Genomic DNA, 112,204 nt, shown 5'->3' on the forward strand with positions numbered 1-112,204 from the left:
GGTTCTGGCAGTTCACGGTGACCGACAACGGCATCGGCATCCCCGCCGAATTCGCCGACAAGGTCTTCGTCATCTTCCAGCGCCTGCACGCCCGCGACACCTACGCGGGCACCGGAATAGGCTTGTCCCTGTGCAAGAAGATCGTCGAGCACAGCGGCGGGCGCATCTGGATCGACACCACGCGCGCCGAAGGCACCCGCCTGGTCTTCACGCTCCCCGACGCCGCGCCGCAGACGGCTTCGGAGCCGTCCGCCGAAGGGCCCCAGGAGGCCCACGCCATCACTGGAAGAGGCCCCGCATGACCACCCCGCAGCCCGAGCCGGTAGAAGTGCTCCTCGTCGAGGACGACGCGGGCGACGAGCTCATGACCCGCGAGGCGTTCGAGGACAACAAGATCGGCAACACCCTCCACGTCGTACGGGACGGGCTGGAGGCCCTCGACTTCCTCTACCGGCGCGGGCAGTACGCCGACGCGCCGCGGCCCGACCTCGTCCTCCTCGACCTGAACCTGCCGAAGTACGACGGCCGCCAGGTGCTGGAGCAGATCAAGTCCGACCCGGACCTCAGCCTCATCCCCGTCGTCGTCCTCACCACCTCCTCGGCCGAGGAGGACATCCTGCGCAGCTACAAGCTCCACGCCAACGCCTACGTGACGAAGCCCGTCGACCTCGACCAGTTCATCCTGGCCATCCGTCAGATCGACGACTTCTTCGTCACCGTGGTGAAGCTGCCCCGCCGCTGACGCCCGCCCCCGGGCTACGGCCCGGGTATGGCGCCGGCCGCCGCCTCCTGGCTGTCGCGGATGATGAAGGCGGTGTCCAGTCCCAGGACCCGCAGCAGACGCATGACCAGCGCCGAGGGCGCGGCGATGCGCAGGCGGTTCCCGAGCCGGGGACGCGCCCGCAGCAACGCGTTGATCATCGCGGTGTCGGCGAACTGCACGGCCGACAGATCCAGCACGACCGGCTCCTCCCCCTGGCGCCCGGCGCCGTCCAGCGCCAGGCGCAGGGGTTCGACGGAATCCAGGTCCACTTCGCCGCGCAGAGCGAGAATATGAGCGCGCTCGGATCGATGGCTGACAAGGAGCATGCGCTGATCGGTGCTACAAGTGTGCACAACTGGCCCCTCAGATGTGGCAGCGGAACCGGCTGGTGCCGACGCGGCTGCCCCGATGGTGCGGCAGAATCAGCCTAGGGCGAACAGTTGCCACTTAGCAACACTCCCTGCTTGTCAACAGTTCGCGTCCACTCCCAGTACCCCACTCCTGACAAAAGAGGCCAACCGACCGTGACGTCTTTCCTGGCCGTGGAGCGCGCCGTCCGCACCGCCGCGCCGCACGCCCTCCTCGATACGGCACGTGCCGCACTGGTCGAGCACTACGAAGCGGTCGCCGTCGACCTGCTGATGGCCGACTACAGCCTCACGGTCCTCCAGCCCGTCACCGCCCTGCCCCACACCGCGCGGGCCCTCCCCGTCCACTCCAGCCCCGAAGGCCGCGCCTTCGGCAGCCAGGAGCCGTACGGGCAGTACGCCGCCGGGGACGGCACGGTGGCCCTGCACCTCCCGGTGACCGTGCGCGGGGACCGCCTCGGCATCCTGACCGTGAGACTTTCCAGACAGAGATGCACGCCCGAGGCCATCGAAGAACTCACCGAGATCGCCGAACTCCTCGGCCACGAAATCATCGTCGCCGAGCGCGACACCGATCTGTACCTCCAGGCCCGCCGTGTCAGCCGCCTCACCCTGGCCGCCGAAATGCAGTGGCAGCTCCTGCCCGGCCGCGCCTGCGCCCGCCAGGAGTACGCCATCGGAGCCCAGCTGGAGCCGGCGTACGCCATCCACGGCGACAACTTCGACTGGGCCACCACCGCGGAGACCCTCACCCTCACCGTCACCAACGGAATGGGCGAGGGAATCGACGCGTCTCTCCTCACCAACCTCGCCGTCAACGCGCTGCGCAACGCCCGCCGCGCCGGCATCGGCATCGCCGACCAGGCCGCGCTCGCCGACCAGGCGATCTACGGCCAGCACCGCGGAGCGGCGTACGTCTCGACCCTCATCCTCTCCTTCGACCTGGCCACCGGCCAGGCACAGGTGGTCGACGCCGGGTCCCCCCAGCTGTGGCGCCAGCGCGACAGGACCGTCGAACGTGTGCCCTTCGAGGCGCAGCTCCCGCTCGGCATGTTCGACGAGACGGCGTACGTCGCCCAGGACTTCCACGCGCTCCCCGGCGACCGGCTGGTCTTCGTCAGCGACGGCGTGTACGACGCCGCGACCCGCGCCGGAGAGGCGTACGGCGAACGGGCCCTGGCACGGGCCATCCAGGCGGCGAGCCTCCTGCCCGCCGCGGCCGTCCCCCGCGCGGTCCTGCGCGAACTGGCGTCGACCCGCGACACCGACGCGGACACCGCCGACGACGCCCTCGTCGTGTGCCTGGACTGGTTCGGCCGGGACGAGGGCTGAAGTTAACACGCTGTAAAACCGGGCAGAAGCCCCAAGGTCACCGGATATTGATCTCCTGCCACCGAGGGTGAATGACATGAACCACCCGCATGCCGTCAGTGACCACAGTGACCACAGGGTCCGCCTCGCCCACCGGACGGTCCGCCCGACCACGGCGGGCGAGGCGCGCGACGCCACGCGCGCGTTCCTGTCCGGTCTGGCCCAGGCGCCCGGTCCGGAGACCACCGACAACGTGGTGCTGGTGGTCTCCGAGCTGGTCACGAACGCACTGCGGCACGCGGGCGGCATCACCAAACTGCGCCTGGCCGCGGGCCGGACCACGGTGCAGGTGACCGTGCAGGACCCGAGCCCGGCACGCCCCCGCCCCCGCTATCCCGACATCACGGGATACGAGGGCGGCTACGGCCTCACCCTCGTCAACTTCCTGGCCCGCTTCGTCACGGTCACCCCGACCTCCGAGGGCGGCAAGAAGATCTGCGCGGCGATCAGCCTCTAACGGGCCGAAGCCGCCACCGCCGCGACGAAGGCGGCGAACGCTGCGGGGGTGACGGTGAAGGCGGGGCCTTCGGGGTTCTTGGAGTCCCGGACGGCGACGTGAGCGGCGAGACCGGCGACCTCGACGCAGTCGCCGCCGGTGTTGCCGCTGTAGCTGGACTTGCGCCACTGTGCGGTACCGAGCGGGGCGCACTCGACGCATTCGCCGCCGCTGGTTCCGCTGCGGGACGACTTACGCCACCGTGCGCCTGCCAGGCTCTGACTGGTCCCCATAGCGATCCTCCATTACGCGGGCGATCAAGGCAGCCGAGCCCTCAGGAGAGAGAGCCGCAGCCTGCAAGCGAGCGTATCCGACCGAACGTTTTCTGATCACTTGGGAATTCGCTGTCATGTGTCCCGAGTCATAGCTCTCCGAGTAGAGGACGTCCGGATCGCCATCAAAGCGCAGCAGAGTGAATGAGCCCATCATCCCGGTGTGTTGGCCTGTCGAGAAAGGCAACACCTGGACTTGAACCCACTGTTGTTCCAGAAAGGTCAACAGGTGGGCGAGTTGGTTCCGCATGATGTTGCGGTCGCCGACCTCGCGGTGGAGCAGTGCCTCATCGAGTACGACCCACAGGGCCGGCGGGTTTTCGCGCCTCAGAATGCGCTGTCGGTCCATGCGCGCGGACACCAGCTCATCGACCCTGTCGGGATTGTCCACGCTCAGCAGCGTGCGCGCGTACTCCTCCGTCTGCAAGAGGCCGTAGACCGCCTGCGCCTGATAGGTCGAGATGTACGCCGCCCGCGCCTCCATCTCCGCGTACGGCCGGAACCACGACGGCAGTTGGCTCCGCAGCACCAGACCGACCAGCCGGCTCAGTGTCCCCTCCGTCCCCAGCGCCGCGTCCGCGCGTTCCGAGAACGCGCGCGTGGGCACCTTGCGGGCCGTCTCGATCCGGCCGACCAGGGACGCCGTGCAGAAGATGATCGAGCCGAGTTGCTTCTGGTTGAGCCCCGCCGCCTCCCGCAGACGGCGCAGTTCGGCGCCGTAGCAGTCGAGCGCGGAGGCGTGGGGATCGAGGTCACGGATGTTGGCCATGCGGGTTCTCCCTGGCTCAAGAACAAGCTCACACAACGTAATGTTTTCTTCTAGCCGTAGCCGAGCGTAGCCAGGAGGCCACATTCTGGTGATGTGAATCACGTAACTGATGAACAGAGCAGGGAAGTTGAGCCTTCATGCTACGGGGCGAACTTCACCGTGGGTGAGCACTCGGCGCGGCATCTGCGGCGCATCCTGCGGTCGTACCTCATGAACTGGGCACTCGACGAGGTCTCCGACGCGGCGGAGCTGGCGCTCACGGAGCTGGTGGCGAACGTCGTGCGCCATGTGCCCGGAAGACACTGCTCGGTGCTGATCCTCCGCGCGGAGGACGGCGTACGCGTGGAGGTGGCGGACACGTGCCCACGGCTTCCGAAGGCGAGGAGCGCCGGGCCGCTGGACGACGGCGGGCGGGGGCTGGCACTCGTGGAGGCCGTCAGCGACCGGTGGGGGGTGTCTCCGGTACTGGGCAGGGACGGCAAGACGGTGTGGTTCGAGTGCGTCGCTAAAACCTGATGCGGGCGGCGATCGGCAGGTGGTCGCTGCCCGTGGCGGGCAGTGACCACACCCGGGTGACGGTTGCCTTCCGGGTCATGATCTGGTCGATCCGCGCCACGGGGAACCGGGCGGGCCAGCTGAAGGCGAAGCCCCGGTCCGCCGTGTCCATCCGCCGGACGACCGGATCCAGCCCCCGGTCGTCCACCGTGCTGTTGAGGTCGCCCAGCAGGACCACCCGGTCCAGGGGCTCGGCGGCGACGGCGGCGCCCAGCAGAGCGGCGCTCTCGTCCCGCCACCCGGTGCCGAAGCCGGTCGGTCCGAGACGTACGGACGGCAGGTGGGCGACGTACACGGCGACCGGACCGCCCTCCGGCATCCGCACCTCGGTCCGCAGGCCGCGGTTCCAGTCCGCCCCGACGCCGTCCGGCCCGATGTCCACAGGCCGCGTTCCCGCCAGCGGGTACTTCGACCAGATCCCGACCGTCCCCACCACCCCGTGGTGGGGGTACTCCGGCGCCAGCGCCGCCGCGTAGGCGGGCAGCGCGCCGGGGGTCAGCTCTTCGAGGGCGATGAGGCCGGGGCGCTTCTTCAACAGGGCCCGCGCGGTGCCTGCCGGGTCGGCGTTCTCGTCGCTGACGTTGTGCTGGACCGCGACGACGTCGTACGCCGCCGGATCCTCCGCCGGCAGCAGCAGTCCGCCGAAACCGCCGAGCCAGGCGGCGACGGGCAGCAGCAGTGCCAGGAGGGCGAGGCGGGAACGGCGCAGCAACGACAGGACCAGCAGCACGGGGACCGTCAGGCCGAGCCAGGGCAGGAACGTCTCCAGGAGGCTGCCGAAACGGCCACCCCCGTTGGGCACGGCGGCATGGAGAACCAGGAGACCGGCGACCGCCACGGCGACTGCGGCCAGAACACGCCCCCGCCCGCTCCACCGGTTTTCGCCGCGCTCCTGGCTCATCGCCCCGACCGTAGGGCCGCGCCGCTCACCACGGCAACTGCTGGAGAGTGACGGGCGAAATGCCGGGAAGGCGGATCGAACGACGTATCCCAGTACCCAGGAGGCGGACGGAATGACCCGGAGCACTGCCGGCACGACCGATGTGGTGGAGCTGATCCTCAAGGACCACCGGCGGATGGAGGACCTCTTCCACGCGATGCGGAGTGTGGAGGCGGACCGGGCCGCCGCGCTCAGCGAGTTCGCGGACCTGCTGATCGCGCACGGCGAGGCCGAGGAGGCCGAGGTCTATCCGGCGTTGCGGCGCTACAAGAAGGTCGACGACGAGGAGGTCGAGCACGGCGAGGAGGAACACACCGAGGGCAACAAGGCCCTGGCGGCGCTGCTGGAGGTGTCGGAGGTGGGTTCGGACGAGTGGGACGAGAAGCTGGAGGAGCTCTCGCAGGCCATCTCCCACCACACGGACGAGGAAGAACGCACGCTCCTCAACCACGCCAGGGAACTCGTGAAGGACGAGCGACGGGCGGAGCTCGGCGCGGCGTTCGTCCGTGAGCGCGACCGGCTGATCAAGGAGAACTGCGGAAGCCTGGAGAACGTACGCAAGGTCATCGCGAACTCGGAGTGACCCTGAAGCGTCATCCGGTCAGCAGCCACCGCCGCCCTCCCCTCCGCCGTGGCGACGCACGAGGGCGGCGAGGCGGACGTGTGCGACAGGAAGCTCAAGGAAGCGGCACTGCCCACCCCGGAGCACCGGGGTGGGTTACCGAGCCGCCGGTGACCGCCACAGTGGGCAAGGCGCCGAGCCAGTACACCGCCTGAGCGTTCACCAGGTCTTTCCTTGCCCCGCGTCGCGTGCCACGGTGCCGGGAGGGGACGTGCCGGGGCGCTCCCCGCAGGGTGTCGAACACCACCACCCCGAAGCGGAACCCGGTGCCCGAACGTTCGGCACCCGAGGAGACGCCCCGGCACGGCACCGACCCCAAAGCCCCCGCACCGCACTCGCTACGCGTCGCGCACCGCACCCCGCCAAGCCGACTCCCGCAGCAGCCGCAGCCCATTCAGCCCCACCAGCACGGTCGACCCCTCGTGCCCCGCGACCCCCAACGGCAGCGGCAGGTGCCCCACCAGGTCCCAGATCACCAGCGCCCCGATGCACACCGAAGCGATGACGAGGTTCTGGACCACCAGCCGGCGCGCACGCCGCGACAGCGCGACGACAGCGGGAACCGTCGCCAGCTCGTCGCGCACCACCACCGCGTCGGCCGTCTCCAGCGCCAGATCCGACCCGGCCCGCCCCATCGCGACCCCGGTGTGCGCGGCGGCCAGGGCCGGCGCGTCATTGACCCCGTCACCGACGACCAGCACCTTCTCGCCCGCCGTCTCCCACTCCCGTACGGCGGCGGCCTTGTCCTGCGGCAACAGCCCGGCCCGTACCCGCGTGATGCCGACCTCGCCGGCGAGCTTCCCGGCGGCTCGTTCGTTGTCGCCGGTCAGCAGCACCGGCGCCGACCCGGTCAGCCGCCCGAGCGCGGCGACCGCCTCGCCCGCCCCGGCGCGCACCCGGTCCTCCACCGCGAGCACCCCGGCCGGAACCCCCTCGACCAGCACCACCACGGCCGTGTGCCCCGCCCCCTCCACTTCGGCCACGATCACCCCAGCTTCACCACGCACCGCATCCGCCCCCGTGCCCGCGCCCCCACCCCCGCTCGCACCCGCACCCGCACCCGCGCCCGCACCCACGCTCGCGTCCGCGCCCCCCAGCAGCGCCGCCGGGCTCCCCACCCGGACCTCCCGGCCACCGACGACCGCCCGCACCCCGCGCCCCGGCGCCGAGGAGAAGTCCTCGGCCGGATCGAGGCGCAGGCCGCGCTCCACCGCCAGGGAGACCACCGCCCGCGCGAGGGGATGCTCGCTGGGGTACTCGGCGGAGGCCGCCAGCGCCAGCACCTCGTCCTCCTCCCACACACCGGCAGCCACCGGCACCCGCACCCCGGCGACCCGCGGCGAACCCTCCGTCAGCGTGCCGGTCTTGTCCAGCGCCACCCGCGTGACCTCGCCCAACCGCTCCATCACCACAGCGGACTTGACCAGCACCCCGTGCCGCCCGGCGTTGGCGATGGCGGACAGCAGCGGCGGCATGGTCGCCAGCACCACCGCGCACGGCGAGGCGACGATCATGAACGTCATGGCCCTCAGCAGCGTCTCCTCGAAGTCCGCCCCGAACACCAGCGGCACCCCGAACAGCGCCAGCGTGGCGACGACGACGCCCACCGAGTAACGCTGCTCGACCTTCTCGATGAACAGCTGCGTCGGCGCCTTGGTCCCACTCGCCTCCTCGACCATCTCCACGATGCGGGCGATGACCGACGCGGAGGCGTCCTTGGCCACCCGTACCCGCAGCGCCCCGGTGCCGTTGAGGGTGCCCGCGAAGACCTCGTCGCCCGCCTGCTTGGTCACCGGCAGTGGCTCCCCGGTGATGGTCGCCTGGTCCACCTCACCGGCACCGGCGACGACCGTACCGTCGGCGGGCAGCCGCTCACCCGGCCGTACGAGCACCAGGTCGCCGACCCGCAACTCCCCGATCCCCACCACCTCTTCCCCCGCGTCCTCCCCCGCGTCAGCACCCTTCAGCCGTACGGCCGTGGCCGGGGCCAGGTCCAGCAACCCCCGCACCGAGTCGGCCGTGCGACGGGTGGCCAGCGCCTCCAGCGCCCCCGACACCGCGAAGATGACGATGAGCAGCCCCCCGTCGAGGAACTGCCCGATCGCCGCCGCCCCGATCGCGGCGACCACCATCAGCAGGTCGACGTCGAGGCTCCGCTCCTTGAGCGCCAGCAGCCCCGCCCACCCCGGCTCCCAGCCGCCGGACACGTAGCAGAGCGCGTAGAGCGGTCCCCAGGCCCACGCCGGGGCGCCGGCCAGGTCGAGCGGGAAGGCCAGCAGGAAGGCGACGGCGGACAGCGCCGCCCACCGCACCTCCGGCAGCGCCAGCAGCCTCGTACGGCGCGAGGGGACCGGCGGGGCGGCGAGCAGCCGGGCGACGGGACGGTCACCGGCGGCCCGGCCGTCGAGTACGGGGGAAGCCATCGAAGGGCCCCTCTCACAGAGGTCTCACAGAGGATCGGACCGGGCGCACAGGCACGGGCGGACCTCACCACCATAACGGAACACATGAAGAGCTCTTCACTCGTTGTTCCGTATGCCCCGATACGATGGGCGCATGGGACACGGAGTCGACGCACGCGCCACACCCACGGGCCACCTGGACGCGGACGCCGCCGCCACCATCGCCGCCACGCTCCAGGCCCTGGCCACCCCGTCCCGGCTGATGATCCTGACCCGGCTGCGCCAGAGCCCGTGCGGCGTGACGGAGCTCGCCGAAGCGGTCGGGATGGAGCAGTCCGCGGTCTCCCACCAGCTCCGGCTGCTGCGCGCGCTGAGCCTGGTCACCGGAGCCCGGCAGGGCCGCCGGATCGTCTACAGCCTGTACGACAGCCACGTCGCCCAGCTCCTCGACGAGGCCGTCTACCACATCGAGCACCTGCGCATCGGCGCCCGCGACACCCCCGCGCCGGCACGGCCGTGACCACGCCCCGTCCCGTCCCGTACGCGCGCGAAGAAGGCCGGCACGCACACCGAATGGCGTACGTGCCGGCCTTCACAGCCCTGCGGCCTCACCCAGGAGCACAAGGAGGGCGAGGAGTGCAGAAGCGCAGGCGTTCCCTCAGTCCCCGAGCGGCAGGCCGCCGAGCGCCCGGGTGGCCTCCATGGCGCCTTCGGCACCTTCCAGCACCAGCTTCTTGGAATCGCCTTCCTTGAGGTGCTGTACGGCCTCGGTCGCAGTCCGCGGGACGGATTCGACGACAGCATCGCCCAGCTGGCCCGCGGCCACGGCCGGCGACGCCACTCCAGCAGCGCCCAGCTGGCCCGCGGCCACGGCCGGCGACGCCACTCCAGCAGCGATCATCGAAATGGCAACAGCCGAAGCGGCCTTCATGTACTTCATTCCAGTAATCCTTTTTGTGCTGGCGTAAACCCGCGAACCACGAATCCCACGACACTCTGACGCTGCTGTTCCGTGCCACTTACACCTGGACTAACGAAGGCCCGGACGGAGAGAAACTGAAGCCCGGGGCGCTTCTTGTGATTCACCCGGATGCCGGGATGGAAGAGGTCCGGACACGGCGATGGAGCGGGCTCCGGAGAACCCGCTCCATCGGACACGCCGGTGACCCGCGGCTCAGACCCGCGCGGCCCCGCGACGGCGGACCATCAGCACTCCGCCACCGAGCAGCGCGGCACTGATCGCGGCGGCGGCTCCGATCTCACCGGCGCCCGTGTGGGCCAGCGCCGGGGCTCCGACGACCCGGGTCTCCTTCGCAGGGGCCTCGCCGGCCGGAGTCCCGGCCGCCGGGACCTCGTGCACGGCCGGCTGGGTCTTGGGAGGCCCGTCGACGGGCGGCTTCCCGACGGGCGGCTTGCTCCCGGGAGTCTCCCCGCCGGGCTCCGCGTCGACCGGCGGCTTCGCGGCCGGCGGCTTGCTCCCGGGGCCCTCCTCGCCGGGGCCCTCCTCGCCGGGGCCCTCCTCGCCGGGGCCCTCCTCGCCGGGGTCCCCGCCGACGGGCGGCTTTCCGACGGGCGGCTTCCCGCCCGGCGCCTCGTCGCAGGGCGGCTCCTCGCCCGACCACCCATGACCGGGGGCCCCGCCGCCGAGGTGGCCGCCCTCGAAGTGCCCGTCACCCCGGTCCGAGTGGTCCGGGAGGCCCGGGTGGTCCCTGTCCGGGTGCCCCTTGCCCGGGTGCCCCTTGCCGGACGAACCGCTGTCGTGGTCCCGGTAGGACGACGGCTCGTCCTTCGCGCCGTTGGCGCAGTCGTTGCCGACCGCCGGGTTGAGGGCGCCGACGGCGTCGACGGTGTTGCCGCAGATGTTCATCGGCGTGTGTGCGGGGCTCTGGGCCGTGTTGCCGGCTCCGACACCGGGCGCGTTGCCGGCCCCGCCGTGTGCCTGGACATCCGCGTGGGCGTAGCCGCCGGTCATGGCGAGGACCCCGGAGGCGGCCGCCGCAGCGAAAACGCTTCTGCTCAATACCTGTCGCACTTTGCCATTCCCTGTCTTTGATGCGTGCGAGTGAGCCGATTGCCCACGCGCGATGAGGGAAGTTCGATCGGCCGGACATGTCGTCCGGACTGAGAACCACTGGCTGACGCACTCGTTGTCGACTGGTCAAGTCGCGGCGCACAGCCGTCGATATCCGTAACGACCGGACCGCGTCGAGGAAACTCGGCAAAAGGGTCTATTTCTCTGGCATCGTCCGAAGGCTCCGGGCCTTTGCCAACAGCGGGGTTCCCGCAGGAGGCGTCCGCCTTTCAGGGTGGCCGTCGCCGCACCGCACCCGGACCGCCACCGCTCACCGCTTGCGCACCGGCGCAACCCGGTCCCGCCGCGATGTCCGTCCCTCGGCTTCGCCGAGAGCCGTAGCCACCAGCGGGCCCACCTGTGCCGTGGCCCGAGGACCCAGCAGGTGGAAGTGCTGCGCCGGTACGCCATGCGTCCGTACGGCGCCCTCCACGTACCGGTGCCACTCCCACGCGGTGTGCGCGGGATCGCGGCGGTGGCCCGGGATCGGCTCGTCCGCGGTGAACAGCAGCAGGTCGCCCCGGAAGACTCCCGGCTCGAACGTGCTCATGAGCTTCACGTTGTTGCGCATGACGTCCAGGAGAGGAAAGGTCGTCCGGCCCTGGAACAGGTGGGCGGGCAGCCCGGCCTCACGGATCACCGTGTCCACCAACCGCTCGACGTCCCCGGCGCCCATGGCGTTCACGGCGTCCTCGGCGTTCACGGGCCCCGCCGTGTCCGCCGGGCCGGTGGCCGGGACTCCGTCGTGCCGGCCGTCACCGCCGGGGCCGCCCCATCCGCCGCCCGGGCCCAGCTCGCCGCCGAGGTCGTCCAGGAGCAGCCGCAGCCACTGCCGCCTGTTCAGCTCCGGCAGGCCGGCGAAGGCCCGCTTGTTGTCGGGGTAGGCGTCGAGCACCGCCAGCACGCCGACGCGCTCCCCCTCGTCCTGGAGCCGAGTCGCCATGGCGTGAGCCACCAGTCCGCCGAAGGACCAGCCCAGCAGGTGGTACGGGCCGGCCGGCCGGACCGAGCGGATCTGCCGCACGTAGTCGGCGGCCATCTCCTCCACGCTGGACGGCGGTACGCCACCGAGGTCGCTCAGCCCCCGTGCCTGGAGGGCGTGGACGGGCCGGTCGGGTTCCACATGGCGCAGCAGGGCCGCGTAAGGGGTGCCGAGACCGCTGCCGGGATGGACGCAGAACAGAGGCGGCACACCGCCGTCCCCCGCGCGGAGCGGCAGCAGGGGGTCGAGCCGGTCCCGGCGTCCGGGTGCGCCGGACCGGCGCCGGGCGGCCGGCTCCTCCTTCCGTCCCGCCTCCCCCGGCCCCCGTGAGGCCGGCCGGCCCCGGTACTGCTCGGGCACCTCCGCCCCGTCCGGGCCCCGCAGCCGCTCGGCGAGCTGCGCCACCGTGGACGCCTCGAACACGGCACGGACGGGCAGTCGCGCTCCGAGCGTCTCGTGGACGCGGGCCACCAGCCGGGAGGCGAGCAGCGAGTGCCCGCCGAGCTGGAAGAAGTCGTCGTCGACGGACACGCCGCCGAGGTCGAGCACTTCGCCGAACAGCGCGCACAGCCGCTCCTCCCGTTCGTCGCGCGGCGCACGCGGCGCACGCGACGCGACCGCGGCGCGCTCCGGCACCGGAACCGGCACGGGCAGCGCCTTGCGGTTCAACTTGCCGCTCGGGCTCAGCGGCAGTGTGTCGAGCACCACCAGATCGGCGGGGACCATCTGCTCGGGCAGGGTGCGCGCCAGGTCCCGCCGCGCCCCGGCGAGGTCCACGCCGCCACGGTCGCCGCCCGCCGCCGTCTCGGTGACATAACCGATCAGCCGCTCACCGGCCACCGTCACCGCGGCCTGTGCCACACCGGGCAGGGCGCGCAGGGCGGCCTCGACCTCGCCCAGTTCGATCCGTACACCGCGCAGCTTGACCTGGTCGTCGGTGCGGCCGAGGAAGTCGACGGAGCCGTCCGGCAGCCAGCGGGCCAGGTCACCGGTGCGGTACATCCGGGCGCCCGGGGCACCGAAGAGCTCCCCGAACGGATCGGCGGGAAACCGTTCGGCGGTCAGCTCCGGTCGGCCCACATAGCCGCGGGCCAGCTGTGCGCCCGCCAGATACAGCTCACCGGGCACGCCCGGGGGGCACGGCTGGAGGGCGGCGTCCAGCACGTACAACCGCGTGTTCCACACCGGCCTGCCGATCGGTACCGGTCCGCGGGCGCCCGGCACGCACCGGTGGTGGGTGACGTCGACGGCGGCCTCCGTGGGCCCGTACAGATTGTGCAGTTCCGCCCGTGGGAGCAGTGTGTGGAACCGGTCGGCCGTCCCGCGCGGCAGCACCTCGCCGCTGCTGAAGACCTGCCGCAGCTCCGGACAGCGGGCGGCGTCCGGTTCGGCGAGGAAGGCGTCGAGTACGGAAGGGACGAAGTGCGCGGTGGTGATGTGCTGTTCGCGCACGACCCGCGCCAGATACGCCGGGTCGCGGTGGCCGCCCGGCCGTGCCAGGACGAGTGTGGCGCCGCTGATGAGCGGCCAGAAGAACTCCCACACGGACACGTCGAACCCGACCGGGGTCTTCTGCAGGACCCGGTCGTCGCCGGTGAGGCGGTAGGTGTCCTGCATCCACAGCAGGCGGTTGACGATGGCCCGGTGCGGCACGGACACGCCTTTGGGGCGGCCGGTGGACCCGGAGGTGTAGATCACGTACGCCGGGTCCTCCGGCCGCGCGGCGGGCAGCGGACGACCGTCCCCGGCCCGGGGGTGGCCATGGAGGACGTCCGCGACCGCCGGGTCGTCCAGCAGCAGCCGCGGCACCGCGTCCGCCGGGACGAGTGGCGCTGCCGCCGTACTGTCCGACCGGGTGACCAGGAGTTCCGGCCCGGCGTCGGTCACCATGCGGCCCAGCCGCTCGGCCGGCTGGTCGGGGTCCAGCGGCAGGTAGGCGGCGCCGGTCCTGAGCACGGCGAGCAGAGCGACGACCAGTTCCGTACAGCGCGGGAGGCCGACGGCGACGGTACGGCCGGGAGCGGCACCACGGGCGGCGAGCAGCTGGGCGAGCCGTTCGGCGGCGGCGTTCAGCCGGGCGTACGTCGTCGGCCGGTCACCGTGGTCCGCGTGGTCGGTACGGTCCGTGGGGGCCGCCGGGTCCGCGTCCGCCGGGAGGACCGCGAGCCGGTCGGGGGTGCGCGCGGCCTGCGCCATGAGGAGTTCCGGCAGGGTGGTGTCGGGCACCTCCCGGGCCGTGTCGTTCCACTCCACCAGTACCCACTGCCGCTCCTGCGCGGAGAGCAGGCCCGAACCGCCCACGGTGCGATCGGGGCGGGAGGCGTCGCAGAAGGCGTCCAGCAGCCGTACGAAGCGTGCGCGGTGCCCGGCCAGGTCGTCCTCGGAGTACAGCCCGGCGTTGGCGTTGAGGTCGATGCGGATGCCGGTGCCGTCCGACCTGTCGTACGCCATCACGGCGAGGTCGTCGACGACCCCGTTGGACAGGTTGTGGGCCGTGACCCGGTGTCCCGCGAACGTGAAGTCGTAGCCGAAGGACATGATGTTGACCTGCGTCCCCGCGAAACCGCGTCCGCTGTCCGGCAGCCGCAGGTCACGGGCGATGTCGACGCAGCGGTAGCGCTGGTGCGGCAGCGCCCGCCGGACCTCGCGCGACACCTGCCGCAGCAGATCACGGACGCGCAGGTCCGCCGACACCTCAAGACGCAGCGGCACGAGGTTGGCGGACATCCCCGGCATGGCGCGCAGCGCGGCGTCGGTGCGCGCCGTGACCGGCAGGCCGATGACGACATCCCGTTCACCGGTGACCCGGTGCGTGTACGCCGCCGTGGCGGCGATCACCATGACGGACCAGTGGGTGCCGGCGTCCCTGGCCGCACGGCGCAACCGGACGGCCTCCTCCTCGGACAGGCGCACGGTCTCGCGGAGGGTGACGGGGGAGGGGGAGCCACCGGTGCGGCCGGACAACCGGGGCGGGTCCTGGCAACGGAGAAACCGCTCGGTCCAGTACGCACGGTCGGTGGCGCACTCCGGCGACGACTGGTACGCGGCATCGCGTTCGAGCAACGACCGCAGTGAACCGAAGGAATGCTCGGCCGCCTCGACTCCGCCGACCAGCGCGGTGTACAGCTCGGCGACCCGTCGCACCACCAGGACGGCCCCCGCCGCGTCGGTGATGATGTGGTGGAAACTCTGGTACCAGGCGAACCGATCCGGCCCCAGTGCGAACAACGCGTACGAGAACAAAGGACCGCGCCCCAGATCCACCGGCCGCCGCAGTTCTTCCCGCATCCACTTCTCCGCGGCCGCCCGGGGATCCGGCTCGCCGCTGACGTCGACCACGGGGAACGGCCAGTCCCGCACCGTGTCGAGCACCTGCCACGGAGCCCCGCCGTCCTCCACGAACCGCACGTTGAACGGCTCGGCCTCCGCCACGGCTCTGCGCACCGCCTCCTCGAACAGCCGCGGCTGCACCGGGCCGTGGATCTCCAGGTACTCACCGATACGGAAGGCCGCGCCGTGTGCGTGCATTTGTTCGCCGAACCAGATCTCGCGCTGACTCGTCGACAGGGGCAGGCGAATTCCGCGGAGGTCGGGCTGGTCGAGGTGATCGGGCCGCACGTTTTCCCCAAGGGCTGATGGTTCGAAATTTCATTCGCATTGATTCGGTGGGGCGGTACCGCATCGCAATCACCGCCGCGTACCGAGCCTAAGGGAAGGGAAATTCGGAATTCTCCGGACTGGCCTCGGTGCGACCGGTTCCCTATTCGGACACCATTCCGAAGTGCGTTGTTTCTTCTGATCGCGTGCGGGGCACCGGGCCGGTCGGGGAGGCGGACGGCCCCTCACTGCGAAGGGCCCATGGGGACAAGAGCCCCCTGCGGGCCCATGAGGACCCATGAGGTCCCCCAGGCACCCACGACGGGGGGCCTGGGGGAAGTCCCTTCTGCGTAGCGTGCGCGCGGCCTGTGCACCGACCGGCAAGCCATATGGATATGCGCACCGGTGAACGCCGCAAATCTGCGCTGCCCGCATTCGGAGATCTGGATCATGGTGAGCCTTTTCGAATCTCACGTTGATACGCGGTGAAGGGCGAGGACGGCCCTCACGAAACCTGTGATGCGGTGGGTGCCCCGGCGGGGTTTCCGCGGGATCCGCCAGTCCTTGAGGGTGGCCATGGCCTGCTCGCCGAGGCACCGCCTCGTCCGGCGACCTTGTCTACGCGCCCGCCCGGAGGGCTCCTCGCCTCGTTCGCCCGATGTAATGACGGCCGGTGCGCGCTCGGCGCGTACGGCACGACCACCGACGGCGGCCTCACCGAGCGCCTGATCACCGGCGGCGTGGACATGTTCCTGAGCCACTACGGCCCGCGGAACCCGCAGAAAAGGTGAAAGGGAGCCGGGAACGTCTTCCCGGCTCCCCTCCTCTCAGGGCGTTACCGCGTTACCGCCTCACCCCTGCTTCTCTTCGCCGCTGCCGTACGGGCGCGTGATCGCCTCCAGGCCGTGGCCGGACGGATCCATGAAGTACATGCCGCGACCGCCGTCATTGCGGTTGATCTCGCCCGGCTGCTTGCCGTGCGGATCGGCGTAGTACGTGATTCCGGCGTCCTCGACGCGCTGGAAGACGCCGTCGAACTCTTCCTCCGTGACGAGGAAGGCGTAGTGCTGGACGGTGATCGACTCCGCGGGGACGGTCGCGAAGTCCAGAGTGACGCCGTTGCTCAGCTCCACGGCGATGAACGGGCCCCACTCGGCCGAGATCTCCAGGCCCAGGACGCGGGCGTAGAACTCGGCTGATTCCCGGTTGTCCCGGGAGTGGACGATGGTGTGATTCAGCTGTACCGACACGGTGGAATGCCTCCGTAAGGCAAACTCACGGGCTACCTCCATGCCTCACCCGACCGGTGACCGACACGCGATGCCGTGCGGATGATCCTAGGACGGACTCCCGTCCCCGTCACGTGGGTTGGCGGCCGCTCACGCGATGCGGGCGGCGGCCGGGGCCCGCATCGCGGCCGCCTCTTTCGGGTGCCGGCGTCCGGCTTCCGGTACGGCTGACCGGACCGGTCCGGTATCCATAGGGTGGGCGGAGAGCGGGAAGGGACCCCTGGAAGCGATGGACCAACGGGCAGACGCACATCCGGGCCTCCTGCCCGTTCAGGGGATGCGGGCGGGCGACCACGCGTTCCTCGGTTATGACGACGACGAAGCCAACTGGGGCGCGCTCGTCGCCTACACCCGCACCGGACTGGCGCGCGGTGAGAAGGTGATCGTCTTCGCGGCGCCACAGCTCGACCCCGACGCCGTACGCCTGCGTCTGGACGGGACCAGTCCGCTGCTCGCCGAGGCCCGCGGACGGGGACAGCTGACGCACAGCAGCATGCGCGCGCTCATCCGGCCCGATCGCCGCTTCACTCCCGAGCGGCAGTGGGAGCGCCTCCGCGAAGAGACCTCGCTCGCCGTCGCGCAGGGGTACCGGGGACTGCGGGCGTTCATCGACATGCACTGGGTGGCGGACCTCGACGCCGATGTCGCCACGATGACGTACCGCGAGTCCCACGCCGGACACCTCTTCGACGGCCGGCCCTACAACGAGGTCTGCTCCTACGACCGGCGCGCGTTCGACAGCGACGTACTCGACGCCATGTCCGACGCACACCCCCGCTCGCTCCTCTCCGCCCTCGGGGAGCTGCGCGTCCTGCACGCGGACGACTCGGTCAGGATCGCGGGCGAGGCCGACCACGCCACGCGTGAACCCTTCGCGACCGCCCTGCGCGCCGCCCTCGACCGGACCGCCGGGTCCCGGCTGCTGGTGGATCTGGGGTCTCTGCACTTTCTCGGCGCACGGTGCGCCCTCGATCTCATCGACCTCGTCGATCACGGCCACCGCGTCCCCGGGGCCTCCGGACACGGCGGCGTCGAGGTGCGCTGCGGCGCCGCACAGGCGGTGCTGCTCCGCAGACTCGGTTCGGGCGGGGTCCGGCACCTCACGCTGACGGAGGTGGCCCGGGAATGGTGACCGAAGGGGCACACCTCAACGGCGGCGGGCCGCAGGAACGGCTGCTGGAACTCGATTTCGTCCAGGACGACCTGCCCCGGCTGCGCGTACTGGTCGACCAGTACGCCGCCTGGGCGGGACTGGCGGAGCCCCGCAGGGGCGACTTCGTCCTGGCGGCGGACGCGGTGGCGACGAACGCCGTCGAGCACGGCGGCGGGAGCGGCAGGCTGCTGCTGCGCCGCGCCTCCGGCGCGCTCGAATGCACGGTCAGCGACTCGGGTCCCGGCTTCACCTCCTCCGTCATCCCGGAGCTGGCGCCGGGGCTCGGCGGCAGCCACTGCGGCCGGGGGCTGTGGCTCACGCGCCTGATCACGGACCGGCTGGTCGTCGCGGCCGGGGCGGACGGGGCGGACGGGAGCGTGGTGACGTTCGCCATGGTGCTGCCGGGCTGAGGCGACCGGTCACGCGGGGGCGGTGAGCTCGGCGGCGCCGAAGGAGACGTCGAAGCGGTCGCACCAGATGCTGACACTGGTGAGGCCCTTCAGGTCGAGGCCGGCGGGCAGCGCGTAGTTCTGGTCGCCCTTGTTGCCCTTCAGCCTGCCGAGGCTGACGTACGTGCCGTCGTCGAAGACGTGCCAGCCGGCCCTGCCCTCCTTCACCGGCGCGTCGGTGAGCCAGACGCGCAGGTCGGGGCCGTTGCTGGTGTCGAGGTTCTCCAGGCGCAGGGTGCGGGAGCCGTCGGGGAGCCGGACGACCTTCGCCGTACCGGTGGTGCGGTGCTCGTGACTGATCAGGGAACCGGAGGCGAGGATCCGGGGGGCGGAGGGGGTGGCGGGGGCGTCCGGGGTGGCCGCCCCGGGGCCCGGGAGGGCCGGCGGGGTCGCGGGGGCCGCTACGGGGAGTTCGTCCCGCACCGTGTCGTCCACCCACAGTTTCCACGGCTGGAACCAGTACAGACCCGCGCCGGCCGCCACCACGGCGACGAGCAGCACTCCGATGACCCCGGGCTTGCCGAGTATGCGACTCATGCGCCCATTCAACGCCCCGAAGCCCGCTCCGGCCCCTGCTTTCCGGTGACGAAAGCCTTACGGCGCTAGACCGGTGGGGGGGACTTCGGTGTCGTACCGCTAAGAACCGGCCCGGTCGTGGGACCAGACGCACATGCCTGCCAAGTGCCCCGGCCCGGTCCCGCGCGCGGTGCGACGCGGTGTGCTGACGGCGCTGCTGGTACTCACCGCGGTCTTCGCCGCGGTGCTGGGCGAGAGGGGCACAGTACAGGCCCGGTCGCCGGTGGTGCCCGTCGCCGAATCGGCGTTGGGGGCCGGGGCCGAGGGCCAGCCGTCGGACACCGCCGACAGTGAGGTGCGCGGGGGCGGCGTGGGGTCCCGCGAGGTCCGGCGGGGGCGCGCGCGGGGCCGCAGCACGGCGGGGGCGGGGGTGGTGGCGCCGTACCGGCGTGCGCGGGCCGGGGGCCGGCTCCCGCACCGGACGGCCCGGTCCGGGGACGTGGCGCTGCCGGTCGAGGGGCCGTTGGCGTGCGCGGTACGGCGGTGTGTGGTGCTGCGCTGCTGAGGAGGACCGCGCCTGCGCGCCGCCGCGCCGCGCGCCACTTCCCCGCTTCAGCGCTGAACCCCCTCGACCGTAAGGACGTTCGCCATGCCCATCGATCCGTATGCCGCCCTGAACGCCATGCTGCGCGCCGAAGTCGCCCGCTCGTCCGACCCGTCCGCCGTGGACCCGTCCCTGGAGCGGCACGAGCCGCAGCAGTCCGAGCGGGGCGGCGAAGGCGGCGGTGAAGAGGGCCCGGCGGCCGGTTGCCGCCCCTGACGGCCTCTCCCCGGCCGAAGGAGCCGGGGGCGGGCCCGCCCGCCGCGGTCCGGCACCACCGGCCCGGCCGAACGCCGGCGGTCGCCCGGCTCATCACCACCGGCGGAGTACGGGGGACCTCCGTACTCGGTCCTCCGCCCCACGGGTCCGGCCCGCAGCGGAGCGGAACACCGGATCACCCGGAACCCCCGGGACACCCGGAACACAAGGCGGTGGCGCTCTTGGCCCGGTCCGGGAGCGCCACTGCCCTGTGTTCCGGCCCCTGAGCTGCCCTTACGTCCGACAGGAGCCCCGGACGAGCCCGGAGTAGGGTAATGCGTAGGCAAAGCAGCCGGCCGCTTTGTGTGCTTTCGGCCGCCGCCCGGAAGTCCCTCCTCGCCGTGGCCGGGCAGCAGACCGGGAGGCAGAGCATGAGTACGCGCCGCACCACGCTGCCGGGCGTCGGCACGCAGTACGACTTCGTCACCGACGGCGGTCAGCACATCTCCGTCGTCGCGCACAAGGACGGGCGGCGCTTCCTCGGCTTCTACGACCGCGACGATCCCGACGCGTGCCTGCTCTCCGTACCCCTGACGCCCGACGAGGCCACGGCCCTCTCCCACCTCATCGACGCGGAGCCCGGCCACGCCGTGCGCACGGACGGGGTCGACCTCGTCACCGAGCACATCCCCGTGACCGGCAAGTCGCCGTACGTCGGACGGCCGCTCGGCGACACCCGGGCGCGCACCCGCACCGGCGCCTCGGTCGTCGCCGTACTCCGGCGGACCGCCGTGACGCCGTCGCCCGGGCCGGACTTCCGGCTGAGCGTCGGGGACACGCTGGTCGTCGTCGGCACGCGCGAGGGCGCCGACGCGCTCGCCGGGATCATCGCGGGGGGCTGAACCGTGCACAACACCGCCGCGCTGCTGATCGAACTCGGAACGCTCATCCTCGCGCTCGGCCTCATCGGCAGACTGGCGGAACGGGTCGGCCTCTCCCCCATCCCGCTCTACCTGCTGGCCGGGCTCGCCTTCGGGCACGGCGGGCTGCTGCCGCTCGACGCCAGCGAGGACTTCGTGGCCGTCGGCGCCGACATCGGCGTCATCCTGCTGCTGCTCCTGCTCGGGCTGGAGTACAGCGCGTCCGAGCTGGTCACCAGCCTCAGGACCCAATATCCGTCGGGGGCCGTGGACTTCGTCCTCAACGCGACACCGGGCGCCGCCGCCGCGCTCCTCCTCGGGTGGGGGCCGGTCGCCGCCGTCGCGCTCGCCGGCGTCACCTGGATCTCGTCGTCGGGGGTCATCGCCAAGGTACTCACCGACCTGAGCCGTCTCGGCAACCGCGAGACCCCGGCCGTGCTCGGCATCCTGGTGATCGAAGACCTGTCGATGGCGGTCTACCTGCCGCTGCTGACCGCGCTGCTCGCGGGCGTCGGCCTGGCGGGCGGCAGCGTGGCGCTGGTGATCGCGCTCGGCACGGTCGGGATCGTCCTGTACGTCGCGCTGCGCCACGGGCGCCTCATCAGCCGGGCCGTGTCGTCCGACAACCCCGAGATGCTGCTGCTCGTCGTACTCGGGCTGACGGTGCTGGTGGCCGGTGTCGCGCAGCAGCTCCAGGTCTCGGCGGCGGTCGGCGCGTTCCTGGTCGGCATCGCGCTGTCGGGGGACGTCGCGGAGGGCGCGCGCACGCTCCTCGCACCCCTGCGGGACCTCTTCGCCGCCGTCTTCTTCGTCTTCTTCGGCCTGTCGACCGATCCGGCGGGCATCCCGCCGGTGCTGCTGCCCGCGCTGCTGCTGGCCGTCGTGACGGCGTTCACGAAGATCCTCACCGGCTGGTACGCCGCCCGGCGGGCCGGCATCGGCACACGGGGCCGGCTGCGGGCGGGCGGGGCGCTGGTGGCGCGGGGCGAGTTCTCGATCGTGATCGCGGGCCTGGCGGTGGCGACGGAGCCCCGGATCGGGCCGATCGCGACGGCGTACGTCCTGATCCTGGTCCTCCTGGGCCCCCTGGCGGCGCGCTGGACCGAGCCACTGGTTTCGCGGATGCGGTGGAGGGGGCGGGGAAAGGGCGCCGGGCGGGCGGCCGGGGCACGGGAGCAGGGCCCGCCGTCCCTGCACCGTGAGGCGTTCGGCCTGACGGCGCACGTGGCGCCGGAGCAGCGGCGCGGCGCCTGAACGGGAGCGCGGGTGGTCCGCGGGGAGCCGCGGACCACCCTGGAATACGACAGGGAGGCGCACCGTTGTAGGGTTTGTTCAACATTCAACTAGAGGCTTCCCCGCCTCGGAGGTGAGCGCTGTGCAGTTCGGGATCTTCACCGTCGGTGACGTGACGACCGACCCCACCACCGGCAGGACGCCGACGGAGAACGAGCGCATCAAGGCGATGGTCGCCATCGCGCTCAAGGCCGAGGAGGTCGGGCTCGACGTCTTCGCGACGGGCGAGCACCACAACCCGCCGTTCGTCCCCTCCTCGCCCACGACCATGCTGGGCTGGATCGCGGCGCGCACCGAGAACATCATCCTGTCCACGTCCACCACGCTGATCACCACCAATGACCCGGTGAAGATCGCCGAGGACTACGCGATGCTCCAGCACCTGGCCGACGGCCGGGTGGACCTGATGATGGGACGCGGCAACACCGGGCCGGTCTACCCGTGGTTCGGCAAGGACATCCGCCAGGGCATCCCGCTCGCCGTCGAGAACTACGCGCTGCTGCACCGCCTGTGGCGCGAGGACGTCGTCGACTGGGAGGGCAAGTTCCGCACCCCCCTGCAGGGCTTCACCTCCACACCGCGCCCGCTGGACGGCGTACCGCCCTTCGTCTGGCACGGCTCCATCCGCTCCCCCGAGATCGCCGAGCAGGCGGCGTACTACGGCGACGGCTTCTTCCACAACCACATCTTCTGGCCGGCCGACCACACCCGGCGGATGGTCGAGCTCTACCGCGAGCGCTACGCCCACTACGGGCACGGCACCCCGGACCAGGCGATCGTCGGGCTCGGCGGCCAGGTGTTCCTGCGCAAGAACTCCCAGGACGCGGTGCGCGAGTTCCGCCCGTACTTCGACAACGCGCCGGTCTACGGACACGGGCCCTCCCTGGAGGACTTCACCGAGCAGACCCCGCTGACCGTCGGCTCGCCGCAGGAGGTCATCGAGAAGACGCTGGCCTTCCGCGAGTACGCGGGCGACTACCAGCGCCAGCTGTTCCTGATGGACCACGCCGGGCTCCCGCTCAAGACCGTCCTGGAACAGCTCGACCTGCTCGGCGAGGAAGTCGTGCCCGTGCTGCGCAAGGAGTTCGCGAAGAACCGCCCGGCGAACGTGCCGGACGCCCCGACCCACGCCTCCCGGGTGGCCTCGGCGACCGCACGGGAAAAGAACGCACCGGAAGAGAACGAGGTGACCTCATGAAGCTCGTGGTCGTATCGGCGGGCCTGAGCGTGCCCTCCTCCACCCGACTCCTCGCGGACCGGCTGGCGGAGGCGACGCGCACCTCCCTGAACGCCCCGGGCGACGCCGACATCCGCGTCGTCGAGGTACGGGAGCTGGCGACCGCCATCGCGAACCACCTGGTCACCGGCTTCCCGAGCCCGGCGCTGTCCGAAGCGATCGACGCGGTCACGGAGGCGGACGGCCTGATCGCCGTCACCCCCGTGTTCTCCGCCTCGTACAGCGGTCTGTTCAAGGCGTTCTTCGACCTGATCGACAACACCGCCCTCGTCGGCAAGCCGGTCCTGATCGCCGCGACCGGCGGCACGGCCCGTCACTCCCTGGCGCTGGAGCACGCCATGCGTCCGCTCTTCGCCTACCTGCGGGCGCTGGTCGTACCGACGGCGGTATACGCCGCCTCGGAGGACTGGGGCTCGCAGGGAGACGCCCGGACGGACGACCTCCCGCGCCGGATCGAGCGGGCGGGCGCGGAGCTGGCGGAGCTGATGGAGTCGCGCGCCGGGTCCCGCCGGCCCGCCGGTGAAGCGGTGGTGCCGTTCGCCCAGCAGCTCGCGGCGCTGCGGACCGGCTGACCCGGCCGGGTCGGCCGGACCGGCCGGCCCGGTTCACGTGATGGTGAGGTCCGCCCACACGACCTTGCCGACGTTACGCTCCGTCACGCCCCACGCGTCCGTCAGCGCCTCCACCACGAGCAGCCCGCGCCCGCCCTCGCCGTCCCCGGCGTTCCCGGCGGGGCGGGCGCGCGGCCATCGCTCACCGCGCGTGTCCGCCACCTCGATACGGACCCGCCCTCCCGCCAGCAGCAGGAGACGCACCTCGAAGTCCCGTCCGGGCACGTGCCCGTGCGTCACGGCGTTCGCGGCCAGCTCCGCGACGACATGGGCGACGGCGTCGGAGGGCTCGGTACCGAACGGCACACCCCAGGTGTCGAGCTGCTGGACGGCGAGCATCCGCGCGAGCCTGGCCCCACGGCGGGTGGAGCTGAAGCGTTGGACGAACTCGGCGGAGACGGAAGCGATTTCGGTGTTCATGTGACAGAGCGTGTCTGCCCCGGCGTACCCTGACCAGGCATGACAGCTGGACGCTGGGTAACTGTACGGGTACGCACGGCACGGTGTACGGCACGTCGGCCGTGACCGGGAGAGCGGTACGGCATGACGGAATCCGTGAACCGGGAATCACGCCCCGAGCTGCCCTCGGAGGCGGACGGCACCGCACACCTGTTCCGTGCGATCGGCAAACAGATCCGGGTGCTGCGCGAGAACCTCGCCATGAGCCAGAGGGAACTGGCCACGGCGACCCACTGCGGGCTCGACCTCATCTCCGCGATGGAACGGGGCGTACGGACCCCGCAGCCGGAGTTCCTGGACCGGGCCGACGACGTACTGAAGGCGGGCGGGGTACTGCGGGCGGCGGTCCCGGACGTACGGGAGGCGCAGACTCGGGCGCGGACGCGACACCCGGATTGGTTTCGTGATTACGCGAAGGCGGAGGCGGACTCGGTCGTACTGCACGAGTACGCCAACCAGGCCGTACCCGGTTTGCTTCAGACAGAGGATTACGCACGAGCGGTCTTCACGCAGCGTCGCCCTTTGCTGGACGAGGAGACGATCGAAAAGCGAGTCGCGGACCGGCTCGCGCGCCAAGTGATATTCGAGCGGTGGCCGGCGCCCACCTTCAGCTATGTACTCGAGGAAGCAGTGCTGCAACGACCGATCGGTGGCCAGCGCGTGCACGAGCACCAGTTGCGGCAACTGCTGCAATACGGTCGATTGCGCCCCATCGAACTACAGGTGATGCCAACCAGTCGCGAGGAACACCCGAGTATGGATGGGCCGTTCACACTTCTGACGCCCAAGGGGCGCCACCAGGTGGCGTACACGGAAGTCCAGGGCTACCCCCGGCTGATCACTGACTCTGAGGGAGTCAGCACGTTCACCGAGCGCTATGGGATCATCCGAGCCCAGGCTCTCACGCCCAGGGAGTCGCTGGCACTGATCGAGAAGATGCTGGGAGAGCGATGATGACGGAACTCCACTGGTTCAAGTCCAGCTACAGCGGCGGTGAAGGCGGGACGTGCGTCGAAGTCGCGTACAACTGGCGCAAGTCCAGCTACAGCGATGGCGAGGGCGGCGACTGCGTCGAGGTCGCCGCGCACCCCACCACCATCCACGTCCGCGACTCCAAGATCACCGACGGCCCGCAGCTCGCCGTCGCCCCCGACTCCTGGGCCGCGTTCGTCTCGTACGCCCGCGCCTGACGCGCGAGCCCGCCGCCGACGCTCTCACCAGCGACGCCTGTCGTGTGGGGAGGGCGTCGGTGTCTGCTCACCGCGCTTGTCCGGGCAGCGGTCGTTTCACAGCGGCGATCACGGCGGTCACGGCAGCGGTCACGACGAGGCTCCCCACCGCGACCATCACCACGCCGACCATGAAAAGGCCGCTGCCGTCGTCCGACCAGTCGTAAGAGGCGGCAACGGTCAGGCCGGCCGTGGTGCCGAGCACGGCGGCTGCGACGTAGCGCCGGGACGCCGCCCAGTACAGCGGCACCAGCAGAGTCAGCACCAGCCCGATCACCTGCCACGCCTCGTACGGACCGGTCGTCGACCCATCGGGCTGTACGTCGCGATGCTGGTCCCAGCCGAGCCAGGAAGCCCACGCCGCTGACGTCACCACAGCCAGCACGAGGATCGCCGACAGCTGGGAATGGATTTCCGGGATTCGTTGTCGCATGGCCCGAGACTTCCGCCTCACGCTCGTGACCGGCCAGAGCGCACGTACTCAGACGTATGCGAGTACTTCGACGTGCGCCCGAGTGGATTGACCGCCCCCGCCGCGATGCGGCAGCCGATGCCGATGCCGGAACGGTGCGCCGCTGCCGGGCTCCCCGGCCCGAACCGGCCTGTCGGGGGCATTTCGCTGGGCATATGCGGGAGTTGGGCGCGATGCGGTACGGTGACCGCATCATCACCCTTCGTGTCCGTCCGGACACGGGGCGGTCCCCGGCGGTGCGCCAACACCGATCCGAGGACCTTCACCATCGAGGACCACTCAGGAGTCCCGAGGATGCTTCGGCATGCTATCGCGCCCCTTCGTCGCTACACGAAGGCTTCGCACGACGTCGTGCAGCACCCGCGTTTGAACAGCGACGCGAAGATCCTGCTCCTGTACGTACAGGGCCTCCCCGAGGGCTCGACCGCCAAGTCCCTCAGCGCGCACGCGGAGCGCCTCGGAATCAAGGGCCGGGCGTACCAGAAGGTCAAGCAATCCCTCGCCGCCTGCGGCTTCCTGCACGAGTGGCGCCACCAGGACGAGCGGGGCCGCTGGGTGACCGATCAGCTCCTCGCCAACGTCCACCTCACCCCCGAGGAGGCGACGGCCGTCCGGGACGGCGGCGTACCGAGTACGCACATGCGGACGGTCGGTGAACCAACGCCTCGGACGGTCGGTGACTCCCCTTCGGGGGTTAACGACGGGGAGAAGAACACTCCCCACCCACCCACCAAGCCGCAGGAACCGGAGACGGACCCGGAGCCTGAGCCGGCTCCTGCCACCGACGACGACCCCGACGACCCCGAACGCGCGCTCGCGGAGAACGTCCTGCTGTCCCTGCGCCAGACCCGCCGCGAACTGCACCTGGGCGAACGCGAGGCCCGTACGCTCTCCGGAATCGCGGCCGACTGGCTGCGCAGAGGCATCAGCGCGGCCGACCTGCGGCACGCGCTGACCAGCGGGCTGCCACCGGCCGGCGTCCGGTCCGCCGTCGGGTTCCTGCGGCACCGCCTGACGGAGAAGATGCCGCAGGAGCGGCCCGCCACGCGCCCGCCGCACGAGGCCGCGCCCCGGCAGGAGGCCCACCGCCCGAAGCCCCTCATCACCTGCGAGGGCCCCGGCCCCGAACACCTCTTCCGGCCGCTGGACGACGAGACGCGGTGCGGACGCTGTCGCCAGGACGCGGCCTGGGAGGCCCACGCCGCGAAGCACCCGCCCCACGGCCCGGCTCCCGTATCGAGCACGAGCTGAGGCCCGCCGCAGACGCCAATGCGGTCTCGATGGCGGCACCCGGCCATCCACCATCAAGATCATCCCCGGAGCCCAGGGCCCCGTCTCCGAATTCCTCACCAACGTCGACGGCAACGGCGCCGGTGCCGCGTTCTCCCTACCCGACCCCAACGCCGAGAAATCGGAGAATCCCCCACCTTCCAACTACGCCTCGACGAGAGACACCTGCCATCGCCCCTCAACCAAACGACCGGCGAGACGCACTCCCCCCGACCGGGACCCAAAGCCGGGTGCATTCGCAGCCGAAGACAAGCCCCAGGTGAGGGTTTCGGCCTGCCATAGGCCGGAATTAAACCAATTCACCTAAACATGCGGTGAGTGTGCACCTTGTCACCAAGAGCAATGCCTTCACATAACCAACGCACCTTGCGCACACGTGTTCACCAAACGTAACTTTGACGCGTTGATCATTGCCTGGTCCCCAACTAGGCGCCATATCAGCGGTGTTTGGGTGGGGGGGACTTCGGCCGACCACACGTGTGTCCTCTCCTGCCATCTCCCAGCTCTTCACGGCCTTGAAGGCTGTGACCTACCGGAAGTGACAGGAAATGCGCACCTCGATCAAGACCGCAGCCCGTGCAGTCGCCGTGACCGGCCTGACCCTGGCGGCACTCGGCGCGACCACCACCGCCCAGGCCGAGACCCGTTCACCCTCAGGCGAGGCCGTGACCGTGGCGAGCTGTGGCACGCTCTCCAGAGGCTACGTCTGCACCACGCTGAGCAGCGGCACCCTCTACCACCGCAAGTACACCAACGACATCGCCTCCACCTGGTACGACAAGGACAGCGGCGGCAGCATCACCGCGCGTCTGGGCTACGACGGCGCCGGCTACAAGTGGACCGGCTGGTTCACCCAGTCCGCCGGCACGACGAAGACCGGTACCTGGAGTGACGTCTCCTACTGCAATGCCACCATCGGCCGGCTCGAGGTCAGCGGCCAGCAGACCTTCCAGACTCCGCTGGCTGACTGCTAGAACCCCCGTCCGGTCCGGCCTGACACAGGCCGGACCGGATCGGCTGACCTCGCTTGATGTTCCTCCCTGGATAGGCCCACCACTGCCGTGTTCTCTGCGATCTTCAAAGACCAGACAGTCTTCATCATCTCCGCCTCCATCGCGGTCCTCTTGGCCGCCGCGATCTGCTACCTCCTCGCACACCGCATGGGCACGCGCCCGTGGTCCTGTGCCGGCCTGGGGGCTGCGGTCACCGCCGAAGTGGCCCTGACTCTGTTCCTGCCGAGCGGCGATGGTGTGTCCGGAGCAGGCAAATGCGTCCTGAACCGCAACTACGCCGAACCCTTCGCCACCGAGCAGGGCCTGCTCAACCTCGCCCTGTTCATGCCTGTCGGGGTCTTCGGCATTCTGGCCCTGCGTCGGCTCCTGCCGGTCCTGGCCGGCGGGATCGGGCTGTCGCTGGCCACCGAACTGCTGCAGACCCTCCTTCCCGGAGTCAGCCGGGGTTGCGACAGCAGTGACCTGCAGATGAATGCCCTGGGAGCCGCCGCCGGCGCCCTGGGCACCTGGTGGGTCCTCCGTTCCCGCGACCGCGCCCTGCCGGCCGACGCCGCTGCCAAGCCCACCGCGATGGCCTGCGTGGCCGCGCTTGTGGTGACCGCTGTGACCTGGACCCTGTGGATCACGCCCGTCCCCGTGGACGCCACCACCCTCCAGCTCACCGGCGACAAGGAACGAACAGCCGCCGAGAAGGCCCTCTCCCATGCGCTCGGCGACCGCTTCAGCATCAGCGCCGTCCAGCTACGGACCGGCACCCAGGGAGAATCCGACTCGCTGCTGATCACCCTCGAAGCCGGGAGCGCGGAACTCAGCTGGCCCGATACCTCCAGACTCACGGTGAGCCTGGAGAACTCCAGCCTCACCAGCCCCGCCAGCTTCCCCGTCGACGGCGTCATCAAGCCCCCCGCGAACGAGAAGGACGCCCTGGACATCGCCCGCCGCTACGCCCAGGCCCGCTATCCCTGGGGCCTGCGGGACACAAAAGTCCAGGCCGTTTCTGTGGGAGAGCGCGGAGAACTGGGCTGGATCGTCAGCTGGCGCCGGCTCAACGACGACGGCGTCCTGATGCCCATGCGCCTGGATGTCCAGATCAACACCGCGGGCCGCGTCTCCCAACTACTGGTCCACGACATCGACGACCCCAAAGCACTGCCCGCCCCCACCGTAAACAAGAAGAAAGCAGCTGACATCGCACTCAGGACACTGGACGCAACTCAGCAAGCGAACAATGTCCGCGTTCAGGACTGCGGCCTGCGGGCCGTCGACCACGACGGTACCTGGAGGACCCACTGGGTCTGCGCTTTCCAGTCCGACGACCCGAGCCTGACGCTCATGCCCGTCTCCGTGGACGCCGTCACCGGAAAGCCGCAAGAACAACAGCAACCACAGGAACTGCAGCCCCCCTCCGGCGAACTCTCCGACGGCCCCCCGGGAGAGAACGGGCCAGGCTCCACCCCGCAGAACCCGTAACTGCAAGCTTTTCCACGTCACGCCAGCGGACAGCCGCACCAGGCCGGCGTCGGCAGTTGTCCGGACACGAGCTTCCCGGGGTCGAGGCCGACCAGGTACCCGTGAAGGCGCTGACGGACCTTGGAAGGCCGGGCCGGGGAACCGGTCGGGGACATCGTGTACGAATACGAGAGGGTGCCGGTGCCTACGATGACGTGATGGTTCATGATCCGGTGGCGTACGTACGGTTCCAGGGCACGGTTCCCCGGGCACGGGGCAACTTCCCCGGGGTCTTCGGGCTCGTCAACGGCCTTGCGCGGGACGGGAAGCTGACGACGGAGCAGGAGCGGTTCCGGCGTACGAACAACGACTGGTACGACGTGGCGTACACCGACCCGAGCACCGTCGACCCGGCCGTCTACGACGAGCGCGTCAACCCGGGCGCGGCGGCCTGGTTCAAGCCGACCGCCGTGGAGCTGATCGCGCGCGTGGGCGGCTATCTGGAGATCCTGGCCGCCCACGGCGTCGAGTACCGGCTCGTACGGTCGACGGATCCGGGGCGCGTCGTCTACGAGGACGCGCACCAGATCGTCGTCGTCCCGCACGGCTGAGGGGAGCCGGCCGGCGGCCGCGACCGCCGACTACGGCGCGGCCGGGCCGGCGGTGCGCACTCCGCCTCAGATGCCGAACTCCGTGGGCGGCACACCGAGAGCCGCGCAGGCTTCACGAATGGCGTACTGCTCGGACGGCTCGAAGTACCCGTCGGCGCCGGCGACGACCATGCCGGTCTGGATGACCGCACGGGCCTCCGCGGGCTTCTTGGCGGCCTTGGCGATCACCTGGAGCACCTCGGCCTTGCCCAGCTCGAAGTTGGACAGGAGCCGGTCCACATGCTGGTTGAAGCGCTGGCGGAGCTGGTCCGCCGGGAAGTTCTGCAACACCTCGTTGGAGACGATCAGCTCCTCCACGCGCTGCCGCTCCGCGGGCTCCACCTGCCCGTCGGCCGCCGCCACCAGTGCGCACATCGCCATGCTGGCGTCCCGGTAGGCGCCGCTCTTGAGCTCGGTCTTGACCGAGGCGAGCTGGGTCTTGAACAGACCGATCAGCTGGGCCTTGGATCCGCCCGATCCCGAGCCCGAACCGCGGGATCCGGATCCGCTCTGCCCGTAGGCGCCGCTCTGGCCGGGGGCGCCGCTCTGGCCGGGGGCGCCGCCCTGTCCGTGCCCCCCGCCCGTGCCCCGACTGCTCTGGGACTGCTGGAAGCTCTTGGCCTGGTCCTTGATCCGGTCCCAATTCACCACTGGTGCCACCTCGGCTTGTACGGCTGTCGACTGCCTTCACGATCTGTCAGGTGAACGTCTCGGGGAGTGATCGGGTTCCCGGATGGCAAAGCAGGAGTAAAGCAGGCCGTCACTTGCGGTTGTAGAGCCGCATCGTGACCGTGCCGAAGACGACCAGCAGCACCGCTGACCAGCCGAGCGTCCAGCCGATGTCGGCGGCCGGCCAGTTGCCCGCCATCAGTTCGCGCACCGCCGTGGCCACGTGGGTCACCGGGCTGTTGTTCACGAACGCCTGGAGCCAGCCCGGCATCGTCTTCGGGTCGACGAAGACATTGCTCAGGAACGTCAGCGGGAAGATCACCATCATGCTGACGCCCATCACCGACTTCTCGGTGCGCAGGAACAGGCCGAACATCGTCCAGATCCACGAGAACGCGAACGCGAAGACCATCAGCAGCGCCACACCGGCCACGACGCCGAGCACCCCGCCGTGCGGGCGGTAGCCGATGATCAGGCCGACCGTCAGCATCACGACGGACGCGATCAGGTAGCGGATCACGTCGCCGAGCAGGTAGCCGACCATCGGCGCCGGGCGCCAGATCGGCAGCGTACGGAAGCGGTCGAAGACGCCCTTGGTGATGTCGGTGTTGACGGAGACGCCCGTGTACATGGTGATCATGACGATGCTCATGGTCAGGATGCCGGGCAGCAGGAACTGGATGTACTCCGCGACCGACCCGGCCAGCGCCCCTCCGAAGAGGTACGTGTACATCAGCACCATCATGATCGGGAACGCCGTCACGTCGAAGAGCTGTTCCGGCACGTGCTTGATCTTGAGCATGGCGCGCCAGCCGAAGGTGAGGGACGCGGAGAGCGCGCTCGGGCGCGGCGGCCGGTCCCTGCTCACGAGGAGCGCGGCCAGTTCCTCGGCCTTCGGCGCTTCGAAGGCGAGTGCGTCGAGGCTCTTGTCCTTGGTCGCGACGGTGCTCATGCCGTGACTCCTGTCGTCGTGTCGTCCGTCGTGGCGTCCGTCGTGCCGCTCTTCTTGTCGCCGTCGGTCAGGGCCAGGAAGACCTCGTCGAGGCTGGGCTGGCCGAGCGCGAAGTTGTCCACGGTGATGCCCGCCGCGGTGAGCTCCGACAGCGCCCGCGCGGCCTGCTCCGCCGCGCCGAGGTCGCTCGTCCGCCCGTTGACCGTCGCCGTCAGGGCGACCGGGTCCGCGTCCAGCTGTACGGCGGTGCCCAGCGCCCGCGTCAGCACCCGCTCGGCCTCGGGGCGCTGCGCCGGGTCGCGCAGCCGCAGGTGCACGGAACCGGAGCCGACCGACGCCTTGAGCTCGCCCTTCGTGCCCTCGGCGATGACCTTGCCGCGGTCGATCACGGCGATGCGGGACGCCAGGTGGTCGGCCTCGTCCAGGTACTGCGTGGTCAGCAGCACCGTCGTGCCCTGCGTCACGACCGCCCGCACGATGTCCCACACCTGGTTGCGGCTGCGCGGGTCGAGGCCGGTCGTCGGCTCGTCGAGGAAGAGCAGGTCGGGTGTGTTGAGGATGCTCGCGGCGATGTCGATACGGCGCCGCATGCCGCCGGAGTAGTTCTTGACCTGGCGTCCGGCCGCCTCCGCGAGCCCGAACGCCTCCAGGAGCTGGGCCGACCTGGCGCGTGCGGCGGGCTTGGAGTGGCCGAGCAGCCGGCCGAGGAGCACCAGGTTCTCCGTACCGGTCAGGTCCTCGTCGACCGACGCGTACTGACCGGTGAGGCTCACCCTCCCGCGCACCGCGTCGGCTTCCCGCACCACGTCCTTGCCGAAGACGTGCGCCACGCCGCCGTCCGGGCGCAGCAGGGTCGCGAGCATCTTCACCGCGGTGGTCTTGCCGGCGCCGTTGGGCCCGAGGACGCCGTACACGGTGCCGGTCGGCACAGCGAGGTCGATGCCGTCGACAGCCCGGTTCTCACCGAACACTTTGACCAGGCCCGCCGTCTCGATGGCGAGTTCCGGGCCGGGGTGTCCACTCATGTCTTCCGCCCCTCCGAGGGGTCGTCGGAACCTCTTTCCCAGTGTTGACCGGCCCGGTCCCGCAAAGTAATCGTTCTTTGGTCCTACGGCTCATTTCCCCGCCCCGCCCGCCGTGCGCGGCGCACTGGAGCTGCACGGCGGCTGGAGGTGTGCTGGGGTGGGGGTGGGGTAGTGGAGTGGTCCGGGCGATCCGACCGATCCGACGGAGGCGAGCCGCCATGGAAGACGCCAACCAGAAAATTCTCGACACCATCAACAGTCTGGTCGGCGAGGAGCGCGAGCTGCGTGAGCGCTCCACCCGGAAACTGGGTCTCGACGACACCGAGCGCACCCGGCTGAAGGCTGTGGAGGTCCAGCTCGACCAGTGCTGGGACCTGCTGCGCCAGCGCCGCGCGAAGTCCGAATTCGGTGAGGATCCGGGTGAGGCGAAGGTGCGGCCGGCGGTCGAGGTCGAGAACTACAAGAACTGAACCGGCAGGAATCCACGGAAATCCACAGGAAGTGGACGTACGAGCGTGAGGGATGCCCCGCTCCGAAAGTTGTCCACAGGCTGTGGACAGTGATACTGCTCCGAGTCGCTGACGTGCGCGAGGAGTTCGACTTCGATCTGTTGAGGGCATGGCTGAGCAGAGAGCAGGGGGCCGGCTGACGCCGCCCGAGTGGCTGACGCAAGGGCTGCGGCCGCAGCGGGCACCGGTCCCGTGGGCCGCCGCCGTCCGGGCCGGGATCACGATGGCCGCGCCGCTCGCCGTCGGGTTCGCCGTCGACCGGCCGGCGTACGGGGCGCTCGTGTCGATGGGCGCGCTGTCCGGCGTCATCGGCGACACCGCCGACGCGTACCGGATGCGTCTGCTCAACATCGCCGTCCCGCAGCTCTTCGGCGCGGTCGGCGTCACCCTCGGCACGCTCGTGTACGGGCAGGGGTGGCTCGCCGTCGGAGCCCTGACGCTGGTCGCGCTCGTGTCGGGGATGATCTCGTCGATCGGCGCGGTCGCCTCCGTGTCCGGCCTGCTGCTCCTGCTCCAGGCCGTCGTCGGAGCCGGACTGCCCATGCCGGACCCCTGGTGGACGGCGCCGCTGCTGTTCACCCTGGGCGGCCTCTTCGTCCTCGTACTGACACTGGTCGCCTGGCCGCTGCGGGGCGGGGTGCCGGAGCGGGGCGCGGTCGCGGACACGTACCGGGCGGCCGCCGACCTGCTGGAGGCGGCGGGCCGGGACCCGGACACGTACGACGCCAGGCGCCAGGCCGTCACCCAGTCCCTGAACACGGCGTACGACCTGGTCCTGGCCCGGCGGGCCCGCGACCACGGCCGCCGGAGTCCGCTCGTACGGCTGCTCGCGCAGCTCAACGTCGTCGTACCGCTCGTCGAGTCGGCGCCCGTCGCACACCTGCGGCGGCGGCCGCTCCCACCCGAGATCCCGGCCGCCGTACGAGGGCTGGCGGACGCGGTCGCGGACGGGCGCGCGGGGGTGGGAGCGGGTCCGGGTGCGGGGGCGGGGGCGGGGGGAGTGGAGCTGCATCTGCCCGCTCCCACCTCGCCGTCCGGGCGCGCCGTCGACCACGCGCTGCGGCACGCGGCGGCCGTCGTCCTCGGCGCCGGACCCGACGCGGCCGGCATCGCCAATGTCGACGACCGGCTCGGCCGCCCCGCCGCCCTCGGCGTACGGATCCGCCGCGCCACCCGCAACGTCCTGCTCTCCCGCGCCTCCTGGCACTACGGCCTGCGGCTCGCCCTGTGCATCGGACTGGCGCAGGCGCTCGTCTCGCTCATCTCCGTGCCGCGCTCCTACTGGGTCGCGCTGACCGTGGTGTTCGTACTGAAGCCGGACTTCGGGTCGGTCTTCTCGCGGGCCGTGCAGCGGGCGTTCGGGACGGCGCTCGGCCTGGTGGTCGCCGCCGCGGTCCTGGCGGAGCTGGAGCGGGGGTGGTGGGACGTACCGGTGATGGTGGTGCTGGCCGCGCTCATCCCGGTCTTCACGGCGAAGGGGTACGCGTTCCAGACGGCGGCGATCACGCCGGTCATCCTGCTGCTGTCGGACGTGCTGAACCACCAGGGGTTCGGGCTGGTCCTGCCGCGCCTGTACGACAGCCTCCTCGGCTGCGCGATCTCGCTGCTGGCCGGGTACCTGCTGTGGCCGGAGAGCTGGAGCACGCGGGTGGGCGCGCGGCTCGCGGACACGGTCGCGGACACGGCGGGCTACGTGGAGTGCGCGTTCGGCCCGTCGGACCCCCAGGGCGAGCGGCTGCGGCAGCTGCTGCGCCGCCGTCTCTACCGGGACCTGTCGGTCGTGCGCTCCGAATTCCAGCGCGCCCTGACCGAACCGCCGCCGACCGGGGCGCGGGCGGCGGCCTGGTGGCCGCTGGTGGTCGCGACCGAGCGGATCGTGGACGCGACGACGGCGGCCCGGGTCCGCGTCAACCACGGGGCGCAGCCGCCGGACGAGTCTGAAGTGGCGGAAGTGGCGCAAGAGTTGCGTGAGCTGGCGGAGGGGTTGCGGACGAGCGACACGCTGGTGGAGGTACGGACGGACCTCCCCGGTGACGACGAGAGCGTCCTCGCCCCGCTGCGGCAGGAGGTGGCGGCGGCACGGGCGGTGGCTTCACCGGTGACTCCACGGGGGTGACGCCGGCGGCGGATGCGGGGCGGGGGCTTCTGGGGGGCCCTGCGCGGTGCGGGGCTTCGGGGTCGGTGCCGTGCCGGGGCGTCTCCTCGGGTGCCGAACGTTCGGGCACCGGGATCCGCTTCGGGGTGGCTGCGTTCGACACCCTGCGGGGAGCGCCCCGACACGTCCCCTCCCGCCACCGTTACACGCGACACGGGGGCTTCTGAGGCGCGGCGGGTGCGGGGCTTCGGGGTCGGTGCCGTGCCGGGGCGTCTCCTCGGGTGCCGAACGTTCGGGCACCGGGATCCGCTTCGGGGTGGCTGCGTTCGACACCCTGCGGGGAGCGCCCCGACACGTCCCCTCCCGCCACCGTTACAGGGGAGGCGGGGGCGGAAATCCAGCCCGTCGGGGGCCCCGGACGAAGTCTGGGGGAGATCGAGGACATGCCCGGAGGGCCTCGGGTCTGGGGGCTTGCCCCGGGTTCGGGAAGGGGCGGGGTGGGGGAAAGCCCCGCGCAGCGGTACCGCGCCGCGTTAGAACAGGGGCAGCTGGCCGGGGAACGGTGGCAGTTCGTAGCCGTCCAGGGTGCGCTGCGACGCCGCGGGAGGAGCCGTGCGCTTCGAACCGGCGCACAGGGTCAGCTCGGCGGTGGCGGCCCGGGTGCGCGGGTCGTGGCGTACGAAGCGGCCCGCGACGACGGCGACCTCACGGCCACAGAACGGGCACGGGCGGCGCGGGGAAGTCGACGACATGGCCCTCACTCTGCCAGCCGTCAGCCGGCCGTCGGCTTCGGCCCCTGGAGCCGCTCCATCTCGCGCCGGTCGCGCTTCGTCGGCCGGCCCGCGCCCCGGTCCCGCACCGCCACCGGCGCGACGAACTCGCGGGGCGGGGGCGGCGGGCTGTTGTCGACGTAGCACTCGGCCGCCGCGGGGGCGCCCACGCGCTTGCGGATGACCCGCGAGACGACCACGATCCGCTCCCGGCCGGCGTGGAACAACCGCACCTCGTCGCCCGCCTTCAGCGCGTGCGCCGGCTTGACCCGCTCGCCGCCGACGCGGACATGGCCCGCCTTGCAGGCCGCCGCCGCCTGGGAGCGGGTCTTGGTGAGCCGTACGGACCAGATCCAGACGTCGATCCGTACGGTCCCGGCGCTGGTCGTCCCCTCGTCTGAAGCCATGGATCCGAGGGTACGACCGCCCGGCTGCTCCCCGCGCGCGAAGCGCACTACTATGCGCACGGTCTCCCGTCCGGAAGGGGCACCTCCGGACTGGGACAACATCTCTGACTTGTCGCCAAATGTCGTGTCACACAAGAGGAACAGAGCATTCCAATTGTGTTCGGCACACTTCCGGAAGCAGTTGAGAACAGCATGAGCCACACCTCCGGCAGAGGACTCCAGCCCAACGCCCTCGGCACCTTCGAAACGATCGTGATGGCCGTCGCGGGCAGCGCCCCCGCCTACTCCCTCGCCGCCACCACCGCTGTCCTCGTCGGCGCCGTCGGCCTCGCAAGCCCTGCCGCGCTGCTCTACTGCGCGATCCCCATGCTCGGCATCGTCCTGGCCTTCGGCCGCCTCGGCCGCATCGACGTGAACGCGGGCGCCACCTACTCCTGGGTGGGCCGCACCCTGCACCCCTTCCTCGGCTTCATCAGCGGCTGGGCGCTCGTCGTCGCCGCCACGATCTTCATGGTCGCCGGATCGCTTCCCGCAGGTCAGATGACCCTTTCCCTCTTCGACCCGGACCTCGCGTCGAACACCGCGCTCGCCACCGCCGCCGGCGCCGGCTGGTTCCTGCTGATGCTCGCCGTCGTACTCGGCGGCGCCCGCCTCTCCGCCCGCGCCCAGCTCCTGGTCTCCGGCGTCGAGCTCGCGATCCTCGCCCTCTTCGTGCTCGGCGCGCTCCTCCACAACGGCGCGGCGGCCGCCTTCGACTGGTCCTGGCTCGGCTTCGGCCACTTCGACGGCTTCACCGGCTTCGCCGCGGGCACCCTGATCGCCGCCTTCTACTACTGGGGCTGGGACGTCACCAGCAACCTCAGCGAGGAGACCCGCGACAGCCGCCGCACCGCCGGGCTGGCCTCGCTGGTGGGCGTGGGCGTCGTCTTCCTGCTGTTCGTGGTCTTCACGATCGCCGTCAACGTCATCCTGACGAGCGAGCAGATCTCCGCCCACGACACCAACGTCCTCGCGGTCCTCGGCGAGGTGATCTGGCCGGGCGCGGGCGGCAAGCTGATGGTCCTGGCCGTCGTGCTCTCCACCATCGCCACCCTCGAAACCACCCTGATCCAGGTCACGCGCTCGCTCTTCGCGATGGGCCGCGACCGTACGATGCCGGCCGCGCTCGGCGTCGTGCACCGCCGCTGGAACACCCCGTGGGTCGCGGTCGCCGTCGTCGGCACGGTCGCGCTCGTCCTCTTCGTCGCCTCGAACGCGCTCGGCTCGACCGAGAAGATCATGTCGGACGCGCTCGCCGCGATCGGTCTCCAGACGACGCTGTACTACGGGCTCGCGGGGCTCGCCGCCGTCGTCGCCTACCGCAAGACGCTGCTGGCCTCCCCGAAGGACTTCGTCCTCGGCGGGGCCTGGCCGCTGCTCGGCTCGCTGTTCATGTTCTGCGTCTTCGCGGCCTCGCTCACCGAGCTCAGCGCGGCGGCGATCGCGATCGGCCTCGGCGGGCTGGCCGTCGGCGTCGTCCCGATGCTCTGGTACTGGCGGCAGGGCAGCGCGTACTACACCCCCGCGCGGCTCGACGCCACCCGCGCCATCCCGATCGAAGCGGTGCACGTCGGTTCCGGAACGGAGCGCGGGGGCCGCCGGGACCACGTCGACGCCGGATTCCCCACCGACTTCTGACCCCGGCCCCGTGACCACGGATTTCCGACCGCCGACTCTCTGACCAGGAGGTGCTCCGATGGCCGTACGCCGCCGCCGTTCCGGATCCGGTTCCGGTCGCGCGCCCGACTTCGACCCGGACTTCGGCGACCGGCCGCTGACCGCGGCCCGGCAGGACATCGTGATCGGCCGCTGGCAGGGCGTACGCGACCTGCTGCGCGCCACGGGCGAGAACTGGCCCCTGCGCACCCACCGGCTGCGACTGCTCGCGAACGCGGCCGCGAGCAGCTCCGTGGTGGAGACGTGGCGGGCGGCCGAGCCGGACACCCCGGACGCCGCGGTGCTGCGGGCCGCGACCGAGGTCGTACGGGTCTTCAACCAGGCCATCGCGGCGGGACGCGGCACCGAGATCGACCGCGCCCGTATCGACGTCGCCGTCATGACCTGCCTGAGCGCGGCCGACGCACGCCCCGCCGATCCGATGCCCTGGGTCTCGCTGCTGACCGTGGCGCGGCTGTACGGCGACGGGGTCGGCCGGGCGGAGCTGCGCGAATGGTGGGAGGAGCTGCGGCGCCGCGACCCGTACAACATCGAGGGCCATGTGCAGCTGCTGCGCTACCACTCGGCGCGCTGGCACGGCACGCACGGCCGGATGTACGACTTCGCCCGCGACGCGGCGGGCGCGGCGCCCGCCGGGTCGCCGCTGCCGGTGCTGGTGCAGATCGCGCGGGTGGAGGAGTACCGGTACGTCGCGGCGGCGGCCGGGGGCCGTCCGGTGCGCGGCTTCGACCAGCACTGGCACCACGAACTGGCCGTGACGGAGGTACGCCGGACCCAGGAGCGGTGGCTGGGCGGGCGGCCGCCCGGACCCGTGGCCCCGGAGGAGGTCGGCGAGCTGAACTACCTCGCGCACGCGGCCTGTTGGGCGGGCCTGCCGGACGAGGCGCGGGAGGCCTTCGCGCTGCTGGACGGCCGCGCGGCGCGGGTGCCGTGGGCGTACACGGGGGACGCGGCGGAGCAGTACACGAGGTGGCGCGACCAGGTGGGCGCGGAACGCCGAAGGGGCTGAAGCCCGCCGTCACCGGCACGCTCCAGCCCCTTCGGCGTACGGCTACACGCCGATGTCGCGGCCGTCCTTGCGGTAGACCGCCACGACCGACGGGCGGACGATCCTGCCGGGGCCGTCGGGCCAGACCGACGCCGGCTTCTCGACGCTCGCGCCGTCGACCTCGCCCGGGTGCTGGACCGCGACGAGCACGCGGCGGTCCTGGATGACCGGACCGCAGGTCTCCGCGCCCTTCGGGACGGTCAGGAACTGCTTCAGCTCACCGCGCCGCTCGCCGCGCGTCGCCACGCCGAACAGGCCGTCGTGGGAGCCGAGCTGGTTGCCGTCCGTGGACAGCCACAGGTTGCCGTGCGGGTCGAAGGCCACGTTGTCCGGGCAGGAGATCGGACTGACCTTGTCCTTCGGGAAGCCCGCGAAGTACGTCGCCGGGTCGTCCGGGTCGCCCGCGACCAGGAAGAGCCGCCAGGCGAAACCGTCCGACGCCGGGTCGTCCCAGTGCTCGGCGAGCTCCAGGACCTGGCCGTGCTTGTTGAGGTTGCGCGGGTTGGCCTCGTCGGCGCCCGCCTTGCCGGGCTTGCCCCGGTCGGTGTTGTTCGTCAGGGCGACGTACACGCGGCCGGTGCGGGGGCTCGGCTCGACGTCCTCGGGGCGGTCCATCTTGGTCGCGCCGACCTTGTCGCCCGCGAGGCGCGTGAAGACGTACACCTCTTCGGCCGTCATGCCGGGGACGTGCGAGGTGGTGCCGGTGGCGAGCGGGATCCAGACGCCGCTGCCGTCGAACTCGCCGTCATCGGGGAGCTTGCCCGTGCCGTCGACCTCGCCGGGGGAGTCGCCGGTGATCTTGGCGACGTACAGCGTGCCCTCGTCGAGAAGGGTGAGGTTGTGCTCGCGGGCGGCCCGCGAGTTGCCCTTCTTCATCCGCTTGGACGAGACGAACTTGTAGAAGTAGTCGAAGCGCTCGTCGTCGCCCATGTAGACGACCGGGCGGCCGTCGGCGGTCAGGCGGGGCTGCGCGGCCTCGTGCTTGAAGCGGCCGAGCGCGGTGCGCTTGCGGGGCGTCGAGTCGGGGTCGTACGGGTCGAGCTCGACGACCCAGCCCTGGCGGTGGGACTCGTTCGGCTCCTGCTTGACGTCGAAGCGCTTGTCGAAGAGCTCCCACTTGCGCTCGGTGGCGCCGGACCCGATGCCGTAGCGCTTGTCGGTGGCGCTGGAGCCGTTGGCGAAGTACTGGTTGAAGTTCTCCTCGCCGTGCAGGGTCGTGCCCCACGGGGTGGTGCCGCCGGCGCAGTTGTTGAGCGTGCCGAGGACCTTCCTGCCGGTCGGGTCGGCGGACGTCTTCAGGAGCGCGCTGCCGGCGGCGGGGCCGGTCAGCTCGAAGACGGAGGTGGTGTGGAGGCGGCGGTTGAGGTGGTGGCGGGTGACCGGCGTGAGCCTGCCGGACTTGCGCTCCTCCTGGACCACGACGACGGACAGGCCGTGGGCGGCCCAGGCGGTCTCGACCTGCTCGCGGGTGGGCTTGGCCGGGTCGTACCCCTTGAACATCAGGATCTCGTCCGTGTACTCGTGGTTGGCGACGAGTACCTGGCGGCCGTGCTCACCGGGGAGGGGGAGCAGGGAGAGGAAGTCGTTGTTGTAGCCGAACTGACCGGCCTGCGCCTTGGCGGACTGCTTGTCCGGGTCGAAGGCGGGGGCGCCGCGGAGGATGGGCTCGCCCCAGCGGATGACGACGTTCTGGGCGTAGCCGTCGGGGATCGTGACGGCGTCGGCGGTGTTGGGCGCGACGGGCGCGAAGCGCAGTCCGCGGGCGCCGTCGCTCCTGCCCTTGCCGGCCTGGGGCTTCTGGCGGCCTTCCGCCGCCACGGCCTGCGGGGCGGCGGGCCCGGTGAGGGCCGAGGCTCCGGCGGCGGTGGCCACGGTCACCACGGCGGCGGCGCGCATCATCGACCGTCTCGACAGAGCACCGGCTATGACGTCACCGGCGTACTCGTTGTCGCTGGTGTTCGGGACCTCCTGGAAGCAGGCGTCTCCGCAGCGGTAGCGACAGGTCAGCGCGGAGCGCCCACCCGAGTGCGGCGAGTTGAGCAGCGGCAGCAGATTGCGCACGGACCCCTCCAAATAGGCTGTACGGGCTGTGTTTCGGCGCGCCCTGCGCCGACATCGTGTTCGTGTCGGAATGTCTCCGGCCGTGACGTTAGGGGCGTGCGCGCGCGTTCCGGCGGCTGTGGGGTGAACGCCAGGTGAATGCGTGACGGCCGTGTGGGAGTTGGCGTGGCGGCGAGGACGCGTACGGAGTAAGGGGCGCGGGGGCGGCCGCCGGGGCGGTCCGGAGGGTCGCACCGGGCACCGGTGTTCGCCGGCGCGAGCCGCGTGCGCCCGGAACGCGCCCGGAACGCGCCCGGAACCAAAACGGCACGGCTGACCCTCCCGAAGATCAACGGGCGGGGCCGCTAACCTTACGTGTCCGCCCTGGCCAGGGTTGATCCCACGGGTGCGGACGTGCATCGCACCCAACTCATGCGAAAGGCCTCGCCCATGGGCATTCGGAGCTTGCTGCGCAAGGTGTTCGGACGCGATCGAGCGGAGAGCAACGAGCAGCCGCCGGCACGGGAGACCTCGACGGCAGCTTCCGTTCCGTCCCAGGCCGAACGTGAGCCGGACCCGGCCTCCGCGCCGGAACCGGAAACCGCGTCCGCCGAGGTCAGGGAGACGGTGGCCTCAGTGCCCGCCCCGTCGCAGGCCACGGCCCAGGAGGACGAAACGGCGGCGGAGAAGCCGGCCGGGAAGCCGGCGGCGCCGGGCATCGCATCGGACCTGGTGGCGGCGGCCTTCGACAACCCGCCCGCGTCCCGCACGACGACTCCCCCGCCGGCTCCGAACGTCCCGGCCCAGTCCACCCCGGCCGACCCGGCCCCCGCGTCCCCCTCGGCCCCGGTCACGGTTCCCTCACAGCCCACCGAGCCCGAGGCGAACGCGGCCGTTCCCGAGCCGGCCGCGGCAGAAGCCCCCGCCGAGCCCGCCGCCGACGAGGCCGCCAGGGCCGACGACGACCTACCGGCGACGACGACGGCCACCGAGCCCTCCGAGGAGACCGCGCCCGACGCCGAGCCGGAAACCACCCGCGAGCCGGCAGCCGACCCGGAGCCGGTCGCCGCCGAGCCCGAGGCCGTCCCGGCAGCCGAGCCCGTCGCGGCCACCGCCACTCCGGATCCCGAGCCCGCCGCCACGGAGCCCGCCCCGGCCGCCGAGCCCGAGGCCGTCCCGGCAGCCGAGCCCGTCGCGGCCACCGCCACTCCGGATCCCGAGCCCGCCGCCACGGAGCCCGCCCCAGCCGCCGAGCCCGAGCCCGAGCCGGTTGCGGAGCCCGCCCCGGCCGCCGAGGCCGAGCCGGCGCTCACTCCGGCCGTCACCGCCGCCCCCGAACCGGAAACGGTCACCGAACCCGAGCCGCTCGCCGCCGACGCCGCACCCGCACCGGTCACCGAGCCGGAGACCGAGACCCCGGCCGACACCGAGGACACCTCGCCCGAGCCGACCGCCACGAAGCCGGTCACCGCCGAGCCCGAGGCCGAGCCGGCCGCAGAACCCGCAGCGGCAGCCGACACCGCCCCGGAGCCCGAGCCCGCCCCGGCCACCGAGGCCGAGCCCGAGCCGGTTGCGGAGCCCGCCCCGGCCGCCGAGGCCGAGCCGGCGCTCACTCCGGCCGTCACCGCCGCCCCCGAACCGGAAACGGTCACCGAACCCGAGCCGCTCGCCGCCGACGGGGAGCCCCTCGGCCAGAGCGCCGACGACAGCGACGGCGTTGTCGGCGAAGGCGGGGGTTCCGCCCTTTCCCTCGCGGACATCACGTCGCGCGCCCCCGCGCTCGCCGCCCACTACCGGGCCGCCGGGGCCGCGCTCGACGCCGAGCAGCTCGCCGGGGCTCGGGCGGACGTGTACCTGGTGCTCGACCGGTCCGGGTCCATGCGGTCGTTCTACAAGGACGGCAGCGCCCAGCACCTCGCCGACCGGACCCTCGCCCTCGCCGCGCACCTCGACGGCGACGCCGCCGTACACGTCGTGTTCTTCTCGACCGACATCGACGGGACCGTCGACGTGAGCCTCGGTGCGTACGAGGGCCGTGTGGACGAGGCGCACGCCGCCATCGGGCACATGGGGCGTACGAGCTACCACCGCGCCGTCGAGGAGGTCGTCGCGCACCACGAGAAGTCCGGCAGCGGCCGCCCCGCCCTGGTCGTCTTCCAGACGGACGGTCCCCCCGACGCCAAGGGACCCGCCAAGCAGGCCCTGGCCGACGCCGCCGGAAAGTCCCTCTTCTGGCAGTTCGTCGCGTTCGGCGAGCACGACGCCAAGGGCTTCGACTTCCTCCGGAAGCTCGACGTCCCCAACGCCGCGTTCTTCCACGCGGGCCCGGCCCCGCGCGCGGTCGCGGACGCCGAGCTGTACACACAGCTGGTCCAGGGGCTGAAGGGCCTGAAGGACCTCAAGGGCTAGACCACCGGGACGGTGACGGCGAGACCCCGCAAGGACGGGGCACCGCCGTCACCGTCCCGCCGTTTTATGCGTGTGAGTGGATCTCCCGTGGGCCGTTAGGATTTCGACCATGGCGGCCACTGGATCCGAGAAGCAGGGGGCGAAGGCGTTCTACGTCACGACCCCGATTTACTACGTCAACGACGCTCCTCACCTGGGCCACGCCTACACGACCGTTGCAGGTGACGTGCTCACGCGCTGGCACCGTCAGCGCGGCGAGAAGGTGTGGTACCTCACCGGCACGGACGAGCACGGTCAGAAGATCATGCGCACTGCCGAGGCGAACGGGGTCTCGCCCCAGGAGTGGTGCGACAAGCTCGTCGAAGAGGCCTGGAAGCCCCTCTGGGAGCACCTGGACATCGCGAACGACGACTTCATCCGCACGACGGAGAAGCGGCACACCGACCGTGTGCAGGAGTTCGTGCAGGACCTGTACGACAAGGGCGAGATCTACAAGGGCGGGTACGAAGGCCCGTACTGCGTGGGCTGCGAGGAGTACAAGCTCCCGGGCGATCTCATCGAGGCCGAGGACGGCACGAAGCTGTGTCCGGTCCACAAGAAGCCGGTGGAGATCCTCAAGGAGGAGAACTACTTCTTCAAACTCAGCGAGTACGGCCCGAAGCTGCTGGAGTTCTACGGGGCCAACCCCGGCTTCATCCAGCCCGAGTCGGCCCGCAACGAGGTCCTGAACTTCGTGCGGCAGGGCCTCCAGGACCTCTCCATCTCGCGCTCGACGTTCGACTGGGGCATCCCGGTCCCGTGGGACGAGAAGCACGTCATCTACGTGTGGGTCGACGCTCTCCTCAACTACGCCACCGCCGTCGGTTACGGCGCGGACCAGGCGAAGTTCGACACGACGTTCCCGGCCGACGTCCACCTGGTCGGCAAGGACATCCTGCGCTTCCACGCGATCATCTGGCCCGCGATGCTGATGGCGCAGGGCCTGCCGGTCCCGGGCCGGGTCGCGGCCAACGGCTGGCTGATGGTCGGCGGCGAGAAGATGTCGAAGTCGAACCTGACCGGCATCAAGCCGCAGGACCTGACCTCGCACTTCGGCGTGGACGCCTACCGCTGGTATTTCCTGCGGGCGATCGCCTTCGGCCAGGACGGGTCGTTCTCCTGGGAGGACTTCAGCGCCCGCTACACGAGCGAGCTCGCGAACGACTTCGGCAACCTCGCCTCGCGCGTGGCCGCGATGGTCGGCAAGTACTTCGGCGGCACGCTGCCGGAGGCGACGGCGGCCGGTGACGCGGAGACGGCGGTCCGGGGCGGTCTCGCGAAGGCGGTCGCCGAGGCCGACCGGAAGATCGGCGAGGAGCTGGACTTCCAGGGCGGCATCCTGGCGATCTTCGACTTCGTGAAGCAGGTCAACGGCTACATCACGGAGCAGGAGCCGTGGAAGGTGGCCAAGGACGAGTCGCCCCAGGGCAGGGCCCGCCTCGCGACGATCCTCTACACGGCCGCCGAGTCGCTGCGCGCGATGGCCGTCCTGCTGAACCCGGTCATGCCCGAGACCTCGCAGAAGCTGTGGGACTCCCTGGGCGCGGAGGCGGCCCTGGGCGCCCTCGACGGCCGGCCGGTCCAGGACGCGGCCACGTGGGGGCAGCTCCCGGCCGGCGTGACGGTGACGAAGGGCGCGGTGCTGTTCCCCCGCCTGGAGGAGCCGAAGAAGGACTGAACACCAGCAGTACCGTACGGCGCACGAGGGGGCAGGGCCCGGAGATCACCACCGGGCCCTGCCCCTTCGTCGGCCGCCCCCCGCCGCGGCCGGTCCTTGACGGGGAGGCAGGCCCGGAAGGCCGGTCATATGTCCGCTTGAGGTGATTATTGTCTCGACCGATTGGTGCGGAGGCGGTACGCGTCATACGGTCAGCGGTCGACCTTCCTCGTCATCCCCCATTCCGCCCTTCAGGTGCGAGAAGGCCGGCCGCCCCCCAACGGTTTCCCCCATTCGATCGTTCCTCCCTGCCAGGAGCCCCACCCGTGCCCTCTACCGGACTCCCCCGCCGCCGCCGCGTCGTGCAGCTCTCCGCGCTGCTCGCGATGCTCGCGGCATTCGCAGCTCAGCTCGTCGGCGCGTTGCTGGCCCAGGTGCCGGTGTTCGTCGCCGCCTCCGCCGCGGGTCTCGCGCTCGACCTGTACCTCCAGTACAAGCGCCCCTCCCTGCTCTCGAAGCTGAACCGAATACGCTTCGACGTCACCGTCCGGCAGCTGCTGCGCGACATGCTGATCCTGGTCGGCCTGCTGCGCATCGACGACATCCAGCCGCTGCGTGAGCACTCCCCCCTCACCATCGCGCTGCTGTTCTTCTACGCGCTGCACTTCGTCTGCCAGGCGGTGGCGCTGATGGTCCGGCGCGTCCGCACGCTGCCCATCGTCACCCGCAACATCGACGCCTCGGCGCTGCGCCCCTCCACCGCTCCCCCGCGGATCCTGGCCCGCCGCCCCGGCCACCGGCTGCTCACCTTCTCCGTGCCCGCCACCGCCGGCCTGCTGGTCACCGCGGTCACCGGGGACGTGTACGGCGGCGCCGCCGGCATCGGCGTCTCCCTCGCCCTGATGGCCGCCGGCACCGTCCGCCTGGCCACCTGGCTGCTGCCGAAGAAGCGCCCCGCCACCCAGCAGGAGACGCTGGAGTGGCTGGACGCCTGGCTGGCGGAGTACCGGCCGACCGTGGCGATGTACTTCTCCGGCGGCACCACCTCGGCGTACCAGGCGAACATGTGGCTCTCCACGCTCTCCGAGCTGGACGGCAAGCCGCTGATCGTGCTGCGCGAGCGCTTCATGGTGCAGAAGATCCAGGCCACGGACGTGCCGATCATCTGCATCCCCAGGGTCGCGCACATGTTCGCGCTGGAGAACTCGACGCTGAAGATGATGCTGCACCCGGCGAACTCCGGTAAGACCTCGCAGGTGCTGCGCATCCCCTCCATCAAGCACGCCTTCACCAACCACGGCGAGAGCGACAAGCTGTCCAGCTGCAACCCGTACGCCAAGGCGTACGACGAGGTGTGGGTGGCCGGCCCGGCGGCGCGCGAGCGCTACCAGCTCGCCGAGACCGGCGTCGACGACAAGGACGTGGTGGAGGTGGGCCGCCCGCAGCTGGCCCCGATCCTGCCCTACACGGGCGCTCCCGAGGGCACGTACACGACCGTGCTGTACGCCCCCACCTGGGAGGGCTGGGACGGCAACCCCGGCAACACCTCGGTCGTCCTGGCCGGCGAGAACCTCGTCCGCGCGCTCCTGGAGGACGACCGCGTACGGCTGCTCTACAAGCCGCACCCGATGACCGGCTCCGTCGACCCGGAGGCCGGGGCCGCCGACAAGCGCATCCGCGCGATGATCGCCGAGGCCAACGCCGGGCGCTCCGGCCCCCGCCCCGGTCCCGAGGCCGCCGCCGAACTCGACCGCCGCACCGCCGAACTCGACCGGCTCACCAGCACCGGCTTCCGGACCGGTGTGGACGAGCTGGAGCGGATGCTGCTGCAGGGCTCGCCCGAGGAGGGCCGCGCGGCGGCCGTCGCGGCGGCCGCCGCGGCCTGGGAGGCGGCCTACTGGGCGTCCTTCCCCGAGTGGGAGCACCGGATCGTCGTCACCGCGCGCCCCGGCATCTACAGCTGCTTCAACCAGGCCGACCTGCTGATCAGCGATGTGTCGAGCGTCGTCTCGGACTACCTGCACAGCGAGAAGCCGTACGCCGTGGCCAACACCAGCGGCATGACGGAGACCGAGTTCCGGGCCGGCTTCCCGACCGTGCGGGCCGCCGCCGTCCTCTCCCCGGACGCGTCCGGCGTCCCGGAGCTCCTGGAGTCCGTGCGCCGTCCGGAGAAGGACCCGTACAAGGAGGCCCGCGCCGAGCTGAAGGAGCACCTCCTCGGCCCGTCCGACCCGCCCTCCCTGGTCCGCTTCAACGCGGCCGCCCTGGCCCTGTGCGCCAAGGCCGACGACCGCCGCGCCCGCATGACGACCCGCCTCGCCGCGGAAGTCCCGGCCCAGCGCACGGCCGGGTTCGACGACACCTCCGAGGCGCTCGACTCCGACCCGGCCGGCTCCGAGGCGCTCGACTCCGACCCGGCCGGCTCCGAGGAGCCGGTCGGCGCCTGACGGCACCGCGGAAGCCGGCCGGCCCCCTCCCGGCCCGGCCCCGTCCTTCGCCCCGCCGGTCACCCGACCGGCGGGGCGAAGTGCTGTGCGTCCGCTCAGTCGCGCAGCGACGCCGCGTCGCCCATCACCACCACCGGGTTCTTCGCCGGGTCGATCGTGCGCAGGAGGTGCTTCATCACGTCCTTCCGCAGGGACACGCAGCCCTGCGTCGGGCCGTCGTGGTCCACGTGGAGCCAGATGCCGCCGCCCCGGGCCGCGCCGAGGGGGCGGGACCGGTCCAGCGGGGTGGTGCCGGGCTCGCGGTTGTAGTCGATGGCGATGACGTAGTCGAAGGAGCCCGCGAGCGGCTCGCCCCGTGAGCCCGTGCCGCGGGCGGTGAAGGCGGGACCCTCGTCGTACGGCAGCTTCGCGCCCGGATCGGGGAGCAGGCCGCCCGCGTCCGTCAGGGTGAAGACGCCGATCGGGGAGCGCAGGTCGTCGCGCATGTGCTTGCCGGTCCAGCCGCGCAGGCCGTTGTGGGTGGGCCAGGAGGGGCCGGGGCGCCAGGGGGCGCCGGGGCGGTCGCGCTCGTAGAGGACCGCCGTGCCCCGGTTCTCGTCGCGGCCCTCTCCGGTGACGACGAGTGCCTGGCGGGTGCGGCCGGGGACCCGGGCGAGGGTCTTGGGGCCCAGGCCCGGGAGCCGGAGCAGCGGGCGCTTCTCCGGCGACGCGGGCCGGTCCGGCGCGCCCTTGCCCGTCTTGCCGCCGGACACCTCGTGCGCCGGTGCGCCGGGCCGTGCGGTGCCTTGCGGCGTCCCGGTGGTGGGGGCGGTGGAACCCGTACTGGCGCTCGTGCCGCTCGTGCTCGTACCGCAGCCCGCCGCCAGGAATGCGGCTGCCGCCAGCAGCGCGGTCAGCGGCGCCATGATCCGGTTCCGGCGCTTCATTTCGTCCCTTTCGTCGTCGTGCTGCCGAACGGACCGCCTCGACGCGTTCCGCGGAGAGGCCGGCCCCACAGGCCCTCGCTTCCAGGAAGCATCCGCGACATGGAAGAAGGGGCCCGGAACCGATCGATTCCGAACCCCTTCAACCTAAACGCACTACTTGTCGGAAACCGGCTTCCGCAACTGAATGTTGAGCTCCCGCAGACGGGCCTCGTCCAGCGTCGTCGGCGCGCCCATCATCAGGTCCTGGGCGTTCTGGTTGAGCGGGAACGCGATCGTCTCGCGGATGTTCGGCTCGTCGGCGAGCAGCATCACGATGCGGTCGATGCCCGGGGCGATGCCGCCGTGCGGCGGGGCGCCGAACTGGAAGGCACGGAGCATGCCCGCGAACTCGCGCTCGACGGTCTCCTTCGAGTAACCGGCGATCTCGAACGCCTTGAACATGACGTCGGGCTCGTGGTTGCGGATCGCGCCGGAGGACAGCTCGACGCCGTTGCAGACGATGTCGTACTGCCAGCCCAGGATGTCCAGCGGGTCCTGGGTCTCCAGGGCCTCGATACCGCCCTGCGGCATCGAGAAGGGGTTGTGCGAGAAGTCGATCCTGCCGGTCTCCTCGTCCTTCTCGTACATCGGGAAGTCGACGATCCAGCAGAACCGGAAGACGCCCTCCTCGAAGTGGCCGGCGCGCTTGGCGGCCTCGACCCGGACCGCCGACATGATCTTGGAGACCTCGTCGAACTCGCCCGCGCCGAAGAAGACCGCGTGGCCGGGGGCCAGCGACAGGCGCTCGGTGAGGACCTTGACGTTCTCCTCGGTGAGGAACTTGGCGATCGGGCCGCTCAGCGAACCGTCCTCGCCGACGCGCACCCAGGCCAGGCCCTTCGCGCCGTGCTCGACGGCGTAGTCGCCGAGGCCGTCGAAGAACTTCCGGGACTGGCCCGCCGTGTCCGGCACCGGCAGCGCGCGGACGTGCTTCCCGGCGAACGCCTTGAACTCCGAGCCGGCGAAGACGTCCGAGATGTCGACGAGCTCCAGCTTGGCGCGCAGGTCCGGCTTGTCGTTGCCGTACTTCAGCATCGACTCGCGGAACGGGATCCGCGGGAAGGGCGACGTGACGTGGCGGCCGCCTCCGAACTCCTCGAAGAGCTCGGTCATCAGCTTCTCGATCGGCTGGAAGACGTCCTCCTGCTCGACGAAGCTCATCTCGACGTCGAGCTGGTAGAACTCGCCCGGCGAGCGGTCGGCGCGGGCGTCCTCGTCGCGGAAGCACGGCGCGATCTGGAAGTAGCGGTCGAATCCCGAGATCATCAGCAGCTGCTTGAACTGCTGCGGAGCCTGCGGGAGGGCGTAGAACTTGCCCGGGTTCAGGCGGGAGGGGACCACGAAGTCGCGGGCGCCCTCGGGAGACGTCGCCGTCAGGATCGGGGTCGCCATCTCGTTGAAGCCGAGCGCCGTCATCTTGTGGCGGACGGCCGAGATGACGGCCGTACGCAGCATGATGTTGCGGTGCATGCGCTCGCGGCGCAGGTCGAGGAAGCGGTACTCCAGACGGCGCTCCTCGCCCACCCCGTCGTCGGTGTTGATCTGGAACGGCAGCTGCTGCGACGCGCCCAGCAGCTCGACCCCGGAGACCTCGACCTCGATCTCGCCGGTGGGCAGCTCCGGGTTGACGTTGTCGGCGCCGCGCGAGACGACCCGGCCGTCGACGCGGACGACCGACTCCTTGTTGAGCTTGTCGAGGGCGTCGTACGCCGGGGTGCCGGGGCGGGCGACGAGCTGCGTGATGCCGTAGTGGTCGCGCAGATCGATGAAGAGGATGCCGCCCAGGTCTCGACGATTGTGCAGCCAGCCGCTCAGCCGGACGTCGGTGCCGACGTCAGAGGCGCGGAGCTCGCCGCAGGTGTGGGACCTGTACCGATGCATCGTCGTTCATCCAGCCTTCGGGATTCGGGGTTGTCACAAGACACTCCAGGTTACCGCCCGGCGTCTCTCCTTTTTCTGGCCCGTGCTCCGCACGGCCGGTCCGGCTCCGACCTGTAAAGATGAAGCAATGCGTACCGAGGACATCCTGGCCGCCATCGCGACCGGCCTGTGGCACTGGGACAACGCATCCGGAGTCGTCACGCTCGACGCGGAAGCCGCCCGGCTCCTCGGCCTGCCCGCCGAGTCCGTGGTGCTTCCCGAGGCCGCCGTGCGCTCCCGCTTCCACCCCGCCGACTGGAACGAGATCAACGGGGTCGTGAGCCTCGCGGCCGCCGAGGGCACCCTCGCCGAGGCCCGGCTCCGGATCATGGATGTGGAGGGGCGGATGCTCAGGACCGTGCGCAGCCGCTCCAAGCCGGTCTCCGCCAACGGCGACTACCAACTCTTCGGCACCCTCCAGGAGGTCGCCGAGCCGCAGCCGGGCGAGGCCGCGCACTCCCCGGTCACCGGCGACTGGCGCCGCTCCCGCGAGGCGTTCCTGCTGGACGCGGGGCGGGCGCTCGCGGAGGCGCGGTCCACGTCCGAGGTGCTGCGGGTCGCCGCGTCCCTGTCGATGCCCGGCTTCTCACCGGACAGCCTCGCCGTCTTCGGCTCCTCGGGCAGCCGCATCACGGTCCTGGGGCACCACGGATACGGCCCCGTCGACGAGCTCCCGTTCGCCGACATGCTGCTGGACACGGACCATCCGGCGTCCGAGGTCGTACGGACCGGCCGGGCCATCTACCTCTCGTCCCCCGAGGAGTACAGCCACCGCTATCCCGCCGGCCGCCCCCTCGCCCGCACCCCCTCCCGCCGCTCCTGGGCCTTCCTGCCGCTGACGGTGGCCGGCCGCACCATGGGCTCCTGGATGGCGGGCTTCGCGCACCCCGTCGCGTTCACCCCCGACGAGCGCTCCGTGCTGACGACGGTCGCCCGGATGCTCGCCCAGGCGCTGGAGCGGGCCTCGGTGGCCGAGAGCGAGCGCGAACTGTCGCTGGGCCTCCAGCGGTCGATGATGCCGACGCTGGGCCCGGAGATCCCCGGCATGACGGTGGCGGCGCGGTACGTGCCGACCGGCGGGGGCCTCCAGGTCGGCGGCGACTGGTACGACATGATCCCGCTGCCCAACGGGCGAATAGCGCTGGTCATCGGCGACGTACAGGGACACGACGTGCGGGCGGCCGGACTGATGGGCCAGCTGCGGATCGCCCTGCGCGCGTACGCCTCCGAGGGACACCGTCCGGACGCGGTCCTCTCCCGCGCCTCCCGCTTCCTGCACGGGCTGCATGATTTCCCGGGGGCCGACACCTACGACCCCGGCGACTACTCCAGCCCGCGCTTCGCGACCTGCCTCTACATCGAGGCCGACCCCACCACCGGCTTCCTCGACATCGCCCGCGCGGGCCACCCCGAACCGGCGGTGCGCCTGAGCGACGGGACGGTGCTGGTCCGGCCGACCGCCGGCGGGCTCCCCCTGGGCATCGTCCCGGACACGGACTACCCGACGACGCGCCTGGTCCTCGAACCGGGCGAGACGATCATGATCTGTACGGACGGCCTCATCGAGACCGGCGGCCACGACCTGGACACCGGCTGGGCCAGGCTCCGCCAGATCATGGAGGAGCACACCGGCGACAGCCTGGAGAAGCTCGCCGACGCCCTCGTCGCCGCCGTGCACGGCCCCGCCTCGCACTACACCACGGGCCCGCTCGTGGACCGCCGCGAGGACGACATCGCGCTGCTGCTGCTGTGCCGCGAGGGCGACGGCCGCGGCCCCGGCTCCCCGGTGGGCCCGCACGCCCCGGTCCGGCGTACGGCGCTGTCCGTGGCCCAGGCCGAGCCGGAGCGGATCGCCGCCGCCCGGCAGCAGCTGCGGGACCTGCTGCACGACTGGGCGGACGCGGAGCAGCTCGACTCGGCCGTGCTGATGGTCTCGGAGATGGTCACCAACGTCCTGGTGCACACGGACGGCGACGCCCTGCTGGTCGCCGAGGCGACGGGCGAGCCCGGCGCGCGGCGGCTGAGGGTCGAGGTGGCGGACTCCAGCGACGAACTGCCGCACAAGCGGCGCCCGGGGGAGATGGCGTCCAGCGGACGCGGACTGATCCTGATGGAGATGCTCGCGGACACCTGGGGGGTGGACCCGAGGGGTGAGGGCAAGTGCATCTGGTTCGAGCTCTACGAGGACGGCGCTCCGCAGAGCCATTAGAGCGGCCCGCGCTCCCGCGACGCCTGCCACGGTGGCGGGAGGGGACGTGCCGGGGCGCTCCCCGCAGGGCGTCGAACGCAGCCACCCCGAAGCAGATCCCGGTGCCCGAACGTTCGGCACCCGAGGGGACGCCCCGACACGGCACCGACCTCCACTGGAGCAGATGCTCGCCGGCTTCGAGCCGGTGACCGGGAACGCCGTCCCCCCGCAGGCCGTGTGAGAGCACGCTAGAGTCCGGCGCCGGGCGCGCCCCTGCCCGGCGCGGCCCTCGCGCTCTCGTGCTCGTGATGCTCGTGACGCCTGCGCAGCTCTCCGATCACCCCGAAGACGGCCGCCGTCAGCGGCACGGCGAGAAGCATCCCGAGGATGCCCGCGACGGACGCCCCGGCGGTGATCGCCAGCATCACCAGAGCCGGGTGCATCTGCACGGTCCGGCTCTGGATCACTGGCTGGAGGACGTGCCCTTCCAGCATCTGTACGGCCAGTACGACCCCCAGCGCCCACAGCGCGATCACGAACCCCCGGTCCGCGAGCGCGACGAGCACCGCGACCGCGCCGGAGATGAAGGCGCCGAGGTAGGGGATGTACGCGCCGACGAAGACCAGCGCGCCGAGGCCGACCGCGCCGGGCACCTCCAGGACCAGCAGCCCGACGGTGATGAGGACCGCGTCGATCAGCGCGATGAACGTCGTACCGCGCATGAAGCCCTCGACGGCCTCGAAGGCGCGGCGGCCCATCGCTTCGACGGCGTCGCCGGTCGAGCCGGGGGAGAGGGCCCGCAGGGTCCCGGCGGCCCGGTCCGAGTCCCGGAGGAAGAAGAAGATCAGCAGCAGGGCCAGGACGGCGACCGCGGCCATCTCCCCGACGACGCTGAGCCCGGTGATCACCCCGGACGCCGCGGTCCCGCCGAACCTGCCGAGCAGTCCCCTGGCGTTCTGGGCCACGTCGTCCAGGGAGGTCCCGGCCGCCCCGAAGTGCCGGGACAGGTCCCGGGCCGCCTGCCGGAGCGAGCCGAGGATCTGGTCACCGGTCCCGACGAGCGCGTTGACGACGATGTACGAGGCGCCGCCGACGACGGCGACCACCGCGACACAGGTGAGCAGGGCGGCGAGCGACCGGTTCAGCCGCATCTTGACGAGCCGCCGGTGCAGGGGCCCGAGCAGCGCGGTTCCTAGGAGGGCGAGCAGGACGGGGGTGACGGCGGTCCTGAAGGTGACGCACAGCCAGACCCCCACCGCGGCGACCCCGGTGACGAGCAGCGCGACGACACACCAGGCGGCGACCCGGTGCGCGGACTCGGGGAGGAGCGGCTGAGTCGGCTGCACGGTGCCAGCGGATCACGGGCGGCGCGGGGCGGCCCGTCGGCGGGGCCCGCCCGGGTGACGGACCGCGGTCCGTCACCCGGGCGGAGCCACACCGCTCAGCGCATGCCGTGGACGGCCGGGACGGTGCCGAGGCGGCCCCGCTGGAAGTCCTCGAAGGCCTGCTTCAGCTCTTGCTGCGTGTTCATCACGAACGGCCCGTAGTGCGCCATCGGCTCCCGGATCGGGCGCCCGCCGAGGAGGACGATCTCCAGGTCCGGGGCGTTCGCGTCCTGCTGCTCGTCCGCGCGGACGGTCAGCGAGTCCCCGTCGCCGAAGACCGCGGTCCGGCCCGTGCGGACGGGGCGGCGGTCCGTACCGACGCTGCCGCGGCCGGCCAGGACGTACGCCAGCGCGTTGAAGTCCGCACGCCACGGAAGCGTGATCTCCGCACCCGGCCGCAGCGTCGCGTGGATCATCGTGATCGGCGTGTGCGTGATGCCGGGGCCCTCGTGGCCGTCCAGCTCGCCCGCGATGACACGGAGCAGCGCGCCCCCGTCCGGCGACGTCAGCAGCTGCACCTGGCCGCCGCGGATGTCCTGGTAGCGGGGGGCCATCATCTTGTCGGAGGCGGGCAGGTTGACCCACAGCTGGAGGCCGTGGAACAGGCCGCCCGACATGACCAGCGACTCCGGCGGAGCCTCGATGTGCAGCAGGCCGGACCCGGCGGTCATCCACTGGGTGTCGCCGTTGCGGATCGTGCCGCCGCCGCCGTTGCTGTCCTGGTGGACGAACGTGCCGTCGATCAGGTACGTGACCGTCTCGAAGCCGCGGTGGGGGTGCCAGGGCGTGCCCTTCGGCTCTCCGGCCTCGTACTCCACCTCACCCATCTGGTCCATCATGATGAACGGGTCGAGGTATGTGTAGTCGATGCCGGCGAAGGCACGGCGTACCGGGAAGCCCTCGCCTTCGAAACCGCCCGGAGCGGTCGTGACGGCCAGCACGGGGCGCGACACGGCGTCGCCCGGTGCGACGACCTTCGGCAGGGTCAGCGGGTTCTCAACGGTTACTGCAGGCATGGCGGGCCTCCTTGTACGTCCACTTTAGTTGAACATAGAACTTCTTGCCACCACCAACGAGAAGAGCCCGGGAGGAATTCCTCCCGGGCACCGGCACTCGTCACCACCGCGTCTAGCCGTACATCCGCCGCATGGCGAAGTCGACCATCTGCTCCACCGCCTTCGCGTCGAAGACCATCCGGTGCTCACCCTCCATGTCGAGGACGAAGCCGTACCCGGTCGGCAGCAGGTCGATCACCTCCGCTCCGGTGATCACGAAGTACTTCGACTCCTTGCCGGCGTACTTACGCAGTTCCTTGAGCGAGGTGAACATCGGGATCACCGGCTGCTGGGTGTTGTGCAGCGCGAGGAATCCCGGATTGTCGCCGCGCGGGCAGTAGACCCTCGACGTGGCGAAGATCTGCTGGAAGTCCTCGGCGGAGAGCGATCCGGTGGTGAAGGCGCGCACCGCGTCGGCGAGCGAGGGCGGCGACGGCTCCGGGTAGAGCGGCTGCTCCCCGTAGCCGCCCTGGGGCGGGGGCTGCGGCGGCGCGTACTGCTGCTGTCCACCCTGGTTCTGGTCGTAGCCGTACATGCGCGCAAGCGTATCGAGTCGACGCCTCCGGCCGCTGGCCGCAGTTTGCATTGAGAAGCGTCACAGATGACCCGTTGAGGGGTTGCGCCTTATTACCGACGGGTAGCATCATCGTAGCTACTTGCCAGTAGTAGATGTACGAGGAATCTGCCTCCCGATCCTTACGGAGCCGTTGCCATGGGTCACTACAAGTCGAACCTCCGCGACATCGAGTTCAACCTCTTCGAGGTCCTCGGCCGCGACAAGCTGTACGGCACCGGCCCGTTCGCGGAGATGGACGTCGAGACCGCCAAGAGCATCCTGGACGAGATCGCCCGCCTCGCGGAGAACGACCTCGCCGCCTCCTTCGAGGACGCCGACCGCAACCCGCCGGTCTTCGACCCGGCCACCAACACCGCGCCCGTACCGGCGTCCTTCAAGAAGAGCTACCAGGCCTTCATGGACAGCGAGTACTGGCGCCTCGGCCTCCCCGAGGAGATCGGCGGCACCACCTCCCCCCGCTCGCTGATCTGGGCCTACGCGGAGCTGCTGCTCGGCGCCAACCCGGCGGTCTGGATGTACTCCTCGGGCCCGGCGTTCGCCGGCGTCCTCTTCGAGGAGGGCAACGAGGCACAGAAGAAGATCGCGCAGATAGCCGTCGACAAGCAGTGGGGCTCGACGATGGTCCTGACCGAGCCGGACGCCGGTTCGGACGTCGGCGCCGGCCGCACGAAGGCGGTCCGGCAGGAGGACGGCTCCTGGCACATCGAGGGCGTGAAGCGCTTCATCACGTCCGGCGAGCACGACATGTCGGAGAACATCCTCCACTACGTGCTCGCGCGGCCGGAGGGTGCGGGCCCCGGCACCAAGGGGCTCTCGCTCTTCCTCGTCCCGAAGTACGAGTTCGACTGGGAGACCGGCGAGCTGGGCGAGCGCAACGGCGTCTACGCCACCAACGTCGAGCACAAGATGGGCCTCAAGGCGTCCAACACGTGCGAGATGACCTTCGGCGACCAGCACCCCGCCAAGGGCTGGCTGATCGGCGACAAGCACGACGGCATCCGCCAGATGTTCATGATCATCGAGTTCGCCCGGATGATGGTCGGCACGAAGGCGATCGCGACGCTGTCGACCGGTTACCTCAACGCGCTGGAGTACGCCAAGGAGCGCGTCCAGGGCCCGGACCTCGCCGACTTCATGGACAAGACGGCGCCCAAGGTCACCATCACGCACCACCCCGACGTCCGCCGCTCGCTCATGACGCAGAAGGCGTACGCCGAGGGCATGCGCGCCCTGGTCCTGCACACCGCGTCCGTCCAGGACGAGATCACCGCCAGGGAAGCGGCGGGCGAGGACACCTCGGCGCTCGTCGCCATGAACGACCTGCTGCTGCCGATCGTCAAGGGCTACGGTTCCGAGAAGTCGTACGAGCAGCTGGCGCAGTCGCTCCAGACGTTCGGCGGCTCCGGGTACCTCCAGGAGTACCCGATCGAGCAGTACATCCGCGACGCGAAGATCGACACCCTGTACGAGGGCACGACCGCGATCCAGGGCCAGGACTACTTCTTCCGGAAGATCGTCCGCAACCAGGGCGCCGCGCTGAACTCGCTGGCCGAGGACATCAAGAAGTTCCTCGCCGTCGGCACCGGCGGCGAGGAGCTCGCCACGGCCCGCGACCACCTCGCCAAGGCGGCCGTGGACCTGGAGGCCATCGTCGGCACCATGCTGACGGACCTCGCGGGCACCGAGAAGGACGTCAAGTCGATCTACAAGGTCGGCCTGAACACCACCCGTCTGCTGATGGCCTCCGGTGACGTCGTGGTCGGCTACCTGCTGCTCCGGGGCGCGTCCGTGGCCGCCGAGAAGCTGCCGACCGCGTCCCCGAAGGACGTGCCGTTCTACACGGGCAAGATCGCGGCGGCGAAGTTCTTCGCCGCGAACGTCCTGCCGGGCGTCGGTGTCGAGCGCGCCCTGGCCGAGTCCGTCGACCAGTCCCTGATGGAGCTGGACGAGGCGGCCTTCTAGTCCGCCCGGTCCACTTCCCGAAACCCTCCGGCCACGGGCCGGGGCCGCTCCCCGGGGCGGTCCCGGCCCGTTGTCGGAGGCCCGTGCGACTCTGGACGGCATGAGTTCCATGGAATCCCGCAGGGGTGGCTACTCCGTCCCGGCCGGCCGGCCGTACGCGCTCAGTGAGCTGCGCGGAAAGCTCGGCTCCGTGGGCGACCAGATCGGCGAGCTGTACGAGGGCTCCCACCCGCTCGAGTACGAACCGGTCGCCGACACGCTGTACATCGCCTTCAAGACGGCCGCCGACCTCGCCCCCGCAAAGAGCTACACCGGCTGCGAGCTGCACCCCAACGGCGCCACCGACCCCGAGGCCCCCGCGGGCTGGGGCCGCTGCCTGCTCTGCAACGACCGCCGCCGCCGCGGCGAGCGCAGCGTCCCCGCCCCGGCCGAGCAGCGCCGCCTCGGCTACCCCGTGCCCGATCCGCCGTACACGCAGAGCCGGCTCAAGGGGTACGTCCAGGAGGTCAACGACCGCGCCTTCGCCGTCACCGTCTCCTCCTCCGCCGAGGAGTTCGTGGAGATCGCGGACACCCTGCACCGCGCCTTCATCGTGGCCCGCGAGCTCTCCCGGCCGCGCAACGCGTCGGGCTGCGCCGAGCACCCCGGCTCGCCCATCGACCCGACCGCGCCCCCCGGCGAGGGCTGTCTGTTCTGCGTCGGGCGGCGTCGGCAGGAGCAGCGGCCGGCCGGCGCCCCGCGGATGCTGCCGCAGGTGCGGCGCGGCGAACGCCGGACGATACAGCGGCGGTTCGAGCGGCCTCCGGGGCTCTGACACGGGCGGTACGGGCCCGCGTCCGCCCCTGGTTATGGTGAACCCCATGAGCGCACCCGCCCGCTTCGACCGCGGCCACACCGACGACCTGATGTCCTTCCTGGCAGCCAGCCCGACGCCGTACCACGCGGTGGCGAACGCCGCAGAGCGACTGGACAAGGCCGGGTTCCGGCAGGTCGCGGAGACCGAGGCCTGGGACGCGACGACCGGCGGGAAGTACGTGCTGCGCGGCGGAGCGATCATCGCCTGGTACGTACCGGAGGACGCACAGGCGAGCACGCCGTTCCGGATCATCGGCGGGCACACCGACTCCCCGCACCTGCACGTGAAGCCGCTGCCCGACATGGGCGCGGAGGGCTGGCGGCAGATCGCCGTCGAGATCTACGGCGGGACGCTCCTCAACACCTGGCTCGACCGGGACCTGGGCATCGCCGGACGGCTGACGCTGCGCGACGGCTCGCACCGGCTGGTCAACATCGACCGGGCGCTGCTGCGCGTGCCGCAGCTGGCCGTGCACCTGGACCGGTCGGTGAACACCGACGGCCTCAAGCTCGACAAGCAGCGGCACATGCAGCCGATCTGGGGCCTCGGGGACGTGAACGAAGGGGACCTCATCCGGTTCCTGGAGGAGGAAGAGGGCCTGGCCCGGGGCGAGGTCGCCGGCTGGGACCTCATGGCCCACAGCATCGACCCGCCGTCCTACCTCGGCCGTGACCGCGAGCTGGTGGCCGGGCCGCGCATGGACAACCTGATCTCCGTGCACGCGGGGGTCGCGGCGCTGGTGGCCGTCAGCGGGTCGGACGGCCCGCTCCCGTCCATTCCGGTGCTCGCCGCCTTCGACCACGAGGAGAACGGGTCGCAGTCCGACACCGGCGCCGACGGGCCGCTGCTGGGCAACGTGCTGGAGCGTTCGGTGTTCGCGCGCGGCGGCAGCTACGACGACAGGGCGCGCGCCTTCGCCGGCACGGTCTGCCTGTCGTCCGACACCGGGCACGCCGTGCACCCCAACTACCGCGAGCGCCACGACCCGACGCACCACCCGCGCGTCAACGGCGGACCGATCCTCAAGGTCAACGTCAACATGCGGTACGCGACGGACGGCAGCGGCCAGGCCGTGTTCGCGGCGGCGTGCGAGAAGGCCGGAGTGCCCTGGCAGAACTTCGTGTCGAACAACGCGATGCCGTGCGGCACGACGATCGGCCCGATCACCGCCGCCCGGCACGGGATCCGGACCGTCGACATCGGCGTCGCGATCCTGTCGATGCACAGTGCGCGCGAGCTGTGCGGGGCGGACGACCCGTACCTGCTGGCGAACGCGGTGACGGCGTTCCTGGAAGGCTGACCCTCCCGAATCCCGAAGCCTGCTTGCACGCTTGCCCGTTGAAGGGCCGGGTACCCGAAAGACGTACACCGGCCCAACAGCCGGGCCTACAGGGAGGCAGACTCATGGGACTGGGAGGATTCATTCTCCTCATCGCGGGCGGGGCGATACTCGCCTTCGCCACCGACTGGGAGATGGAGAGCGTCAACCTCGACCTTGTCGGGATCATCATGATGCTCGTCGGAATCATCGGGGTCGCGGTCTACGCCAGCGTCGCCAGGCGCCGTCGCATGATCGTACCGCCCACCACCACCGTCGTGTCCGACGACCGGCACCACAACCCCTGACGCCCGGCGACGGCCGACCGGCGCAGCCGGGCCCGGACAGCGCACGCCGGGCCCGGACGGCCGGGCCCGGACGGCGCCTGCTGCTCAGCCGTCCATGCCGGCGAGCACGAGCGGCAGCCGGGGCGTTCCTTCCGCGCTCACGCGGACGGGCACACCCCAGTCCTGCTGGTGGACATGGCACGCCGGGTACTCGTTGGCGGGGTCGTCGTCGCAGGATGCGGCCATCGCCGAGACGTGCAGCACCCCCTCGGTGACCTCCGGGTTCAGCTCCAGCTCACGGCTCAGGTCGGTCCCGGCGCCCTCGCCCCCGGCCAGCAGCTCCGGCGGGGTCGAGGAGACCAGCAGCCGCGTCGAGGGCCCGTACCGCGTGTCCAGCTTCTGTCCGCTCGGCGCCTGGAAGACGACGTCCAACCGAAGCTTCCCCGGCGCCACTTCGGTCGCCGCGCGCTGCGTGCGGTGGGCGACGGACTCGACACGGACCGCCTCGTCGGGCAGGCGCAGCCGGGTCAGCCGGTGGCGGGCGGACTCGACGACGACGATGTCGTCACCGACGAGCACGGCGTCACTCGGCTCCCTCAAGTCCGTTGCCAGGGTGGTCACTTCACCACTCGCCGGGTCGTAGCGCCGCAGCGCGTGGTTGTACGTGTCGCTGACCGCCACCGATCCGTCGGGCAGCGCCGTCACCCCGATCGGGTGCTGGAGCAGCGCCTGCCCCGCCGCACCGTCGCGGTGCCCGAAGTCGAAGAGCCCGGTCCCGACGGCGGTGTGCACCACCAGTTCGCTGTCGACGTACCGCAGCGCGCTCGTCTCCGAGTCCGCCACCCACAGCCGCTCGCCGTCCGCCGAGACCGCGAGCCCGGACGGCTGAGCGAACCACGCCTCGGCGGCGGGCCCGTCCACCAGCCCCTCGTTGGTCGTCCCGGCCTCGGCCCGCACGGTCCCGGCCTCGGGGTCGTACGTCCACAGCTGGTGCACACCGGCCATGGCGATCCACACCTTGCCCTGCCACCAGGCCACGTCCCACGGCGAGGACAGGTCGACCTCGCGGGCGGGCCCGGAGACCGGGGACCCCTGCCACCACTGCTTCCCGGTGCCGGCGAGAACCTCGACGGCACCGCTCGCCGGGTCGTACGCACGCAGCTGGTGGTGGACGGTGTCGGCCACGACGACCCGCCCGTCGGGCAGCAGCGCGAGCCCCTGCGGCTCCTTGAACCCGCCGTCCCCACCGCCGTCGCCGACGCGCCGTACGACGGTCTCGCCGTCCGCTTCGAGCTCGACGAGCTGGTGGCGGGTGGTGTCCGAGACCAGGAAGTGCCCCGTGCCGGGCAGCAGCAGCGCCTTGCCCGGGAAACGCAGGTCGGTCGCGACCGGCTCGGGCGCGATGTACGGCCCGTCCCCGCGCCGCAGCGTCCCCTTCGCCTCGTGCGCGGCCTCCAGCTCCTCGACGAGCCTCTCGATGGCGTGCGCGTGGCCCTCGCCGGCGTGCTGCGCGACGACGTACCCCTCGGGGTCGATGACGACGAGCGTCGGCCAGGCCCGTACGGCGTACTGCTTCCACGTCGCGAGCTCGGGGTCGTCGAGGACCGGGTGGTGCACGCCGTATCGCTCGACGGCGTCGACGACGGCCTGGTGCTCGGCCTCGTGCACGAACTTCGGCGAGTGGACCCCGATGATCACCACCGTGTCCCGGTGCTTCTCCTCCAGCTCCCGCAGCTCGTCCAAAACATGCAGGCAGTTCACACAGCAGAAGGTCCAGAAATCAAGGATGACAATGCGTCCTCGCAGGTCGGAGAGGGTCAGGTCTTTCCCACCCGTGTTCAGCCAGCCGCCCTTGCCGATCAGCTCGGGGGCACGGACACGGGCACGGCGGGGCGCGGGGGTGGGCGCCGGGGCGGCATCGTTCATGCTTCAAGCTTGCCATCCGGCTCATGAACACCCGGTCACGGCCGTGGGACGCGGATGACCTCCTCCGCCGGGACGAGCCGCTTCCTGCCTCCCAGCCCTCTGGCCAGAGAAACGCCACTGCCCGTTTACGGCGCTCACCCGGCGGGTCGGCAGGCTCCCCGTAGCCGGTCGGATCCCGCATCCGTTGGAACGCCCCCACGGCGTCCACCACAGGGGGAGCACTGCATGCCCGATGAGCGGTTACGGGCCGCCACGCCGTCCGGCGGATGGGCACACGCGCCCTTGGCGCACGCAACAGGCGTCGATCCGGAGTCCTTCGGACGTCGGGCGTCGGGTCGATCCGGACCGTAGGCCTCGTCGGACAACCGCTCCCAGGGCCGCACGACTGCTCGGGGAGGACGTTCACGCGCTCCGGGCCGGCGCCGAGGCAGCCCCGGGCGGCTGACCGCTGCCGCATTCGGGTCGTCGGGCAAGTACGTCTGGTGCGAGGTCGCCGCCACGGGGTAGCCCTGACCGCATGAAGTACCTCGTACGCGACAAGATCTTCAGCATCGGCGACGACTACTGGATCGAGGACGAGCACGGCCACCACGCCTTCCTCGTCGACGGCAAGGCGCTGCGGCTGCGCGACACCCTGGAGATCAAGGATCCGGGCGGCCGGGTGCTGGTCACGCTGCGCGAGAAGGCGCTCAGCATCCGGGACGCGATGACCGTCGAGCGGGACGGGCAGACGCTCGCGACCGTACGCAGGAAGCGGCTGTCGCTGCTGCGCAACCACTACCGCGTCACCCTGGCCGAGGGGACCGAGCTGGACGTCAGCGGCCGGGTGCTCGACCGGGAGTTCTCGGTCGAGCACGACGGCGAGCTGCTGGCCCGCATCTCCCGGAAGTGGTTCCGGGTCCGCGACACGTACGCCGTCGACGTCGTACGGGACGACGCCGACACGGCGCTGCTGATCGCGGTCGCGGTGTGCGTGATCCGGATGGCGGAGAAGGAGCGCGAGGACGGCTGACCGCCGGGGGACGGCCGGGGCGCCGGGCCGGTCAGTTCCGTTCCGGCTTCCTGAGCAGCTCGGTCAGCGACGAGGTGCTGTGGTCACGATGGCCTTCGGCGACCGCCCGCCGCACCAGATCGTTCATGGGGGCGAGCCAGGAGGTGTCGATGCCCACCTCCTCCCCCATCTCCTCGTCGTGGCCGATCCCGTCGTGGAAGACGCCGACGGAGGAAGCGGGATCGGTGTAGTCGCCGGTGTCGATCTCCTCCGCCAGGGCCGGCAGGACGGAGCCGGTCATCTCCGGCCACTCGACGGTGTACGGCACCAGCGTGCTCGCCCGCAGGCCGCGCGCCGTGACGGGAGCGGCGCCCTGGAAGAAGCCGAGGAGGGCCGGCAGCAGGGTGCCGCCCGCCGCCGACTCGTACAGGGCGGCGAGGTCCGCCTCGGTGCCCAGGTGGACGGTGCCGCCGCCCAGCACCCGCAGCGTCTCCGCGTGGTCGTCGAAGGTGCCCCTGTCGCCGCTGTAGTACAGGAGCGCGTCCGGTTTCCCCACGGCCGAGGGGACGTTCTTCACCGCCCCGTCGAGGAACCGGGCGCCGCGCCCGGCCGCCCGGGCGGCCATCCGACGGACCCCGGCCGGGGTTCCGCTGTTCAGGGTGACCAGCGTGCGTCCGGCCGGCGCGTCGCCCGCCGGTTACAGGCTCCGGAGTGTGGCGTCGTACGTGGACAGACAGGCGACGGTCAGCGGGCTCGCGGCGACCGCTTCCCCGATCGCCTCCGCGTGCGCGGCGCCCTTGGCGACGAGCGGCGCGGCCTTCTCGGGGCTGCGGTTCCAGACGGTCGTCGGGTGTCCGGCCTCGATGAACGCCTCGGCCAGTGCCCTGCCCATCGGGCCCAGCCCGACGACGGTCACGGGTGTGCGGTGGTTCGCAGTCATGTTTCGCTCCAGCCCCTCGGCGGTCGGACGGATCGTTCGGCAGCTGCGAAACCCATGCCGGTGCTTTACTGACACACCATCACGTACCTACATTTTTATCGGGTACCCACATTTTTGTCGGTAGGGAGTGGTGATGAAGCAGCGGTCCTACACATGCGGACTCGACGCCGCCATCGACGTCATGGGAGGCAAGTGGAAGGGACTGATCCTGTTCGCGATCCACGAAGGGCCCCTGCGCTTCGGGGAGCTGAGGCGGGCGGTGCCCGGCATCAGCGAACGGATGCTGATCCTCCGGCTCCGCGAGATGGAGGCCAGCGGCCTGGTCCACCGCGAGGTCTACCACCAGGTCCCGCCGAAGGTGGAGTACTCGCTGACCGAGTTCGGCCAGTCGCTCAACACGGCACTCAGGCCGCTCGGCGAGTGGGGCGAGACGCACATGGAGCGCATCGAGGCCATCCCCTGAGCCGGCCTTCCGATGTCCTGCCCCACGACACCGCCGAGCCCTGTCCCGTGGATCTTGTCTCGCCGAACCGCACATTCGGCGTCGCACAGATGCGAAGGTGTAGGGCTCACATCTGCTCAACGGAATCCAACGGAGCTCAACGGAGGAGAATCTTCGACATGGCCGTCATCCACCACACCACCCTGAAGCCGACCAAACTGGAATTGCTCGCCTCCTGGCTCCCCTCCCGCCCTTGGTACTGCGGCGGCGCCGCCGAGCCGGAGTTGGCCAAGGCCGGCGGCTTCCGGCTGGACGATCCGCAGGGTGAGGTCGGCATCGAGTTCATCGTGGCCGCCGACACCTCCGGCGCCCGCCCGGTCACCTATCTGGCGCCGCTCACCTATCGCGGTGCCCCGCTCGGCGGAGCGGACCACGCCCTCATCGGCACCATGGAGCACGGGGTGCTGGGACGGCGCTGGGTCTACGACGGCTGCCACGACCCGGTGCTGGTCGCCCAGTTGCTGGCCCTGATCGAGGGGCGGGTCCAGGCACAGGACCAAAGCGCCAGCGACACCCTCGACCGGGAGGTCACTCGCTCATACACCGGTGACGCCCCCCTCCGCACGGACTTCACCGGCACTGCCACCGACGACCGAGAGGGCACCGGGCTGCCCGTCCCGCAGGGCACGACCCTCCGCTTGCACCGGGTCCTGCGGCCCGCCCCGGACGGCCCGTCTCTCCTTCCGCAGGAGGCGACCGGTCACGTCGCCGGTTCCTGGCACCTGCCGGACGGCACCCGGGGCCGGGGGCTGTTCGCCGTTCTGCACGTCGCCCACGGGTCCAGCGGTGCCTCCCCGGCCGGGTGACCCGTTGATCACCAGCGCCTAGCGCAGCCGCCGGTCCTTCAGGGCCGGGAACTGGTCGCGGGTCTTCGCCACTCCGGCCGGGTCCAGGTCGACCGTGAGCACTTCCTCCGCCGGTCCCGCCTCCGCCAGCACCTCGCCCCACGGGTCGACGACGATGCTGTGCCCCGCCTGCTCCACCCCCGCGTGGGTGCCGGCGGTGCCGCAGGCCAGGACGTACGCCTGGTTCTCGACGGCGCGGGCACGGGCCAGCAGCGTCCAGTGGTCGCGGCGCCGGGCGGGCCAGCCGGCCGGAACGACGAACGCCTGCGCCCCGGCGTCGACGAGGCCGCGGAAGAGTTCGGGGAAGCGCAGGTCGTAACAGGTGCCGAGGCCGAAGGTCAGGCCCGCGGCCCGCACCGTCACGAGCTCCTCGCCCGCGCCCATCAGCACGGCCTCGCCCTTGTCGAAGCCGAAGCGGTGGATCTTGCGGTACGCACGGACGAGCTCGCCGTCGGGGGAGAAGACCAGCGAGGTGTTGTAGAGGGGCCCCTCTGGGTCGCGCTCGACGATCGATCCGGCGTGCAGCCACACCCCGGCACCGGCCGCCGCCTCCGCCATCACCTGGTACGTCGGGCCCTCCAGGAGCTCCGCCTCGGCGACGAAGGATCCGTACGCGAAGGCCCCGGTCGGCCACAGTTCGGGAAGGACCACCAGATCCGCGCCGTGCCGCTCGCGCTGCTCACGCACGAGCGAAGCCGCGCGCAGCCGACGAGAATTAACCGATTCGTCCGGGTCCACTGCAATCTGGATGAGGGAGGCGCGCACACTACCACCGTCCTGGCATTCGAGCCGTCAACACGGGCCTACGATCGTCACACCAAAGCACTGCCAGGGTGCCACGGGGCAGCGTAACTTAGCGTGCAAGCCTCCCACAGAGCCCAGACCAGCCCGCGCCACCGCCACTGAACCGCACGAGGGGTCCCGTGACCGTCCATCCCAGCCTCCAGCCCTACGCCGAAGCATGGACTCACTCCATCGAAGCGATATCCGAGCTGGTGACACCGCTCGTCGAGGGCGAGTGGAACCGTCGCACACCGTGCCCCGGCTGGTCGGTGCGCGACATCGTCTCGCACGTCATCGGCATGGAGTGCGAGATGCTCGGCGACCCCCGGCCGATCCACTCGCTGCCGCGCGACCTGTACCACGTGACGTCGGAGTTCGCCCGGTACATGGAGATGCAGGTCGACGTGCGGCGCCACCACACCGCGCCGGAGATGACCTCCGAGCTCGAATACACGATCATCCGCCGCGCCCGTCAGCTCCGCAACGAGACGCGCTCCCCCGACACCATGGTGCGCGCCCCGCTCGGCGCCGAGCAGACCCTGGAACTGGCCATGCGGATGCGGGCCTTCGACACCTGGGTGCACGAGCAGGACCTGCGCACGGCGCTCGGCCGGCCCGGCAACCTCGACTCCCCCGGCGCGCTCGTCACCCGCGACGTCCTCGTCCAGGGCCTGCCGAAGGTCGTCGCGAAGGGGGCGGACGCGCCCGCCGGCTCCGCGGTCGTCTTCGACGTGCACGGTCCGGTCGAGTTCATGCGCACGGTCCGCGTGAACGCGGAGGGCCGCGGCACTGTGGACGGCACGCCCTCGCTGGGCCCGCTCGCGACGATCGTCCTGGACTGGGAGACGTACGTGCGCCTGGCCTGCGGCCGGGTCCGCCACGGTGTGGTCGCCGACCGCGTCAAGGTCGAGGGCGACGAGGAGCTGGCGGACGCGATCCTGCGCAACTTCGCCGTCACGCCGTAAGGCCGTCGCCCCGTAGGGCCGTCACACCGTAGGAACGTCACGCCGGCACGCCGTGAAGCGGCCGCCTTCCGGCCCCCTCAGACCGGGACGTGCACCGCCTCGACACGGCTGGCGACCAGGTGGTCCCGCTCCCGGCGGGCCGTGCGCTTGCGCAGGCGCAGGATCTGCACGACCCCGGCCGCCTCCAGCACGAAGACCGAGGCGAACGCGATCCGGTAGTTGTCCCCGGTGGCGTCGAGCAGCACGCCCACCGCGAGCAGCGTCGTCATCGAGGCGACGAAGCCGCCCATGTTGACGATCCCGGACGCGGTGCCCTGGCGCTCCGGCGGGTTGGCGGGCCGGGCGAAGTCGAAGCCGATCATCGAGGCGGGACCGCAGGCACCGAGCACCGCGCACAACGTGATCAGCAGCCACATCGGGGCGTGGTCGCCCGGGTGCGCGAGGGTCGCCGCCCACAGCAGGGCGGTCGCCCCGACAGTGCCGAGGGCGAGCGGCGCACGGGCCGCGCCGTGGCGGGCGATGAGCTGCCCGTACACCAGGCCGAGCGCCATGTTGGACAGCACGACGAGCGTCAGCAGTTCACCCGCCGTCCCGCGCGAGAGCCCCTGCGCCTCGACGAGGAACGGCAGCCCCCACAGCAGCAGGAACACCATCGCCGGGAACTGCGTCGTGAAGTGCACCCACATCCCGAGCCGCGTCCCGGGCTCGCGCCACGAGGCGGCGATCTGCTTGCGGACGTAGGCCGCGCCCGCGTGCCCGGCGGGTGCCGGCTCGTGCCCCTCGGGGTGGTCCTTGAGGAACAGCAGCAGGAGTACGAGCACGAGCACCCCGGCGAGCGAGCTGCCCGCGAAGGTGGTGGTCCAGCCGACGCCGTGCAGCATGCGCGCGACGACGAGCGTGGACATGAGGTTGCCCGCCATCCCGCAGAGCGCGGCGACCTGCGCGATGAGCGGCCCGCGGCGGGCCGGGAACCAGCGGGCGCCGAGCCGCAGGACGGCGATGAAGGTCATCGCGTCGCCGCAGCCGAGGAGGGCGCGGGCGGCGAGGGCCGTGCCGTACGAGGGGGAGAGGGCGAAGCCGAGCTGCCCGAGGGTGAACAGGACGACGCCCAGGGTCAGGACCTTCTTGGTCCCGAGGCGGTCGACCATGAGGCCGACGGGTATCTGCATGCCCGCGTACACGAGGAGCTGGAGGATCGAGAACGTCGACAGCGCGGACGCGTTGACGTCGAACCGGTCGGCGGCGTCGAGCCCCGCGACCCCCAGGCTCGTACGGAAGATGACGGCGACGAAGTAGACGGCGACGCCGATGCCCCAGACGGCGGCGGCGCGCCGGCCGCCGGGCGGATCGCCGGGCAGGGAGGAGGCGGGAGCGGCGGGGCCGGGTGGAACCGGGGGAACCCTCACCGGTCCTCACCCCGGACCAGCACCTTGACCCGGCCGACGTGGCGGCGTACGCACTGCGCGGCGCCTTCCACGTCCCCCGCCCTGATGGCTTCGAGCATCTCGGCGTGCTCGGTGATGTTCTTGGCCACGCGGTCGGGGTGCGCCTCCATGATGGTGACGCCCATGCGCAGTTGACGGTCGCGGAGCTGGTCGTAGAGGCGGGAGAGGATCTGGTTCCCGGCGTGGCGGACGATCTCGGCGTGGAAGCAGCGGTCGCTGGCGGCGACTTCGGCGAGGTCGCCCTCCAGGGCGCGCTGCTTCTGCTCCTCCAGCAGCTCTTCGAGCCGGGCGACGAGGGCGGGGGGCGCGGGTACGGCCCGGCGCACCGCGAACTCCTCGACCAGCAGCCGGGTCTCGACGACGTCCGAGATCTCCTGGGCGGAGACGGCGAGGACCAGGGCGCCCTTCTTCGGGTACAGCTTGATGAGCCCCTCGACCTCCAGCCGCAGCAGCGCTTCCCGCACGGGCGTCCTGGACACGCCGACGGCGTCGGCGAGATCGCCCTCGGTGAGGAGGGTGCCGCCCTCGTAATGGCGGTCGAGCACACCCTTCTTGATGTGGGTGTAGACGCGCTCGGCAGCGGGGGGCTGCTTGCCGGGGGCGGCGGGGCGGGCGGGAATCGAAGGCGCGGCAGGCATGCGCACAGCATAGATACAACAGGGGTGCAACAGAAGCCGGCGTCCGCATCCCGGGACAAAAGGCGACCACCCGACAGCGTTCGTTATACGGGCACTGGTGATCATCCGCAGGGAAATGCTCCTCGTCCACCCGCACTTGTGAACATTCACGATTCGACTGGCATATCCGATTCGCGCCGTTCTACGTTCCGCCCTGGAGGTGGTCCGAATGAACGAACACGGCATGCCGCCGCGGCACGAGGCGATCGACATCGGCGACTTCGCCTACGGCGCGACCGGGGCACGGCTCCGGAGGCTGACGATGCCCGACGGAAGCCACTGGTTCCCGGCGTCCGACGTCTGCAGGAAACTCGGGTACACCAGGCCCGGGAAGGCTCTCCTCGATCACGTCCCGGAAGAACACCGCGAGCGCCTGGAGACGCTGACCAGAAGTCACGGTCTCGGCGTCCCCGCAGGCAGAGAGTGGCGCCGGGACCTTCAGCTCATTGATCTGCAAGGGCTCGTCCTCCTCGTCATCGGCTGTACGAAACCCGCCTGCACACCGTTCAGGGAATGGGTCGCCGAGGTGGTCCTGTCCGCCCAGCGGTACGGCTCCTACGCCCTCCCCGAAGCCGAAGTGCAGCCGTCGGACCCGACGGCCCCCGCGGCCTACGCCATGCCGGCGCGGATCGCCGACGCCATCGTCCGGAGCGAGGAACGGAACCTCCGGTCGGACGAGGAATTCGCAGCCGTACAACGCGAGTCGTTTGCCGCGCAGCACGCGTCCTTTGTCGCGCATCAGGCGACCGCGCCCGCCATGGAGCGGATCGCGGACCGGCTCGACGTGCTGCTCACCGACCGCACCGCGCCGCCGGCCGTCCGGCACCCGCGCCTCACCGCCGAGGCGGTGCTGGCCGGCTGGAAGGCGCGCATGTCGGTGACGGGGGACGTGTGGGCCGTGGCCGTCACCATCGCCCCCGCACTGGCCCAGGACGGTGAGCTCCGGCAGTCGCTCGAATCCATCGCGGAGCGGACGGGGCTGCCGGTGCCCCGCGTCGACGAGTGCCTGAGGCTCATGCGCGAGCACGCGTGCATCCGCCCTGCGGACGGCACGGAGGAGGGGCCGCCGGTCTACGTCCTGCACCGGCCGTAGGTCCGCCTGCGCCGGCCGTAGATCCGCCTGCGCCGGCCGCGGGTCCGCCCGGTCCGGCGCAGGCGCAGCGGTCCGGGGTGCCGGGAGTTCCCGCCGCTGACAGACCCGTCTGGGACGCTCGGCCCATGGAGACAACGCTGCAAGTGACGGTCGACTGCGCGGACCCGCGGAGGCTGGTGGCCTTCTGGTGCGAAGCGCTGGGTTACGTGCCGGAGCCCCCGCCGGGCGGGCACTCCACGTGGCGGGCGTACTGGGCCGACATGGGCGTGGCCGAGGAGGAGTTGGCCGACGGGGCCGGCGAGAGTCCCGAGTCGATCGTCGACCCGGCGGGGCGGGGGCCACGGGTGTGGTTCCAGCAGGTTCCGGAAGCCAAGAGCGTCAAGAACCGGGTGCACCTCGACGTGAAGGTGAGCGGCGGGCGCGGTGTTCCGCTCGACGTCCGGACCCGGCGCGTCACCGACACGGTGAGACGGCTGACCGGCGCCGGTGCGACGGTGTTCCGGGTCCTGGACCGGCCCGACATGGAGTTCTACGCCGTCGTCCTCCAGGACCCCGAGGGCAACGAGTTCTGCGTCGGCTGAGCCCGGGAACAGCCGGGCCGGGCCCCGCCGTACGGCGGGGCCCGGCCCGGGCGAAAACGTCCCGGAGGAAGCGTCCGGAAGGAAGCGTCCGGAAGGAAGCGTCCGGGGGAAAACGGATGCCTAGGCCCAGGTGATCAGGCGCTTCGGCTGCTCCAGTACGGCCGCCACGTCCGCCAGGACCCGGGATCCCAGCTCGCCGTCGACCAGGCGGTGGTCGAAGGAGAGGGCGAGGGTGGTCACCTGACGGGGCTTCACCTTGCCCTTGTGGACCCACGGCTGGAGCTTGATCGCGCCGACCGCGAGGATCGCGGACTCGCCCGGGTTGAGGATCGGCGTACCGGTGTCGACACCGAAGACGCCGACGTTGGTGATGGTCACCGTGCCGCCCTGCATCGCCGCCGGGGGCGTCTTGCCCTCGCGGGCCGTGGAGACCAGCTCGCCGAGCGCGGAGGCGAGTTCGGGCAGGGTCTTCGCCTGGGCGTCCTTGATGTTCGGGACGATCAGGCCGCGCGGGGTGGCCGCCGCGATGCCCAGGTTCACGTACTCCTTGCGCACGATCTCCTGGTTCGCCTCGTCCCAGGCCGCGTTGACGTCCGGATTGCGCTTGATCGCGACCAGGAACGCCTTGGCGATCAGGAGGAGCGGGTTGACCCGCAGGCCCGCCATGTCCTTGTCGGACTTCAGCTCCTCGACGAGCTTCATCGTGCGCGTGATGTCGAAGGTGATGAACTCCGTGACGTGCGGCGCGGTGAACGCGCTGTTCACCATGGCCGAGGCGATGGCCTTCCGTACGCCCTTGATGGGGGTACGGGTCTCCCGGGCGCCGGCGGTGGCCGGCCCCGGAGCCGCAGCCGTCTCCGGCGCGGACACCGGCTCGGGCTCCGCCCGCTGTGCCGCCTGCTCCTGCTCCGGTCGTACCGGAGCCGGGACCGCCGCGCGGACGTCCTCGCGGGTGACGATCCCGTCGGGGCCGGTCGGCGTGACCGTGGCCAGGTCGATGCCCAGGTCCTTGGCGAGCTTGCGGACCGGGGGCTTGGCCAGCGGGCGGGACTCCGGCGCCGCCGTGGCGCCGGAACCGTGCCCGTTGAGCTCCGCCTGGACGGCGGCGGCCGCCGCCGTCTCCGCCGGGGCCGCCACGCCCCTGCGCGGGCGGCGCTTCGTGGAGGCCTCGGACACGCCGTAGCCGACGAGCACCGGCTGGCGGGCCGCGGGCTTGGTCTCCTCGGGCCGGTCCGCCTCGGGCACGGGCTCCGCCACCGGGGCCGGAGCGGCGGCGGGCGTGTCCGACCCCGGCGCCACGTCCACCGTGATGATCACCTGGCCGACATCGACCGTCACGCCCTCGTCGAAGCGCAGCTCGTGCACCACGCCGTCGTACGGGATGGGGAGTTCCACGGCGGCCTTCGCCGTCTCGACCTCGCACACCACCTGGCCGTCGGTGACCGGGTCGCCCGGCCGGACGTACCACTTGAGGATCTCGGCCTCGGTGAGTCCCTCGCCCACGTCGGGCATCTTGAACTCGCGGAAGCGCTGGGAGGTACGGGGAGTCTGGGAAGTCTCAGTCATCGTCACGGCTCTCCTCAGTACGCAAGCGAGCGGTCGACGGCGTCGAGTACCCGGTCGAGTCCCGGCAAGTACTCCTCCTCCAGGCGCGCCGGCGGGTACGGCGAGTGGAAGCCGCCCACCCTCAGCACCGGCGCCTCCAGGTGGTAGAAGCACCGCTCCGTCATGCGGGCGGCGATCTCCGCGCCCGAGCCGTAGAAGACCGGGGCCTCGTGGACCACGACCAGGCGGCCGGTCTTCTCGACCGACGTCTGGACCGTGTCGAAGTCGATCGGGGACATCGACCGCAGGTCGATGACTTCGAGGGACTGGCCCTCCTCGGCCGCCGCCGCTGCCGCCTCCACGCAGACCTTCACCATCGGGCCGTACGCCGCGAGCGTCAGGTCGGTGCCCTCACGCACGACGCGCGCCGTGTGGAGCGGGCCGGGAATGGCCTCGACGTCGACCTCGCTCTTGTCCCAGTAGCGCCGCTTCGGCTCGAAGAAGATCACCGGGTCGTCGCTCTGGATGGCCTGCTGCATCATCCAGTACGCGTCCGACGAGTTGGACGGCGAGACCACCTTCAGACCGGCGACGTGCGCGAACAGCGCTTCCGGGGACTCGCTGTGGTGCTCGACCGCGCCGATGCCGCCGCCGTACGGGATGCGGATGACGACCGGCATCTTGATCGTGCCGAGCGAGCGCGCGTGCATCTTCGCGAGCTGCGTGACGATCTGGTCGTACGCCGGGAAGACGAACCCGTCGAACTGGATCTCCACGACCGGGCGGTAGCCGCGCAGCGCGAGGCCGATCGCCGTGCCGACGATGCCGGACTCGGCGAGCGGGGTGTCGATGACCCGCTCCTCGCCGAAGTCCTTCTGGAGCCCGTCGGTGACCCGGAAGACGCCGCCGAGCTTCCCGACGTCCTCGCCCATGATCAGGACCTTGGGGTCGGTTTCGAGGGCCTTGCGCAGCGACTCGTTGATCGCCTTCGCGAGGGGGAGTTTCTGGACGGACTGGACAGACTGAACGGACATGCTTACTTGCCCTCCCCTGACTCGGCCGCGAAGGACGCCTGGTAGGCGGCGAACTGCGCGCGCTCCTCGTCCACGAGGGCGTGGCCGTCCGCGTAGACGTTCTCGAAGATCGCCAGCTGGTCCGGGTCGGGCATGGCGCGCACCGCCTCGCGGACCCGCTTGCCGAGGCTCTCGCTCTCGGTCTCCAGCGCCTCGAAGAAGGCCGCGCCGGCGAGGCCCTCCTTCTCCAGGTACGTGCGCAGGCGCAGGATCGGGTCCTTCGCCTCCCACGCCTCGCGCTCCTCGTCGGCCCGGTACTTCGTCGGGTCGTCGGAGGTGGTGTGCGCGCCCATGCGGTACGTGAACGCCTCGACCAGCGTCGGCCCCTCGCCCCGCCGCGCGCGCTCCAGCGCGTCGCGGGTCACGGCCAGGCAGGCGAGGACGTCGTTGCCGTCGACCCTCACGCCCGGGAAGCCGAAGCCCTGCGCGCGCTGGTAGAGCGGGACGCGGGTCTGGCGCTCGGTGGGCTCGGAGATCGCCCACTGGTTGTTCTGGCAGAAGAAGACGACCGGGGCGTTGTAGACCGCCGAGAAGGTGAACGATTCGGCGACGTCGCCCTGGCTGGACGCGCCGTCGCCGAAGTACGCGATGACCGCGGAGTCCGCGCCGTCCTTGGCGACACCCATCGCGTAACCGGTCGCGTGCAGCGTCTGCGAGCCGATGACGATCGTGTACAGATGGAAATTGTTGGTGCTGGGATCCCAGCCACCGTGGTTCACGCCACGGAACATTCCCAGCAGGTTCGTCGGATCGACACCTCGGCACCAGGCGACGCCGTGCTCGCGGTACGTCGGAAAGACGTAGTCGTCGTCACGCAGCGCGCGGGCCGAGCCGATCTGGGCGGCCTCCTGGCCGAGCAGCGAGGCCCACAGGCCCAGCTCGCCCTGGCGCTGGAGCGCGGTGGCCTCGGCGTCGAAGCGGCGGGTCAGGACCATGTCCCGGTACAGGCCGAGCAGTTCGTCCGGGGTGAGGTCGATCGCGTAGTCCGGGTGCTCGACGCGCTCGCCCCCGGGGGTGAGCAGCTGTACGAGCTCCGGCTCGGATCGCTGGGGTTTCTTGGCGCTGACGCGCTTGGTGCTGCTGCGTCGCGGCTTACGCGCGGCAGTGCTCTCCACGGTCACGTGCGTGCTCCTCCGTCTGTCCGGCCCCCGGGGTCTGCCGGTGACCAGTGCGGCTCACCTGCTCGCGTCCTCGTGCACGGGGTGGGTGCGACTCGGCCGGGAACAGGTGTGACAGGTGCCCCGGCGAAACGCCTGCCACAGGCACGTTACCCAGTGGGCCGCATAACTGCGAAACCCCACTTGACCTGCGATTTTGCTTGGATATCCAAGTAAATCGCAGAATTCGGGAACAACCACTGGTCAGAGCCTTGCAGTCCGCCGGAACAACGGCACGTTATCCCGGCGACCTACGACACGGGAAGAGTTCGTGTGTGAGGATGACGGCGTGCGCGAAGATGGAAAAATCACCGTATTTCTAGTCGACGACCACGAGGTGGTCCGGCGCGGCGTCCACGAACTGCTCACCGTCGAGGACGACATCGAGGTGGTCGGTGAGGCCGGCACAGCCGCAGAGTCCCTGGTCAGGATCGTTGCGACCCGTCCCGACGTGGCGGTTCTCGACGTACGGCTGCCCGACGGAAGCGGCGTGGAGGTCTGCCGCGAAGTCCGCTCGCAGAACGAGGACATCAAATGCCTGATGCTCACCTCGTTCTCCGACGACGAGGCACTTTTCGACGCGATCATGGCCGGTGCCTCCGGATACGTGCTCAAGGCGATCCGCGGCAACGAGCTGCTGGCGGCCGTGCGCGACGTGGCGGCGGGCAAGTCGCTGCTGGACCCGGTGGCGACCGCCCGCGTCCTGGAGCGGCTGCGTTCGGGCAGCGCCACCAAGGACGACAGCCGGCTCGCGCGCCTCACCGAGCAGGAACGCAGGATCCTCGACCTGATCGGCGAGGGCCTGACCAACCGGGTCATCGGCGAGCGGCTGCACCTCGCGGAGAAGACCATCAAGAACTACGTCTCCAGCCTGCTCTCCAAGCTGGGCATGGAGCGCCGCTCGCAGGCCGCCGCGTATGTGGCGCGCAAGCAGGCGGAGGAGAAGCGCTAGCCGACCCCCGCTTTCCGGGCCCCAAGTTCCGGGACCCGGCTTCCGGCTTCCAGGGCCCGGCATCCGGGTTCGATTCGGGACTTCCGTCCCTTTTACGGGCCCCTGCCGGTGGCCGACAGTGAAGGGCATGTCCACCGAGCCCGCCCAGCCCGCCGAGGATCCACGCGCCGTCGAGCTCCTCCGCCGCGTCCCCTACGGCCGAGTCGTCACGAGCATGCGGGCCCTGCCCTTCCTCGCCGTCGCACGTCACATCGTCGTGCGCGGATGCGTGCTGCTGCGCATGCACGCGGGCTTCAACCACCACCAGGCCTGCCACGGCAGCGTGGTCGCGTACGGCGCGGACAACTTCAGCTCCGGCCCCGGCGCCGGCGACGCCACCCTGTGGTCCGTCCAGCTCACCGGCACCGCCGAGCTGTTCGAGCCGACCACCGACGAGCTGGAGCTCTTCGGCCGCGGCCCCCACTACGTCAACGGCGAGCCCTTCGATCCCGTCCACATGCGCATCGAACCGCAGTTCACCACCGTGCACACCCTGGACCGCACCCCCGAGCGACATGACGAGTACGCTCTGTGATCTAACATCTGGCGGGTGTCACGCTCATCTGTACCCGCACCTTCGCCGCCCGTCGGCCCCCTGCTGCGCCACTACCGCGACCCGGGCGAGCCGCTCTCCTGCGAGCCCGTGGCCCAGGGCCTGCTCAACCACGGCTACCGCCTCGTGACCACCCGCGGCGACTACTTCCTCAAGCACCACCTGGACGGCGACCGCGACACGATCAGACGCCAGCACCGCGCCACCCGCCACCTCCAGGCGTTCGGCGTCCCCGTCGCCCCGCCCGTCGAGGACACCCACGGCGGCACGGTCACGGTGATCGGCGGCCGCTGCTACGCCCTGCACCCGTGGATCGACGGCCGGCACCGGGACGGCGCCCAGCTCACGACGGCGGAGTCCCGGCGGCTCGGAGCGCTCCTGGGGCTCGTGCACACCTGCCTCGACCGGGTGATGGAGGAGACCGCACGGCGTACGCACGGCTGCGCCGACTGCGCCGACCCCGCCGACACCTTCGCCCTGATCGACGAGCTGCTGACGCTCGCGCGCGGGCGGCGGCCCCGCGACGCCTTCGACGTACTGGCGGAACACCGCCTCCTGGAGCGGCGGGTCCTCCTGGAGCGGCACGCCCACCGACGGCCCCCGCCGGTCGCCGAGCCCGCCACCGGATGGGTGCACGGCGACTTCCATCCGCTGAACCTGCTCTACCGGGGCGCCGAGCCCGCCGCGATCGTCGACTGGGACCGCCTCGCGGTGCAGCCGCGCGCGGAGGAGGCGGTACGGGCCGCGGCGATCTTCTTCGTGCGGCCGGACGGGGAGCTGGAGCTGGCGAAGGTACGGGCGTACGCGGCGGCGTACCGGCGGGCGGCCGGGGCCGGTGCGGACGAGCTGGCCGCCGCGGTGCACCGGGTGTGGTGGGAGCGGCTCAACGACTTCTGGATACTGCGCTGGCGCTACCAGCTGAACGACCGAAGGGCCGACCCGCAGTTTCCTGCGGTGTCGGCCCTGGCGGTGTGGTGGACGAGGGAGTACGAGGCGGTGCGCGAGGCGTTCGCCGGATGAGGGGCCCGGATCAGGGGGTGGCGGCTCCGCCGGCCGCGTCCGTACCGCCGATGTCCGTGCCGCCCGCGTCCGTGCCGCCCGCGTCCGTACCACCGGCGTCCGTACCGCCGGCGTCGGTGCCGCCGGCGTCGGTGCCACCGGTGCCCGTACCGCCCGTGTCCGTGCCGCCGGTGCCCGTACCACCCGTGTCCGTACCACCCGTGTCCGTACCACCCGTGTCCGTGCCACCCGTGTCGGTACCGCCGGTGTCCGTGCCACCGTCCGTCGTCGTGCCCGGGGCGGTGCCCGTCGCCGACGGCGTGCTGCTGGGCATGCGCGACGGCGTACTGCTCGGGGGGTACTTCGGGTACTTGTTGGACGGGGTCCGGCCCGGCTGCTGACCGCCGGTGGAGGCGCCCGGGTCGGTGTCGTCGGGCGAGGACGCGTCGTCCGAGGGCTTCGTCGTCTTCTCGTCCGACTTGGTCGGGGTGGAGGAGACCGACGGGTTCTTGTCCTTCTGCTCCGTGCCGCCGCCGTTGTCGTCCGTCCGGTTCATCGCGAAGGCGACACCCGCCGCGATCGCGATGACCGCGAGCACCGCGAAGATCCACATCTTGCCGCGGCCGCTCCCGCCGCCGCCGTGCCCGCCGTCGTACGCCCCGTCGTGCGGGTTCATCGGCGGGAGTATCGCGCCGCCCACCTGCATCTGCGAGGTGTCGCCGTGGTTCGGGTGGCCCATCGCGGTCGTCGCGTAGGCGCCCCCGGCGGGGGTGTGGCCGCCCTCGTGCATCTCGACGGGGCCGGTGTTCCAGGTGCCGGTGTGGCTGCCCTGCTCCTGGAGCATCGACAGGCCGTACTGGATGAGCCCGCGCATCTCCTCCGCGCTCTGGAACCGGTCGTCCGGGTCCTTCGCGAGGGAACGCATGACGAGCCCGTCCAGCTCGGGCGGTGCCACGTCCGAGATCTCGGACGGCGGCACGGGGATGTCCTGGACGTGCTGGTAGACCACCGAGAGGGGGGTCTCGCCGGTGAAGGGGGGCCGCAGCGCGAGCAGCTCGTAGAGCAGGCAGCCCGTCGCGTACAGGTCGCTGCGGTGGTCGACGGCCTTGCCCAGCGCCTGCTCCGGGGAGAGGTACTGGGGCGTGCCCATGACCATGCCGGTCTGCGTCATCGTCGACTGCACGCCGTGCAGGGCGCGGGCGATGCCGAAGTCCATGACCTTGACCGCGCCGCTGTGCGTGATGATCACGTTCGCGGGCTTGATGTCGCGGTGCACGATGCCGTGCTGGTGGCTGTACGCAAGCGCTTCGAGCACGCCGGAGACGATGATCAGCGCCTGCTCGGGGCCGGGGGCCTCCGCGTTCTGGAGCAGCTCGCGGATCGTACGGCCCTCGACGAGCTCCATCACGATGTAGGGGACGACGCTTCCGCCGACCTGGTCCTCGCCGGAGTCGTACACGGCGACCACGGCGTGGTGGTTCAGGCCGGCGACCGACTGTGCCTCACGCGTGAACCGCGCCTTGGAGGTGGGGTCCTCCGCAAGATCGGAGCGGAGCAGCTTCACCGCCACGGTACGGCCGAGCCGTACGTCCTCGGCGGCGAACACTTCCGCCATGCCGCCGCGGCCGAGGCGGTGCGTCAGCCGGTAGCGGCCATCGCCGACCAATCCGCCCATACCCCATGATTCCGGGGCGTCCGACACTCCGCCGCCGCTTCCCTCGGGTTCGGGTGCCATCAGTCCTCGCCGTCGTTTCTGTCCGCGTCGCGTTCGCGGTGGTCCTCAGGGGCCTCAAGGTTCTCCGCCACGTCACGCTACAGCCTCCGCGCAGCGCGCCGGTCCGGGACGGACCGGCCATCAAACCCGTTGCCGATGTACCCATGCAAATTCCAGCCACCTGCCGGACTCTCGTCGGTCTCTCGCCGGGCCCCCCGCTGTAACGCTTGCGCGACGCTTGTGGCGCGTACGGTCACGGAACGGGCACCGCGCTTGACGTGTCAGTGCCCTGGGGCAGACTTGGCCCGTAAATCTTGCGCTGAGGGGGAAGCACGGTAATGAGCCAGGACGGCGGACAGGGCCGCTACGCGGGCGGCTCGGTCGCGGGCGGGCGGTACCAGCTGCGCGACCTGCTCGGAGAAGGCGGCATGGCGTCGGTGTACCTCGCGTACGACTCCGCGCTGGACCGCCAGGTGGCCATCAAGACACTGCACACGGAACTGGGGCGCGAACAGTCGTTCCGCGAACGGTTCCGGCGCGAGGCGCAGGCGGTCGCCAAGCTCTCCCACCCCAACATCGTCTCGGTCTTCGACACCGGCGAGGACCAGCTCGACGGCGCGCTGATGCCGTACATCGTCATGGAGTACGTCGAGGGGCAGCCGCTCGGCTCCGTGCTCCGCGCGGACATCGAGCGGTACGGCGCCATGCCAGCCGACAAGGCGCTCAAGATCACGGCGGATGTGCTGGCCGCGCTGGACACCAGTCACGAGATGGGCCTGGTCCACCGCGACATCAAGCCCGGCAACGTGATGATGAACAAGCGCAATGTGGTCAAGGTCATGGACTTCGGCATCGCGCGCGCCATGCAGTCCGGCGTCACGTCGATGACGCAGACCGGCATGGTCGTCGGTACGCCGCAGTACCTGTCGCCCGAGCAGGCGCTGGGGCGCGGCGTCGACGCGCGCTCCGACCTGTACTCGGTCGGCATCATGCTGTTCCAGCTGGTGACGGGCCGGCTGCCGTTCGACGCGGACTCGCCGCTCGCCATCGCGTACGCACACGTCCAGGAGGAGCCGGTGACTCCTTCGTCGATCAACCGGTCGATCCCGCCGGCGGTCGACGCACTCGTCGCGCGGGCGCTGAAGAAGAACCCGAACGAGCGGTTTCCCAGCGCGGCCGCGATGCGCGACGAGTGCGCGCGGGTGTCGGGGTCGGGCCAGACGGGTGCCGCGCCGGTGATCATCGGTGGCGGTCCGGCGGCGCAGAGCGGGTCCGGGGTCGGGTCGGCGGTCTTCCCGCCGGTCGAGCAGACGGGTTACCCGCAGAGCGGCAGCGTGCAGACGCCGTACCAGCCGGGTCCGGCGTCGTACGGGCCGCCGACGCCCGCTCCGGCCCCCGCTCAGCAGGGATACGGGTACCCGGCGCAGACGGCGCACCCCACGCCCGCCCCCTCGCCGTACGCGACGCACGGGATGCAGCACGGCGGCCACGGCATGCAGGGCGGGCAGACCCCGCCGCCGTACACGATGTCGCCCCGGACGGCACAGGGCCCGGGCGGCGGGAACGGCGGCGGCAACCGGAACATGCCGGTGGTCGTGGGATCGGTCGTGGTCGCGCTGCTGGCCATCGGCGGCCTGGTCACGGCGCTCTCGCTCAGGGACGACTCGAACGGCGGGAACGAGGGCGGCGACGACCCCACCCGGAGCGAGGCGGTGACCAAGCCCGGCTACAAGGGCCCGGACCGCTCCAGGACCATGAAGACCACCGACTGCTCGCCCGGCAGGGAGTCGATGTCGGACCCGGAGAAGGTCGTGGTGCCGAGCTTCCTCTACAAGGACATCCGCTCGGTCAAGCTGTGCCTGAACGCGGCGGGGTGGAAGCTCAAGGAGACCAGGGTCGACGACCCCACCTGGGGCGAGGACACGGTGGTCAACCAGTACCCCAAGCGTGACGCCGACATCGACCCCGAGGACTTCACGATCGAGCTGGAAGTCGCCACCGGCAACCCGCCCTCGGACTAGACCGGACGGCCGAGCGGTCCGGTTCGGACGTACGGAAGGGGCCCCTGCGCGTATAACACGCGCGGGGGCCCCTTTCGTGTGACCCGGGGTGCCGGAGGTGTCGCGGCGTGTGACGCTGGGTCCGGCATCCCAGCGCCGGACACAGTGGTCCGGCGCATCTCTTCACATCTCGTCATGTCCCAGCGAATCTCGGCGTACCTCGGCGCATCTCGGCATACCTCGGCTTATCTCGGCAAAGGAGGCGGAATCCCATGGCTGTCCGGTTCGCGGCGGTGGGGGTGGCCGCGGTGCTGGCGCTGCCGGCCCCGGGGGCGTGCGCCGACGAGCGGGCGTCGGATCCGACGCCCGCACGCGTCTCAGCGCCTCTCTCCACTCCCTCGCCCCCGCCCGCCTCCTCATCGTCCGCGCCCGCCTCCGCGGGGGAGCCGGGGCCGGGCGCCGGAGCGTTCGACGGTTCGAAGCGGTTCTCCGCCCCCACCACCGCTCCTTCCGAGAGCCTGGCCGGACGGCCGGCCGGTGAGGGGCGTACGCGGCCGGGAAGGACGCCCGGGAAGGACGCGGCTCCCAGCGGGAGCGGGTCCGCCACGCCGGAGGCGGCCGAGAGCGGCGGTGCGAGCCCCTCGGGCAGCGCCGGGGCCACGCACAGCCCCTCCGCGTCCGCGTCCGGCTCGGCTTCCGCGTCGGCGAGCACCTCGGCCACCCCCCGCACGTCGTACGCGCCCTCGTCCGGAGAGGTCCACGAAGAGGCGCTGGAGGAGCCCTGGCGCGAGCCCGCCGCCTCCCCTTCCTCCCACGCCCCTCCGGGCACCGCCCGCAAGGGTTCCCAGCAGGCCGTCGCGCAGTCCGACCCGCTGGGCGTCCATGTGCTTCCGCTGGGTGTGGGGCTCTCGCTGTTCGGGCTCGGGCTCGGGTTCCTGGGACTCCGGATGCGGCGCGGCTGACCCGCCGCCCGGCAGCCCGTCCCCCTCAGGGCCTACCCCCGATGTCCTCCTCAGGTGGGTTGGCGCCCGCCAGCATACTCGGTATACATACTCGGTATGTCGATTCGTCACGGGCTGCTGGCCCTCCTGGAACACGGCCCTCGTTACGGCTCCCAACTGCGTACCGAATTCGAGTCGCGCACCGGTGCGACCTGGCCTCTCAACGTCGGCCAGGTCTACACGACCCTGGCCCGCCTCGAACGCGACGGCATGGTCGTCCAGGACGGCGAGGACGGAGCGGGCCACGCGCTGTACGCGATCACCGGCGCGGGGCGAGGCGAGCTCAAGAGCTGGTTCGAGCGGCCCGTCGACCGCGCCAGCCCGCCCCGCGACGAGCTGGCCATCAAGCTCGCCATGGCCGTCGGCGCCCCCGGCGTCGACATCCGGGCCGTCATCCAGGCCCAGCGCCACGCCACTCTGCAGGCGATGCAGGACTACACCCGCCTCAAGGCCCGGGCCCTCGCCGCCGTGGAGGTCGAGAGCGAAGACGGCGAGCAGGCGCGTGACGACATCGCCTGGCTGCTCGTACTGGAACAGCTGATCTTCCAGACCGAGGCCGAGGCGCGCTGGCTCGACCACTCCGAGTCCCGGCTCACCCGGCTCTCCGCGGCGGTCGCGCGCAGGGCCGGGAACGCTCCCGCGGCCGCGTCACCGGTTCCTGCGGGCCATGGCGTCACCACCATTGCCGATACCGCCCGTACGGCCCCGGCGTCTCGCAGCACACGGCGCTAGAACCCGCGCCCCACCACCATTCCACCTCAGGGGGGACCTTTTTCATGCCTGAATCCATGCCCCACACGTCACACCAGCCCCAAAGGTCACAACAGACACAGCAGCCCGTACTGCAACTTGAGGAGCTGACCCGCGTCCACGGCAGCGGCGCCACCGAGGTGCACGCCCTGCGCGGCGTCAACCTCTCCGTCTTCCCCGGTGAACTCGTCGCCGTCATGGGCCCGTCGGGCTCCGGCAAGTCCACCCTGCTCACCATCGCGGGCGGCCTCGACAACCCCACCTCGGGCCGGGTCGTCGTCGAAGGCACGGACATCACGACCGTGGGCCGCAAGGAACTCGCCGCCCTGCGCCGCCGCAGCATCGGCTACGTCTTCCAGGACTACAACCTCATCCCGGCCCTGACCGCCGCCGAGAACATCGCCCTGCCCCGTGAACTGGACGGCGTGTCCGCCCGCAAAGCGCGCGTCTCCGCCGTCGCCGCCCTGGAGGAAATGGGCCTCGGCCAGCTCGCCGACCGCTTCCCCGACGAGATGTCCGGCGGCCAGCAGCAGCGCGTGGCCATCGCCCGCGCCCTGGTGGGAGACCGCCGCCTCGTCCTCGCCGACGAACCGACCGGCGCCCTGGACTCCGAGACGGGCGAGTCCGTACTCGCGCTGCTGCGCGCCCGCTGCGACGCGGGCGCGGCCGGCATCCTCGTCACCCACGAGCCGCGCTTCGCGGCCTGGGCGGACCGGGTGGTCTTCCTGCGCGACGGCTCCGTCGTCGACGAGACCCTGCGCAGCCAGGCCGACTCGCTGCTCTCCGGGCAGGCGGCCGCACAGTGAACCACTGGTACCACTCATGGGTGGCCGCGGTGCGCATCGCCCGCCGCGACGCCTGGCGCTTCAAGGGCCGCAGTTCCCTCGTACTCGCCATGATCGCCCTGCCGATCCTGGGCGTGAGCGCCGCCGATCTGACCCTGCGCAGCGCCGAACTCTCCACCGAGCAGCAGATGGAGCGCGACCTCGGCGCCGCCGACGCCCGGGTGTCCGACCCGGGCATGGGCGGTGTGCCGATCCACCAGTCTCCCGACGGCCGCAACTACATGACGGTGGAGAACTTCGACAACAAGCCGTGGCCCGAAGGCTCCGCCGACATCCGGGCGGCGTTCCCGGCGGGCGCGAAAATCCTCAAGGACACGAGCGGCAGCGGCAAGCTCCGTACCGAGCACGGCCTGCTCAACACCGTGATCCATGAGCTGGACGCGACCGATCCGATGGCCAAGGGCCTCATGACCCTCCATCAGGGCCGGTTCCCCGACAAGGCCGGCGAGATCGCCGCGACCGCCCACTTCCTGGAGGCCAGCGGCCTGGAGGTGGGTTCGGAGCTCACCGCCCGCGGGCTCGCCACCGAGTACCGGATCGTCGGCTCGTACGAACTCCCCGGCGCACTCAAGTCCGACGAGGTCCTCGCGCGGCCCGGCACGTTCCTGGCGCCGCTCGACAAGGCGCTCAAGGCCGACGGCCTGCCCGGCACGGCGGCCGGCAGCACGTACCTGGTGTCGGTCGACGGCGACGGTTTCACGTGGAACATGGTCAAGAAGGCCAATGCCCACGGCGCCGTGGTGACCTCGCGGGCCGTGGCCCTCACCCCGCCCGCCGACTCCGAGGTGCCGCTCCACCAGCGGGACGACTGGTCCGACTACGAGCAGAGCACGGCGGCCAGGACCGCGGAGCTCGCCGCCATCGGTACCGTCGTCGGCCTCGCCATGCTGGAGATCTGCCTGCTCGCGGGCCCGGCGTTCGCGGTCGGGGCCCGGCGCTCGCGCCGTCAGCTCGGCCTGGTCGGCGCCAACGGCGGCGACCGCCGCCACATCCGCGCCATCGTGCTCTCCGGCGGCCTGGTGATCGGCTTCGCGGCGGCCGTCGTGGGCACCGCGCTCGGCCTGCTCCTCACCTTCGTGCTGCGGCCGCTGCTCGAGGACTACATGGGCCAGCGGTTCGGCAGCTTCGACGTCCGTCCGCTGGAACTGCTCGGCATCGGCCTGCTCGCCGTCCTCACCGGTCTGCTCGCCGCGATCGTCCCGGCCGTCACCGCGTCCCGGCAGACCGTGCTGGCCTCGCTCACCGGCCGCCGCGGTGTACGCCGCTCCAGCCGCCTCCTGCCCGTCGTCGGCCTGATCGCGACCGGCCTGGGCATCGCCATCACGCTGTTCGGCGCCACCGCCACCGACAGCATTGTCATCGTCGCGGGCGGCAGCGCCCTCGCCGAGCTGGGCATCGTCGCGCTCACCCCCGCCCTGGTCGGCCTCTTCGGCAAGCTCGGCGGGTGGCTGCCGCTGTCGCCGCGCCTGGCTCTGCGCGACGCCGTACGCAACCGGGGCCGCACGGCTCCCGCCGTCGCCGCCGTGCTGGCCGCCGTGGCGGGCACGGTCGCCGTGGCGACGTACGCCACCAGCGACGACGTACAGCAGCGCGCCGCCTACCAGGCACGGCTGCCGCACGGTGCGGTGACCGTGTCCGACACGGAGGGCGGCGGCCGCGGTGTGCCGGCCCTGCGCACGGCCGTCCAGAAGCACTTCCCCGTCGATGTGCGCGCCGATGTCGGCCGGATCGTCGTGGGCAACGCCAACTGCGAGCCGTACAGCGACGTGAAGGGCTGCGGGCGGTACGAGCTCGTCGTGCCCGAGGACAACCGCTGCGCCCTGTGGTCGCAGGACCTCCCGGGCGCGAAGGAGCTGTCGCCGGCCGAGCGCCGCGAGCTGTCCGAGGACTGGCGCTGCCAGGAGGGCGGCCAGTACACCGATCAGGAGGTCCTCGTCGCCGACGAGAAGCTGCTGTCGGTCCTCGCGATCGACGACCCGGCCGTCGTCGGCGCCCTCAAGAGCGGCAAGGCCGTCTCCTTCGACCGGCGCAACGTCGAGGAGGGGCAGATCGGCGTCAAGCTGATCACCGATACGAAGAAGGCCGACCTGATGACGCAGAGGGGCGAGGACGCGCCCGGTGAGATCAAGTCCTTCCCCGTCCACCAGGCCCCCGAGTCCGTCCAGTCGTACGGGCTGAACGTCGTCCTGCCGGCACAGGCGGTGAAGGCCGCCGGGCTCACCACCGTTCCCCTCGGCTCGTACTTCTCGGCCGGCACCCTGCCGGACAGCACACAGCGGCAGAGGCTCGACGCGGCGCTCGACGTACTGGGCACCGACGGCGGCCTGTACGTGGAGGAGGGGTACATCAGCGACAACAGCATCGTCCTGCTGGCCCTGACCGTCTTCGCCGGACTCGTCACCATCGGCGCGGCCGGCATCGCGACGGGCCTCGCCCAGACCGACGCCGAACCCGACCTGAAGACCCTCGCCGCGGTCGGCGCGCCCCCGCGGGTGCGCAGGACACTGAGCGGTTTCCAGTGCGGGGTGGTCGCCGCGATGGGCGTGGTGCTCGGCTCGGCGGCGGGCGTGCTGCCCGCGATCGGGCTGCGGCTGACCGAGGAACACCAGCAGCTGAAGTGGTACGAGAGGGACCTGGACGCCGGCATGGGCGGCATGACCGACCCGCCGTACGTCCCGATCGTCGTCCCGTGGGAGACCCTCGCGGCGCTGCTCGTCGCCGTACCCGTGGGCGCGGCGCTCCTCGCCGCACTGGTCACCAGGTCCCGCACCGCGGTGGCGCGGCGCGCGGCGGGCTGAGCCGAAGCGCCGGTTCCCGTGCCCCCGCGCAGGGTGGATCACCTCTGCGCGGGGGCACACCGTGTTTGGGACGCAGGTGTACGAGAGAATGGCAGCATGGAGATGCCGAGGAGTGAACGGTCGCAGGAAAGCCCGAAAGTTCTTGTCATGGGACAGGACGGAATGGCTTTCGGCGGCGCTGACGACGAGTCGCGCGAGGTGCCAGTGACAGAGATGGTCGAACAGCCCGCGAAGGTCATGCGCATCGGCAGCATGATCAAGCAGCTCCTGGAGGAGGTCCGGGCGGCTCCTCTCGACGAAGCGAGCCGGGTACGGCTGAAGGACATTCACGCCAGCTCGGTGAAGGAACTCGAAGACGGTCTCGCGCCTGAGCTCGTCGAGGAACTGGAGCGGCTCTCTCTGCCGTTCACGGACGAGGCGATCCCCTCCGAGGCGGAACTGCGTATCGCGCAGGCCCAGCTGGTCGGGTGGCTCGAAGGCCTCTTCCACGGCATCCAGACGGCGCTCTTCGCCCAGCAGATGGCGGCTCGGGCGCAGTTGGAGCAGATGCGGCGCGCGCTTCCGCCGGGCGCGGGCCACGAGGACGACGGGCATGACGAAGGCCAGGGCCCGGTGCGTTCGGGTCCGTACCTCTAAAGCCCGCCGGGCTCACCGGATCCGTTGAACTCGTTGGACCCGGTGGCCCGGTGGACCCGCTCACGAACGGCGGGAGGCCCGCACCGCCGTGACGGCGGTGCGGGCCTCCCGCGCGGATCGGGCCCGATCAGGCCGTGGTCAGCAGGATCTTGCCGACGTGGCCGCCCGCCTCCAGCACCCGGTGGGCCTCCGCCGCCTCGGCCATCGGCACGACACGGTCCACCACCGGGCGTACGCGGCCGGTGCCGATCAGCGGCCAGACATGTTCCCGTACCGCCGAGACGATCGCCGCCTTCTCGCCCAGCGGGCGCATCCGCAGCGACGTCGCCGTGATCGCGGCGCGCTTCTTCATCAGCGCGCCCAGATTGAGCTCGCCCTTCACGCCGCCCTGCATGCCGATGACCGCGAGGCGGCCGTTGACGGCGAGTGCCTTCACGTTCCGGTCCAGGTACTTCGCGCCGATGATGTCGAGGATGACGTCCGCGCCGGCTCCGCCGGTGGCCTTGCGCAGCTCCTGGACGAAGTCCTGCTCCCGGTAGTCGATCAGGATGTCCGCGCCCAGCTGTGCGCAGTGCGCCAGCTTCTCGGGACCGCCGGCGGTGACCGCGACGCGCGCGCCGACCGCCTTGGCGAGCTGGATCGCCATCGTGCCGATGCCGCTCGCACCGCCGTGCAGCAGCAGCGTCTCACCGGGCCGCAGGTGGGCGATCATGAAGACGTTCGACCAGACCGTCGCGGTCACCTCGGGCAGCGACGCCGCGGTGACCAGGTCCATGCCGTCGGGCACGGGCATCAGCTGCCCGGCCGGTACGGCCACCTTCTCGGCGTATCCGCCGCCGCTCAGCAGGGCGCACACCTCGTCGCCCACGGACCAGCCCGAGACGCCGGGCCCCAGTGCCGCGATCCGGCCGGAGCATTCGAGGCCGGGGTACCGGGACGAGCCGGGCGGCGGGTCGTAGAAGCCCTGGCGCTGCAGCAGGTCGGCGCGGTTGACGGCGCTCGCGGCGACCTCGACGAGGACCTCGCCCTCGCCGGGTACGGGATCGGGGACCTCCGCCCATACGAGCGCCTCGGGGCCACCGGGTTCAGGAATCGTGATCGCATACATGGCCGCGAGGCTACTCCGCACCGGCCCGTAGCAGCCTAGTCCGGCACCGTCACCCGCATGTCCCCCGCGGTCGTGGTGCCGGGCGAGGCGCGCACGATGGTGATCAGCCGGTCCGTCAGCTGCAGCGGGCTGGCCGCCGGATCGTCGTAACCGAGCAGCCGGTGCCCACGCAGGACACTGACCACCAGGTCCTCGGTCTCCCGTACGCTCCGTCCCACTTCGGCCTTTATCACCGGCCGCTCGACGAGATCGAGTCCGCTGCCCTGCTGGATCAGGTCCTCCATCACCGTGCCCGCGCTGGGGCTGAGCACGGACAGGCCGAGGAGCCGCCCGGCCGCGCTGGCGCTGGTGATGACCGCGTCGGCACCGGACTGGCGCAGCAGCGGCGCGTTCTCCTCCTCACGGACCGCCGCGACGATCTTCGCACCGCGGTTGAGCTGACGCGCGGTGAGCGTGACCAGGACCGCCGTGTCGTCGCGCTGGGTCGCGATGATGATCTGGCGGGCCTTCTGGAGCTCGGCGCGGAGCAGTACGTCGCTGCGGGTGGCATCACCCAGGACGCCCGTGAACCCGTCGGCGTTGGCCGCCTCGATGACCTTCGCGCTCGGGTCGACGACCACGATCTGCTCTTTCCTGAGCCCCGTGGCGCCCAGGGTCTGGATCGCGGAACGACCCTTGGTACCGAATCCGACGATGACGGTGTGGTCGCGCAACTGGGACCTCCAGCGGTTCAGCCGCCACTCCTCCCGGGTCCGTTCGGTGAGGACCTCGAGAGTGGTGCCGACCAGGATGATCAGGAAAAGCACGCGCAGCGGCGTCACCAACAGCACGTTGACGAGCCTGGCGCTGTCACTGTGCGGCACGATGTCGCCGTAACCCGTCGTGGAGAGGGTCACGGTCGAGTAGTAGACGGCATCGAGGAGGTCGATGCTCTCGTCGGCGTTGTCGTGGTAGCCGGCGCGGTCGAGGTAGACGATGAGCACCGTCGTGGCCAGAACCATCATCGCCATCAGCAGACGCTTGCCGACCTGCCGCAGCGGGCGGTCGACGATACGGCGCGGCAGCTTGATCCGGGCGGTGACGAGGTGCTCGTCGGCATGCCTGGCCATCGCGTCTTGGCCGGGAAGTTTCACGTGAAACGTCCTTCTGTCCAGGGCAGGTCGAGGATCTCCAGTACCTGGCCGGCCCGTGCGCCGCCGGGCGGGACGACGGCCAGGCCGTCGGCTGCGGCGATGCCGCGCAGCATGGCCGGACCGTTGTAGTGCAGCGGCACGGCCTGCTCCGGTCCGTTCCCCTCTCTTCCCCCTCCGCGGCGGGCGACAGGGACGAGACGGGTGTCGTACGGGTGGCCGCTCACATCGTCCCGTACGGACAAGAAGCGCGGAGCGCGGGGGCCTGTCGGGCACGGGCGCGCAGCAGCGGCTCGGCAAGGGTCAGCAGGCCCGACACGGCGGCCAGCGGATTGCCGGGCAGGCCCACCAGATACGGGCCTTCCGCCCCGCCCGCTTCTCCTCCCCCGGCTCCGAGGCGCGCCAGCAGCATCGGATGGCCGGGCCGCACCGCGACACCGTCGACCAGCAACTCGGCGCCCGCCTTGCGCAGAATCGGGTGGACGTGGTCGACGGGACCGGCCGCCGTACCGCCCGTGGTCACGACGAGGTCGGCCGTGGACGTGGTGACGGCCCGGTGGAGCGCTTCGGCGTCGTCGCCCAGGCGGCGGGTGCCCAGCACTTCGGCGCCGAGGGCGCGCAGCCAGGGGTCGAGGAGCGGGCCGAGGGCGTCACGGACCATCCCGTCGTGCGGCAGGCCCTCACTCAGCAACTCGTCACCCAGTACGAGCACTTCGACGCGGGGCCGGGACACGACGGACAGCGTGTCGTAACCGGCGGCCGCGGCGAGGCCGAGGACGGCGGGGGTGACGAGGGCGCCGGCGGGCAGCAGCCGGTCACCGGTGCGGCACTCCTGGCCGCGCGGCCGGATGTCCTGGCCCTGGACGACCTCGCGGCGCGCGTACAGCCGCCCCTCGACCTCCGCCGGCCGGGCGTGCTCACTGCGGATCACAGCGGTGGTGTCGGGCGGGACCCGGGCGCCGGTGGCGATGCGTATGGCCGTACCGTCGGCGAGCGCTCCGGGCGCGGCGTGCCCGGCGAGGACCTGACCGCCTTCCCCGATGTGCCACGGCCCTGGGCCCGCCACCGCCCATCCGTCCATGGCGGACGTGTCGAAGGACGGCAGATCGGTGAGCGCGGCGAGAGGTTCGGCGAGCACCTGCCCGAGGGCCTGCCCCAACGTCACTCGCGCCGTGCGGGGCGCGGCGGTCCCGCCGGCCCGGGCGGCGACGGCGCGCGCCTCGGGCCAGGCAGTGGCGCCGGTACGGGCGTGGGACGCGGGCACGGCGGCGGGCCGGCCCGCGCGGCCGGCCCGCCCGGACTCCTGCCCGGACGGCTCCGGCCGTTCCCGCTGCTCCGACGCCTGCGACTGCTCCGACGTCCGAGCCGGAGCCGGCTCCGGTGCCGGTGCCGGTGTCCGGCTGACGAGAGCGAGCGCCTCGTCGATCTCGCGATCCTCCTGGTTCACCCCGCGCCGTCTTCCCTGCGGTCTCCCGCGGCGGCCCCCGAGGCCTCCCCCTTGGCCTCTTCCTCGGCCTCCTGCGCCCAACGGGCGGCGAGGTCCGCGGCCTTGCGAGCCGCTTCGACAACGGCCTGCGGCCCGTCCCCGCCCGCCTTCGCCGCCGCATAACCGACCAGGAAGGTGGTGAGCGGCGCGGCGGGCCGGGCGACACCGTGCGCGGCGTCGCGGGCGAGGTCGAGCAGGAGGCCGGTGTCGACATCGAGTTCGATGCCGAGCTCGTCCTTGACTGCGGTCATCCATTCATCCAGCACGTGTCCATGCTCCCTGATCCGCGACCGGGCTGCGGCAATGTTTTCCCAGGTGTCGCAGTCGAAGGAGTCCAGGGGGCCTGCGGCGACGCGTATCAGGCCGAGCTCGCCCGTGAGCAGCCGGAGCGGCAGGCCGAAGAGACTGCCGTGCTCGGTGGCGAGGAGCGCCAGCCCGCGGCGGAGCGGTTCGGCGCGGTAGACGGCGACGAGGGGCTGGTCCCGCCCTCCCGCGTCCACCAGCAGGGCGACTTCCCGCCCGCTCTCCTCCAGAGCCCCCAGGAGCCGCTGAACCGTACCGATCCCGATGAACGGCAGATCGGCGGAGAGTACGAGCACGCTGTCCGCGGTGGTACGCCGCACCCCGGCGTCGAGCGCGGCCAGCGGCCCGCCCCCGGCCGGTTTCTCCCGCACCCACTCGACGGGGCGCACGGTGGCCCGCCGCCCGCCGACGACGACGGTCGTACCGGCTCCGCGGCAGGCCCCCAGCACCCGGTCGAGCAGGGTTCGTCCGCCCACGCGCACCCCGGGCTTGTCCACCCCGCCCAGCCGCTTCGCGGCGCCTCCGGCCAGCACGATGGCGTCATACGCGGTCGTGGTCATTCCCCGAGTATGCGGCCCTCCGGGAAGAGACGGGTAGGGGCGGCGCCCCGTGCGGCGGTCCGAGCGGCCTAGAGTGTGCGCAGCAACAGCGCCGGCTGCTCCACGCAGTCCGCCACGTACCGCAGGAAGCCGCCCGCCGTGCCGCCGTCGCACACCCGGTGGTCGAAGGTCAGGGACAGCTGAACGACCTTGCGGACCGCCAGCTCGCCCTCGTGCACCCACGGCTTGGGGACGATCCGGCCGACCCCGAGCATCGCCGCCTCCGGATGGTTGATGATCGGCGTGGAGCCGTCGACACCGAACACCCCGTAGTTGTTCAGCGTGAACGTGCCGCCGGTCAGCTCCGCCGGGGTCAGCGCCCCCTTCCTGGCCGACTCCGTCAGCCGGGCGATCTCCGCGCCCAGTTGCTCCACGTTGCGGGCATGGGCGTCCCGTACGACCGGGACGACCAGCCCCCGCTCCGTCTGCGCGGCGAACCCGAGGTGCACACCGGGAAGACGCACGATCTCGCGGGAGGCCGTGTCCACGGTGGAGTTGAGCTCCGGGAAGCGGGCCAGGGCAGCCGTACAGATCCGGGCGAGGAGCGCGAGTACCGAGACCGGTGGCCCGGCCGACCGGTTCATCGCCGCACGGGCCGCCATGAGTTCCGTCGCGTCCGCGTCCACCCAGCAGGTGGCGTCCGGGATTTCGCGACGGCTGCGCGAGAGCTTGTCGGCGACGGCCCCGCGCATCCCCCGCAGCGGAACACGCTCTCCGGCGGCGACGGAAGCCCCCGCAGACATCGGAACAGACGTCGGCACAGACGCCGGTGCCGGTGCCGTCGCAGGCTCCTGCTCCTGCTCCTGCTCCTGCTCCTGCTCCTGCTCCTTGCCGCGGATCGTGCTCTCCACGTCGGACCGCAGGATCAGACCGTCGGGCCCCGTGCCCTTCAGTTCGTGCAGGTCCAGGCCGTTCTCGCGTGCCAGCCGCCGCACCAGCGGCGAGATCACCGGCACCGGCCCGGCCGTCTTGGCCACCGCGGCCTCAGCGACCGGCACCGGCACCGCCACCGGTCCGGCAGCCGTGACCGGCCGGATGCGCCGCCGCCGGGCCGCCGCCGCCCCCGTGCCGTACCCCACCAGCACATTCCCCGAGGACTCCGCCTCTGCGGGAGGGGCGGCAGCCGCCGCGGTGCCAGAGGCCGCCGCGGTGTCAGGGGCCGCCGCCCCCACCGCGACCGTCAACAGCGGGGAGCCCACCGGCAGCTCGGTCCCCTCCTCGCCGAAGCGGGCGGTCACCACGCCTCCGTACGGGCACGGCACCTCCACCATCGCCTTGGCCGTCTCGACCTCGACCACCGGCTGGTCGACGGCGACGACATCGCCCACCTCCACCAGCCAGCGCACGATCTCCGCCTCGGTGAGGCCCTCACCGAGGTCGGGCAGCTTGAATTCCAGACTCGCCATCTCAAAAGCGTGTGGCATCAGCTGCCCGCCTCCCACTGAAGCCGCGCGACCGCGTCGAGAACCCGGTCCACTCCCGGCAGATGGTGCCGCTCCAGCATCGGCGGCGGATACGGGATGTCGAATCCGGCGACCCGCAGCACCGGCGCCTCCAGGTGGTGGAAGCAGCGCTCCGTCACCCTGGCGGCGATCTCCCCGCCGGGTCCGCCGAAGCCGGTGGACTCGTGGACGACGACCGCGCGCCCGGTCCGCCGTACCGAAGCGGCCACCGTCTCGTCGTCGAAGGGCACGAGCGAGCGCAGGTCCACGACTTCGAGGTCCCAGCCCTCCGCCCCGGCCGCCTCCGCCGCCTCCATGCACACCGGCAGGGACGGCCCGTACGTGATGAGCGTCGCGCTGTGCCCGGAGCGTCGCACCACCGCCCGGCCGATCGGCTCGACGGCGGCCGGCGCGTCCGGCGACCATGCCGCCTTCGACCAGTAGAGCCGCTTCGGCTCCAGGAAGACCACCGGGTCGTCGGAGGCGATCGCGGCCCTCATCAGCCCGTACGCGTCCTCGACCGTGGCCGGCGTGACGACATGGAGCCCCGGAGTCGCCATGTAGTACGCCTCGGACGAGTCGCTGTGGTGCTCGACGCCACCGATCCCGCCGCCGTACGGCACCCGGATCACCATCGGCATCGGCATCGCGCCGCGCGTGCGGTTGCGCATCCGTGCGACATGGCTGAAGAGCTGCTCGAACGCCGGGTAGGCGAACGCGTCGAACTGCATCTCGACGACCGGCCGCAGTCCGTACATCGCCATGCCGACGGCCGTTCCCAGGATCCCCGCCTCCGCGAGCGGTGTGTCCGTGACCCGGTCCTCGCCGAACTCCTTCACGAGCCCGTCGGTGACCCGGAAGACACCGCCGAGCGCGCCGACGTCCTCGCCCAGCACATGGACGGCCGGGTCCTCGGCCATCGCGTCGCGCAGCGCCCGCCCGAGGGCCTGTGCCATCGTCGCGGGCTTCGCGGCTTTCGCGGCGGCCGCCGTGGCCGCCGCCCCCGTCCTAGCTGCCGTGGTCATCGCTCGCCCTCCGCGTCGAGTTCGGCCCGCAACAGGGCCTCCTGCTCCCTCAACTGCGCGGTCTTCTCGGCGTAGACGTGCGTGAAGAGGTCCATGGGGTCGAGCGCCGGATCCGCGTTCATGCGCTCGCGCAGGTCCGCCGCCATCGTCTCGGCCTCCTCACGTGCCTGCCGTACGGCGTCCGCGTCCAGGATCGCCCGCTGGGTGAGTTCCCGCTCCAGCAGCTGGACCGGGTCGTGCGTACGCCACGCCTCCACCTCGGCCTCGCCCCGGTAACGGGTCGCGTCGTCGGCGTTCGTGTGGGCGTCGATGCGGTACGTGACCGCCTCGACCAGCGTCGGACCGCCGCCCCGCCGGGCGCGCTCCACCGCCTCGGCGAGCACCTCGTGCACGGCGGCGGCGTCGTTGCCGTCGACCAGCCGGCCCGGCATGCCGTACCCGACGGCCTTGTGGGCCAGGGAGGGCGCCGCGGTCTGCTTGGCGAGCGGTACGGAGATCGCGAAGCCGTTGTTCTGCACGAGGAAGACGACCGGTGCCTGCCAGACCGCGGCGAAGTTGAGCGCCTCGTGGAAGTCGCCCTCGCTGGTGCCGCCGTCACCGACCATGGCGAGCGCGACCACGTCGTCGCCCTTGAGGCGCGCGGCGTGTGCCAGGCCCACCGCGTGCGGCAGCTGGGTCGCGAGGGGGGTGCACAGCGGCGCGATGCGGTGCTCCCGCGGGTCGTACCCGGTGTGCCAGTCGCCGCGCAGCAGCGTCAGCGCCTGTACGGGGTCGAGTCCGCGCACCACGGCGGCCAGGGTGTCCCGGTAGCTGGGGAAGAGCCAGTCCTGCTCCTGGAGGACGAGCGCGGCGGCGACCTCGCAGGCCTCCTGGCCGGTGCTGGACGGGTAGACGGCGAGGCGGCCCTGCTTGGTGAGGGCGGTGGCCTGCGCGTTGTACCTGCGGCCGCGGACCAGCTCCGCGTACAGCCGCCGCATCAGGGCGGCGTCGAGCCGGTCGGCGGCTTCGGTGCCGAGCACGCGGTACGGCTCGCTGTCCGGGAGCAGCGGTGCGGGGTCCGTGCGGGGCTTCCAGGCCGGGGGAGGCGTGGGCCTGTATGCGGCAGCACCCGGCATTTCCTGGACCGTCATGGTGCTCTTCTTCATCGCGTGCACCTCCTCGTGGGAGCGGTGAGAACGGCACAGGAATGTGGTGTGCCTCACCTACCGATTGTTCGGTCGTGGATGCAATTTGGCTACAGGCGGCGCCAGCCTGTGGACAAACGGTTCTCCACAGCCTGGGATGGACGCAGGTCGTCCATGAGAGGAAGGCGGGGGGACATGGCAGCTGAACAAATGGCCGACGCGGGAGCGGGGCCTCCCGCGCGCCCGCTCGACGCCATCGACCGCGACATCCTGCGCATGCTCCGAACGGACGGCCGCGCGTCGATACGGTCCGTGGCCGAGCGCGTGCACGTGTCGCGCGCCAACGCGTACGCGCGCATCAACCGCCTCATCGACGACGGCGTGATCCGCGGCTTCAGCGCGCGCGTGGACCACGAACGCGCGGGGCAGGGAGCGTCGGCGTACATCACGCTCAAGATCGTGCAGAACTCCTGGCGGACGGTGCGCGAGCGGCTTCAGGAACTGCCCGGCGCCGCGCACATCGCACTGGTCAGCGGGGACTTCGACGTACTGCTGCTGGTGCACACGGCGGACAACAGAGCGCTGCGCGAGCTCGTGCTGACGAAGATCCAGTCGATCCCGGAGGTGCTCAGCACGCGCACTCTGCTGGTCTTCGAGGAGACAGACCTCGACTCGGCCGCCTCGCCGCAGACGTCCCAGCCACCCCAATCCCCTCAGCCGCCTCAGGAGCTGTGAAAAAGCTCAGCGGCTGGTGCGCAGCGAAGGCTCAGCGGCTGGTGCGCAGCCCGTCGAAGGCCAGCCGCACCACGGTCTCGGCGAGCTGTTCCCCGTCCGCCCCGCCGCCCCCCTGGGCCGTCTGCGGCCGGTACCACTCCACCAGCGAGTTGACCATTCCGAAGAGCAGTCGCGTCGCCAGGCGTATGTCCACGTCGGTACGCAGGTCCCCGTCGGCCGCCGCCGCCTTCATCAGATCGGCCACCCGCTGGTCGAACTCGCGGCGCCGCTCCAGGGCCCAGCGCTCGGCCTTCGTGTTGCCGCGCACGCGAAGGAGCAGCGTGACGTACGGCAGCTCGGCCATCAGCACCTCCACGGTGCGGCGGGTGACGTACTCCACCCGCTCGATCGCCCGCCCGCGCACCGCGCCCGGCTCGTCGAGGATCCCGAAGAGCCCGTCGAGCGCGCGGCTGACGGCGCGCCGGAGCAGCTCCTCCTTGCCCGTCACATGGTGGTAGATCGAGGACTTCGAGATGCCGGCGGCCTTGGAGAGGTGCTCCATGGACGTGCCGTCGTAGCCGCGCTCGTTGAAGACCCGGACGGCCACCGTCAGGAGGCTTTCGGGGGTGTACGTGTCCCGCTTGGCGGTGGCCATCAGGCGCTCTCCCCCTTGGTGGCGAACGCCTGCCGGTGAAGCGCCAGGGACGGGGCGTAGCGCCCGGTCGGACAGCACTCGTGCAGGTTCTTCAGCAGGTCGTACGCCCAGTCCTGGCCGAGCGCGTCGCTCCATTCGACCGGCCCCAGCGGGTAGTTCACGCCGAGGCGCATCGCCGTGTCGATGTCCTCGGACGAGGCGACACCGCGCGCGACGGCGTCGGCGGCCAGGTCGATGAGCATCGCGACCGTACGGGCGACGATCATGCCGGGGACGTCACCGATGACGCTGACGTCCTTGCCGAGCCCCTGGAAGAGCCCGGTGGCCTCCGCGATCGCCCGCGCGGACGTGTCCTCGGAGGCGGAGAGCGCGATGCGGGTGGCGCCGCGGTAGTCGAGGGCGAGATCGAAGTAGACGACGTCCGCGTACTCGACGGAGGTGCGCCCGTCGGCCGGTACGAGCTGCCCTTCGCCCGGCAGCTCGATGTACGGGCCGCCCGTCCCGACCCGCTCCACGGCGATGCCCGCCTCCTCCATCATCGCGACGAGGACATCGGCGTGGCCGAGGTCCCCGACGACGGTGACGGCTTCGGGAACGTCCTCCGGCCCTGCGGTGAGCGGGGCCGGCTTTGCCGCTCCCGCGTCTCCGTACGGGAACCAGCCGTGTCCGGACTTGCGCCCGAGCCTTCCCGACTCGACGAGGCGGCGCTGCGCCAGCGAGGGCACGAACTTGGGGCTCTGGAAGAACGACTCCCACACCGACCGGCTGACGGCTTCGTTGACGTCCTGTCCGATCAGGTCGGTCAGCTCGAAGGGGCCCATCCTGAAGCCGCCCGACTCGCGCAGTACGGCGTCGATGGTGGCCGGGTCCGCCCCCCGCTCCTCGTACACCGCGAACGCCTCGGCGTAGAAGGGGCGGGCGATGCGGTTGACGATGAAACCGGGGGTGTCCGCGCAGCGGACCGGGGTCTTGCCCCAGGCGGCCGCGGTCGCCCACGCGCGCGTGGCGCTCGTTTCGTCGGTCGCGAAGCCGCTGACGACCTCCACGAGGGGCAGGAGGGGCGCCGGGTTGAAGAAGTGCAGTCCTACGAAACGGCCGGGGTTCTCCAAGGCGCCCGCGATGGCCGTGACGGAGAGGGAGGAGGTGTTGGTGGCGAGGAGACAGTCGTCGGCGACGATCGATTCGAGTGTGGTGAAGAGCTGCTGCTTGACCGGCAGGTGCTCGACGACCGCTTCGACGACCAGCGCGGCGTCGGCGAGCTCGGCGAGATCGTCCACGGCGGACAGCCGGGCGCGGGCCCCGTCCGCCGCGCTCCGCTCCAGCCGGCCCTTCTCGACGAGCCGGTCCAGGCGCGCTCCGACGGCCTCGGCGGCCTCCTGGGCACGTCCGGCCGCGGCGTCGTGGAGACGCACCGGGTGGCCGGCGAGGAGGGCGACCTGGGCGATGCCCTGACCCATGGTGCCGGTGCCCACGACGGCGACGGTGCGGGCTCGATCGATAGCTGTCATGACCCCGATCCTCCCGTACGAGTTGTCCACAGGTTTTACCGGGCCCTCTTGTCCCGACCGATCGTTCGGTTACTGTATCTCGTGTCCGCCTGTCCCCGCCCAGCTCGACGAGGAGTTGGTCCGCCGTGGCCGCCGAACTCACCACTTCCCAGCTGTCCGAGACCCACCGGACCACGCTCGACCAGGCGCTCGACGTGATCCGCACGCGGGCGTACTGGTCCCCGCACCCCGAGCACCCCAAGGCGTACGGCGAGAACGGCAGCCTGAGCGCCGCCGAGGGCCTCGCGGCCTTCCAGGCCCTTCAGGGCAGCCGCTTCGAGCTCGACCAGCCGGGCACCGACGGCTGGACGGGCGCCGAGGTGTCGCCGTACGGGCCGCACCTGGGCATCGAGTACCCGCACGCGGACATCGACGTCCTGCTGCCGGCGATGCGGGCCGGCATGGGCGCGTGGCGGGACGCGGGCCCGGAGGCCCGCGCCCTGGTCTGCCTCGAAATCCTGTCGCGCATCAGCGCCCGCACGCACGAGTTCGCCCACGCGGTCATGCACACCAGCGGCCAGGCCTTCATGATGGCGTTCCAGGCGGGCGGCCCGCACGCGCAGGACCGCGGCCTGGAGGCCGTGGCGTACGCGTACGCCGAGCAGACCCGCACCCCCGCCGCAGCCGACTGGTCCAAGCCGCAGGGCAAGCGCGACCCGCTCAGTCTGAACAAGACCTTCACCGCGGTCCCGCGCGGCATCGCGCTGCTGATCGGCTGCAACACCTTCCCCACCTGGAACGGCTACCCGGGCCTCTTCGCCTCCCTCGCCACCGGAAACCCGGTCCTGGTCAAGCCGCACCCCCGCGCGGTCCTCCCCCTGGCCCTCACGGTCCGCATCGCCCGCGAGGTCCTCGCCGAGGCCGGTTTCGACCCGGACCTGGTGGCGCTGGCGGCCGAGCGGCCCGGCGAGGGCATCGCCAAGACCCTCGCGACCCGCCCCGAGATCCGGATCATCGACTACACGGGTTCCACCGCCTTCGGCGACTGGCTGGAGGCGAACGCCCGCCAGGCGCAGGTCTACACGGAGAAGGCCGGCGTCAACACGGTCGTCATCGACTCCACCGACGACTACAAGGGGATGCTGTCCAACCTGGCGTTCTCCCTGTCCCTCTACAGCGGCCAGATGTGCACGACCCCGCAGAACCTGCTCATCCCCAGGGACGGCATCGCGACGGACGCCGGACCGAAGTCGTACGACGAGGTGACCGCCGACCTCGCGGCCTCGGTCGCGGGCCTCCTCGGCGACGACGCCCGCGCGAACGCGTTGCTGGGCGCGCTGGTCAACCCGGACGTGAAGGCCCGCCTCGAAGCGGCCTCCGACCTGGGCGAAGTGGCCCTCCCCTCGAAGGAGATCACCCACCCGGACTTCCCGGACGCGACCGTCCGCACGCCGCTCATGGTCAAGCTCGACGGTGCGAAGCCGGACGCGGAAGCGGCGTACATGTCCGAGTGCTTCGGCCCGGTCTCCTTCGCGGTCGCGGTGGGCTCCACCGCGGACGCCCTGGAACTGCTGCGCCGTACGGTCCGCGAGAAGGGCGCGATGACGGTGGGCGCGTACACGACGTCGCCGGAGACCGAAAGCGCCGTCGAAGAGGTCTGCCTGGAGGAGTCCGCCCAGCTGTCCCTGAACCTGACGGGCGGCGTCTACGTCAACCAGACCGCGGCCTTCTCCGACTTCCACGGCTCGGGCGGCAACCCCGCGGCCAACGCGGCCCTGTGCGACGCGGCGTTCGTGGCCAACCGCTTCCGGATGGTCGAGGTGCGCCGCCAGGCGTAGCCCCCCTGCGGTTTTCCGCCGGCCCCGGGCCCGCCGTTCCGTGCCCGCCTACGCGGGGCCGGCGGCGGGCCCGCCCCAGTGGAACAGCGCCATGGCCACACTGGTCGCCAGGTTGTAGCTGGAGACCTGCGGCCTCATGGGAAGGGCCACCAGTCTGGTGACCCTGGCGCGCACCTGCGGTGAGATCCCGTGGCGCTCCGAGCCGAACGCGACGAGCGCGTCGTCAGGGATCTTGACCGACCTGATGTCCTCGCCCTCCGGGTCCAGTACGTACAGCGGCCCCGGAGGCAAGGCGTCAAGACTCCTGCGCTCGACGGCCGTGGCGTAGTGGAGCCCGGCGCCCGCCCGCACGACGTTGGGATGCCAGGGGTCCATGTCACCGGTCGTGACGACACCCGTGGCACCGAATCCGGCAGCCAGCCGGACCACCGCTCCGACGTTGCCGAGGTTACGGGGGTTGTCCAGCACGACGACCGGGGCCGGCCGGGGCAGCCGGGCCAGCCGGTCCGCGTTCGCGCGAGCGTCGCGCCGCACCGCCAGCGCGGCCACCGCTGTCGTGTGAACCCTGGGAACCAGTTCGCGCAGGGCGTGCGCCGGAATTTCGACGACGGACTCGGCGAGCACGTCCGACAGGTCGTCGGCGAGCTCCCGCGCGAGCGCCAGCACGGCCTTCCGATCGCTCGCGACCGTCAGCCGCACCTCCGCGCCGAAGCGGAGCGCATGCTTCAGGGCATGGAACCCGTCGAGCAGAACAGCGCTCGGGGCAGCCTCACGCCACTGCCGCATCACGGCCTGGGCCACGTCCTCAGTCATGGCCTCAGCCTACGGGGGCCTGCGGCCGGGGCTGTCACTCGACGAGCGTACGGACCTGCTCCTCGTGCCGCGGGCGCCCCTGCGGCGTCACCCGCGCTGCCGGGCGCCGCCGCACCCCGGCACACACCCGGTCACGTCCGCGCGCCGCCCAGCGGCCGGTGCGCCGCAGGAAACCGGTCGGCAGGAAGACCGCGTCGGCGGCGATCATCGCGAGCGAGAAGAAGGGCAGGCCGAGCACCACGGCGATCGCCGCATGCTCAGCGATCATGACGGCGAGCAGGACGTTCTTGACCCGCCGGTTCAGGAGCGTGAAGGGGAAGGCGACCTGCACGGCCACCGTCCCGTACGTCAGCAGCATCACGATCACGCCGTGGGAGGCGAGCAGCTCCGAAAGCGCGGGCCAGGGCGAGAAGTAGTCCAGGTGCAGCGGGTAGTAGAGCGCGGTGCCGTCCTGCCAGCGCGAGCCCTGGATCTTGTACCAGCCGGCGGTGGCGTAGACGAGGCAGACCTCCGCCATGATCACGAGGAGGCCCGCGTTGTGCGTGAGGTTGGCGATGACGTCCAGCAGTGCGCGCGGCTGCCCGGGCGCGTAGCGGCCTGCGGCCCACCACAGCGCGTGCACCGCCCACAGGCCCCAGAGGATCAGCAGCCAGCCGCCGCCGAGCGGGCCCATGAACGTCAGCGCGATGAGGCAGGCGCCGAGCGCACCCCACAGGGCGGGCCCCACCTGGTCGGCGCGCGAGGGGTCGCGCCGGGCGTCCAGCGACCACACCTGCCCGCACCGCGTCAGGACCAGGTAGATCGCCATCAGGTGGATGACGTTGTCGCCGCCGTCGCCCATGAAGATGCTGCGGTTCTGCAGCGACAGCACGCCGATCATGAAAAGGACGGACATGGTCCGGGTCCGCCAGCCCAGCATCAGCAGTGCCGCGGACACGACCGCGAGCCCGTAGACGATCTCGAACCAGACCGGGTTCTGCGACCACATCAGCGCGGTGAACGCGTGGTTGTCCGCTATCAGCCGGCGGGCCATGTCCCAGCTCCACGGCCCGCCGGGCCCGTACAGCTCGTGACGGTGCGGGTATTCGCAGAGCAGGAAGAACAGCCAGGTCAGCGAGAACCCGATCCGGACGACGGCACTCTGGTACGGCCCGAGGGCGGTGGAGGTGACGCGCTGGACGGCGCGGGCGAGCCCACGGACGGGAGCGCGGCCGGAGACACGGCCCGGGGTGCGGGCGGGAGTGCGGGCAGGGCTGCCGGCTGGGGCGTCGGCGGAAGGGGGAACGGACGAGCTCACCGGACCGCCCCCGATGCGTGCCGCACGCCCTCGGGCAGATCCGCCCCGGTCACCGGCCACCACGGCAGGACCCGGTGGGCCGGCCGCGTGTTCGTCTTCTCCTCGCTCCACGGCGGGGCCTTCACCCACACCGTCTCCGACCTGACCTGTATCCGCTCGACCTCGCCGCCCAGGTCCTGCCCGCCGAGGCGCAGCATGACGGTGCGGCGGACGTAGCGCTCGGAGAGGGCACCGCGCAGGCCGTTCGGCTTGTTCGCGTTGTCGTGCGTGGCGGTGTAGAAGTCCCAGCTGCGCCGCAGCGCGTTCTGGACCGTGTGGCTCGGCAGCAGGTTGCCGCGGATCGCTTCGCCGTCCTGGGCGGTGAGGTCGATCCAGTCACTGGTCTTCACCTGGCCGTCTGCCGTACGGACCTGTGCCCGCACCTGCACGGAGATGTTCTGCTGGAGCGGATTGGGCGCGAACAGCTTCCAGTTCTGCTCGAACTCGGGGTAGACCCAGTCGTCGACCGCCTCGCCGTTCTGCTTGGTGAGGGTGTTGGACGGCGCGACGTGCAGGAAAACCATCCCCAGGTGCACACAGGCGACCACCCCGACCACGGCGAGCGCGAGAGCGGCCAGGAGCCGGTACGGGAGGGAGAGCGCCGCGATACCGCCCGACGTGCCGGGGCCCGACGCGTCGAGGTGACGCGTGTCCTCCGGAGCTCCCGCGAGATCTGACGGCGTCACACCCTCCGGGGCCGTCGCGGCCCCGGGAGCGCCCGGGGCGGAGGCCGTGTCCCGCCCGGCGATCACACCCCTGTCGTCGTACGAATCCATCCCGCCCCGATCCCCATCGGCCCACAGCAGTTATCCACAGGGTTGACACCCTACGGGCCGTCGACTCACCATTGAAGTCATCGAACCGAACGATCGGTCGGTCGGCTGGTCGTTTCTTCGGAGGACCGGCCGGGAACCCGGCAGGGACGGCAGGGGGCTCGGATGGCTACAGCAGCTGCGCACCGTACGACGACTGGGACGCAGGCCGGACAGGCAGAGCGGACAGCGGCATATGAAGCGGCGTTCGACACCGCGGTGGCCGCGGACGAACGCATCGAGCCGCGGGACTGGATGCCCGACTCCTACCGGGCCTCGCTGGTCCGGCAGATGGCGCAGCACGCCCACTCGGAAATCATCGGCATGCAGCCGGAAGCCAACTGGATCACCCGCGCCCCCTCACTGCGCCGCAAAGCCATCCTGATGGCCAAGGTGCAGGACGAGGCAGGGCACGGGCTCTACCTCTACAGCGCCGCCGAGACCCTGGGCACCAGCCGCGAAGAGCTGCTCGACAAGCTCCACTCCGGCCGCCAGAAGTACTCGTCGATTTTCAACTACCCCACGCTGACCTGGGCCGACGTCGGTGCGATCGGCTGGCTGGTGGACGGCGCCGCGATCACCAACCAGGTGCCGCTGTGCCGCTGCTCGTACGGTCCGTACGCCCGCGCGATGATCCGGATCTGCAAGGAGGAGTCCTTCCACCAGCGACAGGGGTACGAGCTGCTGCTCACCCTCAGCCGGGGGACGCCGGAGCAGCACGCGATGGCGCAGGACGCGGTGGACCGCTGGTGGTGGCCGTCGCTGATGATGTTCGGCCCGCCGGACGACGAGTCGGCGCACTCGGCGCAGTCCATGGCCTGGAAGATCAAGCGGCACTCGAACGACGAGCTGCGCCAGCGCTTCGTCGACATCGCCGTCCCGCAGGCCGAGGCGCTCGGCCTCACCCTCCCCGACCCGGACCTGCGGTGGAACGAGGAGCGTGGGCAGTACGACTTCGGCGCGATCGACTGGGACGAGTTCCGGGACGTGCTGAAGGGCAACGGTCCGTGCAACGAGCAGCGGATCACGCAGCGGCGCCAGGCACACGAAGAGGGTGCCTGGGTCAGGGACGCGGCGAGCGCGTACGCCGCGAAGCACGGGGAGGCAGCAGCATGACGAGTTCCGACTGGCCGCTGTGGGAGGTGTTCGTGCGCTCGCGCCGCGGACTGTCCCACACCCACGCCGGCAGCCTGCACGCACCGGACGCGGAGATGGCGCTGCGCAATGCCCGCGACCTCTACACCCGCAGGTCGGAAGGTGTCTCGCTGTGGGTCGTGCCGTCGTCGGCGATCACCGCGTCCTCACCCGACGAGAAGGACCCGTTCTTCGAACCGGCCGCGGACAAGCCCTACCGGCACCCGACGTTCTACGAGATCCCGGAAGGGGTGCGGCATCTGTGAACCGAGCACCTGTGGCCGCCGCGCTCGCGCCCGCGGCTCTCGCCCTGGGCGACGACGCGCTGGTGCTCTCGCACCGGCTGGGGGAGTGGGCGGGACACGCCCCCGTACTGGAAGAGGAGGTGGCCCTCGCGAACATCGCGCTGGACCTCCTGGGGCAGGCCCGGATCCTGCTCTCCCTCGTCGGTGACGAGGACGAGCTGGCGTACCTCCGCGAGGAACGGACCTTCCGCAACCTCCAGCTCGTCGAACAGCCCAACGGCGACTTCGCGCAGACCATCGCCCGCCAGCTCTACTTCTCCACCTACCAGGAGCTGCTGTACGGACAGCTGGCGTCCGGGGACGGCGCGTTCGCGCCGCTGGCGGCGAAGGCCGTCAAGGAGGTCGCTTACCACCGGGACCACGCCGAGCACTGGACGCTGCGCCTGGGCGACGGCACCGACGAGAGCCACGGGCGGATGCAGCGGGGCTGTGACGCCCTGTGGCGGTTCACCGGCGAGATGTTCCAGCCCGTCGAGGGCGTCGACGCCGACTGGCAGAAGCTGGAGGACGACTGGCGGGAGTCGGTCGGCACCGTGCTGGGCCGGGCGACGCTGACCGTGCCCGACGGACCGCGCAGCGGCGCCTGGGCGGCGGGAGCGGGACGGCAGGGACTGCACACCGAGCCGTTCGGGCGGATGCTCGCCGAGATGCAGCACCTGCACCGCAGTCACCCGGGGGCGACATGGTGACCGAGACGCTCCTGGAAGCCGAGCTGCGCCGGCTCGCGGGCTCGGTCCCCGACCCGGAGCTTCCGGTGCTCACCCTGGAGGAGCTGGGCGTCCTGCGCGCCGTCCACGTCTTCGGGCCCGGCCGGGTCGAGGTCGAGCTGACCCCGACGTACACCGGCTGCCCCGCGATCGAGGCGATGTCCTCGGACATCGAGCGCGTGCTGCACGAGCACGGCATACCGGAGGTCTCGGTCCGCACGGTCCTGTCCCCGGCCTGGTCGACGGACGACATCAGCGCGGAGGGCCGGCGCAAGCTCGCGGAGTTCGGCATAGCCCCGCCGCGCCCGCAGCCCACCGGCGGCGGGCCCGTTCCGCTCACCCTGTCGGTGCGCTGCCCGCACTGCGGCTCCACGGACACCGAGCTGCTCAGCCGGTTCTCCTCCACCGCGTGCAAGGCACTGCGCCGCTGCGTGTCCTGCCGCGAACCGTTCGACCACTTCAAGGAGTTGTAGATGCTGTCCTCAGACGCCGGACGGGCTGGGTTCCATCCGCTCCGGGTCCGCGAGGTCGAGCGGCTCACCGACGACTCCGTGGCCGTCACCCTCGACGTACCGCCCGAGCTCCACGAGACCTTCCGGCACACACCGGGCCAGCACATCGCGCTGCGCCGCGTGGTGGCCGGGGAGGAGATCCGGCGTACGTACTCGATCTGCGCCCCGGCAACCGAAGAGCCGCTGGCTCCGGTCCTCCGGGTGGGCATCCGACTGGTCGACGGCGGCGACTTCTCGACGTACGCCCTCAAGGAACTGGCCGTCGGCGACACGGTCGAGGCCATGGCCCCCACGGGCCGGTTCGTCCTGAAGCCGCGCCCGGGCCGCTTCGCGGCGATCGTGGGCGGCAGCGGCATCACACCGGTGCTGTCGATCGCGGCGACACTGCTGGCGCGGGAGCCCGATGCCCGTTTCTGTCTGATCCGCAGCGACCGCACCGCGGCTTCGACGATGTTCCTGGACGAGGTGGCCGATCTCAAGGACCGCTACCCCGACCGTTTCCAGCTGGTGACCGCGCTCTCCCGGGAGGAGCAGCAGGCGGGGCTGGGACCGGGCCGCCTCGACGAGGACCGGCTGACGGGGCTGCTGCCCGCGCTGCTGCCGGTGGCGGATGTGGACGGCTGGTTCCTGTGCGGACCCTTCGGACTCGTCCAGAGCGCCGAGCGCGCCCTGCGCGGCCTGGGCGTGGTCAGGAGCCGCATCCACGAAGAGATCTTCCACGTCGACGCCGGGGGCGGGACGGAGACGGTCGCGAGCAGTACGTCACCAACCGCGTCCACGAGCAGCACCCTCACCGCCACACTCACCGCCACACTCGACGGCCGGTCGGGCAACTGGCCGGTGCGGGACGGCGAATCGCTGCTGGAGACGGTGCTGCGCAGTCGCGCGGACGCGCCGTACGCCTGCAAGGGCGGCGTCTGCGGGACGTGCCGGGCCTTCCTGGTCTCCGGCGAGGTGCGGATGGACCGCAACTACGCGCTGGAGCCGGAGGAGACCGAGGCGGGCTATGTACTGGCCTGCCAGTCGCACCCGGCGTCACCGGACGTGGAGCTGGACTTCGACCGCTGAGGCGCGGCTGAGACGGCTGCCGCGGCTGAGACGGCCGAGGGGCGACGTCAGAGGACGAAAGCCGGGCTTCCGTCGTCGGTGACCATCGGACGTCCGGCGCCGTCCCAGGCGAGCATCCCGCCGTCGATGTTCACCGCGTCCACACTCTGCTGCACCAGGTACTGCGTGACCTGTGCGGAACGGCCGCCGACCCGGCACATCACGTGCACCCGCCGGCCGTCCTCCGCCGCTTCGGTGAGTTCACCGAAGCGGCTCACGAAGTCACTCATCGGAATGTGCAGCGCGCCCTCGACATGACCGGCTGCCCACTCGTCGTTCTCCCGTACGTCCAGCACAAGACCGTCGGCCGGCACCGACGCCACGTCGACGGAGGGGAGCGGGGCGAAGTTCATGGGTCATGCCTTCTCTCGTACGTACACAGTGTGCTCGTCGTGCCGGTCGTGCTCGTCGCTCAGCGGGGAGCGGAGCCCGCCCGGCAGTGCAACCTACTACTGCACCAGTCTCGCAAGGTCCGCCTCGCGCTCGGCGACCCGCGCGAGCAGCTGTTCCGCGATCTCCTCCAGCAGCCGGTCCGGATCGTCGGGCGCCATCCGCAGCATCGAACCGATGGCGCTGTCCTCCAGCTCCTTGGCGATCACGGACAGCAGCTCCTTGCGCCGTGAGAGCCACTCCAGCCGGGCGTAAAGCTCATCGCGCTCCGGCTGCTGCTCCACGGGCACCGGACCCGCGGCCCACTCGTCGGCGAGCACCCGCAGCTGGCCCACGTCCCCACGCCCGTACGCCGCGTTGACCCGCGCGATGAACTCGTCCCTGCGGCTCCGCTCCGCCTCGTCCTGCGCCAGGTCCGGGTGCGCCTTGCGGGCCAGCTCGCGGTAGAGCCTGCGCGCCTCCTCGCTCGGCCTGACCCGCTTGGGAGGCTGCACGGTCTGCTCGGTGAGCATCGCCGACGCCTCCGGGGAGAGGCCGTCCGAGTCCATCCAGTCGTGGAACAACTCGTCGACGCCGGGCATCGGCATGACCATGGCCCGCGCCTCCTCCGCCCTGCGGCGGTCTTCCGGATCGCCGGTACGGGCGGCCGTGGCCTCCGCGATCCGGGCGTCCAGCTCGTCGAGGCGTGCGTACATCGGGCCGAGCCTCTGGTGGTGGAGGCGGGAGAAGTTCTCCACCTCGACCCGGAAGGTCTCCACCGCGATCTCGAACTCGATCAGTGCCTGCTCGGCAACGCGCACGGCCTTCTCCAGCCGCGCCTCCGGCCGTTCCGAGGCCTGATCCTGCTCCTGGTCCGGCCCCGTGTTCTGACCGGCGCCCTCGCCGCCGGCCTGCCCAGCGGTCTCCTCACCGCCCGCCGGCCCGGCGGCGGCCGCCCGTCCGGCGGCCTGCTGACCGGCGGCCTCGTGCCCGGCCGCCTGCGGGTCCTGCGCGTCGTCGTTCCGGGTCGTCGGCTCCCCGGGAGCTTCCTGAGTCACCTGCCCAGCGTACGGGCGACCGGGGCACGCGGTCACACCCCCGCGGTCACACCCCCGGCTCGGTGGCTATTCGCCCGCTCCTGACCGCCGCCACCAGGTCACCGTGATCCGCTTCCGTACGGTCCGCGTACGTCACCGCGAAACGCGCCACCGCCTCGTCGAACTCCTCGTTCTTCCCGCAGTACCCGGCGAGCAGCCGCGGGTCGACGCTGTGCGCGTGAGCCCGCGCCAGCAGCGCCCCGGTCATCCGTCCGTAGTCGTCCAGCTGGCCGGGTTCGAGCGCCGTCGGGTCGACGCTGCCCTTGCGGTTCCTGAACTGCCGCACCTGGAAAGGCCGGCCGTCCACTTCGGCCCAGCCCAGTAGAGTGTCGCTGACCACTTGCATCCGCTTCTGCCCGAGCACCACCCGCCGTCCTTCGTGCCCGGCCTCCGGTGCCCGGAACCCTGCCGCCGGCAGAAAGGGCGCCAGCGCCGAAGCACGCGCCTCCTTCACCTGGAGCACCAGCGGCTGGCTCCGGTGGTCGAGGAGCAGCACCACATACGACCGCGTACCGACACTGCCGGTGCCGACCACCCGGAACGCCACATCGTGGATCGCGTACCGCGCGAGCAGTGGCAACCGGTCCTCCGGAAGCGTCTCCAGATACCCGCCGAGCGCCGAAGCCACCGCGGCGGCCTCCGCGTCCGCCACCCGCCGCAGCACCGGCAGCGCGTCCACGAAGCGCCGCATCCCGCCGGGCCCCTCGGCCGTCGCCCTGGCGGCGAAGCGCGCGCTGGTGTTGTTACGGGCCTTCTGCGCGACCCGCTCCAGAGTGCCGGCCAGGTCCCGCGCGTCCGCGTGCGAGACGAGCTCCTCGTCCGCGATCGCGTTCCACGCATCCAGCACCGGCATCCTGGCCAGCAGCCGCATCGTCCGCCGGTACGCCCCGACCGAGTCGAACGCCGCCTGCCGGCAGACGTCCTCGTCGGCCCCGGCCTGGCGTCCCGCCAGCACCAGCGAGGCCGCCAGCCGCTTGACGTCCCACTCCCAGGGACCGACGACGGTCTCGTCGAAGTCGTTCAGGTCCATGACCAGACGGCCGCGCACATCGCCGTAGAGGCCGAAGTTCGCCGCATGCGCGTCGCCGCAGATCTGCGCGCCCACTCCGGTGACGGGCGTACCCACCAAGTCGTGCGCCATCAGTCCGGCCGCGCCCCGTAGGAAGGCGAAGGGCGACGCGGCCATACGGCCGACCCGTATCGGGGCCAGCTCGGGCACCCGTCCGCGGCTCGACTCCTCGACCGCCCGCACCGCGTCGGGCCGCCCCACCGAGAGCACCAGCGAATCGTGCGAGGCCCTGGGCACCCGGGACCGCAGCGTCTTGCCCTCGCCCTTCGGCGAGTTCCCGGGCGAGCCTTCCGCCGCACACCACGCGAAACCGCGAACCTCCGGGATCCGTTCCCCGGCGCCCCCGCCCGGTCTCTCGCCCGCTCCCGCACCGGATCCCTCGCCGGACCTCCCGCCGAGCGCCTCGCGCCGCCCCGACACCACCGTCTCGTCCTCGGCCATGGTGCGCCGCCTTCCCAGCCCTCGCACAGCACCGGCTGCCGGCCCCAGCGGCCAACATCAACTGCTCACGACCGTACCGCCGCCCGCCGACACCCGTCTCTCCCTGTGGACAACCGTCAGCCGCCGACCGTCAGCCGCGGACCGACGACAGCCGGCCGCCCGGGGGTTCACACCCCGACGGCCTCCTCCATCTCCTCCTCGACCGCAGCCGACCCGGACTCCGAAGCCGCTCCAGCGGCCGCCCCGGCAGTCACCTCCGGAGCTCCGGCCACAGCCGCCCGTCGCCGCCGCGCCTCGGCCAGCCCCGCCGCCCCCATCACCGCGAGTCCGGCCACCAGCCACAGGACCAGCACCAGCACATGCCGTCCGAGCCCGTTCCCGTCGAAGTACACATGGCTGCGCGCGCCCTCGATGAAGCCCGCGCCGTTCCAGAACGCGTGCAGCGCACCGAAGAATCCCGACTGCAGTTCCGGCCGGAAGATGCCTCCCGAGCTGGTGAAGTTGAGCATCACGAACAGCACCATCACGCCCAGCGTCGTCCATCGCTTGAGGAAGGTGTGCAGTCCGACGCCGATCAGCAGGACGCCCGCCGAGTACACCCAGGACATCGCCCACAACCCGCCGAGCCCCCGGTCCACCAGGTGGAACATCGGCCCCGCGAAGACCGCCCCGATCCCGCTCACGGCCAGCGACGTCCCCGCCGCCAGCAACGCCCTGATCTGCAGCGGCAGCACACCGCCCGCGCCGCCGATCACCGCGACCGAGGCGTACGAACCGATGCTCAGCGCGACCAGCAGGAAGAAGAGCCCCTGCCCCGTCGGGTCACCGCTCGCCGCCGGCGTCACGTCCGTCACCTTCAGCGGTTCGCCCCGCTTGGCCGCGACCTCGGTGAAGACCTTCTGGACGGCGGTCGCGCTGGTCTCCGAAGAGGCGGTGGCGACCAGCAGCTCCGGAGTCTCCTTGCCCTTCCCCGGTACGTACGCCCCGTAGACCGCCTGGTCCGTCAGCCGCCCGACGGCGGCTTCCCGGTCGGGCACGGTACGTACGTTCAGCGCCCCCGCCCCCTTGTCCTGCAGCGTCTGCGCGAGCACCTGGGCACTCGGCCCGGATCCCACCACGTCCACCCGCAGATCGTGCGGGGCCGGGGCGTGGAAGGCCCCCAGGTACGCGATCCCCATGCCGACGCACATGAGCAGCGGTGTGAGGAGATGGCCGAGGACATGGCGCAGAGCGGCCCCGCCTCCCGTACGGCCAGGGACCGCGTGTGCCGGAGCGGACATCAGGACAACCTCCGATGGTTGGTTTTTACAACCGAATCAATGGATGTACTCTACAACCAATAGCCGGGAGGGCAAAACACATGACCGACACCAACGAAGCCATCGACACCATCGAGCGCGAACTCACAGCGTTCGCCCGCCGCGCCCGCGCGGCAGCCGCCCGCCTGCACCCCGACCTGCCCCTGGTCTCGTACACGCTGCTCGCGCACATCAACGACCAGCGGGGCTGCCGCGCCACCGACCTCGCGGCCCACTACCTGCTCGACAAGTCGACGGTCAGCCGGCAGATCGGGTCCCTCCAAAAGCTGGACCTGGTCGAGCGCCGCCCCGACCCCGACGACCACCGCGTCCAGGTCCTGCACCCGACCCGGGCCGGCGCCGAGCTCCTCAGCGCGACCCACGCCAGCCGCCACACGGCCTTCCAGGAGCGCCTCGCCGACTGGAGCGAGGAGGACCTCACCCGCTTCGCGGCCTACCTCCTGCGCTACAACCAGGCAGGCCGAGCAGACCGGACAGGGCGCACAGATCCGGCAGATCCAGCAGATCCGGCTACCGCAGCGTGACGACCGTCGCCGCCCCCACGGCCCCGTCCGTCCCGATGGTGCGTACGTCGGCCTCGCGCCCTGCGACCAGCCGCTCCAGCCCCGCCGCGTCCGGCTGCAACCGTCCGCGCTCGAAGACGACCAGGCTCACCCGCGTCCCCTCGGGCACCCGCTCCTTGCGCTCCCGGTACTGGGCGTACGTCACCGCGTCGCACCCGGAGCACCAGCCGAACTCCGGCTCGTACCCCGTCACCACCAGGCACGGCCGCCCCTGCGCCGCCGCCCCGATCTCCCGCGCGACCGGCACCGTCGACCAGCTCAGCCGCGTCGGCACCGGCATCGCGCCGTGCGCCACGACCTGCGCCGTGCCGAGCACCGTGAGCCCGGCCAGCACGGCCGCGCCGGCCAGCACGGGGGCACTGCGCACCGGTCCCACCAGTTCGGCCACCGCCTGCACGCCGAGCACGGTGAGCAGGACGACGGCGAGACAGACGAACCGCGGTTCCCCGTCCGTCGCCAGGCCGAGGACCACGAAGACCAGCACGGCGGCCGCTCCCAGGAACACCCGCCTCCGGTCCTCCGGTCGCGCCTGCGGCGCCGCCCCGCCCCGGACGCCCCGCGCCCCC

General features: G+C 71.5%; 104 protein-coding genes and 3 pseudogenes (2 of these 107 only partly in view). 57 read left to right on the plus strand and 50 right to left on the minus strand.

Annotation, left to right across the window (positions count from 1 at the left end; all coding sequences use genetic code 11):
* Together BN1555_RS15420 and BN1555_RS15425 are read left to right on the plus strand one after the other, a co-directional pair.
* On the plus strand, positions 1–302 hold the end of the coding sequence (locus tag BN1555_RS15420) for a sensor histidine kinase (protein WP_255306420.1). 1,258 nt of this gene lie to the left of the window's left edge; 302 of the gene's 1,560 nt are visible here — the last part of the coding sequence; its start codon lies off the left edge, out of view; the stop codon is at positions 300–302.
* A complete protein-coding gene (locus BN1555_RS15425; protein ID WP_093799923.1) occupies positions 299–742 on the plus strand; it encodes a response regulator in 444 nt (147 codons plus the stop codon). The genes BN1555_RS15420 and BN1555_RS15425 overlap by 4 nt, the downstream gene beginning before the upstream one ends.
* 14 nt (positions 743–756) lie before the next feature.
* Here BN1555_RS15425 and BN1555_RS15430 read toward each other — a convergent pair whose 3' ends face one another.
* A complete protein-coding gene (locus BN1555_RS15430; RefSeq protein ID WP_093799924.1) occupies positions 757–1,089 on the minus strand; it encodes an STAS domain-containing protein in 333 nt (110 codons plus the stop codon).
* Between the two features lie 198 nt (positions 1,090–1,287).
* Between BN1555_RS15430 and BN1555_RS15435 the strand changes: the two genes are divergently transcribed.
* Both BN1555_RS15435 and BN1555_RS15440 read left to right on the plus strand, forming a co-directional pair.
* A complete protein-coding gene (locus BN1555_RS15435) occupies positions 1,288–2,463 on the plus strand; it encodes a PP2C family protein-serine/threonine phosphatase (RefSeq protein WP_093799925.1) in 1,176 nt (391 codons plus the stop codon).
* Positions 2,464–2,539: 76 nt separating this feature from the next.
* Positions 2,540–2,959, plus strand: a complete 420-nt coding sequence (locus BN1555_RS15440; protein ID WP_093799926.1) for an ATP-binding protein — start codon at positions 2,540–2,542, stop codon at positions 2,957–2,959.
* Here the strand turns inward: BN1555_RS15440 and BN1555_RS15445 are convergent.
* Together BN1555_RS15445 and BN1555_RS15450 are read right to left on the minus strand one after the other, a co-directional pair.
* Positions 2,956–3,231, minus strand: a complete 276-nt coding sequence (locus tag BN1555_RS15445; RefSeq protein WP_093799927.1) for a DUF397 domain-containing protein — start codon at positions 3,229–3,231, stop codon at positions 2,956–2,958. The two genes, BN1555_RS15440 and BN1555_RS15445, sit on opposite strands and share 4 nt — an antisense overlap.
* Entirely contained in the window at positions 3,191–4,039 is an 849-nt protein-coding gene (locus BN1555_RS15450) for a helix-turn-helix domain-containing protein (protein WP_093799928.1), read from the minus strand. Before BN1555_RS15450 ends, BN1555_RS15445 begins: the two co-directional genes overlap by 41 nt.
* A 159-nt stretch (positions 4,040–4,198) precedes the next feature.
* Between BN1555_RS15450 and BN1555_RS15455 the strand changes: the two genes are divergently transcribed.
* Positions 4,199–4,555 carry an ATP-binding protein gene (locus BN1555_RS15455; protein ID WP_093799929.1) on the plus strand — a complete coding sequence of 119 codons (357 nt, stop codon included), beginning with the start codon at positions 4,199–4,201 and terminating at the stop codon, positions 4,553–4,555.
* Here BN1555_RS15455 and BN1555_RS15460 read toward each other — a convergent pair.
* On the minus strand, positions 4,545–5,495 hold the full coding sequence (locus BN1555_RS15460; protein WP_093799930.1) for an endonuclease/exonuclease/phosphatase family protein: 951 nt from the start codon (positions 5,493–5,495) through the stop codon (positions 4,545–4,547). The genes BN1555_RS15455 and BN1555_RS15460 overlap by 11 nt on opposite strands.
* Positions 5,496–5,607: 112 nt before the next feature.
* Here BN1555_RS15460 and BN1555_RS15465 point away from each other — a divergent pair, with 112 nt between their 5' ends.
* Positions 5,608–6,117, plus strand: coding sequence for a hemerythrin domain-containing protein (locus BN1555_RS15465; RefSeq protein ID WP_093799931.1), 510 nt, complete (start codon positions 5,608–5,610; stop codon positions 6,115–6,117).
* Between the two features lie 377 nt (positions 6,118–6,494).
* Here the strand turns inward: BN1555_RS15465 and BN1555_RS15470 are convergent, their stop codons facing one another.
* Positions 6,495–8,579 carry a heavy metal translocating P-type ATPase gene (locus BN1555_RS15470; protein ID WP_093799932.1) on the minus strand — a complete coding sequence of 695 codons (2,085 nt, stop codon included), beginning with the start codon at positions 8,577–8,579 and terminating at the stop codon, positions 6,495–6,497.
* A 133-nt stretch (positions 8,580–8,712) separates the two neighbouring features.
* Between BN1555_RS15470 and BN1555_RS15475 the strand changes: the two genes are divergently transcribed.
* A complete protein-coding gene (locus BN1555_RS15475; RefSeq protein WP_093799933.1) occupies positions 8,713–9,078 on the plus strand; it encodes an ArsR/SmtB family transcription factor in 366 nt (121 codons plus the stop codon).
* A gap of 138 nt (positions 9,079–9,216) precedes the next feature.
* On the opposite strand, the gene BN1555_RS15480 is transcribed toward BN1555_RS15475, so the two are convergent.
* From BN1555_RS15480 to BN1555_RS40370, 4 genes and pseudogenes are all read right to left on the minus strand, one after another.
* The gene (locus BN1555_RS15480; RefSeq protein ID WP_093799934.1) at positions 9,217–9,498 is read right to left on the minus strand and encodes a hypothetical protein; all 282 of its coding nucleotides are present in this window, start codon (positions 9,496–9,498) and stop codon (positions 9,217–9,219) included.
* Positions 9,499–9,732: 234 nt separating this feature from the next.
* Positions 9,733–10,578 (minus strand): chaplin, encoded by an 846-nt coding sequence (locus tag BN1555_RS41310; RefSeq protein ID WP_304364349.1) that lies wholly within the window; start codon positions 10,576–10,578, stop codon positions 9,733–9,735.
* Between the two features lie 322 nt (positions 10,579–10,900).
* A complete protein-coding gene (locus BN1555_RS15490; RefSeq protein ID WP_255306048.1) occupies positions 10,901–15,229 on the minus strand; it encodes an amino acid adenylation domain-containing protein in 4,329 nt (1,442 codons plus the stop codon).
* 449 nt (positions 15,230–15,678) lie between these two features.
* Positions 15,679–15,807: pseudogene (locus tag BN1555_RS40370) on the minus strand (IS5/IS1182 family transposase); the annotation flags it as partial.
* A 15-nt stretch (positions 15,808–15,822) separates the two neighbouring features.
* On the opposite strand from BN1555_RS40370, the gene BN1555_RS38970 reads away from it, so the two are divergent.
* Complete coding sequence (locus BN1555_RS38970) at positions 15,823–15,999, plus strand: hypothetical protein (protein WP_176710045.1); 177 nt, start codon at positions 15,823–15,825, stop codon at positions 15,997–15,999.
* Positions 16,000–16,059: 60 nt separating this feature from the next.
* Here the strand turns inward: BN1555_RS38970 and BN1555_RS15495 are convergent, their stop codons facing one another.
* Positions 16,060–16,458: a VOC family protein gene (locus BN1555_RS15495; protein WP_093799936.1), complete on the minus strand. Its 399-nt coding sequence runs from the start codon at positions 16,456–16,458 to the stop codon at positions 16,060–16,062.
* A 268-nt stretch (positions 16,459–16,726) separates the two neighbouring features.
* Here BN1555_RS15495 and BN1555_RS15500 point away from each other — a divergent pair, with 268 nt between their 5' ends.
* Positions 16,727–17,629: an MEDS domain-containing protein gene (locus BN1555_RS15500; protein WP_093799937.1), complete on the plus strand. Its 903-nt coding sequence runs from the start codon at positions 16,727–16,729 to the stop codon at positions 17,627–17,629.
* Complete coding sequence (locus tag BN1555_RS15505; protein WP_093799938.1) at positions 17,623–18,060, plus strand: ATP-binding protein; 438 nt, start codon at positions 17,623–17,625, stop codon at positions 18,058–18,060. The genes BN1555_RS15500 and BN1555_RS15505 overlap by 7 nt, the downstream gene beginning before the upstream one ends.
* A 9-nt stretch (positions 18,061–18,069) precedes the next feature.
* On the opposite strand, the gene BN1555_RS15510 is transcribed toward BN1555_RS15505, so the two are convergent.
* Positions 18,070–18,636 carry a DM13 domain-containing protein gene (locus BN1555_RS15510; RefSeq protein ID WP_093799939.1) on the minus strand — a complete coding sequence of 189 codons (567 nt, stop codon included), beginning with the start codon at positions 18,634–18,636 and terminating at the stop codon, positions 18,070–18,072.
* Between the two features lie 133 nt (positions 18,637–18,769).
* Here BN1555_RS15510 and BN1555_RS15515 point away from each other — a divergent pair, with 133 nt between their 5' ends.
* The 6 genes from BN1555_RS15515 (at position 18,770) to BN1555_RS15535 (ending at position 23,436) form a co-directional block, all read left to right on the plus strand.
* A complete protein-coding gene (locus BN1555_RS15515) occupies positions 18,770–19,180 on the plus strand; it encodes a hypothetical protein (RefSeq protein WP_141662856.1) in 411 nt (136 codons plus the stop codon).
* 84 nt (positions 19,181–19,264) lie between these two features.
* Entirely contained in the window at positions 19,265–19,435 is a 171-nt protein-coding gene (locus BN1555_RS38975) for a hypothetical protein (protein ID WP_176710046.1), read from the plus strand.
* Between the two features lie 410 nt (positions 19,436–19,845).
* Positions 19,846–20,316 carry a cation:proton antiporter regulatory subunit gene (locus tag BN1555_RS15520; RefSeq protein ID WP_093803423.1) on the plus strand — a complete coding sequence of 157 codons (471 nt, stop codon included), beginning with the start codon at positions 19,846–19,848 and terminating at the stop codon, positions 20,314–20,316.
* Positions 20,317–20,319: 3 nt separating this feature from the next.
* Positions 20,320–21,588, plus strand: a complete 1,269-nt coding sequence (locus BN1555_RS15525) for a cation:proton antiporter (RefSeq protein WP_093799941.1) — start codon at positions 20,320–20,322, stop codon at positions 21,586–21,588.
* Between the two features lie 121 nt (positions 21,589–21,709).
* A complete protein-coding gene (locus BN1555_RS15530) occupies positions 21,710–22,825 on the plus strand; it encodes an LLM class flavin-dependent oxidoreductase (protein WP_093799942.1) in 1,116 nt (371 codons plus the stop codon).
* Positions 22,822–23,436 (plus strand): FMN reductase, encoded by a 615-nt coding sequence (locus BN1555_RS15535; protein WP_093799943.1) that lies wholly within the window; start codon positions 22,822–22,824, stop codon positions 23,434–23,436. The genes BN1555_RS15530 and BN1555_RS15535 overlap by 4 nt, the downstream gene beginning before the upstream one ends.
* 33 nt (positions 23,437–23,469) lie before the next feature.
* Here the strand turns inward: BN1555_RS15535 and BN1555_RS15540 are convergent, their stop codons facing one another.
* Positions 23,470–23,895 (minus strand): ATP-binding protein, encoded by a 426-nt coding sequence (locus BN1555_RS15540; RefSeq protein WP_093799944.1) that lies wholly within the window; start codon positions 23,893–23,895, stop codon positions 23,470–23,472.
* Between the two features lie 123 nt (positions 23,896–24,018).
* On the opposite strand from BN1555_RS15540, the gene BN1555_RS15545 reads away from it, so the two are divergent.
* Together BN1555_RS15545 and BN1555_RS15550 are read left to right on the plus strand one after the other, a co-directional pair.
* Entirely contained in the window at positions 24,019–24,888 is an 870-nt protein-coding gene (locus BN1555_RS15545) for a helix-turn-helix domain-containing protein (protein ID WP_093799945.1), read from the plus strand.
* Entirely contained in the window at positions 24,885–25,124 is a 240-nt protein-coding gene (locus BN1555_RS15550; protein ID WP_093799946.1) for a DUF397 domain-containing protein, read from the plus strand. Before BN1555_RS15545 ends, BN1555_RS15550 begins: the two co-directional genes overlap by 4 nt.
* 67 nt (positions 25,125–25,191) lie before the next feature.
* Here the strand turns inward: BN1555_RS15550 and BN1555_RS15555 are convergent, their stop codons facing one another.
* Positions 25,192–25,596 (minus strand): hypothetical protein, encoded by a 405-nt coding sequence (locus BN1555_RS15555; RefSeq protein ID WP_093799947.1) that lies wholly within the window; start codon positions 25,594–25,596, stop codon positions 25,192–25,194.
* Between the two features lie 333 nt (positions 25,597–25,929).
* Here BN1555_RS15555 and BN1555_RS15560 point away from each other — a divergent pair, with 333 nt between their 5' ends.
* The 4 genes from BN1555_RS15560 to BN1555_RS15580 all read left to right on the plus strand — a co-directional run bounded on the left by BN1555_RS15560 (position 25,930) and on the right by BN1555_RS15580 (position 29,998).
* A complete protein-coding gene (locus BN1555_RS15560; protein WP_141662857.1) occupies positions 25,930–26,886 on the plus strand; it encodes a hypothetical protein in 957 nt (318 codons plus the stop codon).
* Positions 26,887–27,473: 587 nt separating this feature from the next.
* Complete coding sequence (locus BN1555_RS15565; RefSeq protein ID WP_093799949.1) at positions 27,474–27,899, plus strand: hypothetical protein; 426 nt, start codon at positions 27,474–27,476, stop codon at positions 27,897–27,899.
* An 87-nt stretch (positions 27,900–27,986) separates the two neighbouring features.
* The gene (locus BN1555_RS15570; protein ID WP_093799950.1) at positions 27,987–29,408 is read left to right on the plus strand and encodes a VanZ family protein; all 1,422 of its coding nucleotides are present in this window, start codon (positions 27,987–27,989) and stop codon (positions 29,406–29,408) included.
* A gap of 197 nt (positions 29,409–29,605) precedes the next feature.
* A complete protein-coding gene (locus BN1555_RS15580) occupies positions 29,606–29,998 on the plus strand; it encodes a hypothetical protein (RefSeq protein WP_093799952.1) in 393 nt (130 codons plus the stop codon).
* Between the two features lie 66 nt (positions 29,999–30,064).
* Here BN1555_RS15580 and BN1555_RS15585 read toward each other — a convergent pair whose 3' ends face one another.
* The 3 genes from BN1555_RS15585 to BN1555_RS15595 form a co-directional block, all read right to left on the minus strand.
* Positions 30,065–30,688: a tellurite resistance TerB family protein gene (locus BN1555_RS15585; RefSeq protein WP_093799953.1), complete on the minus strand. Its 624-nt coding sequence runs from the start codon at positions 30,686–30,688 to the stop codon at positions 30,065–30,067.
* Between the two features lie 109 nt (positions 30,689–30,797).
* Positions 30,798–31,658 (minus strand): ABC transporter permease, encoded by an 861-nt coding sequence (locus BN1555_RS15590; protein WP_093799954.1) that lies wholly within the window; start codon positions 31,656–31,658, stop codon positions 30,798–30,800.
* Entirely contained in the window at positions 31,655–32,683 is a 1,029-nt protein-coding gene (locus BN1555_RS15595; protein WP_093799955.1) for an ATP-binding cassette domain-containing protein, read from the minus strand. The genes BN1555_RS15590 and BN1555_RS15595 overlap by 4 nt, the downstream gene beginning before the upstream one ends.
* A gap of 218 nt (positions 32,684–32,901) precedes the next feature.
* On the opposite strand from BN1555_RS15595, the gene BN1555_RS15600 reads away from it, so the two are divergent.
* Together BN1555_RS15600 and BN1555_RS15605 are read left to right on the plus strand one after the other, a co-directional pair.
* Positions 32,902–33,153, plus strand: coding sequence for a DUF2630 family protein (locus tag BN1555_RS15600; protein WP_093799956.1), 252 nt, complete (start codon positions 32,902–32,904; stop codon positions 33,151–33,153).
* Between the two features lie 148 nt (positions 33,154–33,301).
* Positions 33,302–35,308, plus strand: coding sequence for an FUSC family protein (locus BN1555_RS15605; protein WP_093799957.1), 2,007 nt, complete (start codon positions 33,302–33,304; stop codon positions 35,306–35,308).
* 512 nt (positions 35,309–35,820) lie between these two features.
* Here the strand turns inward: BN1555_RS15605 and BN1555_RS15610 are convergent.
* Complete coding sequence (locus BN1555_RS15610) at positions 35,821–36,039, minus strand: hypothetical protein (RefSeq protein WP_093799958.1); 219 nt, start codon at positions 36,037–36,039, stop codon at positions 35,821–35,823.
* A 20-nt stretch (positions 36,040–36,059) separates the two neighbouring features.
* Positions 36,060–36,464, minus strand: coding sequence for an RNA-binding S4 domain-containing protein (locus BN1555_RS15615; RefSeq protein ID WP_093803424.1), 405 nt, complete (start codon positions 36,462–36,464; stop codon positions 36,060–36,062).
* A gap of 192 nt (positions 36,465–36,656) precedes the next feature.
* On the opposite strand from BN1555_RS15615, the gene BN1555_RS15620 reads away from it, so the two are divergent.
* Together BN1555_RS15620 and BN1555_RS15625 are read left to right on the plus strand one after the other, a co-directional pair.
* A complete protein-coding gene (locus BN1555_RS15620) occupies positions 36,657–38,141 on the plus strand; it encodes an APC family permease (RefSeq protein ID WP_093799959.1) in 1,485 nt (494 codons plus the stop codon).
* A gap of 58 nt (positions 38,142–38,199) precedes the next feature.
* Entirely contained in the window at positions 38,200–39,189 is a 990-nt protein-coding gene (locus BN1555_RS15625; RefSeq protein WP_093799960.1) for a hypothetical protein, read from the plus strand.
* A gap of 42 nt (positions 39,190–39,231) precedes the next feature.
* Here BN1555_RS15625 and BN1555_RS15630 read toward each other — a convergent pair whose 3' ends face one another.
* Positions 39,232–41,289 carry a PhoX family protein gene (locus tag BN1555_RS15630; protein ID WP_093799961.1) on the minus strand — a complete coding sequence of 686 codons (2,058 nt, stop codon included), beginning with the start codon at positions 41,287–41,289 and terminating at the stop codon, positions 39,232–39,234.
* A 429-nt stretch (positions 41,290–41,718) separates the two neighbouring features.
* Between BN1555_RS15630 and BN1555_RS15635 the strand changes: the two genes are divergently transcribed.
* The 3 genes from BN1555_RS15635 (at position 41,719) to BN1555_RS15645 (ending at position 47,820) form a co-directional block, all read left to right on the plus strand.
* On the plus strand, positions 41,719–43,677 hold the full coding sequence (locus BN1555_RS15635) for a VWA domain-containing protein (protein WP_093799962.1): 1,959 nt from the start codon (positions 41,719–41,721) through the stop codon (positions 43,675–43,677).
* A gap of 109 nt (positions 43,678–43,786) precedes the next feature.
* Positions 43,787–45,394, plus strand: coding sequence for a methionine--tRNA ligase (gene metG / locus BN1555_RS15640; protein ID WP_093799963.1), 1,608 nt, complete (start codon positions 43,787–43,789; stop codon positions 45,392–45,394).
* Between the two features lie 305 nt (positions 45,395–45,699).
* Positions 45,700–47,820, plus strand: a complete 2,121-nt coding sequence (locus tag BN1555_RS15645; RefSeq protein WP_093799964.1) for a hypothetical protein — start codon at positions 45,700–45,702, stop codon at positions 47,818–47,820.
* 95 nt (positions 47,821–47,915) lie between these two features.
* Here BN1555_RS15645 and BN1555_RS15650 read toward each other — a convergent pair whose 3' ends face one another.
* Positions 47,916–48,746, minus strand: a complete 831-nt coding sequence (locus BN1555_RS15650) for a hypothetical protein (RefSeq protein ID WP_093799965.1) — start codon at positions 48,744–48,746, stop codon at positions 47,916–47,918.
* Between the two features lie 153 nt (positions 48,747–48,899).
* Positions 48,900–50,666 carry an aspartate--tRNA ligase gene (gene aspS / locus BN1555_RS15655; protein ID WP_093799966.1) on the minus strand — a complete coding sequence of 589 codons (1,767 nt, stop codon included), beginning with the start codon at positions 50,664–50,666 and terminating at the stop codon, positions 48,900–48,902.
* Between the two features lie 127 nt (positions 50,667–50,793).
* Between aspS and BN1555_RS15660 the strand changes: the two genes are divergently transcribed.
* Positions 50,794–52,914, plus strand: coding sequence for an ATP-binding SpoIIE family protein phosphatase (locus BN1555_RS15660; RefSeq protein ID WP_093799967.1), 2,121 nt, complete (start codon positions 50,794–50,796; stop codon positions 52,912–52,914).
* A gap of 227 nt (positions 52,915–53,141) precedes the next feature.
* Here the strand turns inward: BN1555_RS15660 and BN1555_RS15665 are convergent, their stop codons facing one another.
* The 3 genes from BN1555_RS15665 to BN1555_RS15675 form a co-directional block, all read right to left on the minus strand.
* Positions 53,142–54,239: an AI-2E family transporter gene (locus tag BN1555_RS15665; protein ID WP_093799968.1), complete on the minus strand. Its 1,098-nt coding sequence runs from the start codon at positions 54,237–54,239 to the stop codon at positions 53,142–53,144.
* A 95-nt stretch (positions 54,240–54,334) separates the two neighbouring features.
* On the minus strand, positions 54,335–55,294 hold the full coding sequence (locus tag BN1555_RS15670) for a pirin family protein (RefSeq protein WP_093799969.1): 960 nt from the start codon (positions 55,292–55,294) through the stop codon (positions 54,335–54,337).
* 112 nt (positions 55,295–55,406) lie between these two features.
* Positions 55,407–55,868, minus strand: a complete 462-nt coding sequence (locus BN1555_RS15675; protein WP_093799970.1) for an SseB family protein — start codon at positions 55,866–55,868, stop codon at positions 55,407–55,409.
* Between the two features lie 177 nt (positions 55,869–56,045).
* On the opposite strand from BN1555_RS15675, the gene BN1555_RS15680 reads away from it, so the two are divergent.
* The 4 genes from BN1555_RS15680 (at position 56,046) to BN1555_RS15695 (ending at position 60,354) form a co-directional block, all read left to right on the plus strand.
* Positions 56,046–57,872, plus strand: coding sequence for an acyl-CoA dehydrogenase (locus BN1555_RS15680; RefSeq protein WP_093799971.1), 1,827 nt, complete (start codon positions 56,046–56,048; stop codon positions 57,870–57,872).
* Positions 57,873–57,972: 100 nt separating this feature from the next.
* On the plus strand, positions 57,973–58,686 hold the full coding sequence (locus BN1555_RS15685) for a hypothetical protein (protein WP_093799972.1): 714 nt from the start codon (positions 57,973–57,975) through the stop codon (positions 58,684–58,686).
* Between the two features lie 46 nt (positions 58,687–58,732).
* Entirely contained in the window at positions 58,733–60,028 is a 1,296-nt protein-coding gene (locus BN1555_RS15690) for a M18 family aminopeptidase (protein ID WP_093799973.1), read from the plus strand.
* A 104-nt stretch (positions 60,029–60,132) separates the two neighbouring features.
* Complete coding sequence (locus BN1555_RS15695) at positions 60,133–60,354, plus strand: DUF6458 family protein (RefSeq protein WP_093799974.1); 222 nt, start codon at positions 60,133–60,135, stop codon at positions 60,352–60,354.
* An 84-nt stretch (positions 60,355–60,438) separates the two neighbouring features.
* Here BN1555_RS15695 and BN1555_RS15700 read toward each other — a convergent pair whose 3' ends face one another.
* Complete coding sequence (locus tag BN1555_RS15700) at positions 60,439–62,259, minus strand: NHL domain-containing thioredoxin family protein (RefSeq protein ID WP_093799975.1); 1,821 nt, start codon at positions 62,257–62,259, stop codon at positions 60,439–60,441.
* A gap of 517 nt (positions 62,260–62,776) precedes the next feature.
* On the opposite strand from BN1555_RS15700, the gene BN1555_RS15705 reads away from it, so the two are divergent.
* Positions 62,777–63,271, plus strand: a complete 495-nt coding sequence (locus tag BN1555_RS15705) for an LURP-one-related/scramblase family protein (protein ID WP_093799976.1) — start codon at positions 62,777–62,779, stop codon at positions 63,269–63,271.
* A 31-nt stretch (positions 63,272–63,302) separates the two neighbouring features.
* Here the strand turns inward: BN1555_RS15705 and BN1555_RS15710 are convergent.
* Positions 63,303–64,190: pseudogene (locus BN1555_RS15710) on the minus strand (NAD(P)-dependent oxidoreductase).
* A 133-nt stretch (positions 64,191–64,323) separates the two neighbouring features.
* Between BN1555_RS15710 and BN1555_RS15715 the strand changes: the two are divergent.
* A complete protein-coding gene (locus BN1555_RS15715; protein ID WP_093799977.1) occupies positions 64,324–64,653 on the plus strand; it encodes a winged helix-turn-helix transcriptional regulator in 330 nt (109 codons plus the stop codon).
* Positions 64,654–64,811: 158 nt separating this feature from the next.
* Complete coding sequence (locus BN1555_RS15720; protein WP_093799978.1) at positions 64,812–65,498, plus strand: maltokinase N-terminal cap-like domain-containing protein; 687 nt, start codon at positions 64,812–64,814, stop codon at positions 65,496–65,498.
* An 18-nt stretch (positions 65,499–65,516) separates the two neighbouring features.
* On the opposite strand, the gene BN1555_RS15725 is transcribed toward BN1555_RS15720, so the two are convergent.
* The gene (locus BN1555_RS15725) at positions 65,517–66,302 is read right to left on the minus strand and encodes a carbon-nitrogen family hydrolase (RefSeq protein WP_093799979.1); all 786 of its coding nucleotides are present in this window, start codon (positions 66,300–66,302) and stop codon (positions 65,517–65,519) included.
* Positions 66,303–66,460: 158 nt separating this feature from the next.
* Between BN1555_RS15725 and BN1555_RS15730 the strand changes: the two genes are divergently transcribed.
* Complete coding sequence (locus tag BN1555_RS15730) at positions 66,461–67,285, plus strand: maleylpyruvate isomerase family mycothiol-dependent enzyme (protein WP_093799980.1); 825 nt, start codon at positions 66,461–66,463, stop codon at positions 67,283–67,285.
* Positions 67,286–67,362: 77 nt separating this feature from the next.
* On the opposite strand, the gene BN1555_RS15735 is transcribed toward BN1555_RS15730, so the two are convergent.
* Positions 67,363–68,691 (minus strand): MFS transporter, encoded by a 1,329-nt coding sequence (locus tag BN1555_RS15735; RefSeq protein WP_093799981.1) that lies wholly within the window; start codon positions 68,689–68,691, stop codon positions 67,363–67,365.
* A complete protein-coding gene (locus BN1555_RS15740) occupies positions 68,688–69,368 on the minus strand; it encodes a GntR family transcriptional regulator (RefSeq protein ID WP_093803425.1) in 681 nt (226 codons plus the stop codon). The genes BN1555_RS15735 and BN1555_RS15740 overlap by 4 nt, the downstream gene beginning before the upstream one ends.
* A gap of 208 nt (positions 69,369–69,576) precedes the next feature.
* Between BN1555_RS15740 and BN1555_RS15745 the strand changes: the two genes are divergently transcribed.
* Together BN1555_RS15745 and BN1555_RS15750 are read left to right on the plus strand one after the other, a co-directional pair.
* Positions 69,577–70,500, plus strand: coding sequence for a BRO-N domain-containing protein (locus tag BN1555_RS15745; protein WP_093799982.1), 924 nt, complete (start codon positions 69,577–69,579; stop codon positions 70,498–70,500).
* A 125-nt stretch (positions 70,501–70,625) separates the two neighbouring features.
* The gene (locus BN1555_RS15750; RefSeq protein WP_093799983.1) at positions 70,626–71,081 is read left to right on the plus strand and encodes a VOC family protein; all 456 of its coding nucleotides are present in this window, start codon (positions 70,626–70,628) and stop codon (positions 71,079–71,081) included.
* Between the two features lie 120 nt (positions 71,082–71,201).
* On the opposite strand, the gene BN1555_RS15755 is transcribed toward BN1555_RS15750, so the two are convergent.
* Genes BN1555_RS15755 through pdhA (BN1555_RS15765) form a run of 3 tightly spaced genes read right to left on the minus strand, consistent with a single transcriptional unit; the run spans position 71,202 to position 74,820 of the window.
* Positions 71,202–72,647, minus strand: a complete 1,446-nt coding sequence (locus BN1555_RS15755; RefSeq protein WP_093799984.1) for a dihydrolipoamide acetyltransferase family protein — start codon at positions 72,645–72,647, stop codon at positions 71,202–71,204.
* A gap of 14 nt (positions 72,648–72,661) precedes the next feature.
* On the minus strand, positions 72,662–73,660 hold the full coding sequence (locus tag BN1555_RS15760) for an alpha-ketoacid dehydrogenase subunit beta (RefSeq protein WP_093799985.1): 999 nt from the start codon (positions 73,658–73,660) through the stop codon (positions 72,662–72,664).
* Positions 73,661–73,662: 2 nt separating this feature from the next.
* Positions 73,663–74,820, minus strand: coding sequence for a pyruvate dehydrogenase (acetyl-transferring) E1 component subunit alpha (gene pdhA, locus BN1555_RS15765; protein WP_093799986.1), 1,158 nt, complete (start codon positions 74,818–74,820; stop codon positions 73,663–73,665).
* A gap of 325 nt (positions 74,821–75,145) precedes the next feature.
* Between pdhA (BN1555_RS15765) and BN1555_RS15770 the strand changes: the two genes are divergently transcribed.
* The 3 genes from BN1555_RS15770 (at position 75,146) to BN1555_RS15780 (ending at position 77,420) form a co-directional block, all read left to right on the plus strand.
* Entirely contained in the window at positions 75,146–75,808 is a 663-nt protein-coding gene (locus tag BN1555_RS15770; RefSeq protein ID WP_093799987.1) for a response regulator, read from the plus strand.
* A 127-nt stretch (positions 75,809–75,935) separates the two neighbouring features.
* Positions 75,936–76,382: a pyridoxamine 5'-phosphate oxidase family protein gene (locus tag BN1555_RS15775; protein WP_093799988.1), complete on the plus strand. Its 447-nt coding sequence runs from the start codon at positions 75,936–75,938 to the stop codon at positions 76,380–76,382.
* 15 nt (positions 76,383–76,397) lie between these two features.
* Complete coding sequence (locus BN1555_RS15780) at positions 76,398–77,420, plus strand: phosphotransferase (protein WP_093799989.1); 1,023 nt, start codon at positions 76,398–76,400, stop codon at positions 77,418–77,420.
* A 10-nt stretch (positions 77,421–77,430) separates the two neighbouring features.
* Here BN1555_RS15780 and BN1555_RS15785 read toward each other — a convergent pair whose 3' ends face one another.
* The gene (locus tag BN1555_RS15785; RefSeq protein WP_093799990.1) at positions 77,431–79,134 is read right to left on the minus strand and encodes a protein kinase domain-containing protein; all 1,704 of its coding nucleotides are present in this window, start codon (positions 79,132–79,134) and stop codon (positions 77,431–77,433) included.
* A gap of 317 nt (positions 79,135–79,451) precedes the next feature.
* On the opposite strand from BN1555_RS15785, the gene BN1555_RS15790 reads away from it, so the two are divergent.
* The 6 genes from BN1555_RS15790 (at position 79,452) to BN1555_RS15815 (ending at position 87,143) form a co-directional block, all read left to right on the plus strand.
* Positions 79,452–81,134, plus strand: a complete 1,683-nt coding sequence (locus BN1555_RS15790) for a Stk1 family PASTA domain-containing Ser/Thr kinase (RefSeq protein ID WP_093799991.1) — start codon at positions 79,452–79,454, stop codon at positions 81,132–81,134.
* A gap of 251 nt (positions 81,135–81,385) precedes the next feature.
* Positions 81,386–82,075 carry a hypothetical protein gene (locus BN1555_RS15795; protein ID WP_093799992.1) on the plus strand — a complete coding sequence of 230 codons (690 nt, stop codon included), beginning with the start codon at positions 81,386–81,388 and terminating at the stop codon, positions 82,073–82,075.
* Between the two features lie 96 nt (positions 82,076–82,171).
* Positions 82,172–82,846 carry a PadR family transcriptional regulator gene (locus BN1555_RS15800; protein WP_093799993.1) on the plus strand — a complete coding sequence of 225 codons (675 nt, stop codon included), beginning with the start codon at positions 82,172–82,174 and terminating at the stop codon, positions 82,844–82,846.
* Between the two features lie 56 nt (positions 82,847–82,902).
* Positions 82,903–83,670 (plus strand): ABC transporter ATP-binding protein, encoded by a 768-nt coding sequence (locus BN1555_RS15805; protein WP_093799994.1) that lies wholly within the window; start codon positions 82,903–82,905, stop codon positions 83,668–83,670.
* Positions 83,667–86,507, plus strand: coding sequence for an ABC transporter permease (locus BN1555_RS15810; protein WP_093799995.1), 2,841 nt, complete (start codon positions 83,667–83,669; stop codon positions 86,505–86,507). The genes BN1555_RS15805 and BN1555_RS15810 overlap by 4 nt, the downstream gene beginning before the upstream one ends.
* A 96-nt stretch (positions 86,508–86,603) precedes the next feature.
* On the plus strand, positions 86,604–87,143 hold the full coding sequence (locus BN1555_RS15815; protein WP_093799996.1) for a bacterial proteasome activator family protein: 540 nt from the start codon (positions 86,604–86,606) through the stop codon (positions 87,141–87,143).
* 127 nt (positions 87,144–87,270) lie between these two features.
* Here the strand turns inward: BN1555_RS15815 and BN1555_RS15820 are convergent, their stop codons facing one another.
* From BN1555_RS15820 to pdhA (BN1555_RS15850), 7 genes and pseudogenes are all read right to left on the minus strand, one after another.
* A complete protein-coding gene (locus BN1555_RS15820; protein WP_093799997.1) occupies positions 87,271–88,251 on the minus strand; it encodes an NAD(P)H-quinone oxidoreductase in 981 nt (326 codons plus the stop codon).
* A 35-nt stretch (positions 88,252–88,286) separates the two neighbouring features.
* The gene (locus tag BN1555_RS15825; protein WP_255306421.1) at positions 88,287–89,360 is read right to left on the minus strand and encodes a potassium channel family protein; all 1,074 of its coding nucleotides are present in this window, start codon (positions 89,358–89,360) and stop codon (positions 88,287–88,289) included.
* Positions 89,361–89,380: 20 nt separating this feature from the next.
* Positions 89,381–90,828, minus strand: a pseudogene (locus BN1555_RS15830) (molybdopterin molybdotransferase MoeA).
* Positions 90,825–91,730: an NTP transferase domain-containing protein gene (locus BN1555_RS40375; protein ID WP_093799999.1), complete on the minus strand. Its 906-nt coding sequence runs from the start codon at positions 91,728–91,730 to the stop codon at positions 90,825–90,827. The pseudogene BN1555_RS15830 and the gene BN1555_RS40375 overlap by 4 nt, the downstream one beginning before the upstream one ends.
* 68 nt (positions 91,731–91,798) lie before the next feature.
* Complete coding sequence (locus tag BN1555_RS15840) at positions 91,799–93,175, minus strand: dihydrolipoamide acetyltransferase family protein (protein WP_093800000.1); 1,377 nt, start codon at positions 93,173–93,175, stop codon at positions 91,799–91,801.
* A 17-nt stretch (positions 93,176–93,192) separates the two neighbouring features.
* A complete protein-coding gene (locus BN1555_RS15845) occupies positions 93,193–94,236 on the minus strand; it encodes an alpha-ketoacid dehydrogenase subunit beta (protein WP_093800001.1) in 1,044 nt (347 codons plus the stop codon).
* On the minus strand, positions 94,233–95,381 hold the full coding sequence (pdhA, locus tag BN1555_RS15850) for a pyruvate dehydrogenase (acetyl-transferring) E1 component subunit alpha (RefSeq protein ID WP_093800002.1): 1,149 nt from the start codon (positions 95,379–95,381) through the stop codon (positions 94,233–94,235). The genes BN1555_RS15845 and pdhA (BN1555_RS15850) overlap by 4 nt, the downstream gene beginning before the upstream one ends.
* A 174-nt stretch (positions 95,382–95,555) precedes the next feature.
* Between pdhA (BN1555_RS15850) and BN1555_RS15855 the strand changes: the two genes are divergently transcribed.
* Positions 95,556–96,095, plus strand: a complete 540-nt coding sequence (locus tag BN1555_RS15855) for an Lrp/AsnC family transcriptional regulator (protein WP_093800003.1) — start codon at positions 95,556–95,558, stop codon at positions 96,093–96,095.
* 31 nt (positions 96,096–96,126) lie between these two features.
* Here the strand turns inward: BN1555_RS15855 and BN1555_RS15860 are convergent, their stop codons facing one another.
* Together BN1555_RS15860 and BN1555_RS15865 are read right to left on the minus strand one after the other, a co-directional pair.
* Positions 96,127–96,729 carry a TetR/AcrR family transcriptional regulator gene (locus tag BN1555_RS15860; protein ID WP_093800004.1) on the minus strand — a complete coding sequence of 201 codons (603 nt, stop codon included), beginning with the start codon at positions 96,727–96,729 and terminating at the stop codon, positions 96,127–96,129.
* A complete protein-coding gene (locus BN1555_RS15865; RefSeq protein ID WP_093803426.1) occupies positions 96,729–98,237 on the minus strand; it encodes a 3-hydroxyacyl-CoA dehydrogenase in 1,509 nt (502 codons plus the stop codon). Before BN1555_RS15865 ends, BN1555_RS15860 begins: the two co-directional genes overlap by 1 nt.
* Positions 98,238–98,362: 125 nt before the next feature.
* Between BN1555_RS15865 and paaN the strand changes: the two genes are divergently transcribed.
* The gene (gene paaN / locus BN1555_RS15870; protein ID WP_093800005.1) at positions 98,363–100,054 is read left to right on the plus strand and encodes a phenylacetic acid degradation protein PaaN; all 1,692 of its coding nucleotides are present in this window, start codon (positions 98,363–98,365) and stop codon (positions 100,052–100,054) included.
* Positions 100,055–100,102: 48 nt separating this feature from the next.
* On the opposite strand, the gene BN1555_RS15875 is transcribed toward paaN, so the two are convergent.
* The 3 genes from BN1555_RS15875 to BN1555_RS15885 are packed head-to-tail and all read right to left on the minus strand — an operon-like array spanning position 100,103 to position 102,979.
* Complete coding sequence (locus tag BN1555_RS15875) at positions 100,103–100,867, minus strand: TrmH family RNA methyltransferase (RefSeq protein WP_093800006.1); 765 nt, start codon at positions 100,865–100,867, stop codon at positions 100,103–100,105.
* 34 nt (positions 100,868–100,901) lie between these two features.
* The gene (locus BN1555_RS15880; protein WP_255306051.1) at positions 100,902–102,164 is read right to left on the minus strand and encodes an HTTM domain-containing protein; all 1,263 of its coding nucleotides are present in this window, start codon (positions 102,162–102,164) and stop codon (positions 100,902–100,904) included.
* Positions 102,161–102,979 (minus strand): DUF5819 family protein, encoded by an 819-nt coding sequence (locus BN1555_RS15885; RefSeq protein ID WP_093800007.1) that lies wholly within the window; start codon positions 102,977–102,979, stop codon positions 102,161–102,163. The genes BN1555_RS15880 and BN1555_RS15885 overlap by 4 nt, the downstream gene beginning before the upstream one ends.
* A gap of 162 nt (positions 102,980–103,141) precedes the next feature.
* On the opposite strand from BN1555_RS15885, the gene paaA reads away from it, so the two are divergent.
* The 5 genes from paaA to BN1555_RS15910 are packed head-to-tail and all read left to right on the plus strand — an operon-like array spanning position 103,142 to position 106,741.
* Positions 103,142–104,131 (plus strand): 1,2-phenylacetyl-CoA epoxidase subunit PaaA, encoded by a 990-nt coding sequence (paaA, locus tag BN1555_RS15890; RefSeq protein ID WP_093800008.1) that lies wholly within the window; start codon positions 103,142–103,144, stop codon positions 104,129–104,131.
* A complete protein-coding gene (paaB, locus tag BN1555_RS15895; protein ID WP_093800009.1) occupies positions 104,128–104,415 on the plus strand; it encodes a 1,2-phenylacetyl-CoA epoxidase subunit PaaB in 288 nt (95 codons plus the stop codon). Before paaA ends, paaB begins: the two co-directional genes overlap by 4 nt.
* Positions 104,412–105,143, plus strand: coding sequence for a 1,2-phenylacetyl-CoA epoxidase subunit PaaC (gene paaC, locus BN1555_RS15900; protein WP_093800010.1), 732 nt, complete (start codon positions 104,412–104,414; stop codon positions 105,141–105,143). Before paaB ends, paaC begins: the two co-directional genes overlap by 4 nt.
* Positions 105,137–105,634, plus strand: a complete 498-nt coding sequence (paaD, locus tag BN1555_RS15905) for a 1,2-phenylacetyl-CoA epoxidase subunit PaaD (protein WP_093800011.1) — start codon at positions 105,137–105,139, stop codon at positions 105,632–105,634. Before paaC ends, paaD begins: the two co-directional genes overlap by 7 nt.
* Positions 105,635–106,741 (plus strand): 2Fe-2S iron-sulfur cluster-binding protein, encoded by a 1,107-nt coding sequence (locus BN1555_RS15910; RefSeq protein WP_093800012.1) that lies wholly within the window; start codon positions 105,635–105,637, stop codon positions 106,739–106,741. It begins immediately after the preceding gene.
* Between the two features lie 47 nt (positions 106,742–106,788).
* Here BN1555_RS15910 and BN1555_RS15915 read toward each other — a convergent pair whose 3' ends face one another.
* The 4 genes from BN1555_RS15915 to BN1555_RS15930 all read right to left on the minus strand — a co-directional run bounded on the left by BN1555_RS15915 (position 106,789) and on the right by BN1555_RS15930 (position 111,036).
* The gene (locus tag BN1555_RS15915; RefSeq protein ID WP_093800013.1) at positions 106,789–107,133 is read right to left on the minus strand and encodes a rhodanese-like domain-containing protein; all 345 of its coding nucleotides are present in this window, start codon (positions 107,131–107,133) and stop codon (positions 106,789–106,791) included.
* 96 nt (positions 107,134–107,229) lie between these two features.
* Entirely contained in the window at positions 107,230–108,207 is a 978-nt protein-coding gene (locus BN1555_RS15920) for a J domain-containing protein (RefSeq protein ID WP_093800014.1), read from the minus strand.
* Between the two features lie 46 nt (positions 108,208–108,253).
* Positions 108,254–109,756 carry a DUF2252 domain-containing protein gene (locus BN1555_RS15925; RefSeq protein WP_093800015.1) on the minus strand — a complete coding sequence of 501 codons (1,503 nt, stop codon included), beginning with the start codon at positions 109,754–109,756 and terminating at the stop codon, positions 108,254–108,256.
* A gap of 167 nt (positions 109,757–109,923) precedes the next feature.
* A complete protein-coding gene (locus BN1555_RS15930) occupies positions 109,924–111,036 on the minus strand; it encodes a hypothetical protein (RefSeq protein ID WP_093800016.1) in 1,113 nt (370 codons plus the stop codon).
* A gap of 80 nt (positions 111,037–111,116) precedes the next feature.
* Here BN1555_RS15930 and BN1555_RS15935 point away from each other — a divergent pair, with 80 nt between their 5' ends.
* Positions 111,117–111,599, plus strand: a complete 483-nt coding sequence (locus tag BN1555_RS15935) for a MarR family winged helix-turn-helix transcriptional regulator (RefSeq protein ID WP_093800017.1) — start codon at positions 111,117–111,119, stop codon at positions 111,597–111,599.
* Here the strand turns inward: BN1555_RS15935 and BN1555_RS15940 are convergent.
* Positions 111,586–112,204: the 3' portion of a hypothetical protein gene (locus BN1555_RS15940; RefSeq protein WP_093800018.1), read on the minus strand. 227 nt of this gene lie beyond the right edge of the window; 619 of the gene's 846 nt are visible here — the last part of the coding sequence; the start codon falls outside the window, past its right edge — the gene reads right to left on this strand; its stop codon occupies positions 111,586–111,588. The two genes, BN1555_RS15935 and BN1555_RS15940, sit on opposite strands and share 14 nt — an antisense overlap.

It is taken from the genome of Streptomyces sp. Wb2n-11, assembly GCF_001049855.1.
Classification (GTDB): Bacteria; Actinomycetota; Actinomycetes; order Streptomycetales; family Streptomycetaceae; genus Streptomyces; species Streptomyces altiplanensis.

Excerpts from the sequence above, each read along its gene's own strand:
- BN1555_RS15865 (WP_093803426.1), bottom strand. The coding sequence starts at position 98,237 with ATGACAGCTATCGATCGAGCCCGCACCGTCGCCGTCGTGGGCACCGGC.
- BN1555_RS15705 (WP_093799976.1), top strand. The coding sequence starts at position 62,777 with ATGAAGTACCTCGTACGCGACAAGATCTTCAGCATCGGCGACGACTAC.
- BN1555_RS15860 (WP_093800004.1), bottom strand. The coding sequence starts at position 96,729 with ATGGCCACCGCCAAGCGGGACACGTACACCCCCGAAAGCCTCCTGACG.
- BN1555_RS15550 (WP_093799946.1), top strand. The coding sequence starts at position 24,885 with ATGATGACGGAACTCCACTGGTTCAAGTCCAGCTACAGCGGCGGTGAA.
- BN1555_RS15825 (WP_255306421.1), bottom strand. The coding sequence starts at position 89,360 with ATGGCCAGGCATGCCGACGAGCACCTCGTCACCGCCCGGATCAAGCTG.
- BN1555_RS15580 (WP_093799952.1), top strand. The coding sequence starts at position 29,606 with ATGGTTCATGATCCGGTGGCGTACGTACGGTTCCAGGGCACGGTTCCC.
- BN1555_RS15510 (WP_093799939.1), bottom strand. The coding sequence starts at position 18,636 with ATGAGTCGCATACTCGGCAAGCCCGGGGTCATCGGAGTGCTGCTCGTC.
- BN1555_RS15915 (WP_093800013.1), bottom strand. The coding sequence starts at position 107,133 with ATGAACTTCGCCCCGCTCCCCTCCGTCGACGTGGCGTCGGTGCCGGCC.
- BN1555_RS15520 (WP_093803423.1), top strand. The coding sequence starts at position 19,846 with ATGAGTACGCGCCGCACCACGCTGCCGGGCGTCGGCACGCAGTACGAC.
- BN1555_RS15610 (WP_093799958.1), bottom strand. The coding sequence starts at position 36,039 with ATGTCGTCGACTTCCCCGCGCCGCCCGTGCCCGTTCTGTGGCCGTGAG.
- BN1555_RS15605 (WP_093799957.1), top strand. The coding sequence starts at position 33,302 with ATGGCTGAGCAGAGAGCAGGGGGCCGGCTGACGCCGCCCGAGTGGCTG.
- BN1555_RS15885 (WP_093800007.1), bottom strand. The coding sequence starts at position 102,979 with ATGGATTCGTACGACGACAGGGGTGTGATCGCCGGGCGGGACACGGCC.
- BN1555_RS15715 (WP_093799977.1), top strand. The coding sequence starts at position 64,324 with ATGAAGCAGCGGTCCTACACATGCGGACTCGACGCCGCCATCGACGTC.
- BN1555_RS15430 (WP_093799924.1), bottom strand. The coding sequence starts at position 1,089 with ATGCTCCTTGTCAGCCATCGATCCGAGCGCGCTCATATTCTCGCTCTG.
- BN1555_RS15875 (WP_093800006.1), bottom strand. The coding sequence starts at position 100,867 with ATGACTGAGGACGTGGCCCAGGCCGTGATGCGGCAGTGGCGTGAGGCT.
- BN1555_RS15775 (WP_093799988.1), top strand. The coding sequence starts at position 75,936 with ATGTCCACCGAGCCCGCCCAGCCCGCCGAGGATCCACGCGCCGTCGAG.
- BN1555_RS15650 (WP_093799965.1), bottom strand. The coding sequence starts at position 48,746 with ATGAAGCGCCGGAACCGGATCATGGCGCCGCTGACCGCGCTGCTGGCG.
- metG (WP_093799963.1), top strand. The coding sequence starts at position 43,787 with ATGGCGGCCACTGGATCCGAGAAGCAGGGGGCGAAGGCGTTCTACGTC.
- BN1555_RS15515 (WP_141662856.1), top strand. The coding sequence starts at position 18,770 with ATGCCTGCCAAGTGCCCCGGCCCGGTCCCGCGCGCGGTGCGACGCGGT.
- BN1555_RS15565 (WP_093799949.1), top strand. The coding sequence starts at position 27,474 with ATGCGCACCTCGATCAAGACCGCAGCCCGTGCAGTCGCCGTGACCGGC.
- BN1555_RS15440 (WP_093799926.1), top strand. The coding sequence starts at position 2,540 with ATGAACCACCCGCATGCCGTCAGTGACCACAGTGACCACAGGGTCCGC.
- BN1555_RS15660 (WP_093799967.1), top strand. The coding sequence starts at position 50,794 with ATGCGTACCGAGGACATCCTGGCCGCCATCGCGACCGGCCTGTGGCAC.
- BN1555_RS15675 (WP_093799970.1), bottom strand. The coding sequence starts at position 55,868 with ATGTACGGCTACGACCAGAACCAGGGTGGACAGCAGCAGTACGCGCCG.
- BN1555_RS15600 (WP_093799956.1), top strand. The coding sequence starts at position 32,902 with ATGGAAGACGCCAACCAGAAAATTCTCGACACCATCAACAGTCTGGTC.
- BN1555_RS15785 (WP_093799990.1), bottom strand. The coding sequence starts at position 79,134 with ATGGCACCCGAACCCGAGGGAAGCGGCGGCGGAGTGTCGGACGCCCCG.
- BN1555_RS15840 (WP_093800000.1), bottom strand. The coding sequence starts at position 93,175 with ATGGCGAGTCTGGAATTCAAGCTGCCCGACCTCGGTGAGGGCCTCACC.
- BN1555_RS15845 (WP_093800001.1), bottom strand. The coding sequence starts at position 94,236 with ATGACCACGGCAGCTAGGACGGGGGCGGCGGCCACGGCGGCCGCCGCG.
- BN1555_RS15470 (WP_093799932.1), bottom strand. The coding sequence starts at position 8,579 with ATGGCTTCCCCCGTACTCGACGGCCGGGCCGCCGGTGACCGTCCCGTC.
- BN1555_RS15855 (WP_093800003.1), top strand. The coding sequence starts at position 95,556 with ATGGCAGCTGAACAAATGGCCGACGCGGGAGCGGGGCCTCCCGCGCGC.
- paaD (WP_093800011.1), top strand. The coding sequence starts at position 105,137 with ATGGTGACCGAGACGCTCCTGGAAGCCGAGCTGCGCCGGCTCGCGGGC.
- BN1555_RS15505 (WP_093799938.1), top strand. The coding sequence starts at position 17,623 with ATGGTGACCGAAGGGGCACACCTCAACGGCGGCGGGCCGCAGGAACGG.
- BN1555_RS15815 (WP_093799996.1), top strand. The coding sequence starts at position 86,604 with ATGGAGATGCCGAGGAGTGAACGGTCGCAGGAAAGCCCGAAAGTTCTT.
- BN1555_RS15625 (WP_093799960.1), top strand. The coding sequence starts at position 38,200 with ATGGCCGTACGCCGCCGCCGTTCCGGATCCGGTTCCGGTCGCGCGCCC.
- aspS (WP_093799966.1), bottom strand. The coding sequence starts at position 50,666 with ATGCATCGGTACAGGTCCCACACCTGCGGCGAGCTCCGCGCCTCTGAC.
- BN1555_RS15560 (WP_141662857.1), top strand. The coding sequence starts at position 25,930 with ATGCTTCGGCATGCTATCGCGCCCCTTCGTCGCTACACGAAGGCTTCG.
- pdhA (WP_093800002.1), bottom strand. The coding sequence starts at position 95,381 with ATGAAGAAGAGCACCATGACGGTCCAGGAAATGCCGGGTGCTGCCGCA.
- BN1555_RS15745 (WP_093799982.1), top strand. The coding sequence starts at position 69,577 with ATGAACGAACACGGCATGCCGCCGCGGCACGAGGCGATCGACATCGGC.
- BN1555_RS15425 (WP_093799923.1), top strand. The coding sequence starts at position 299 with ATGACCACCCCGCAGCCCGAGCCGGTAGAAGTGCTCCTCGTCGAGGAC.
- BN1555_RS15935 (WP_093800017.1), top strand. The coding sequence starts at position 111,117 with ATGACCGACACCAACGAAGCCATCGACACCATCGAGCGCGAACTCACA.
- paaB (WP_093800009.1), top strand. The coding sequence starts at position 104,128 with ATGACGAGTTCCGACTGGCCGCTGTGGGAGGTGTTCGTGCGCTCGCGC.
- BN1555_RS40375 (WP_093799999.1), bottom strand. The coding sequence starts at position 91,730 with ATGACCACGACCGCGTATGACGCCATCGTGCTGGCCGGAGGCGCCGCG.
- BN1555_RS15590 (WP_093799954.1), bottom strand. The coding sequence starts at position 31,658 with ATGAGCACCGTCGCGACCAAGGACAAGAGCCTCGACGCACTCGCCTTC.
- BN1555_RS15720 (WP_093799978.1), top strand. The coding sequence starts at position 64,812 with ATGGCCGTCATCCACCACACCACCCTGAAGCCGACCAAACTGGAATTG.
- BN1555_RS15540 (WP_093799944.1), bottom strand. The coding sequence starts at position 23,895 with ATGAACACCGAAATCGCTTCCGTCTCCGCCGAGTTCGTCCAACGCTTC.
- BN1555_RS15925 (WP_093800015.1), bottom strand. The coding sequence starts at position 109,756 with ATGGCCGAGGACGAGACGGTGGTGTCGGGGCGGCGCGAGGCGCTCGGC.
- BN1555_RS15740 (WP_093803425.1), bottom strand. The coding sequence starts at position 69,368 with ATGCCTGCCGCGCCTTCGATTCCCGCCCGCCCCGCCGCCCCCGGCAAG.
- BN1555_RS15480 (WP_093799934.1), bottom strand. The coding sequence starts at position 9,498 with ATGAAGTACATGAAGGCCGCTTCGGCTGTTGCCATTTCGATGATCGCT.
- BN1555_RS15790 (WP_093799991.1), top strand. The coding sequence starts at position 79,452 with ATGAGCCAGGACGGCGGACAGGGCCGCTACGCGGGCGGCTCGGTCGCG.
- BN1555_RS15755 (WP_093799984.1), bottom strand. The coding sequence starts at position 72,647 with ATGACTGAGACTTCCCAGACTCCCCGTACCTCCCAGCGCTTCCGCGAG.
- BN1555_RS15635 (WP_093799962.1), top strand. The coding sequence starts at position 41,719 with ATGGGCATTCGGAGCTTGCTGCGCAAGGTGTTCGGACGCGATCGAGCG.
- BN1555_RS15465 (WP_093799931.1), top strand. The coding sequence starts at position 5,608 with ATGACCCGGAGCACTGCCGGCACGACCGATGTGGTGGAGCTGATCCTC.
- BN1555_RS38975 (WP_176710046.1), top strand. The coding sequence starts at position 19,265 with ATGCCCATCGATCCGTATGCCGCCCTGAACGCCATGCTGCGCGCCGAA.
- BN1555_RS15910 (WP_093800012.1), top strand. The coding sequence starts at position 105,635 with ATGCTGTCCTCAGACGCCGGACGGGCTGGGTTCCATCCGCTCCGGGTC.
- BN1555_RS15680 (WP_093799971.1), top strand. The coding sequence starts at position 56,046 with ATGGGTCACTACAAGTCGAACCTCCGCGACATCGAGTTCAACCTCTTC.
- BN1555_RS15805 (WP_093799994.1), top strand. The coding sequence starts at position 82,903 with ATGCCCCACACGTCACACCAGCCCCAAAGGTCACAACAGACACAGCAG.
- BN1555_RS15820 (WP_093799997.1), bottom strand. The coding sequence starts at position 88,251 with ATGTATGCGATCACGATTCCTGAACCCGGTGGCCCCGAGGCGCTCGTA.
- paaA (WP_093800008.1), top strand. The coding sequence starts at position 103,142 with ATGGCTACAGCAGCTGCGCACCGTACGACGACTGGGACGCAGGCCGGA.
- BN1555_RS15450 (WP_093799928.1), bottom strand. The coding sequence starts at position 4,039 with ATGGCCAACATCCGTGACCTCGATCCCCACGCCTCCGCGCTCGACTGC.
- BN1555_RS15615 (WP_093803424.1), bottom strand. The coding sequence starts at position 36,464 with ATGGCTTCAGACGAGGGGACGACCAGCGCCGGGACCGTACGGATCGAC.
- BN1555_RS15670 (WP_093799969.1), bottom strand. The coding sequence starts at position 55,294 with ATGCCTGCAGTAACCGTTGAGAACCCGCTGACCCTGCCGAAGGTCGTC.
- BN1555_RS15800 (WP_093799993.1), top strand. The coding sequence starts at position 82,172 with ATGTCGATTCGTCACGGGCTGCTGGCCCTCCTGGAACACGGCCCTCGT.
- BN1555_RS15555 (WP_093799947.1), bottom strand. The coding sequence starts at position 25,596 with ATGCGACAACGAATCCCGGAAATCCATTCCCAGCTGTCGGCGATCCTC.
- BN1555_RS15760 (WP_093799985.1), bottom strand. The coding sequence starts at position 73,660 with ATGTCCGTTCAGTCTGTCCAGTCCGTCCAGAAACTCCCCCTCGCGAAG.
- BN1555_RS15690 (WP_093799973.1), top strand. The coding sequence starts at position 58,733 with ATGAGCGCACCCGCCCGCTTCGACCGCGGCCACACCGACGACCTGATG.
- BN1555_RS15930 (WP_093800016.1), bottom strand. The coding sequence starts at position 111,036 with ATGTCCGCTCCGGCACACGCGGTCCCTGGCCGTACGGGAGGCGGGGCC.
- BN1555_RS15795 (WP_093799992.1), top strand. The coding sequence starts at position 81,386 with ATGGCTGTCCGGTTCGCGGCGGTGGGGGTGGCCGCGGTGCTGGCGCTG.
- BN1555_RS15595 (WP_093799955.1), bottom strand. The coding sequence starts at position 32,683 with ATGAGTGGACACCCCGGCCCGGAACTCGCCATCGAGACGGCGGGCCTG.
- BN1555_RS15475 (WP_093799933.1), top strand. The coding sequence starts at position 8,713 with ATGGGACACGGAGTCGACGCACGCGCCACACCCACGGGCCACCTGGAC.
- BN1555_RS15545 (WP_093799945.1), top strand. The coding sequence starts at position 24,019 with ATGACGGAATCCGTGAACCGGGAATCACGCCCCGAGCTGCCCTCGGAG.
- BN1555_RS15445 (WP_093799927.1), bottom strand. The coding sequence starts at position 3,231 with ATGGGGACCAGTCAGAGCCTGGCAGGCGCACGGTGGCGTAAGTCGTCC.
- BN1555_RS15500 (WP_093799937.1), top strand. The coding sequence starts at position 16,727 with ATGGACCAACGGGCAGACGCACATCCGGGCCTCCTGCCCGTTCAGGGG.
- BN1555_RS15460 (WP_093799930.1), bottom strand. The coding sequence starts at position 5,495 with ATGAGCCAGGAGCGCGGCGAAAACCGGTGGAGCGGGCGGGGGCGTGTT.
- BN1555_RS15685 (WP_093799972.1), top strand. The coding sequence starts at position 57,973 with ATGAGTTCCATGGAATCCCGCAGGGGTGGCTACTCCGTCCCGGCCGGC.
- BN1555_RS15750 (WP_093799983.1), top strand. The coding sequence starts at position 70,626 with ATGGAGACAACGCTGCAAGTGACGGTCGACTGCGCGGACCCGCGGAGG.
- BN1555_RS15700 (WP_093799975.1), bottom strand. The coding sequence starts at position 62,259 with ATGAACGATGCCGCCCCGGCGCCCACCCCCGCGCCCCGCCGTGCCCGT.
- BN1555_RS15620 (WP_093799959.1), top strand. The coding sequence starts at position 36,657 with ATGAGCCACACCTCCGGCAGAGGACTCCAGCCCAACGCCCTCGGCACC.
- BN1555_RS15695 (WP_093799974.1), top strand. The coding sequence starts at position 60,133 with ATGGGACTGGGAGGATTCATTCTCCTCATCGCGGGCGGGGCGATACTC.
- BN1555_RS15535 (WP_093799943.1), top strand. The coding sequence starts at position 22,822 with ATGAAGCTCGTGGTCGTATCGGCGGGCCTGAGCGTGCCCTCCTCCACC.